The sequence below is a fragment of the Salipiger sp. IMCC34102 genome (assembly GCF_004145405.1).
Taxonomy (GTDB): Bacteria; Pseudomonadota; Alphaproteobacteria; order Rhodobacterales; family Rhodobacteraceae; genus Loktanella.
The window spans coordinates 778610-865052 of the sequence record NZ_SELQ01000001.1 but is presented as its reverse complement, the minus strand read 5'-3'; the positions used below and the strand labels follow the sequence as shown (position 1 = coordinate 865052).

Here is an 86443-nt window from a genome sequence, read left to right as displayed (position 1 = left end):
CATAATCGGGAAACATCACGGGGACATCACCCTAAGAGCGCGATACACAGACGTCTGATCCATCGAACTTCGACAAACACAAACCGCCCACATATCTCTTCAGATATTAGCAATTTCAAACAACGTGAGGGCCAAAGAAGACCAGATGCGCCCTATAGTCCGGCGCGCCCCGCCTCGTCAATCCTCGAACTTCTCCGCGTTCCGATCTGTCCGCCTTGGCGTTCGTCCCGGTCTGCGTCCCGTTGGTGCATCTCTGCGCCGCCGGTGAGGGGCTATTTACGGATAGGGTCGGGGACCCGCAAGAGGCTTTTTCAGAAAAATCGCGAATCCGAGCAAAAAGTTTCGGACTGCACAAAATCTGGTAGGTTTGCCCTACACACCATCAAGTCACCCTCACCCGAAGGCCTCTGCATGCGTTCTCTTTTACTGTTCGGCCTGCTGATCCTTGCAGCTTGCGGCGGCCCGGCTGCCCCCATCGGGCCAGTGCCTGAAGGCACGCTGCGGTTCGCGACGCAGAACATCCATTACATTTCACTCAATGCCGCCGAGGGGGCCTGGTCCCTTCCCGACTGGGAGGACCGCAAGACCTCCGTCGATCTGGCCTTCAAGGCGCTGGATGCGGACATCGTCGCCTTCCAGGAGATGGAGAGCTTCGGTCGCGGCGATTCCTTCGACATCAATCTTGCCCGCGACTGGCTTCTGGCGCGCAATCCCGGCTATGCGGCGGGCGCGAACGGACCTTCCGCGACATTCCCCTCCACCCAGCCGATCTTCTACCGCACCGACCGGCTGGAGATGCTGGACCAGGGATGGTTCTTCTTCGCCGACACGCCGGACGTCATCTACTCGCGCACCTTCGACGGAAGTTGGCCGGCCTTTGCAAGCTGGGCGCAGTTCCGCGACCGGGCCACCGGACGGCGTCTGACGGTCTATAACGTGCATCTCGAGTACAAGTCGGGGTCGAACCGCCTGAAGTCCGCCGCCCTGACGGTCGAGCGCATGGCCCCGCGCCTTGCGGCGGGGGAAGCGGTGGTCCTGGCGGGCGACCTCAATGCCCTGGCGGGGTCGAAGACGGTGCAGATCTTCCGAGCGGCGGGTCTGCGGTTCGCCGACGTGCCGGGATCGACCTATCACCTCAACCGGGGGATCGATCTCTTCGGTGCGATCGATCACGTGGCGACCGCGGGACCCGTGCACGTCGTGGGCCCGCCACAGGTGCAACGGCGGACGTTCGACGGGCGCTACCCGTCCGACCACTACGCGGTGGTCACGGATCTGGCACTGCCGTGACGCGGGACTTGCGCGACGCCAGCGAAGCGCGCCTAATGATCGCCTCATCTTCATGACCCGAAAACCGCGGAGGACCCCATGGCCACTTTCACCGTGAACGGAGAGGAGCGCACGGTCGACGTGCCCGAAGATACGCCGCTCCTGTGGGTCTTGCGCGACGAGCTGCGCCTGACCGGCACCAAGTTCGGCTGCGGGGTCGCGCAATGCGGGGCCTGCACCGTGATGATGGACGGCACGACCCGGCGGTCCTGCGTGACGCCGGTCTCGGCCGTCGAGGGCGCGAACATCACCACGATCGAAGGGCTCGACACGCCGGAATCGCAGGCCGTCCTGGCCGCATGGGAGGCGCTCGACGTGCCGCAGTGCGGCTGGTGCCAGTCCGGCCAGATCGTCAGCGCCAGCGCGCTTCTCTACGAGATCCCGGACCCCACGGACGAGGACATCGACCGCGCCATGGCGGGCAACATCTGCCGCTGCGCCACCTACCAGCGCATCCGGCAGGGCATCAAGGACGCCGCGAAGGCGCTGGAGGCATGAACATGACACAGTCCCGCCGCCAGTTCCTGGCCTCCGCCGCCGGTATCGCCATCGCCACCACCCTGCCCCTGCCCGGTCGTGCGCAATCGGGCGCCGCCACCGCCTTTGCGGGCGATGGCGCGGGCGGCTTCGCGCCCAACGCCTTCATCCGCATTCTGCCGGACGACACCGTCACCGTCATGATCAAGCACATCGAGATGGGCCAGGGCCCCTATACCGGGCTTGCCACGCTGGTGGCCGAAGAGCTCGACGCCGACTGGTCGCAGATGCGCGCCGAATCCGCACCATTGGACAACGAGACCTACAAGAACCTGCTCTTCGGCCTGCAGGGCACCGGCGGATCCACCGCCATCGCCAACAGCTACACCCAGATGCGCAAGGCGGGTGCGGCGGCCCGCGCAATGCTGGTGCAGGCCGCGGCCGCCGAGTGGGACGTGCCTGCCGAAGAGGTCTCGATCTTCAAGGGGGTCGTCAGCCACGGTGCCAAGACCTCGTCCTTCGGCCCGCTCGCGGCCAAGGCCTCGAACCTGACCCCGCCGGAGGATCCGGTGCTCAAGGATCCCTCCCGGTTCGTCTACATCGGCACCGACAGGCCCAAGCTCGACACCGTGGCGAAATCCACAGGCACCGCGACCTTCACGATGGACGTCTACCGCGAGGGGATGGAGACCGTCGTCGTCCGGCACCCGCCGATGCTGGGCGGCGCGGTCGCAAGCTACGACGATCGCGCGGCGCTGGCGGTGCCGGGCGTCACGGCCGTCCGGCAGATTCCGCAGGGGGTGGCCGTCTACGCAACCTCCACCGCTGCGGCCCTCAAGGGACGTGCGAGGTTGTCGGTCGAGTGGGACAGCAGCAAGGCAGAGACCCGCAGCAGCGCGCAGATGATGGAGGATTTCGCGGCCCTCGCCACGACCGGCGACCGCCTGCCGGCCGAAACGGTCGGGGATTCGGACGCGGCCCTCGGCGGTGCGGCGCAGACGCTGGAGATGGAGTTCCGCTTTCCCTATCTCGCCCATGCGCCGATGGAACCGCTCGACGCGGTGCTCGAGGTGAAGGACGGCCGCGCCACCGCATGGGGCGGCTGGCAATTTCCCGGCTTCGACAACGGGGCCATCGCGGGCGCCTTGGGGATGAACCCGCAGGACGTCCGGATGGAGGTCATGCTGGCCGGTGGCTCCTTCGGGCGGCGCGCGCAGCCCTCCGCCCAGATCGGGGCCGAGATCGGGGCCATCGCCGCCGCCGCGGGCGGGAATGGCGCATGGAAACTGGTCTGGACCCGCGAGGACGACCTGCAAGGTGGCTATTACCGCCCCATGACCGTCCACCGGATGCGCGGCGGGCTCGACGCCGAAGGCAACATCGCGGGCTGGCACGACACGGTGGTCAACCAGTCGATCATGGCAGGCACCCCGATGGAACAGATGATGCAGGGCGGGCTCGACCCGACATCCTACGAGGGGGCGACGAAGATGCCCTACGATCTGGCCGACATGACCGTCGACTGGGTCCGCGCCGAAAGCCCGGTGCCGGTGCTCTGGTGGCGCTCGGTCGGGCACAGCCATACCGGCTATGCCACTGAGGTCTTCCTCGATCGCCTGCTGGAGATGGGCGGCAAGGACCCCGTGCAAGGCCGGCTCGACCTGCTGCGCGGCGACATGGGCCGTGACCGGGCCGTGCTGGAAAAGGCGGCCGAGATGGCCGGATGGGATGGCACCCGCGTAAAGGACGGCAAGGGCTACGGCGTCGCGCTGCACGAATCCTTCAACACCTATGTCGCGCAGGTGGTCGAGGTCGAGGATCGCGGCGGCCAGCCCCGTGTGACCAACGTCTGGGCGGCGGTCGATTGCGGCGTCGCGGTGAATCCCAACGTGATCCGCGCGCAGATCGAGGGCGGCATCGGCTACGGCCTCGGCACCGTGCTGCACAACGCGATCACGCTGGGCGACGGCGGCATCGTGCAGGAGGACAACTTCGACACCTACCGAATGCTGCGCATCACCGAGATGCCGCAGATCCACGTCGAGATCATCCCCTCCGACGCCGATCCCACCGGTGTCGGCGAACCCGGCACGCCGCCCATCGGTCCCGCCCTCGCCAATGCCTGGCGCGCGCTCACGGGCGAGACCGTCACCACCCTTCCATTTTCTGCCCGCGCCGGAGCCTGAGCCCATGAAACCGATTGCCCTTACAGGCGCGCTGGCCCTGCTGGCCGCCCCCGCCTTCGCCGAGACCGTGAACGGACTGCGCACCGTCAATGAATTCGCGGCCATCGCGGACGAGACCGAACGCTCCACCGCGCTCTTCGAGGAGATGTTCGCCGTCATCTCTCACCCGCGGTGCCTGAACTGCCACCCGGTCGACAACATCCCCCGGCAAGGCGACGACTTGGCCCTGCACAACCCGCCCGTCGTGCGCGGCGATGGCGGCATGGGTGCGCCCGGGATGCGTTGCTCGACCTGCCACGGGCCGGAAAACGTGGCCTATACCACCGGAGCGGGCTCGATTCCCGGCCATGTGCCCTGGCACCTCGCGCCGATCGAGACGGGCTGGATCGGCCTGACCCCGGCGGAGGTCTGCGCCCAGCTCAAGGACCCGGAGCGCAACGGTGGCCGCACCCTGGCCGAGTTGCACGAGCACAACGCAGAGGACGGCCTCGTCGGCTGGGGGTGGGAGCCGGGCGCGGGGCGCGAACCGGCCCCCGGCACGCAAGAAATCTTCGGTGAATTGACGCAAGCCTGGATCGACACCGGCGCCGCCTGTCCAGCGGCTTGAGACCGGCAGTGGAGGAAAGGCCGCCCCTGTCCGGGCGGGCTTTTGATCGAGGATCGGTTTAGGAAGGTCCACCGGGCGGCGGCCATGAGTTCTGAGCGCGTCAGAAGAACGGAAGGCCTGATCCGGGCAACGTGTTGATCCCGGCGACAAGTGCTCCGGCGGCCCCGATGAACCCCAGGAGCAGCAGCAGGCCGTCGCGGTAGAGCAGGCCCAGCCCGAAAACCGCGATGACGACCATCGGCACGGTGGTGGCGAACGGCACAAGTTCAAGCGGCGGAACGGTCACCAGAAGACACAGGATCACGACGCACGCCGCGCTGCGCCCGGCCGAACCGGCGAACATCGACAGCCGTTCCTGCAGCTTGGCGTCGATCCGCATCGAGATCGGCTTCAGCCATTTCACCGATTTCATCACCCGGTCGGAGTCGAGCCTCTTCCGCCGGAGCCAGTCGGGGACCCAGAAATGCTCGTAGCCCATGAGCAGCCGCACGGTGATCGCCGCCAGCGTCAAGGCGAGGAACGTCGGGAACCCCGGGATCCCGCCCAGGGGGGAAATCTCGACGAGCGGCAGGATGGCGAGCGCGGGGCCGTAGCCGCGCTGGTCGAGTGCATCGACCAAGTGGCCGACCTCGACCTTGTCGCCCTTCGTATCCTCGGCACTGCGCTGCAGTTCCGCGACGATCTCGGTGAGGGCACCTTCTTCTTTCTTCATCTCGCGGCCTCCAGCCTGCTCAACTTGTCCTTCGAAAGTCGGTTCCACAGGAGTTTCCGCCTGCCGAACACCCCTGCAACCAGAGACCCGCGACACTCATCCGGCGAGGATGACCGACGGACGAAACCCGCGAAAGAGGCGATCGTCCGCGAAAGACAACTCCCCGCCCAAGACCCACCGTTCCGGCAATGCTCGGATAACCCCGCAACGTGACCCGTTAGTCCCGTCACGCGGTTTGCGTCCGCTCGAATGTCGCCGCGACATGGAGGCCGGGATCGGCCCCCACCTCGTCTGCTGCCACGAGGTCGATCAACTGGGCAAACACGTTGCGCGCGGCGATGGGCCAAAGCGATTCGTCCACGTCGCGATAGACGTGCGCGGTGATGGCCTCGACCGTCGCGGGGCCACGATCCAGCGCCGCCAGCACCTCCGCCCGCCGCGCTGCGCGATGCGCGACCAGCCAGTCGATCCGCGCGGCAGGATCGGCGACCGGCGCCCCGTGACCGGGATAGAGCACGCGCGCGCCCCGGTCCGCCAGCCGCTGGCAGGAGGCTACGAAATCCGCAATATCCCCGTCCGGCGGCGAGACGAGCGAGGTCGTCCAACCCATCACCAGATCGCCCGAGAACCAGGCCCCGCGCCAGCCGAAGCACAGGTGATTGCCCATGTGACCCGGCGTATGAAGAACCTCGACCCGGCCCGCCGGCGTCTCCAGCACCTTTCCGTCCGCGAGGCAGCGATCCGGCGCGAACTGCGCGTCCACGCCTTCGCCGCCCCCTTCGTAGCCCTGGGCCACCAACCGCTGCATGACCGCGCTGCGCCCGGCCTCGGACGGCCCGAAGGCCAGGACGGGCGCGCCGGTCTCGGACGCCAGCCGGGCGGCCAGTGGCGAATGGTCGAGGTGGGAATGGGTCACGAGGACATGGCTGACGCGCGCCGCCCCGATGGCCGCGCGCAGCGCCTGCGCATGGGCGGGCAGATCGGGGCCGGGGTCGATCACGACGACGTCCCCCTCCCCCAGCAGGTAGGTGTTGGTGCCCGGCCCCGTCATGGCCGACGGGTTCGGGGCCAGCACCCGCCGCAGCCCCGGCTCCAGCGAGACTGCCACACCGGGCTGCCCGATTCCGTCCATCGCCATCCCCGGCCCTCGTCGTTAGACTCCGCCCCATGTTCGAACGGTTCATCAAACCCTACCTGCCCAATGGCCTCTATCCCAGAGCGTTCCTGATCCTGATCCTTCCGATCCTGATCCTGCAGCTCCTGGTCTCGATCGTGTTCATCAACCGTCACTTCGACGGGGTGACGCGCCAAATGACCGACGCCGTAAGCCTGGAACTGCGCTACCTCGTCCAGACGGCGAACGCGGCACGGACGCAGGCGCAGGCAACCGCCGCCGTGTCGGAATTCGCCGCCCCCCTTCAGATTCAGACCCGCTGGGCCGAGACCGTCCCGGATGTCGGCGACGACCGCGAGTGGTCCGATTTCACCGGTGATACCGTGGCCGACCAACTGCGCCTGCGCGTGCCATCGGTCGCCGAGATCTCCATGGCCGACAAGTCACGGCTCGTCCTCTGGCTCGACACCGATCACGGACCCTTGCGGGCCGAGATGGACCGGAGGCGGACCTCGGCCTCGAACCCGCACCAGCTGATCGTCATCATGGTGGTTCTGGGAGCGATCCTGACGGCGATCTCCTTTTTGTTCCTGCGCAACCAGCTGCGCCCGATCCAGCGCATGGCGCGCGCCGCGACCGACTACGGCAAGGGTCGGATCACGCCCTACCACCCCAGCGGCGCGACCGAGGTGCGCGCCGCCGGCATGGCGTTCCTCGACATGCGCGCGCGGCTCGAACGGCAGATCCAGTCCCGCACGATGATGCTTTCGGGCGTCAGCCACGACCTGCGCACGCCACTCACCCGGCTGCGGCTAGGCCTGTCGCTTCTGGACGAAGAAGACGCCCGGCCCTTGATCGGGGATGTCGACGACATGCAGCGCCAGCTCGACGCCTTCCTGGATTTCGTGCGCTCGGACGCCTCCGACGACCTGATCCCCGTGTCACCGTTCCGGATCGCCCGCGATGTCGTGGAGGACTTCACCCGCATGTCCGGTCGGTTAAAGCTGGGGACGCTGGAAGGCCGGGACGAGGCGATTCCCTTGCGAGGCGTCGCCATTCACCGCGCCCTGGACAACCTGTGCGGCAATGCGCTGCGCTACGCCGACCGGGCGGTCCTGTCGGTGACGCTGACCGACCGCACCCTGCGGTTCACGGTGGAGGACGACGGCCCAGGCATTCCCGCCGACCAGCATGAAGAGGCCGTCCGCCCCTTCACCCGGCTCGACCCCGCGCGCAATCAGGACAAGGGGTCCGGCGTGGGCCTGGGACTCGCCATCGTGTCGGACATCGCACGCGGTCACGGCGGAATGCTGCGCCTGTCGACATCTCGGACGCTGGGCGGCCTGATGGCCGAACTGGTCCTTCCCCGCTAGGACGGCGCCCCTAGCTGCCCCGGTAGGTCGAGTAGCCGTAAGGCGACAGCAGAAGCGGGACGTGGTAATGGCGTTCCTCGGAAATGCCGAAGCGGACGGGGATCTCCGACAAAAAGAGCGGATCGGCGTCTTGCCCCAGGCCGCGCAGGTAATCTCCGGCGTGGAAGATCAGTTCGTATTGGCCGGATGGGGCTTCGGGCAGGATCGGCGCGTCGGTGCGCCCGTCCGCATTCGTCCTCGCGGTCGCCACTTGCTCCCGCGCCTTGTCGGTCAGGCGGAACAGCGTGATCGCGATGCCCTGCGCCGGGCGGCCGGTGGCGGTGTCGAGGACATGGGTGGTCAGGCTGGCAGGCATGGCGGGCTCCGGTTTGCAATCGGGTGGAGCCTGCCCGAGCGCGCGCCACACGGCAAGCGGTTGACAGAAGACCCGCGATGGCGCGAGGTCGGGCGCATGGATCGGACTTTGACCCCTGCCCCGCTGACGGCCGCCGACTTCGCCCCCTTCGGCGACGTGCTTGCCTTGCGCGACGCCCCCGACAAGACGATCAACGACGGTTTCTGCGGGCGGCATCACGACCTGGGCAGGCTCGATTTCGGAAGCGGCCGGGCGGGGATCAGCCTGTTCGATGCCAGACCACGCAGCCTGCCCTACCGCTTCGACCTTTTGGAACGGCATCCGGAAGGATCGCAGGCCTTTGTGCCCATGCACCGCACCCCCTGGCTGGTGATCGTGGCCCCCGATGAAGCCGGTCGCCCCGGCATGCCGCAGGCCTTCATCGCGCAGGGTCAGGGGATCAACCTTCACCGCGGGACCTGGCACGGCGTGCTGACACCGCTCGAGGACGGGCTTTTCGCGGTCGTGGACCGGATCGGCGCAGGCGCGAACCTGGAAGAGTATCGGCTGGACACCGCCTGGACCGTCGTGGCGACCTGACCCGCGCCGGAAAGCGGCCAGCTTTGATCGCGATCGGCGCCGTGCGGCCGACGACAGTGTCAGGGGCGCCGAAATCTCAGCTGACGGCAGACGCCGACGGTCGAAGTGTTCTCTGCTGCGTTGCCAACTGGATCGCAAAACCGCAAGCGACCCACGGTTAAGCGCTCACCGGTTCCGCCGTGCCGCGGAGCCTTCGACAGTGGTGCTCCATGGTCCACTGTTGATCGCCAGTCCGACCAGCTGTCCGAACGGGCCAAGGGTGGCCCGCTCGCGCCTCACCAGCCGATGAAGACCAGCGTGATGACCGGGAAGATCGCCAGCAGCAGCACCCGGAACAGGTCGGAGCCGACGAAGAACAGCACCGCGCGATAGGTCTCGACCATGGGGGTGGAGCGATCCATCGCGTTGATGATGAACAGGTTCATCCCCACGGGCGGCGTGATGAGACCGACCTCGACCACGATGAGCACGAGGATGCCGAACCAGATCGCCACCTGCTCGGTGTTGATGCGGTTCAGCGCCCCCTGGTTGGCGCCACGGATGCCCAGCTCGCGGATCTGGTCACGAGTCAGTTCGACACCCGAAGCCAGCTGCGCCTGCGCCTCCGCCAGCAAAGCTGCGGGCACATCCGTCCCGGCGGCCACCAGGTCCGCCAGCCTGGCGGCGTGCAGATCCACCATGGTGACGAAACCGAAATCGAGGCCCTGCATGACCGGCCAGAAGATCGGGATCGTCAGAAGGATCATCGACAGGCTGTCCATCAGGCAGCCCAGCACGAGGTAGAAGACGAGGATGAACGCCAGCACCATCCAAGGCGAGAGGTTCTGCTCGACCACGAAGCTGGCGATGTCCTGCGGCACCTGCGTCAGGGCCAGAAAACCGTTGTAGAAGGCGGCCCCCAGCACGATGAAGAAAATCATCGCGGTGGATTTTGCGGTCACGATGAAGCTTTCGCCCAAGGTGGCACGGGTGAGCCCGCCGTTCGCCCAGGCGATGAGCCCGGTGCCCAGAGCGCCGATGGCCGCCCCTTCCGTGGGCGTGAACCAGCCCGCGTAGATGCCGCCGACGACAAGGCCGAAGACCAGCAGCACGGGCCAGACGTCCAGCAGCGCCCGGGCCCGCTGGGCGTAGCCCACGCGCGGGCGGACCCCGGCGGATTTCGGATAGAGCCTCACGTAGATCGAGATGACGATGACGTAGCCCAATGCTGCCAGCAGGCCGGGGATCACGGCGGCGAGGAAGAGCTTGGCGATGTTCTGCTCGGTCAGGATCGCGTAGATCACCAGCACGATGGAGGGCGGAATCAGGATGCCCAGCGTGCCGCCCGCCGCCAAGGTCGCGGTCGAGAAGCCGCCCGCGTAGCCGTAGCGGCGCAACTCCGGCAGGGCGACGCGGGACATGGTGGCCGCCGTCGCAAGCGAGCTGCCGCAGATCGCGCCGAAACCCGCGCAGGCGCCGACGGCGGCCATCGCCACGCCACCCTTGCGGTGTCCAAGCCAGCTTTCGGCGGCCTTGAAGAGGGCCGTGCTCATGCCGCCCAGGGTCGCGAAATGGCCCATCAGCAGGAACATCGGGATGATCGACAGCGAGTAGCTGGCGAAGGTGGTATAGGTCTCCGACTTGAGGCGCGCGAAGGGAATCGTGGTGTCGCCGGTAACGATCACCAGCCCCACCAGGCCCGCGAGGAACATCGCGAGCCCGATGGGCACGCGCAGGAAGATCATGATCAGCAGGGTCGGGAACGACAGGATGCCGATGAGGGTGTCGCTCAATGCTCTATCTCCAGATCCTCGGGGAGGATGTCGCGCCCGGTCGCGATCTCGCCCAGGCGCGCTGCGGCGATCCAGACGGCCACGGCGGCGGCGATGCCCGCGCCGACCAGGGACAGCGCGTAGCCCCACCAGACGGGAAATTGCAGAAGGAAGGTGACCTGGCCCGAGGACATCTTGGACAGCATGCCCGCATAGAGTTGCACGGCGATCAGCACCATGACCCCGGCGAAGACCACGTCGATCACCACCCGCACCGCGCGGTTGAACCGATCGGGCATCATGCGGGTAAAGACGTCGACGGCGGCGTGACCACCGGTGATCTGGCACAGCGGCAGGAAGGCAAAGATGGCAAAGGCCACCAGCGCCTCGGTCAGTTCGAAGTCACCGTTGATCGGCCCGATGCCGAAGGCGATCAGCGCATCCGCGACGCCCGGCATGGTCGACTGCACGAGGTCGCTGTAGAGAAACCCGTTGATCGTGCGCCCCAGCACCGAGGCGCAGATCAGCAGGACGATCCCGGACAGGACAAGACCGCCCAACCAGGCCATGATGGTCGAGAGGCGCAGGAAGAAGCGATACATCGCGGAAGCTCCGGTGAAACGCAAAGGGGCGGCCACGAAACAACGACCGCCCCGATTCAAAAAGGCCTCAGTTCGTGGCCTCGTACTCATCCATCAGCTCGTTGGCGCGGTCGATCAGGGCCTGACCGTCGTAACCGCGGCTGTCCATGTCCGCGATCCAGCTGTCGTAGATCGGCTGGACGACGGGGCGCCATTCGGCCTCGACCGTCTCTGCGTCGATGGTGATGATGTCGTTCCCGAATTCCTCGGCCAGCGCGAGGCCGGCCTCGTCGCCCGCGAGCATCACGTCGGCACCCATCTGCGAGAAGGCCGCACCGGAGTTGTCGTCGATCACCTGCTTGAGGTCGTCGGGCAGGCCGTCATAGACGTCCTGGTTCATCGCGACAATCATGGTAAGGGTATAAAGCCCCTCGCCTTCGAACTGGGTGTGGTTGGTCACCAACTCCGAGGTCTTGACGGCGGTGGTGACTTCCCACGGGATCGTGGTGCCGTCGATGACGCCCTTGGACAGCGCCTCGGACACGGCCGGAACCGGCATGCCCACCGGGGTGGCCCCGGCGGCGGTCAGCATCTCGTTCACGAGGCGCGAGCCGCCGCGGATCTTCATGCCCTGCAGGTCGGAAGGCGTCTCCACCGGGTCGGCGGTGTGGAACACGCCCGGACCGTGCACGAAGGTGGCCAGCATCTTCATGTCCTGAAAATCGGTTTCGGCCATGCTTTCTTCGTACATCTTCCAGAACGCGTAGGACCCGGCCTTTGCGTCCTCGACGAAGAAGGGCAGCTCGAAGACTTCCGAGGCAGGGAACCGGCCTGGGGTGTAGCCGACGACCGTCCAGATCACGTCGGCCACGCCGTCCTGGACCTGGTCGACGAGTTCGGCCGGGGCGCCGCCCAGCTGCATGGAGGGATAGCGATCGACCTGGATGCGGCCGTCGCTCTGCTCTTCGACGTTGTTGGCCCAGGTTTCGAGCATGTTGGCCGGAATCGCCGCCTGCTGCGGCAGCATCTGGTGCATCTTCAGCGTCACCTCCTGCGCCAGCGCGCCGGTGGCGGTCAGCGCGCCCAGCGCAAGCGCCCCGGTGGCGGCGATGAGGCTTCTGCGGGTCGTGTACATGGTGTTCTCCTCCCAAAGACTTCGGCACGTGGCCGGTCATGGCACAGCGTATGCATCGGAGGGGGGATTGATCAACGACAAAAACGCTAATCGAGTAAACAACATTTCGCGACACGCCGCGCCGTCAGCGCACCGGGCAGACGGCGCGGCGGCGCCTGCGTCATGGCAAATACGCCAACCGCCCGGGGGCCGGAGCGCTAGGGGCGAACTTCGCCTTCCTCGGTGCCGTCCCAGTAGTGGATGCGATCGGCATCGACGCGGATCATGATCATGCCGGGCGTGTCGATCCCGTCCTCGAACCAATATTCCAGTTCGGGCACCCAATGCGCCTCGAAAGTGGCGCGGTCGTCGATCAGCGTCGCCCGGCCTTGCACGTGAACCATCACCCCAGGCTTGCCCACGAGGCCCATCACGCCGCCGGTCCCCTGGAAGGAGAGGCCGATCCGGTCGTCGGCCCGCAGATCGCGGATCTTGCGGCTGTTCTCGTGGCTGTAGAACCAGCTTTGCCCCCGGTATTCCACGTCTCCGTTCGAGCTCATGGGGCGGGCGGCGATGCGCCCGTCGTCGCTGTGGGTCTCCATCATGCAGAAGTCGATCTTCGCCATCATCTCGGCGACGTCCTTCAGTGTCTTCTCGGCCATTTCGTCTCTCCATCGAGTGCGAGATGCACATGGGCCCGAACGCGTGACCTCCCGGTCCGGTTGCCGCGCCTGGGGTGCGGCACCACCTCCGGGGTCCCCTTCGGCGGATACCAGCGCATCTAAACAGGCCGGGCGGTGACACGGCCTCGCGCCGCCATAGTTTCCGGTTGCGCCGCGCTCCGGGCACTGATCCGGAGCGATGCGCGCTGGTTCGCGGCGTCCGTCCACCTACCTTCACCCAGACATCCCACGCCTTCGGGCGCTTCGAGGACCTTGAAATGACCGAAACCGCGACCGTTCCCGCATCCCCCCCGCCCCCCGCCTCCGGTGGAGGACATTGGGCCGTGAAAGGCCTGTTCCTGATCGCCGCGGGGGTGGTGATGGTCGTGGCCCGGTCGTTCCTGATGCCGCTGATCCTGGCGTTCCTCTTGTCACTGACCTTCTCGCCGGTGCGCCGCTGGATGGCCCGCCGCGGGGTGCCGGACGGCATTTCCGCCGGGGTGATCGTGCTGGGTCTGCTGGCGCTGTGTGCCGCGGCGATGGGCGGGCTGGCCGGACCGGTGCAGAGCTACGCCGCCGATGCGCCCGCGATCATGCGCGACGTGGAGGTCAAGCTGCGCGGGATCTCGGACCTGGTCGAACAGGTGAGCGACGCCACCGCACAGGTCAACGATCTGACCGGCTCCGACGAGGACGTGCCCGAGCAGGTCGCGGTGAGCAGCGGTCCGGGCCTTCTGACGCAAGTCGCGCTGACCGTACCTTTCGTGCTGGCGCAGCTGTTGCTGACCCTCGTCATGCTGTTCTTCCTGATCGCCAGCGGTGACATGTTCTACGAAAAGATCGTCGCGGTGAACCCGACGTTCCGCGACAAGCGGCGCGCGATCGGGATCGTCTACGACATCGAGCGCAAGATCAGCCGGTATTTCCTGACCATCACCACGATCAACGCGGGCCTGGGCGTGGCCGTGGGTGTGGCCCTGTGGTTCCTGGGAATGCCGAACCCCGCGCTGTTCGGCGTGATGGCCTTTGCGCTCAACTTCATTCCCTTCGTGGGCGCCATCGGCGGCGCGCTCATCACCTTCGCGATCGGGATCGTGTCCTTCGACACGGTAGGGGCTGCCGGTTTCGCCGCAGCCACCTACATCGCGCTGACCAGCATCGAGGGCCAGTTCGTGACGCCCTACGCGGTCGGACGGAGCCTGAAGCTGAACCCCGTGGCGGTCTTCATCGCGGTGGCCTTCTGGGGCTGGGCGTGGTCGGTTGTGGGCATGTTCGTCGCCGTGCCGGTGCTGATCGTCGTGCGCGCCTTCGCCGAGAAGATCGAGAGCCTGCAAGGTCTGGGCCTGTTCCTGTCGGGCCGCGGCGACGACACGCCCGGCCCGACGCCGGCAACCGCGGAATAGGGACGCGAACCGCCGCCAAGATGTCTCATTGCGAATCCGGCCCCAAAGGTTAGCCTGCGCGCGACGGATCGAAGGCGATCCGCCGACATACAGGAGCGCCCATGCTGTCCGGCTTTTCGGCAGAGATCCTCGCCCGGGTCCAGTTTGCCTTCACCGTTTCGTTCCACATCATCTTCCCGGCGTTCTCGATCGGGCTGGCGAGTTACCTCGCGGTGCTGAACGCGCTGTGGCTGTGGACCGGTAACCAGACCTACCGGATCGTCTTCGATTACTGGAAGAAGATCTTCGCCATCGCCTTCGGCATGGGCGTCGTCTCGGGCATCGTGATGTCCTACCAGTTCGGAACCAACTGGGCGGTCTTCTCGGACCGGACGGGTCCGGTTCTGGGACCGCTCATGGCCTACGAGGTGCTGTCGGCCTTCTTCCTCGAGGCCGGTTTCCTGGGCATCATGCTTTTCGGACGCGAACGGGTGGGCCACGGTCTGCACATGTTCGCGACCGCGCTGGTGGCGCTGGGGACCTTCACCTCGGCCTTCTGGATCCTCAGCGTGAACAGCTGGATGCACACGCCCGCGGGCTTCGGCGTGAACGAGGCGGGGCAGTTCATCCCCGAGGATTGGTGGGCCATCGTCTTCAACCCGTCCTTCCCCTACCGGCTGACGCACATGGTGCTGGCCGCTTACCTGACGACGGCCTTCGTCGTGGCGGGGGTGGGCGCGTTGCACCTTCTGCGCGACCGGGCGGATCTTTCGGCGCGCAAGATGTTCTCGATGGGGATGTGGATGGCGCTTCTGGTCACGCCCCTGCAGATCGCCGCCGGTGATTTTCACGGGATCAACACGCTGGAGCACCAGCCCGCCAAGGTCATGGCGATGGAAGGCCATTTCGACAGCCACCCCGACGGGGCGCCGCTGATCCTGTTCGGCATCCCCGACCAGGAGGAAGGGGTCGTGCACTACTCGGTGGAGATCCCGCAGCTTTCCAGCCTTATCCTGGCCCACGAATGGGGCGCGCCGCTGGACGGTCTGGACACGATCCCGAAGGAGGACCAGCCCCCCGTGGCCATCGTCTTCTTCACCTTCCGCATCATGGTGGGGATCGGTTTCACCATGCTGGCCGTGGGGATCTGGGGCGGCATCCAGCGGTGGCGCGGGCGGCTCTACACAACGAAATGGCTTCACCGGGCTGCGGTGGTGATGGCGCCCTCGGGCTTCATCGCGGTGCTGGCGGGCTGGATCACGACCGAGGTCGGACGCCAGCCGTTCACCGTCTACGGGGTGATGCGCACCTCCGAAAGCCTCTCGCCCATCGCCGCTCCGGCCGTGGCAAGTTCGCTCATCGCCTTCATCGTGGTCTACTTCTTCGTGTTCGGAGCAGGCACGTTCTACATCCTGCGCCTGATGAACAAGGTGCCGCTGCAGCCCGACAGCCTGGAAGACCAGGGGCCGATCCGCACGGCGGGCATCACCCCGATCCAGCAGGTGCGCGAAACCGACCTGGTCGAAGGAACCTGAACCATGCCCGACGTCTTCCTCGAGTTGTCGTTCATCTGGGCCGGGCTGATCGCCTTCGCCGTGCTGACCTACGTGGTGCTGGACGGGTTCGACCTTGGCATCGGGATCCTGTTCCCCTTCGCCCATGGCGAGGGGGACAGGGACGTGATGATGAACTCGGTCGCCCCCGTCTGGGACGGAAACGAGACTTGGCTCGTGCTGGGCGGCGGCGGACTCTTCGCGGTCTTCCCGCTGGCTTATTCGATCGTGATGCCCGCGCTCTACATGCCGATCATCCTGATGCTGCTGGCGCTCGTGTTCCGCGGCGTGGCCTTCGAGTACCGCTGGAAGACGACACGCTGGCGCGGGGTCTGGGATCTCGCCTTCTTCGGCGGATCGACCATGGCGGCCCTGAACCAGGGGATCGCCCTGGGTGCGCTGGTGCAGGGGATCGACATCGACGGGCGGGCTTACGGCGGCGGCTGGTGGGACTGGCTGACGCCCTTCTCGATCATGTGCGGCCTGGCGGTGACCGTGGGTTACGCGCTTCTGGGGGCCACCTGGATCGTGATGAAGACCAACGGGGCCGTCAGCCACCACATGCGTGACGTGGCCAAGCCGCTGGCCGTCGTGGTGCTGATCGCGGTCGCCATCGTCAGCATCTGGACGCCGTTCCAGAACGCCGACTACTTCGGGCGCTGGTTCAGCATGCCGAGTTTCGTCTTCACCCTGCCGATCCCGATCCTGCTGCTGATCTGCATCGTTGCGCTCTTCACGGGGCTGGCCACGGGCCGCGACCGGATCCCGTTCCTGGCGGTGGAGGCGATCTTCGTTCTGTGCTTCATCGGGATCGGGGTCAGCTTCTACCCCTATATCGTGCCGCCGGCCTTGACGATCCGCGAGGCCGCGGCCCCGGATTCAAGCCTGTGGTTCGCGCTGGTCGGCACCATCGTGCTGATCCCGCTGATCCTGATCTACACGGCCTACGCCTACTACGTTTTCCGCGGCAAGATCGATCCGGACGAAGGCTACCACTGATGGCTTCTCGCCCCTTGTGGCAGCGCGTCGCGTGGTTCGTCGCGATCTGGATCGCCTCCGTCGCGGTGCTGGGCGTGGTGGCCTACGCGATCCGGCTGGCAATCCTCTGACAAGGCTTGCAAAGCGTCCGTGACAGGCGCAATCGTCGGGTCAGACATTCGCTGAAGGAGCCCGCGCCATGTACGATACCAACCTGCCGACCGCCGAGTTGCAGGCGCTGGACGCCGCCCATCACCTGCACCCGTTCACCGACGGATCCGGGCTGATCCACAAGGGCGCGCGCGTGATCACGGGTGCCGAGGGGGTCTGGCTGACCGACAGCGAAAACAACCGCATCCTCGACGCCATGGCGGGATTGTGGTGCGTCAACATCGGTTTCGGCCGCCCCGAGATGGCCGAGGTCGCCGCAGCCCAGGTCCGGCAGCTGAGCTTCTACAACACCTTCTTCCAGACCACCCACGTGCCCGCCGTCCATCTTGCCGCGAAGCTGGCGGAACTGGCGCCGGGCGAGTTGAACCAGGTCTTCTTCAACGGCTCAGGCTCCGACAGCAACGACACCAACATCCGGGTCGTGCGGCACTACTGGGCGGCCAAGGGCAAGCCCGAAAAGGACATCATCATCTCGCGCTGGAACGGGTATCACGGCTCCACCATGGGCTCCGCCTCGCTCGGCGGCATGAAGGGCATGCACAGCCAGGGCGGTCTGCCGATCCCCGGCATCCTGCACATCGAACAGCCCGACTGGTACTTCGAAGGCGGCGACATGACGCCCGAGGAATTCGGTCTTGCCCGGGCGCGCCTTCTGGAACGCGCCATCGACAAGGTCGGCGAAGGACGCGTCGCGGCCTTCATCGCGGAACCCATCCAGGGTGCGGGCGGCGTCATCATCCCGCCGGAGACCTACTGGCCCGAGATCCAGCGCATCTGCGACGAGCGCGAGATCCTTCTGATCGCCGACGAAGTCATCACCGGCTTCGGGCGGACCGGCAACTGGTTCGGATCCCAGACGCTGGGCATCCGGCCCGACGTGATGACCGTCGCCAAGGGCCTGTCCTCCGGCTACGCACCGATCGGGGCCTCGCTTTTGTCGGACGAGGTGGCACAGGTCATCAATGACGCGGGCGAGTTCAACCACGGCTATACCTACTCCGCGCACCCGCTCTGCGCCGCCCTCGCGCTGGAAAACCTGCGCATCCTGCAGGACGAGGACGTGATCGGCCACGTGCAGACCGTGGCCGGGCCGTACCTGCAGGAGAAATGGAAGGCGCTGGAGGATCACCCCCTGGTCGGCGACGCCTCGATCGTCGGCATGATGGGCAGCATCGCCATGACGCCCGACAAGGCCGCGCGGGCGCGCTTCGCCTCGGAGGAAGGGACCGTCGGTCTGATCTGCCGCGAACGGTGCTTCGCCAACAACCTGGTCATGCGTCACGTGGGCGACCGCATGGTCATCGCGCCACCGCTGGTGATTTCCGAGGACGAGATCGACATCTTCATCGACCGGGCCGTCCAGTCGCTGGACGAGACGCACGCCCGCCTGAAGGCCGACGGATTGATGGTCGCCGCGTGAACGAAAGGCCCTAGGTGGGCTTTCGTTGCAAACTGGCCGAACGAGAGGAACGGCGATGAATTTCACCGAGGAACACGTCTGGATCCGCGTCGAGGAGGACGAGGTCGTGGTCGGGGTCACCGAGCATGCGCTGGTCGAGATGGGCGAAGTCACCTTCGTGGACCTGCCCGAGGTCGGCACGGCCCTGGTGCGCGATGACGCGGTGGTCGTGATCGAAAGCGACGGCGAAACCCTCGAGATCCTGGCCCCGCTGTCGGGCGAGATCCTGGAGGTCAACGCGGCGCTCGAGAACAATCCCGCGCTGGTGGGCGACGATCCCTTGAGCGACGGTTGGCTCTTCTCGATGGCCCTGGAAGACAGCGATCAGCTGGACGACCTGCTGGATGCCAAGGAATACCGCGCGCTGGTGGGCTAGGCCTGCCTCTGCCAACCCATGTTCGCAGGTCGCGTGGCGGCGGTGAAAAATGCTCGGGCCACGGGGTCCGTGACCTCCCCATCCACGCTTAGTGCTTCCCGTCCCCGCATGCGGCGGCGGGCTGAACTCGGGCCTCAGGCAGCGAGGATCGCGGCCTCGGCCCGGGACAGGCGCCGCCGTGCGGAAGGACCGTAGGCCTCCGGCGCCTGCCGCAGTTCTGGCATCTGCGCGAAAAGCCGGGTGCGGTCGGGATCCGACAACGTCCCCAGCGCCGCATGAGCGGGATGGAAGCTTTCGGTTTCCACCCCGTTCGCGAAGACGATCTCGTGTCGGGGCAGCATCAGGTGAATGTAGGACAGGTCGCGCTGGTGGGGTTCGCGCCGGATCGTGGTTCCGTCGATCAGATCCCGGGCGGCGACCAGCACTTCCTCGGTGTTCCACATGGCCCGGGCGCGCGCTCCACGCAGCACCACCCGGTGATCGGGCGAGACCAGCAGCCCCGCGTCGGGCACGCCTGAATCAAGTGCGCCCGCGCGCAGCCGCACCGGTGCAAGATCCGGATCGGCCCGCAGCCGGGCCCCGCTGATGCGACGCGCGCCGCGCCAGAGGATCGGCGCGAGACCGTTGTCCTTGGTCTGGATCCAGTCGCCTTCGCGCAGCTCCGACACGTCGCGTGGGCCGTCGCGTGTCAGGATCGCGGTTCCTGGCGTGAAGCAGATGACCCCGGACGGATGTCGCGGCGGCATGGCAGCTTGGTCGAGGCTGTGGCGCACGACCCACAAATCCACCCCCGGGGGCGGAATTGCGTCCCGCACGACCGCCAGCAGGGTGCCATCGCGCCGTGCCAGCAACGACAGGTCCCAGCGGGTGAGACCGTCGGTGACCGACAGCGCATGGCCCAAGGGACCCTCCCGGGTGGATGACATGTCCTGCGCTGCGGGACGCGGCCCTCCGCGTCGCCCCATCAGGCGACGCACCATGAAGGCGGCGCGGTCGTGAATGTTCGTCTGCGCCTGCGTCGGGCCCAGCGGCAGAACCGTGTTGGGACCGTCCACCCGCAGGGCCTCGCCAGTCCAGGACCAGCAGGCGCCCGCGCGGACCGATCCGACGGGTGCATTCCGCCGACCGTCGAGCACCGTCTGCGACCAGGGGATGACGAACGTGCCTTTGAAGCCCGTTTTCATACCTGTAAAACCTTGCCTCTACCGGCCGCGTCGTTGATCGCGCGGCGCCTTGCATCCAAGCCTAGGCGCTGCACCACGCGCGAAACAAGCGGGCCGAACCCTGGCGGCATGGCCCTGTGGCACTGATGCCGCGAAGCGACGCGCTGACGACTTAGAAGTTGAACTTGATCCGCAAGGAGCCCGAAACCTGCCCTTCCGGCTGGCTTTCGAACTCCGGCGAGAGGTATGTCGCGCCGTAGAACACCGACAGGAACGGGTTGGGCTGGACCGTGACACCCGCGCGGGCACGGCGGCGGACGTCGGTCGGTTCGTAGCCGAAAGAGCTTGGCAGGAAGGCGCTGTCGGACACCGCGGCCACGTCCACACCGAAGACGAGGCCAACCCCCGTCGTCGTCTTCTCCCGAACGGCGGGGTAGAGCTGTCCGGTGACGACATCACGCATCGACAGATCGTCCTGCAGGACCTGCCCGAACACCAGGTCCGCGCCGACGCGGGCAAGGTCCTCCGTCCCGACGCGGGCCTCGGCGAACGGCTGAACGCGCGTGCGCGGGCCCAGCACGAAGTCCTGCCGCACCTCCGCCGAGAGGTCGAGGAAGGTGGCGTCGTCCAATTGCGGCGTGGTCACCGGCGGCTGGAGGTCGAAGAGGTCGTGGTAATCCTTCTGGAATTCGTCCAGCCCGGTCTGCGGCCCGACGAAGACGACGTCCGCGCCGACCCGCGCATGGGCCTGGCCCAGGCTGAAATGGTTATGCGCACCGGCCGACAGAAGACCCACGTAGGGCCGTCCGCGGGTGGCGCGTTCGGGGGTGATGATCTCGGATCGCAGGCGGTATTCGATGATATCGCCGAAACCGGGCAAGGTGCCGTCGTAGGGAAGCGGCGCCCGCAACTGACTGTAGACGAAGCTTCCGGTGCGCCACCGGTCGTGGCCGTCCCCCAGCAGATCGTTGTTGAACAGACGCCCGGAGCCGATCACCTCCCGCGGTTGCACGAGGTCCTGCGCCCGTACCGCCGGAACGAGCAGGAAACTGGCAAGGATCAGAACGGGCAGGCGCATGCATGGATCCGGGATGGAGACGTCACTTTCGTAGTAGAAGCGCCCCCCGAGTCGCGCCAGCGGCGGCCGCAGCTTCTGTCGTCCTATGGCGGGTCGGCAACACAGTTGCCGGGTGGGAGACTTTACCTTGTCCCTTGTTGCGCCACATAGTTTCCAAATGATTAAGACCGGTTCGAACACCGCGGGTTTTCGATCCGGATCGCCTTCTGTGGAGACTGCGATGCCCGACCCCCGGCCCTTCGACGCCGTCGCCCCGACTGTCTTCGCCGCCGGGCGAGGCATCGTGGCGCGACGAGCCGTCGATCCCGACGGCCGTGATGCCGCCCGCACGATGCCCGATCGACCCTTGATGCGCTCCGGGCATCACGCGCAGGGACGCGTGCCGCCACGCTCCCCTGTCGTTCGCCGCCCATAGACCTGTAGATTTCCAGGGAGGACCCGCCATGAAACCCAAAGCCAACCCCAGACTGTCGAACCGTGCGCTGGCCTTCGTGCTCGCCGGCGGTCGCGGCAGCCGCCTGAAAGAGCTGACCGACGACCGCGCGAAACCGGCTGTCTATTTCGGCGGCAAGACGCGGATCGTTGATTTCGCGCTGTCGAACGCGCTCAATTCCGGCATGCGCAAGATGGCGATCGCCACGCAGTACAAGGCGCACAGCCTGATCCGGCATTGCCAGCGCGGCTGGAATTTCCTGCGCGCCGAGCGCAACGAGTTCCTCGACATCCTGCCCGCCTCGCAACGCGTGACCGAAGAAAAATGGTACGTGGGCACCGCCGACGCGGTGACGCAGAACATCGACATCATCGACAGCTACGATGTCGAGTATATCGTCGTGCTGGCGGGCGACCACGTCTACAAGATGGACTACGAGGTGATGCTGCAACAGCACGTCGATACCGGTGCCGACGTCACCGTCGGCTGCCTCACCGTGCCGCGGATGGAGGCCACGGCGCTGGGCGTCATGCATGTCGACGACCAGATGCGGATCACGGATTTCCTGGAGAAGCCTTCCGATCCGCCCGCCATCCCCGGCGATCCGGACCATGCCCTGGGGTCTATGGGGATCTACATCTTCGACTGGAAATTCCTGCGCCAGCTTCTGATCGAGGACGCCGAGGCATCCGACAGCAGCCACGACTTCGGCCACGACATCATCCCGCATATCGTCAGGAACGGGAAGGCGATGGCGCACCGGTTCCAGGACAGTTGCATCATGTCGGGACTGGAGACGGAGCCCTACTGGCGCGACGTCGGCACCGTGGATGCCTTCTGGCAGGCCAACATCGACCTCACGCAATTCACGCCGCCGCTCGATCTCTACGACAACGAATGGCCGATCTGGACCTACGCCGAAAGCGTGCCCCCCGCGAAGTTCATTCACAACGAGGATGGACGGCGCGGCTCTGCGGTAAGTTCGATGGTGTCGGGCAACTGCATCATCTCGGGCTCCGAGATCAGCGAATCGCTTCTGTTCACCGGCGTGCGGACCCACAGTTATTCGTCCCTGCACCGGGTGGTGGCGCTGCCCAACGTCTGTGTCCGCCGCAAGGCCGAGCTGCGCAACTGCGTCCTCGACCGCGGGGTGGAGATTCCCGAAGGGCTGGCCATCGGCCTCGACCCCGAGACCGACCGCGCCAACGGGTTCCGGGTCACCGACAAGGGCGTGGTGCTGGTCACGCAGAAGATGATCGACGCGCTTGCGGCAAGGCGCTGACGTCATGGGGGGACGCGTGCTGTCGGTCGCTTCGGAATGCGTGCCGCTGGTCAAGACCGGCGGGCTGGCGGATGTGGCGGGTGCGCTGCCCGGCGCGCTGGAACCCTTGGGGTGGGAGATGCGCACGCTGATCCCGGCCTATCCGGGTCTCGTCGAGAAGCTGGCCGATGCGACCGAGGCCTGGTCGGACGATGACCTTTTCGGCGGTCCGGCGCGCGTCCTGATTGGCCGGGTGGGGCCAGCGATCATCCTCGCCCTGGACGCGCCGCACCTTTACGATCGGTCGGGTGGGCCTTACGGCGACCCGCATGATTTCCCCGACAACGCGCGGCGCTTCGCGGCACTGTCCTGGGTCGCCGCGCAAATCGCGGCGTCGGGCCTGTCGGACGGGTGGCAGCCGCAGGTCGTCCATTGCCACGACTGGCAGGCCGGCTTCGCACCCGCCTACATGGATCTGTGCACCAGGACCCCCGCCCGATCGGTCATGACGATCCACAACATCGCCTTCAAGGGCGAGGCCCCCGCGGCGGCGCTCGATGCCTTGCGCCTGCCGGTCTCGGCGTTCAATCGCGACAGCCTCGAATTCTGGGGCAATCTCTCCAGCCTGAAGGCCGGGATCGCCCATGCCGATGCCGTCACCACCGTCAGCCCGACCTATGCAGCAGAGCTGATGCGGCCCGCGTTCGGCTTCGGCTTCGAAGGGCTTCTAGAATATCGCGCGGCGGACTTTCACGGCATCCTCAACGGGATCGACACCGCTGTCTGGGATCCGGCGCGCGATCCCCTGATTGTGGAAACCTACGACGCGGCCACCCTGTCTAAGAAGGCCCGGAACCGGGCGGCGCTGCTGGCGGAGTTCGATCTGGCGGAAACCGAAGGCCCGCTGGCGGTGGTCGTGAGCCGCCTGACGGGACAAAAGGGCATGGATCTGCTTGCCGAATCCTTGCCGGACTTCCTGGCCTCCGGCGGGGCGCTCGCCGTGCTGGGATCCGGCGAGGCCGGGATCGAAGCGGATCTGAGGTCGCTGGCCGAGGCCCATCCGGGTCGGGTCGGTCTTCGGATCGGCTACGACGAGGCGCTGTCGCACCGCATGTTTGCAGGCGGCGACGCGGTGCTGGTGCCCAGCCGGTTCGAGCCTTGCGGGCTGACCCAGATGTACGGGCTGGCCTACGGCTGCGTGCCCGTGGTGGCCCTGACCGGAGGCCTCGCCGACACGGTCATAGATGCCAACCCGATGGCGATTTCGGACGGGGTCGCGACCGGCCTGCAGTTCCATCCGGTGGACGCACTGGCATTCTCGCAAACGTTGAGACGCACCGTTTCCTTGTTCCAGGACAAGGGAACATGGACAAAGATGCAGAAAACGGGCATGTCACAGGCCTTGGGGTGGGAAAGATCCGCCGCCTCCTACGCTGACCTGTACGAGTCCCTGATCGCTTGAATGCCCAACTGAACCAGACCGTCCCGACCAAGCTGCGGGATCATCCGCTCAGCGCGGGCAAGCCCTATCCGTTGGGCGCGACCTTCGACGGGGCGGGTGTGAACTTCGCCGTCTTCTCGGAACACGCGACCCGCATCGACCTGTGCCTCTTCACCGACGACGGCCGCAAGGAACGTGCGCGCCTGCCGCTTCTGGAACGCGACGGCGATGTCTGGCACGTCTACGTGGGCGGACTGACGCCGGGGACGAAATACGGGTTTCGCGTCCACGGCCCCTACGCCCCGGAGGACGGCCACCGTTTCAACTACAACAAGCTGCTGGTCGACCCCTACGCCAAGCGCCTGTTCGGAAAGCTGAAATGGTCTGACGCCCTGATGGGCTACCGGGTGGGCAGCCCGCGCGGTGATCTGTCCTTCGACGCGCGCGACAGCGCCTTCGCCGCCCAGCGCGCCGTGGTGGTCGACCCGTCGTTCAACTGGGGCGACGACACGCCGCCCGATATCTCCGCCTCGGACACGGTGCTCTACGAGGCGCACGTGAAGGGCATGACCGCCCGGATGCCGGGCATCAGCCCGGGCCAACGCGGCAAGTTCCTCGGGATGGCGGCACCGCCCGTGCTGGATCACCTCACGAAGCTCGGTGTGACCAGCGTCCAGTTGATGCCCTCTCAAGCCTTCGTGGACGACCATTTCCTGGTGAAACAGGGGCTGCGGAACTACTGGGGCTATAATTCCATCGGGTTCTTCGCGCCCGAGCCGCGCTACATGACCAACCACGGGATCTGGGAATTCCAGACAATGGTGCGCCGATTCCACGAAGCGGGAATCGAGGTCATCCTCGACGTGGTCTACAACCACACCGCCGAAGGCAACGAGATGGGCCCCACCCTGTCGTTCCGCGGCTTCGACAACAAGGCCTACTACCGCCTTGCGGACGGCGGTCGCAACTACATCAATGACACCGGCGTCGGCAACAGCCTGCGGGTGGAGCATCCGATGGTGCTGCGGATGGTGATGGATTCCCTGCGCTACTGGGTCGAGGTCATGCATGTCGACGGCTTCCGCTTCGATCTTGGCGTGAACCTCGCGCGGGAGCCCTGGGGCTTTGACCGGGAAGGCGGCTTTCTCGACGCGCTGCGGCAGGATCCGGTGCTGGGACGCGTGAAGCTGATCACCGAACCTTGGGACCTGGGGCCCGGCGGCTACCAGCTGGGCGCGTTTCCGCACCCGTTCATGGAATTCAATGACAAGTTCCGCGACGACGTGCGGCAGTTCTGGCGCGGCGACGCCGGGTTGACCGGCCTGCTCGCCAAGCGTGTCGCGGGCAGCGCGCGGCAGTTCGACCATTCGGGCCGCGGGGCCAATGCCTCGATCAACTTCGTCACCGTGCACGACGGGATGGTGATGCAGGATCTCGTCTCCTACGACCGCAAGCACAACGAGGCCAACGGCGAGGACAATCGCGACGGGTCCGACAAGAACTTCTCCAACAACCTCGGGGTGGAGGGGCCCACCGACGATCCCGCGATCCGCGCCGCCCGCGCACAGCGCAAGCGCAACCTGCTGGCGACGATCTTCCTGAGCCAAGGCACGCCCTTCCTTCTGTCGGGGGACGAGATCGGCAACAGCCAGTGGGGCAACAACAACACCTTCGCCCAGGACAACGACACCGGCTGGGTGAACTGGGATCGACCCGACGACGCGCTGCTGGGCTTCGTGCGCAAGCTGACGCAGTTGCGGCGCGATCACCCCGTGCTGCGGCAAAACCGTTTCCTGCATGCGCGCCCCCGGCATACCGACGGCATCCCGGATTTGTTCTGGCGCAAGCCCGACGGCAGCGCGCCCGAGGCCGGCGACTGGAGCGATCCCGACTGGCGCGCACTGTCCGTGGAGATGCGCACCGCCAGCGCCACGCCCGACTACGCGGCCTCGGACGACGTCCTTTTCATCACCTTCAACGCCGGCGACGCGGTGGAGATCACCTTGCCCGACTGCGAGGACGATTGCCCCTGGGAGCTGATCCTCGACACCGCCCGCCCCAAGGATGGTCCGCAAAGCGTGACGGGCACGGTGACGGTGGCCGCGCAGTCGGTCTGCGTCTTTGCCCGCACCGGGGATTGAGCTAGCTTCCCTGCAAGTTGCAAGGAGCTGCCCCCATGACCACCGTCAAGACACATCCCATCGAAGGCCAGAAACCCGGCACCTCCGGCCTGCGCAAGAAGACGCGGGTCTTCATGCAGACGCATTACCTCGAAAATTTCGTCCAAAGCATCTTCGACGGGATCGGCGGCGCCGCAGGCAAGACCTTCGTGCTGGGTGGCGACGGGCGGTATTTCAACGAACGCGCGGCCCAGGTGATCCTGCGCATGGCCGCAGCCAACGGCGCTGCACGCATGATCGTCGGACGCGACGCGCTTCTCTCGACCCCTGCGGCGTCGCACCTCATCCGGCTGAACAAGACCGATGGCGGGATCATCATGTCGGCCTCCCACAACCCCGGGGGCGAGGACGAGGATTTCGGCGTGAAGTTCAACATGCCCAACGGCGGCCCCGCGCCGGAGTCCGTCACGGGCGCCATGTTCAAGCGCACCGAGGAGATCACGGAATACCGCATTCTGGAGGCGCAGGACGTCGACCTGTCCACCGTGGGAGAGACCGCGCTGGGCGACATGACCGTCACCATCGTGGACCCGGTGGAGGATTACGCCGCCCTGATGGAGACGCTCTTCGATTTCGAGGCGATCCGGGCGCTGTTCGAGGGCGGTTTCCGGATCCGGTTCGATGCGATGTGCGCGATCACCGGGCCCTACGGCCACGAGATTCTTGAAGACCGGCTGGGCGCGCCCGAGGGCAGCGTCGTCCACGGCACCCCCCTGCCCGACTTCGGCGGCATGCACCCCGACCCCAATCCCACCTGGGCGCACGAGCTGATGGACGCAATGAAGGGCGACGACGCGCCGGATTTCGGCGCCGCGTCGGACGGGGACGGCGATCGCAACATGGTGGTCGGACCGCAAGTCTACGTCAGCCCCAGCGATTCGCTCGCGGTCCTGGCCGCGAATGCGCATCTTGCGAAAGGCTACAGCGATGGGCTCAAGGGCGTGGCCCGGTCGATGCCGACTTCGGCCGCCGTCGATCGGGTGGCCGAGAAGATGGGCATGACCTGCTACGAGACGCCCACGGGCTGGAAATTCTTCGGCAACCTGATGGACGATGATCGCGTGACCCTCTGCGGAGAGGAATCCTTCGGCACCGGTTCCGATCACGTGCGCGAGAAAGACGGGCTTTGGGCGATCCTGATGTGGCTGAACATCCTCGCCGTGCGCAAGATGTCGGTGGCCGAGATCATGGCCGATCACTGGCAGACCTACGGGCGCAACTACTACTCGCGCCATGACTACGAAGGCGTCGAGACTCAGACCGCCGACGCCATGATGGCGGACCTGCGCGCCCGGCTAAACGACTTGCCGGGACAGATTGTGCAGGGCAACCGGATCGCGCAGGCCGACGATTACGCCTATCACGACCCGGTCGATGGATCGGTGAGCGAACACCAGGGCATCCGCGTGATCTTCGAGGGCGGCGCACGCTTCGTGATCCGGCTGTCGGGAACCGGCACCTCGGGGGCGACCGTGCGGCTCTACCTCGAATCGCTCGAAACCGACCCCGCGCTCTTCGAACAGGATCCGCAGGAGGCGCTGGGCTGGGTCATCGCGGCAGCGGAAGAGATCGCCCGGATCCGCGAGCGCACCGGCAAGACCGGGCCGGACGTCACCACCTGAGCTGAGCGGGCCCGGTCAGCCCGCCTCGTCCGGTTGCAGAACCAGGGGCGCGGGGGCTGCGACGAGGTCGTCGACGCGCAAGACCGGATTTTCGGGCTTTGCCAGCCGGTTTCGCACGACCCAGCGCAGCTGGCGCTCGGCGCGGGTGATCGCGACGTATGCCAGGCGCTTCCACAGGGGCTGGCCCGCCTCGACCCGCCCCATGCGAGAGGCCATCTCGATATCCGGGGCGAAGACCTGCACCGTATCCCACTGCGACCCCTGTGCCTTGTGGATCGTGACCGCGGCGCCGTGCAGGAAGGTCGCCCCCATCTTGGCCGCGAAGGGGATGAAAGGTTCCTCGTCGCCCTCGTGTTCGATCTTGACGATGCTGGCCGCGGACATCTGCGGGTCGAGCGCGCCGATCAGGTGCAACCTGCTGAAGCCCGGGCGCTTGCCCGGCCCGAGGTAGATCACCTGCGCCCCCTTGATCAGGCCGCGCGCTTCGAGATCCAGCCGCTTCTTGCGGTGCTTCATCGGCAGCTCGATCCCGTCGCAGATAAGCGGCTCACCTTCCAGAAGGCTGTCGGCGGGCGCGTCATAGGCGGCGCGGAAGGCATGGATCAGGCGGATGCGGGTCTTGTTGGTCCAGACCAGCACCGGGGAGCGCGCCATGAGGTCCGATTCGACACGCTGCGCCATGACCACGCGGTCGTCGCGCTCGGCGGCGTCGGCCACCATGCGCTCGAAATGGTAGAAGTCGATCATCGGGTCGGCCAGCGCATGGGCCAGGTCCAGGATCGGGTTGTCCGCGTCCTGCCTGTGGATGCGGCTGAGCGTACGGACAAAAGGCGCGGGCAACGTCTCGAACACCATTCCGCCAGAGGATTGCACGGGCGGCAGCTGCGCGGGATCGCCGAAGAGCAGGAGGGTGGGGAAGATCTCCTTGAGATCCTCGAACTGCTTTTCATCCAGCATGGAGGATTCGTCGACGAAGCCGATGTCGAGTGGGTCCTCGCGCCGTTTCCATCCGGTGATGAAATCCGATCCCCGCAGACCCGCCGCCGCGAGGGCCGCCGGGATCGAGGTATGGGCCTGGTAGCTCGCCGCCGCGCGGTCGAGCGCGAGGTCGGTCAGCCCCTCGATCTCGGGCCGGTCCCCCTGCCCTGCCAACCATTCGGCGACGCGTTCGTACTCCGGATCGTAGACCGGCGTATAGAGGATCCGGTGGATCGTCGTCGCGGGCACGCCCCGGGCGCGCAGCACGCTTGCGGCCTTGTTGGTGGGGGCGAGAATCGCGAGCGTCCGCCGGTTGGGGCGCTTCTTTCCTTCCCAGTCGCCCGAGACGATATCGACGCCGGCCTCCGCCAGCGCGCGGTAGAGCCGTGCCAAAAGCATTGTCTTGCCGCTGCCCGCCTTGCCGATCACCGCCATGACGGCGCTGTCGTCGGTCTGTGGCGGCTGAAGCAGTTCGTCGGCCAGATCGATGCCCGCCTGACGCAGGACGACCGAGACCGCATCCCAGGCCTCGGCCTGATCGTCGGAGAAGGTGATGGCGGGGACGCTCATGGCGCGAACCTAACGGTGGCGGCGTAGCACCGCCAGCGCAATCCGGCAGCGCATACGGGGGACCGTGACGGCGCCGGGCTATGGTCCGGCCTGTGAGTGACGCTGTTCAGTCGGACAGGTCCTTTGTCCCCGGCGCCCTGCGCAATCCCGGCCAATCCGGGTTCGATCCGCGCGGCGAGCCACCCGACAGGATCAGCCCTTCGGCCACCGCGCGGGCCACGGCCTGCGTCGTGTTCTGCGCGCCCAGCTTCCGCCGCGCACCTTCGATGTAGCTGCGCAGGGTATGCTCGGAAATCGACATCAAATCAGCTGCTTGGGCCCGCCCGTACCCCATTCCAAGATAGCTGAGCGCGTCCAGTTCCCGCGGCGACAAGAGCGCTGAGGGATCGGGGACGCGTTCGGCATGCACGCGCAAGACGTGAACATTGATGTGATGGGCCAGTAGCACAAGTTCGCCCTTGTAGGCGGAAATGAAATCGTCCCAGGTCGCGTCGTCGCAGTTGCTGGACACCGTCAAGAGCGAGAATTGACCCGCCGGCCCGCGGATGGGCACTGTCAGACCCTGGTTTCCGACGCCATGACGTATCGCGTCCTCCCGCAGGTCCCGCGCGGGCTTCGAGGACCAGTCGATCGTCTTCCAGTCCAAGGGTTCGAAGCTTCGAAAACTGCACTGCACGACGGGATCGATGCGAACGTAGTCCCGGTCGGAATAGCGCTGCACCCATGCGTTGTCGTACGTGCCGAAACCGAGTTGCCCACCGTCCACGCTGACCCAGTGATAGACCACGTGATCGACCTTGAGGGTTTCACGCAGGTAAGGGACGAGCGCCTGGAAGTCGTCGAGATCGCTCGCGACTTCCAGTTCAGCCAGAAATGCCTCCGTCAGTACGCTGACCGCGCTCTGTCCCATCCATCACCTCGCGGGACATGGTTCGAACCTCATTCTTGGCGGCTTCGACAGCGTCACGCAGGCAACCTGCCACCGACGGCAGATCGTTTTCCCGCGCAAAGGCTTCGAGGTCGTCAAGTACGTCGATGATCCATTTCTGTCCCACGGCAGTGTCCCTCGCTAATTATTAACAAAAGGTTAAAGAATAACCTCGGGTTGTTCCTGACCCTACCAATCGGACCGAATATTGAACCTCACCATTTTGGGGGGGGGGCGACTGAGGCCCCGGCCATGAAATTTGCGTCGTCCGTTGTGGGTGTCCCAGGTATCAGGATGGATTGCGGGCGTCCTCGATCGTGCGCAGACCGGTCCGCGGGCTCTGGACCAGCACCGCCATGTTGCCCGGCTTGTGCTGGTTCTTGCGCATCTTGGTATGCGCGGCCGGGATCTGGTCCCAGCCAAAGACCTCGGACATGCAAGGATCCAGGCGACGCTCGATCATCAGCTTGTTCGCGGCAGAGGCCTGGGCCAGGTTCGCGAAATGGCTCCCCTGCAGGCGCTTCTGGTGCATCCACATGTAGCGCACGTCGAAGGTCAGGTTGTACCCCGTGGTGCCCGCGCAGATGACGACCATGCCGCCGCGCTTGCACACGAAGGTGGACACCGGGAACGTCGCCTCGCCGGGGTGCTCGAAGACCATGTCGACGTTGTTGCCCTTGCCGGTGATGTCCCAGATCGCCTTGCCGAACTTGCGCGTCTCGGCGAACCACGCGGCGTATTCGGGCGTATTCACCGTGGGCATCTGGCCCCAGCAGTCGAAATCGTTGCGGTTCAGGACACCTTTCGCGCCGAGCGACATGACGAACTCGCGTTTCGATTCGTCCGAGATCACGCCGATCGCGTTCGCCCCCGCCGTGTTGATCAGCTGGATGGCGTAAGATCCAAGACCGCCCGAGGCGCCCCAGACCAGCACGTTCTGGCCCGGCTTCAGCTCGTGCGGGTGATGCCCGAAAAGCATCCTGTAGGCGGTGGCCAGCGTCAGCGTGTAGCAGGCCGATTCCTCCCAGGTCAGGTGCCGGGGACGGGGCATCAGCTGCTGGGACTGGACGCAGGTGAACTGCGCGAAGGACCCGTCGGGCGTCTCGTATCCCCAGATCCGCTGGCTTGGCGAATACATCGGATCGCCACCGTTGCAGTGTTCGTCGTCGCCGTCGTCCTGGTTGCAGTGGATGACCACCTCGTCCCCGATCTTCCAACGCTTCACCTTGTCACCCACCGCGTAGACGATGCCCGAGGCGTCGGAGCCCGCGATGTGGAATTCCGCCTTGTGCACGTCGAAGGGGCTGATCGGCACGCCAAGGCCGGCCCAGACGCCGTTGTAGTTGACGCCGGCCGCCATCACCATGACCAGCACTTCGTTGCTGTCGGGCTTCGGGACGTCCACCACCTCGATCTCGAACGCCTTGTCGGGCTCGCCATGTCGCGCGCGGCGGATGGTCCAGGCATACATCCGCTCCGGAACGTGGCCGAGCGGGGGAAGTTCACCGACCTCGTAGAGGGATTTTTCCGCCATCGCGGTTGCTTGGTCGAGCGCCATGTCCGTCTCCATCTTGCATATCCGTATCGCCGCACCGCAGAATCGGCGCTTGCGGTTCAATATGCAATCGCAGCGTAACTAAGCAACGCAAAATTTGTTGTTTTTGAAATTTAGTTGCGCGCCGGATCCCCGACTTCGGCAACGGCCGGATCCGGCCTTTCCACAGGGTCGTCGAAATGATGGGCGATCGAGGTTGCGTAGTAGGTCAGGACATCCTGACCCTGCTCGGTCACGGTGATGGCGCCATTCTCGCGGATCAATCCGCGTTTGCTGAACCGGGCGAGGGTATCGTCCACCTGCTCTTGCGGCGTGCGCCGCGGCAAGGGCATGTCCTGCAAGGCCAGGTCAGCCAGGCAGCCCGTCGTCCGGTCCAGGAGCATTTCGCGCGTCAGGCCGTCCTCCTCCAGCAGGAGTCGCGCGATCAACGGGGCGGCGAGGACCGGGACCACGTGACGGACCCGCTCCATCAGTTCGTCCGCGACGGCCTCTGTCGGATCGTCACCGTCGAGGGTGTCCAGAAACAGCGAAAGCTCCAACGGTTGCCCGAAACCGACCGAGGCCGTGCCGAAGGTATCGAACTGGCGCGTGACCCGTTGCCACAGGTGGGTGAAGACGCCGTGCAGGATCGTCGAGGTCGGCGGCCGGAACCGGCGGTTGCCACGCTTGGCCGCGCGAATCAGGAACTGGTCCTCGATGGTCCGGTCGTAGTTCAGGCCAACGGGAATGAAGATCACGTCGCGCTTGCCGGGGCGATAGTTCGAGACGATGTAGTTCAGCAGCCCGAGCTTCGGACGATTGACCGCGCCGGAGAGTGACAATCCGCCTTCGGGGAACATGGCCTGCGTGACGCCACCCTCGGTCGCCATCTGCACGTAACGCGCGAGAACCCGGCGATACAATTCGCCGCGCGACTGGCGACGGATGAAGTAGGCGCCCAGCATGCGGATCAGTCCCGAAAGCGGCCAGACCCGGGCCCATTCGCCCACTGCGTAGGAAAGGGCCCCCGCCCGGCTGACCAGGTAGGTGACCAGCACGTAATCCATGTTCGAGCGGTGGTTCATCACGAAGATGATCGTGGCGTCGGGATCCAGCTCCTCGAGCGCCTCGCGCGGGTAGGTCGCGATCCGCACGCGGTAAAGCGAATTGGACAGCCAACGCGCCAGACGCATTCCAACGGTGAAATACGCGGTAGCCGAAAAGCCCGGAACGATCTCGCGCGCGTATTTCTGCGCCTGTTCGAAGGCGACCGCCTCTGGCACGTCGTTTGCCTTCGCGTGCTCCACGACGGCGGCACTGACCTCGGGGTCGTAGATCAGGCGCTGGATCATGTCGTGGCGGCGCGCCAGCTTGAAAGGCTCGATCGGGCGGGCAAGGCGCGTGTTTACCCGCGCGATCACCCGTTCCGCACGCTTGCGGAAGAACCAGCGCACCGACGGAAACAGGAAGTGCGACGCGAAAGTCACGGCGGCAAAGAGCACGATCAGCACGAAGGCCCAGAGCGGAAGTGTGACCGGATGCGTCATGTCCCATTGGTGGCAGGCTTTGGCCTGCACGACAATGGCAGGCTGCGGATGCTGCGATGCGGCGACTTGACCTGGGCTTATTGTGTCGAATATCAGTTCATAGTTGAAATAAAATTACGCAATGGATTCCGCCATGCCCGATCGTCCCTGGTTGTTTCGTACCTATGCCGGCCACTCGACGGCGAAGGCGTCCAACGCGCTCTATCGGACCAACCTCGAAAAAGGGCAGACAGGCCTCTCCGTCGCCTTCGACCTTCCCACGCAGACCGGTTACGACAGTGACCACGAACTCGCGGTCGGCGAGGTCGGCAAGGTGGGCGTCCCGGTTTGTCACATGGGTGACATGGCCGCCCTCTTCGACGAGATACCGCTCGAGCGGATGAACACGTCGATGACGATCAACGCGACAGCGCCCTGGTTGCTGGCGCTCTACATCGCGGTAGCCGAGGAACAGGGTGCCGACGTAAGGGCCCTTCAAGGGACCGTGCAGAACGATCTGATCAAGGAATACCTTTCGCGCGGTACTTATATCTGCCCGCCGGCCCCATCCTTGCGAATGATTACCGATGTCGCGGCCTATACCCGCGAATACCTGCCGAAATGGAACCCGATGAATGTCTGTTCCTACCATTTGCAGGAAGCGGGCGCGACACCGGAAGAGGAATTGTCATTCGCCCTTGCAACCGCCACGGCAGTTCTCGACGATTTGCGCGACAAGGTCCCGGCGGAACATTTTCCGCAAATGGTCGGGCGAATCTCGTTCTTCGTGAATGCCGGCATCCGTTTCGTGACCGAATTGTGCAAGATGCGCGCATTCGTCGAATTGTGGGACGAAATCTGCCGCGATCGCTACGGGGTCGAGGATGCGCGCTATCGCCGCTTTCGCTACGGGGTGCAGGTCAACTCGCTCGGCCTGACCGAGCAGCAGCCCGAAAACAACGTCTACCGCATCCTGATCGAGATGCTGGCCGTCACCCTGTCGAAGAACGCCCGCGCCCGGGCCGTGCAATTGCCTGCCTGGAACGAGGCGCTGGGTCTGCCGCGCCCTTGGGACCAGCAATGGTCGCTTCGGATGCAGCAGATCCTGGCCTACGAGACGGACCTTCTGGACTACGACGACCTGTTCGACGGCAATCCCGCGATCGAGCGCAAGGTCGCGGCGCTGAAAGAAGGGGCGCGCGCCGAGCTGGCGCAGATCGACGCCATGGGAGGCGCGGTCGAGGCGATCGGCTACATGAAAAGCCGCCTCGTCGACAGCAATGCCGCCCGGATCGACGGGATCGAGGCAGGATCCACCACGGTCGTCGGCGTGAACGCCTGGCAGACCGGGGAACCTTCCCCCCTTACGGCAGGCGACGGCGCGATCATGACGGCGGATCCTGACGCCGAGGCCGATCAGTTGCGCCGACTCAGCGCATGGAAAGGCAACCGGGACGCGCAGGCCGTGGCCACGGCGCTCGACGATCTGCGCCGGGCGGCGCGGGATGGGTCGAACATTATGCCGCCCTCCATCGCCGCTGCGAAAGCGGGCGTCACGACCGGCGAATGGGCCGACGTGGTGCGAGAGGTCTTCGGTCAGTTCCGCGCGCCGACCGGCGTCAGCGCAAACCGCTCCAACCGGACAGAAGGGCTGGACGATCTTCGGGCGCGCGTCGACGCGGTGTCCCACAAGCTGGGGCGTCGATTGAAGTTCCTGGTCGGCAAACCCGGCCTCGACGGTCATTCCAACGGGGCCGAGCAGATTGCCGCCCGCGCGCGCGACTGCGGAATGGACATCTCGTACGAAGGCATCCGCCTGACCCCGGACGAACTGGTTGCCGCCGCGCGCAAGGATGCGGCCCACGTGATCGGCCTGTCGATCCTGTCGGGCTCCCACGTGCCACTCATAGAGAAATTCATGCGCAAATTGCACGAGGCCGGTTTGGGCCATATTCCGGTCATTGCAGGTGGGATCATTCCCGAAGCAGACAGGGAAAGGCTTTTACAACTAGAGGTGGTACGAATCTACACGCCGAAGGATTTCCAGATTAATCAGATTATGGATGATATCGTTTCTCTCGTGGAAGCGCGGGAAATCGCGGCTGAATAGGGTCTATTGCCTCGACGGCTTGTTTACCCCATAGGAGGTATATAGATGCCTCATTCAGGCCGCAAAAGGACACAACCATGGATATCAACCTCAAGGACATGTCGCGCAAGGAACTGGAAAAACTGCGCAAGGATGTCGACAAGGCACTCGAGAACGTCGCCTCGCGTGAGTTGAAAATGGCGCAGGAAGCCGCTGCCAGAGCTGCCGCCGAATACGGCTATTCGCTGAAGGAAGTCACCGAATTGGCCCCCAGGAAAGCGGCGGGCACGAAATCGGCGCCCAAGTATCGCAACCCCGACAATGCCGACCAGACCTGGACCGGCAAGGGCCGTCAGCCCGACTGGTACAAGACCGCGATCGAAAACGGTGCCGATCCCGCGTCGATGGCAATCTAATACCCCAGGGCCCGCTCGAGATCCTCGAAGGAATATCCATCGAGGATCTCGCCGGTCAGACCTTTGCGAAAGCCCGGCGCCACCGGCAGGCAGCCGATCCCGCAGATCAGATGCGCGCTGCGGTTCCGCCCCGAGACGATCCAGAATCGGCCGCCGGGTGTGGCGACATACCCATTCAGGAAGGCCCCAGCGTCGCCGTCGACATCGATCGTGCTGGGCAACTCGTTGTAATACCCTTCATCGAAGGCGCCGTGGGTGTGATAGGACGCGGTAACGGCAAGGTCCGTCGGGTAGGGTGCTGCGCAACTGTCCATCGTTCCTTCCACGGCGGGCGTCGCCTTGAGCTTCCCCTTGTCGTCGTATCCGATGAATCCACAATGCTCCCGCCGCTTGCGGAAGGACGGCTCCTGCAGGCGGGCCAGGGTCTTCTGGGCAAGGTCGACTTCTTCCACCGATTGAGCCCCGGCCGGACCAACGAGGCCAATGGCCGACAACAGGATAACGAGGACGCGCATCGCTTTTCTTTCTTCGGGCTTTGGCCAATAGTAGCGGCAAACGGAAAAGGAAAAACCCATGACCCCTCACATTGCCGCCAAACCCGGCGATATCGCCGAAACCGTCCTGATGCCGGGCGACCCCTACCGCGCGAAATGGGCAGCGGAGACGTACCTGACCGACGCGAAGTGCATCAACGAAGTCCGCGGCATGCTGGGTTTCACGGGCACGTGGAACGGTAATCGCGTGACGATCATGGGCTCGGGCATGGGAATGCCCTCCATGTCGATCTACGCCAACGAGCTGATCAAGGAATACGATGCGCAGACCCTGATCCGAATCGGCAGCTGCGGCGCGATGCAGGACCACGTGAAGGTCCGCGACGTGGTGCTGGCGATGACCGCGACCTCGACCGGCACGCCGTCCAAGACGATCTTCAAGGAAATCGACTACGCGCCCCATTGCGACTTCGGCCTGCTCCAGGCCGCGCACGCCGCGGCCCAGGGTCGCGACGCCACCACCCACGTGGGCTCGATCTACTCCTCGGACACTTTCTATTCCGAGCGCAACGACCTGACCGAGCAAATGATTCGCCACGGTGTCCTCGCGGTGGAGATGGAAGCCGCGGAGCTTTACATCTTGGCCGCGCGCTACAAACGGCGGGCGCTGGCGGTCATGACGGTCAGCGATCACATCATCAGCGGCGAGGCCCTGCCCAGCGACCAGCGCGAGCGGACTTTCGGCGACATGGTCGAAATCGCGCTGGAAGCGGCCTTCTCCTGAAGACCGGGCGCGCGATTGCGTGACTAAACCAAGGGCGGCGCCAATCCAGTCGCCGCCCTGCGCATTTCCCCAAGCCCGCAAACGAAAACGCCGCCCCGACGGAGCGACGTATCCCTTCTCTCGCCACGATCCGGTTTCATCTGGCCAGTTAAACTCCCGCCGGAGGCATGCCACCGGCAGGCGGCATTCCGGCTGGGCGAATCGCTACCGCCTTCGACCGATCAGACGATCCGCTCGACCATCATGTGCTTGATCTCGGCGATCGCCTTTGCCGGGTTCAACCCCTTCGGGCAGGTCTTGGCGCAGTTCATGATCGTATGGCAGCGGTAAAGCTTGAACGGATCCTCGAGGTCGTCCAGGCGCTCGCCCGTCGCCTCGTCGCGACTGTCGACGATCCAGCGGTGCGCGGCCAGAAGGGCGGCCGGCCCGAGGAAGCGGTCCTGGTTCCACCAGTAGGACGGGCAGGCCGTCGAGCAGCAGGCGCACATGATGCACTCGTAGCGGCCGTCCAGCTTCTCGCGATCCTCGATCGACTGGCGCCATTCCTTGGCGGGCGCATTGGTCTTGGTTTCCAGCCAGGGCATGATCGAGGCGTGCTGCGCATAGAAATGCGTCAGATCCGGGATCAAGTCCTTGATGACCGGCATGTGCGGCAGCGGATAGATCTTGATGTCGCCCGCGCTCTCATCCAGCCCGCGGATGCAGGCCAGGGTGTTCACGCCGTCGATGTTCATCGAACAGGATCCGCAAATCCCTTCACGGCAGGACCGGCGGAAGGCGAGGGTGGGGTCGATGTCGGTCTTGATCTTGATCAGGGCGTCCAGGACCATCGGCCCGCAGGTATCCAGATCGACGTGGTAGGTGTCGATCCGGGGATTCTTGCCGTCGTCGGGATTGTAGCGGTAGACCTGCACCTTCTTGGTGTTGGTCGCCCCTTGGGGCTTCGGCCAGGTCTTGCCCGTCACCATGCGGCTGTTCTTGGGCAGGGTCAGTTCAACCATGTCACAGGTCCTCTGTTGCGGGATCGGGCCGGGCGAGCGGCGCGGACCCGGTCAATTCGGTGTAGCATTCGGCGTAGACGAGGGCCGGATCGCGGCCCCGGATGAAATCGTCGGTGATCCCGATGGAGATCCCGGTCTGCACGCCCCGGTTGCTCGACACGCCGACTGCGACGGCGCCCGTGGGGGCGGCGGCACGGGCGGCGCGGTCCTGACAGCGCGCCTCGACCTCGAACGGGGTCAGGGGCCGCGGGGGACCGCAGGCCGCCAGCAGGCCGAACGCAAGGAGCGCGTAACGCATCAGTAAACCCGCTTCTTCGGAGCAATCTTGCTCATGTCGATTCCGCCCTCACCTTCGGTCGTCAGGGGATCCATGTGGACTGGACGATAGTACAAGTCGGTCTTGTTGCCCGTCACCTTTGCGAGAGAGTGCTTGCGCCAGTTGGTATCGTCGCGCTCGGGGTAGTCCTCGTGCGCGTGGGCGCCGCGGCTTTCCTTGCGCGCCTCTGCGCTGACGATGGTGGCCAGGGCATTGGGCATCAGGTTGGTCAGCTCGAGGCTTTCCATCAGGTCTGTGTTCCAGATGAGGCTGCGGTCGGTGACGTGCAGATCGTCGAGTTTCGCGGCGACCTCCGTCATCGTCTCGACCCCTTCGGCCAGCGTCTTGTCGGTGCGGAACACGGCGGCGTCGGCCTGCATGGCGTTCTGCATTTCCGCGCGCAACTCGGCCGTGGGGGTGCCGCCGTCGGCGTGGCGCACCTTGTCGAAGCGATCCAGCGCATACTCCACGCTGGCCTTGTTGGGCGTCGGGTTGGCGGAATTGCGGTCCACGACCTCGCCCGCCTTGATCGCCGCCGCGCGTCCGAAGACCACGAGGTCGATCAGAGAGTTCGAACCCAGACGGTTCGCCCCGTGGACCGAGGCACAGCCCGCCTCGCCCACGGCCATCAGGCCCGGCACGATGGCATCGGGGTTCTCTTCGGTGGGGTTCAGCACCTCGCCCCAGTAGTTCGTGGGGATGCCGCCCATGTTGTAATGCACCGTGGGCTGAACCGGAATCGGTTCCTTGGTCAGGTCCACGCCCGCGAAGATGCGCGCGGATTCTGTGATCCCGGGCAGGCGCAGGTCCAGTGTCTCCGGCGGCAGGTGATTGAGGTTCAGGTGGATGTGGTCCTTCTTGGGGCCGACACCGCGGCCTTCGCGGATCTCCATCGTCATGCAGCGGCTGACCACGTCACGCGACGCGAGGTCCTTGTAGGTCGGCGCATAGCGCTCCATGAACCGCTCGCCTTCGGAGTTCGTGAGATAGCCGCCCTCGCCCCGCGCGCCTTCGGTGATCAGGCAGCCTGCGCCGTAGATGCCGGTGGGGTGGAACTGCACGAATTCCATGTCCTGCAGGGGCAGGCCCTGACGCGCGACCATGCCGCCACCGTCGCCGGTGCAGGTATGCGCGGAGGTCGCCGAAAAATAGGCGCGGCCATATCCGCCGGTTGCCAGAACGGTGGTCTTGGCGCTGAAGAGGTGCAGCGTGCCGTCGTCCAGTTTCCAGGCCATGACGCCCTGGCAGACCCCGTCTTCGGACATGATGAGGTCGGTGGCGAAGTACTCGATGTAGAACTCGGCCTTTTCCTTCAGCGACTGACCGTAGAGCGTGTGCAGGATCGCGTGGCCGGTGCGGTCGGCGGCGGCGCAGGTGCGCTGCACGGGCGGGCCTTCCCCAAACTCGGTCGTGTGGCCACCGAAGGGGCGCTGGTAGATCTTGCCTTCCTCGGTGCGCGAGAACGGCACGCCGTAGTGCTCCAGCTCGTAAACCGCCTTGGGCGCCTCGCGGGCGAGGTATTCCATCGCATCGGTGTCGCCCAGCCAGTCGGAGCCCTTCACCGTGTCGTACATATGCCACTGCCAGTGGTCGGGGCCCATGTTCGACAGCGACGCGGCAATGCCGCCCTGCGCTGCAACCGTGTGCGAGCGGGTCGGGAACACCTTCGAGATACAGGCGGTCTTCAGCCCCTGTTCGGCAAGGCCAAGGGTCGCGCGCAGGCCGGAGCCTCCGGCGCCGACGACGATGGCATCGAAGGTATGGGTCTCGTATTCGTAGGCAGCCATTGGATCAGCTCCGGGTCAAAGGGCAAGGCGCACGACGGCCAGCACGCCGGCGGCGGCCGCGGCGTAGCTCAGGCAGATCATCGCGACGATCAGGGGGGCTTTCAGCGCGCCGTGGACGTAGTCCTCGATCAGGGTCTGGACCCCGCCGCGGAAGTGCAGGAAGCCGACGGCCAGCGTCAGGGCGGCGACGATCGAAGGGAACGGGCGCTGGTAATAGGCCACGACTTCCTCGTAGGGCGCGCCGTAGATCGCGCCGAAGGTGAAGACGAAGCAGGGGATCAGGATTAGCAGTGCGACGGAAGACACCTGCATCCGCCAGTGATGCTGGGTGCCGGAACGGGCGGATCCGTGCCCCGTGGCGCGTTTGCGAGCGGTCAGATAGGCCATGACGATCCCCCTCAGATCACGATTGCGGTGAAGATGGTCAGCAGCACCGCGACCAGGACCATCGCCTGGCCGGCGGTCTCCGCCTTGTCGACCTCAAGCATGTGCCCCTGGTCCCAGATCAGGTGACGGACGCCCGCCAGCGTGTGATACCAAAGCGCTGCCATCGACAGGAACATCACCAGATCGCCGAACCAGCTGGTGATGAAGCCGTCGGCGGCGGCGAAAGCCTCCGGCCCGGTCGCGGCGGCGATGAACCACCAGACGATCATGAGGGCCGCCACGATCAGCGCGTTGCCGGTGATCCGCGTGAAGATCGAGGTCATCGAGGTCCATTGCGGACGGTAGATCGTCAGATGCGGCGAAAGCGGGCGATTGCCCGGATTGGCTTTGGACATGAAGCGGCTCCCTTGATCGTGCCTTCGCCCCTGCACGGCGGCGTTGGACCATGTTCTGCACCATCGCCACGACGGTGTCACGGGGCGCGGTGCCGAAAACACCCGGTTAAACCGTCGCAGCGGCGGTATTCGCGCATTAGGTGATCACATTTTTCGGCGGTGTGATCGCAAGCCCGTCCGGGCAGGACGGATCGTGTCGATTGCGCGCTCAGACCGGCATCAGCGCCCAATAGTCGAGGTCCAGCAGAACCTCGCTCAGGTACGTGCCATCGTCCGAACGCAAGGCCCCGGCTGCCCCCCTCGTCGCCACCAGTCGCAGCCGGATCACGCCAACCCCGGGGGCCGGGGTACGGGCGGTGTCCAGCACCTGCGACCAGGCGCGGACGGTGTCGCCGGCGAAGCAGGGGTTGGCATGGGCGCCCGCGTTGATCGCGACGATCATCTGCGCGTTGGCCAGCCCGTTGAACGACAGGGCGCGCGCGAGGCTGATGACATGGCCCCCGTAGATCAACCGCTTGCCGTCGGCGCGGTGGGTCGCATCGAAATGCACCTTGGCGGTGTTCTGCCACAGACGGGTGGCCAGCATGTGCTCGGCCTCCTCGATGGTGACCGCGTCGACGTGGTCGATGATCTCTCCCACGGCATAGTCGCCAAGGCGGTGCGGCTCCCCCGCGCGGATGAAGTCGTAGTCGGTGAAGTCGAGGCCATCGGGAACAGCAAGGTCGGTCGCGGCGACCGCCTTCGAGAGCGTCGGGATGACCGGATCCGGGGCGGGCCCGTCTCCGCGCTTCCGCACCATGACCCAACGGACGTAGGACAGCACCTCGGTTCCGTGCTGGTTGCGGCCCGTTGTCCGGACCCAGACGACGCCGCTCTTGCCGTTGGAATTCTGCTTGATGCCGATGACCTCGGACGTGGCGGTGATCGTGTCACCGGGCCAGAGCGGGGCGAGAAAGCGCCCCTCCGCGTAGCCAAGGTTGGCCACCGCGTTCAGCGACACGTCCGGCACGGTCTTGCCGAAGACCGTGTGGAAGGCCACCAGGTCGTCCAGCGGGCTTGCAGGCAGACCACAGCCTTGCGCGAAGGTATCCGCCGAATGCAGCGCATGCCGCGCGGGATAGAGCGCGTGGTAGAGCGCCCGCTCGCCCGAGGTGACGGTGCGCGGGACGGCGTGTTCGATGACGTCACCGACCGCGTAATCCTCGAAGAACCGGCCCGCGTTGGTCTTGCTCACTGTTGGCCCAGCTTCATGTCGGGGTCGTAATCGGCCTCGACCTCCTTGGTCACGGCCTGTCCGCAGCGCATCACGCCATTGGCCTCGTCGAAGGCGTAGGTGGGCGTGCCGTACAGCTCCCAGCCCTTCGACAGGGCTTCCGAAACCTTATGGCAGAAGGCCGAGGTGTCGTCCTCGGTCAGAAAACGGAAGAGTTTGCTCATCAGATCACCCAAACGGATTGTAGCCGAGCCAGGCGTGGATCCCGGCGACGACGATATAAAGGACAAGGGTCGCCGCGATCGCGATCCATTCGGACTTGATCGGCGGCGCGTGATAGGCCCCGCGCGCGCCCTCGGCACGGTTGATCAACGCTATTTCCGCCAGCGCCCAGATCAGCAGCCCCCCGAAGAGCACGAAGGACGGCACGTCGCCGTTCACCAGCAGGTGGGCCACAGCCCAGACGCGGACGCCGGTCAACTGCGGGTGGCGGATCCAGCGGGTGACGCGGGTCTTCTTGCCCGAAGCGGCGAAGAGGTAGAAGGCCAGTAGCACGAGAAGGTTGTTGATGCCCGTCATGGCCGGGGTCCGGCCCCAGTAGACCGCCCCTTCGGCCGCGCGGTAGCCCAGGACCATCAGAACGATCCCAAGGACGCTGCCGATGGCGACGACCAGCTTGCCGCGATCACCGAAACGCGCGCGATGCGCGGGTGCCACCCGCTTCCACAGGTGCACGCCGGACCACAGGGCCAGTCCGAGAAGGAGAAGGATCATGAGCGCTCCAGTTCAGCGATCGCTTGGGCTTTCGCCAAGGTCGCGCGGGCCGTGACGATATGCAAGTTCTCCACGATGCGCCCGTCGAGGACGGCGACCCCCTGCCCATCGGCCACTGCGGCATCGAAGGCCTCGATCTGGCGGCGGGCGAGCGTGATCTCTTCCTCGGTCGGACCGAAGGCGGCGTTGGCGACGGCGATCTGCGCGGGATGGATCAGGGACTTGCCGTCGAAGCCCGTGTCACGCCCATCTTCACATTCGGCACGCAGGCCGTCCTCGTCGGTATAGGCGTTATAGACCCCGTCGATGGCCACGATTCCGGCGGCGCGCGCGGCCAGCAGGCTGTGTTGCAGCGCGGTGCGCAGACCGCCGCGGCCCCAGGCGGTCAGATCCTTGGCCAGATCGTTCGTCCCCATCACGATCCCCTCCAACCTGCGGTGGGCGCAGATCGTCTGGGCGTTCAACACGCCCAGGGGGGTCTCGATCATCGCCCAAAGCGCGAGGTCCGGCGCGACCTCCGCCACGGCGTCGAGGTCGGCGGGCCCGTCGACCTTCGGGATCAGAAGCCCGTCGCAGGGCGCCCTTGCAAAGGTCGCCGCGTCGTCCCGCCCCCAGTCGGTGTCGAACCCGTTGATCCGAACCAACCGCAAACGCGCGCCGTAACCACCCTCTTCGAGCGCCTCTGCCAAGGTGCCGCGCGCGCCGACCTTCGCATCCGGTGCGACGGCATCCTCAAGGTCGAACAGGATGGCATCGCAGGGCAGCCCCCGCGCCTTGTCCAGCGCACGCGGTTTCGAGCCCGGTATATAGAGAGCGGATCGGGTCGGTCGGGTGGTCATGGGTCGCCTCGCAATATTATTGCGTTTTGATGGCACGCCCCGACCGGATTGTTCAACCCCAAACGAATGACCCTGTGCGTAAGCGGTTTGCCGGCGCCATGGGCCAAAACCCGCCTATCCGAGCGTGTGTCATCATTTGTCCATGCAACCATTCGACCGCATCGAAAGTTGACTGGCCAGATGGGAAGACTGGGAGGTTTTCTCGTAACATGAAGAGAAGGTTGTTAAAATGAAAACCCTTATTTCCTCCACCGCGATCGCGATGCTGATTGCCAGCGGCGCCATCGCTCAGACCGAAACCACGACCGAGACGGACACCGATGCCGAGATGACCGAAACCGAAGACGGTGAAACGGTCCAGGAGATCGAGCCCGTCGAGCCCGAAGGTGAAGCCGCTGCAGAAGGCGAGCTGACGGTCGAAGACGAAGAGATGTCCGACACGGACGCGATGACCGATGACGGTGCCATGGCCGAAGAAGAGACCATGACCGACGACGGCGCGATGGCCGAAGAAGATACGACCATGACCGACGACGGTGCGATGGTCGAGGAAGACTCGACCATGACCGATGACGGCGCGATGACCGACGACGGCACCATGATGGACGACGACGGAATGGCCACCGGCGGCACGGTTGCGGATGACGGCGCCATGATGGACGACGGCACCATGACCGACGAAGCCGGCATGATCTCCCCGATGGAAGGCTACGCCGAGATGTCCTCGGAAGGCGCGACCGTCGAGCAGATCCAGGGAGCCGCGGTCTACGGTGGTGACATGAACGAGCTTGGCAACATCAACGACTTCGTCGTGACCGCCGAAGGCCAGATCACCGACGTCATCATCGACGTGGGCGGCTTCCTCGGCATCGGTGAAAAGCCGGTTGCCCTTGCATTCGACACCGTCACGCTGATGCAGCAGGTCGATGGCGAAGACATCCGTGTCTTCGTGCAGGAAACCGAAGAGCAGCTGGAAGCGATGGAAGAGTACGAAGGCGATATGTAATCGCTGCGTCTCGAACGAGATCTGGGCCGCTCCTTCGGGAGCGGCCCTTTTCATGTGAGCGCCAGCCAGAAAAGCCGGATCCCCGTTGCCACCAGCAGGGTGTATGTCAGACCGAAGAAGAAGCGCTCGGACACCATGTGATGTGCCTTGACGCCCAGCCAGGCCCCCAGAAGCGCGAACGGGGCCAGGATCAGATCGGCCAGCAAGGTCGCCTGCGTGAAGATCCCCAAAAAGACGTAGGGCACGAATTTCAGCAGGTTGATCGCCCAGAAGGTGATGATGCTCGTGGCCTGGTAACGCGTCTTCTCCATACCCAACCCAAGCGTGAAGACCGCGACCGGCGGACCGCCCGCGTGGCTGACGAAACTGGTGAACCCCGCCGCCGCACCCGCAACCCAGGCCCAGGGGCGCGAGAAGCGGAAATTGCCGACGCGCAGCACGCCCGCGGCGCGCGCCCACTGGTAGGCGACGAAGGCGATGCAGATCGTCCCGATCAAAATGCGGATCGCGTCGTCGTCCACCACCGTGTAGACCAGCGCCGCAACGGCCACCCCCGGCACGGCCCCGGTGATCAGACCGCGGGCGGCGGGCGCGTCCCATTTGCGCCAGTAGGGGCGCAGCGACGCCACGTCGACCAGCATCAAGAGCGGCAACATGATCCCGAGTGCGAGGCCGGGATCGATGAAGAGCGCCAGCGCCGCCGCCGAGACGAAGGACGCGCCCGAGCCGAATCCCGCCTTCGAGACCCCGGCGAAGATCACCGCGGGAATGGCGATGATGTAGAATGCGGGATCGAGAGGGCTCATCGTCCGGGACCTACCTTGCTGAAATCATTACCGTTAGCGCCCGCTGCGCCGTGGCCCTGCGGGGCACGCCCTTGCAGGAGGCCGCCCAAAGGACTACTCCGGCGCGAAGGTTACACATGACAGGACCCACTTCCATGGCCAGACCCAAGATTGCACTGATCGGCGCCGGACAGATCGGCGGAACGCTCGCCCACCTCGCCGCCGTCAAGGAACTGGGCGACGTCGTCCTCTTCGACATCGCCGAAGGCGCGCCGCAGGGCAAGGCCCTGGATATCGCCGAATCCGGCCCCTCGGGCAAGTTCGACGGCTCGTTCAAGGGCACCAACGATTACGCCGACATCGCGGGCGCGGATGTCTGCATCGTCACCGCCGGTGTCCCCCGCAAGCCGGGGATGAGCCGCGACGACCTGCTGGGCATCAACCTGAAGGTCATGAAATCCGTGGGCGAGGGCATCAAGGAACACGCCCCCGACGCCTTCGTGATCTGCATCACCAACCCGCTGGACGCGATGGTCTGGGCGCTGCGCGAATTCTCCGGCCTGCCGCACGCCAAGGTCTGCGGCATGGCGGGCGTTCTGGACAGCGCGCGTTTCCGTCACTTCCTGGCGGAGGAATTCAAGGTCTCCATGCGCGACGTCACGGCCTTCGTGCTGGGCGGCCATGGCGACACGATGGTGCCGCTGACGCGCTATTCCACCGTCGCCGGCATCCCCCTGCCCGATCTGGTCGAGATGGGCTGGACGACGCAGGAAAAGATGGACGCCATCGTCCAGCGCACCCGTGACGGCGGCGCAGAGATCGTGGGCCTGCTCAAGACCGGGTCCGCTTTCTACGCCCCCGCGCAATCCGCGATCGAGATGGCCGAGGCCTACCTCAAGGACCAGAAGCGCGTGCTGCCCTGTGCCGCCCATGTGGAGGGCGCCTACGGTCTCGACGGCTTCTATGTCGGCGTGCCGACCGTGATCGGTGCCAAGGGCATCGAGCGCGTGGTCGAGATCAAGATGAACAAGGAAGAGCAGGCGATGTTCGACAAGTCCGTCGATGCGGTGAAGGGTCTCGTCGCGGCCTGCAAGGAGATCGACGCCTCGTTGGCCTGATATCCAATTCAGCGGCACCCCTTCGCGGGGCCGTGACATCGACATGAGCGCGCCGGATCGCGAGGTCCGGCGCGCTTTTTCGTGTCCGGTACTTGCGTTCCACCGAGAGGGACAAAGGACTTCGGGAGGATGGAGAAACGGCCCGCTCCCCCACCAGTTCCGGCGCGCTTTCCACGACTCTTTCACGCGCAAGCGCCCGCAATAGCGGCAAAAGCAAGGCCGTCGCATACGGTAGATCGACACGCCGACCAGTAATGTGATCACGCGAATTTCCGCCGTGATCACATATGTCGGATTTCCGCCGGTTGATCTTCATGGGCCGTTCAGGTTCGGTGCCCTATGTGCAACTCTGCGACAAACTGATCCAGACGAAGGACGCGCGATGAACATCCACGAATATCAGGCCAAGGCCCTGTTGCGTCAGTACGGCGCCCCGGTCAGCGACGGTCGCCCCGTCACCCGCGCCGAAGAGGCCAAGACCGCCGCCGGAGAACTGGACGGACCGCTTTGGGTCGTGAAGGCCCAGATCCACGCGGGCGGCCGCGGCAAGGGCAGCTTCAAGGAAGCCGACGCCGGCGAAAAGGGCGGTGTGCGCCTGGCCAAGTCGGTCGAGGAGGCCGCCGAGGAAGCCAAGAAGATGCTGGGTCGCACACTGGTCACGCACCAGACCGGCCCCGCGGGCAAGCAGGTCAACCGCATCTACATCGAGGACGGAAGCGACATCGAGCGTGAGCTCTACCTCGCCCTGCTGGTCGATCGCGCGACCTCCAGCATCGGGTTCGTCTGCTCGACCGAAGGCGGCATGGACATCGAGGAAGTCGCCGACAAGACGCCCGAGAAGATCCTGAACTTTACCGTCGACCCCGCGTCCGGCTACCAGCCGTTCCACGGCCGCCGCGTGGCCTTCGCGCTGGGCCTGGAAGGCGCGCAGGTGAAGCAATGCGTGCAACTGATGGGCATTCTCTACAAGGCCTTCGTCGAGAAGGACATGGAGATGCTGGAGATCAACCCCCTGATCGTGACCGACAAGGGCGATCTGAAGGTGCTCGACGCCAAGGTCAGCTTCGATGGCAACGCGATCTATCGCCACTCCGACGTCGCCGCCCTGCGCGACGAGACCGAGGAGGATGCCAAGGAACTTCAGGCCTCCAAGTACGATCTGAACTACATCGCGCTCGACGGCGAGATCGGCTGCATGGTCAACGGCGCGGGCCTCGCGATGGCGACGATGGATATCATCAAGCTCTACGGGGCGGAGCCTGCGAACTTCCTCGACGTGGGCGGCGGTGCCACGAAGGAGAAGGTGACGGAAGCCTTCAAGATCATCACCTCTGATCCGAACGTGAAGGGGATCCTGGTCAACATCTTCGGTGGTATCATGCGCTGCGACGTCATCGCCGAAGGCGTCATCGCCGCGGTGAAGGAGGTCGGGTTGAAGGTCCCTTTGGTCGTGCGCCTCGAAGGCACGAACGTCGAGAAGGGCAAGGAGATCATCCAGAACTCCGGCCTCGACGTGATCGCCGCCGACGACCTCAAGGACGGCGCGCAGAAGATCGTGAAGGCGGTGAAGGGCTAGGCCAAGCAACGGGTCTCCGGCCGACCCGCGTGTCGGGCCGCGTGGCCGGAGACCTCAGCGGACGGACCCAAGCGCCGTCCGATGCGTTCATGACCCTGGTAACTCTGGAAAGGACCAAGCCATGAAATTGCTGACCCTGATCGCCGCCGGCGCCCTTCTGACCGCCTGCGACAACGTAGCTTCGCAACCCGACGCGCGCCCCGACACGATCCTGTCGGGCCCCGTCATCCCCGGAACCTCGGCCTCCGAACGCGACAACGACGACGCCATCATCGACGTCGATCCCGCGCTCGAGGGGACCAAAATGAACTGACCGCGGCCGCCTGACGGACGCCGTCCAACACCGACTGCAAGGACACAGAAATGGCCATTCTCGTCGACGAAAACACCCGCGTGATCTGCCAGGGCCTCACCGGCTCGCAGGGCACGTTCCACACCGAGCAGGCCATTGCCTACGGCACCAAGATGGTGGGCGGCGTCACCCCCGGCAAAGGCGGGCAGACGCACCTCGATCTGCCGGTCTTCAACAGCGTCCACGAGGCGCGCGCCAAGACCGAGGCCAACGCCAGCGTCATCTACGTGCCGCCCCCCTTCGCCGCCGATTCCATCCTGGAGGCGATCGACGCGCAGATCGAACTGATCATCTGCATCACCGAAGGCATTCCCGTGCTGGACATGATGCGTGTGAAGCGCGCGCTCGACGGCTCCTCCAGCCGGTTGATCGGACCGAACTGCCCCGGCGTCATCACGCCCGGTGCCTGCAAGATCGGCATCATGCCGGGCCACATCCACTCGCGCGGGTCCGTCGGCGTCGTCAGCCGCTCCGGCACGCTGACCTACGAGGCGGTCAAGCAGACCTCCGACAGCGGCCTGGGCCAGTCGACCGCCGTCGGCATCGGCGGTGATCCGATCAAGGGGACCGAGCATATCGACATCCTCGACATGTTCCTCGACGACGACGAGACGCAGTCGATCATCATGATCGGCGAGATCGGCGGCTCCGCCGAGGAAGAGGCCGCCGAGTTCCTGGCCGAACAGCGCAAGAAGGGCCGCTGGAAACCCACCGCCGGCTTCATCGCGGGCCGCACCGCCCCCCCGGGCCGCCGCATGGGCCACGCGGGCGCCATCGTCGCGGGCGGCAAGGGCGACGCGGAAAGCAAGATCGAGGCGATGAAATCCGCCGGGATCGTGGTCGCCGAAAGCCCCGCCTCTTTGGGCGAAGCGGTCCTAGAAGCGATCGACAAGAACTGAGCAACGGGGGCGGGCGACAGGCGCCCGCCCCGACCTCCACAGGCGGGACCGCCCGCCCGACCGTCAGGTGACGAGATGACCGAGCAATCCTCCAACGACGTCTTCCACGGCTCCAGCTTCCTGCAGGGCCACAACGCCGAATACGTCGAACAGCTTTACGCCCGTTACGCGCAGGACGAAGGGGCGGTCGACGAAAGCTGGCGGACCTTCTTCAAGTCGCTGGGCGACGCCGAGGATGCCTCGGCCGAGGCGGCGGGCCCCTCCTGGGCGCGGCCCGACTGGCCCCCCATCCCCAACGACGACCTCACCGCGGCGATGGACGGTCAATGGACGACCGAACCCGCCGCGGCCGCCAAGAAGATCGAGGCGAAGGCCGCCGAGAAGGGCGCCACCCTGACCGAAGGCCAGCTGCGCGCGGCGGTGCTCGATTCGATCCGCGCGTTGATGATCATCCGTGCCTATCGCATCCGCGGCCACCTGATCGCCGATCTCGATCCCCTTGGCATGCGCTCGAACGCACCGCACCCGGAACTGGATCCCGCGTCTTACGGGTTCAAGGCCGCGGACATGGATCGTCCGATCTTCATCGACAACGTACTGGGTCTCGAAGTCGCCACGATGACCGAGATCATGGCCATCGTGAAGCGCACCTACTGCGGCCCCTTTGCGCTGCAGTACATGCACATCTCGAACCCGGACGAGGCCGCCTGGCTGAAGGAGCGGATCGAGGGGCTGGGCAAGGAGATCACCTTCACCCAGAACGGTCGCAAGGCGATCCTGAACAAGCTGGTCGAGGCGGAAGGCTTCGAGAAGTTCCTGCACGTCAAATACATGGGCACCAAGCGCTTCGGCCTCGACGGGGGGGAATCGCTGATCCCCGCGATGGAGCAGATCATCAAGCGCGGCGGCCAGATGGGCCTGGAAGAAATCGTCATCGGCATGCCGCACCGTGGCCGCCTGTCGGTCCTCGCCAACGTGATGGGCAAGCCCTATCGCGCGATCTTCAACGAGTTTCAAGGCGGCAGCTTCAAGCCAGAGGACGTCGAAGGCTCCGGCGACGTGAAGTATCACCTGGGCGCCTCTTCGGACCGGGAGTTCGACGGCAACGAGGTGCACCTGTCGCTGACCGCGAACCCCAGCCACCTGGAGGCGGTGAACCCCGTCGTGCTTGGCAAGGTGCGCGCCAAGCAGGCCCAGCGCAACGACACGGACCGCACCAAGGTCATGGGCGTGCTGCTGCACGGCGACGCGGCCTTCGCGGGCCAGGGCGTGGTGGCCGAGGGCTTCCAGATGTCGGGCATTCGCGGACACCGCACCGGCGGGACCATGCATATCGTCGTGAACAACCAGATCGGTTTCACCACCTCTCCGCACTTCTCGCGCACGTCGCCTTATCCCACCGATATCGCGCTGATGGTCGAGGCACCGATCTTCCACGTGAACGGCGACGATCCGGAAGCGGTCGTCCACGCGGCCCGCATCGCCACTGAGTTCCGCCAGAAGTTCCACAAGGACGTGGTGCTCGACATCATCTGCTACCGCCGCTTCGGTCACAACGAAGGCGACGAGCCGATGTTCACCAACCCGGTGATGTACAAGAAGATCAAGAAGCAGAAGACCACCCTGACGCTATACACCGAGCGTCTGGTAAAGGACGACCTGGTCCCCGAGGGCGAGGTCGACGAGATGAAGGCCGCCTTCCAGGCGCATCTCAACGAGGAGTTCGAAGCCGGGAAGGACTACAAGCCCAACAAGGCCGACTGGCTGGACGGCCGCTGGTCGGGGCTTGCCCGCGACAAGGAGAACTACCAGCGCGGTGCCACCGCGATCGAGCCCGAGACGATGGGGGAGATCGGCAAGGCGCTGGTGAAGGCCCCCGACGGCTTCAACACGCACCGCACCATCGACCGGCTGATGAAGGCCAAGCAGGAGATGTTCGAGACCGGCACCGGCTTTGACTGGGCCACCGGCGAGGCGCTGGCCTTCGGCTCCCTGCTGACCGAAGGCTATCCGGTGCGCCTCGCGGGGCAGGACAGCACGAGAGGCACGTTCAGCCAGCGGCATTCTGCGTTGATCGACCAGGAAACCGAGGATCGCTATTTCCCGCTCAACCATATCCGCGAAGGTCAGGCGCAGTACGAAGCCATCGACTCGATGCTGTCGGAATACGCGGTGCTCGGCTTCGAATACGGCTACAGTCTTGCCGAACCCGATGCGCTGACGCTGTGGGAAGCGCAGTTCGGCGATTTCGCCAACGGCGCGCAGATCATGTTCGACCAGTTCATCAGCTCGGGTGAGGCGAAGTGGCTGCGGATGTCGGGCCTCGTCTGCCTGCTGCCGCACGGCTACGAAGGCCAGGGGCCGGAACACTCCAGCGCCCGCCTGGAACGGTTCCTGCAGATGTGCGGCAACGACAACTGGATCGTCGCCAACTGCACGACGCCCGCCAACTACTTCCACCTGCTGCGCCGTCAGTTGCACCGCAGCTTCCGCAAGCCGCTGATCCTGATGACGCCGAAGTCGCTGTTGCGCCACAAGCTGGCCGTGTCGGATGCCGAGGATTTTACCACCGGATCGAGCTTCCACCGCGTGCTCTGGGACGATGCGCAGAAGGGCCATTCGGACCTGACGCTGAAGCCCGACGACCAGATCGAACGCGTCGTGATGTGTTCCGGCAAGGTCTACTACGACCTGCTGGAAGCGCGTGACGAAGCTGGTCTGGACAACACCTACATCCTGCGCTTCGAGCAGTTCTATCCCTTCCCCGCCCAGTCCGCCGTGAACGAGCTGGAGCGGTTCAAGGGGGCCGAGATGATCTGGTGCCAGGAAGAGCCCAAGAACCAGGGCGCCTGGACCTTCATGGAACCCAACCTCGAATGGTGCTTGGGCCGGATCAAGGCCAAGCACACGCGCCCCGCCTACGTGGGCCGCGCCACATCCGCCAGCCCCGCGACGGGTCTGGCCAGCCAGCACAAGGCCACCCAGGCGTCTCTCGTCGCCGAAGCCCTGAACCTTCAAGGATCCCAGAAATGAGCACCGAAGTCCGCGTCCCCACCCTTGGCGAATCCGTCACCGAGGCCACCGTCGCCACCTGGTTCAAGCAGCCCGGCGACGCCGTCGAGGTCGACGAGATGCTCTGCGAGCTGGAAACCGACAAGGTGACGGTCGAGGTTCCCTCGCCCGCCGCCGGCACCCTGTCCGAGATCGTCGCAGCCGAAGGCGAGACGGTCGGCGTCGACGCCCTGCTGGCGCAGATCGGCGAGGGCGAGGTCTCCTCGACCAAGGCCGATGCACCGAAGGCGGACGCGAAGGCCGACGAGAGCAAGGAAGACGCCGACCAGGTCGACGACAGCTACGACGGCGATGCGCCCACCGACAGCCCCGCGGATGGCGGCACCGATACGGTGAACGCCGGCCCCGAGGAGATGAAGCCGCGCGACCCCGAGGATGCCCCCTCTGCCAAGAAGCTGATGGCCGAGAACGATCTGTCCCGCAATGACGTGAAAGGCACCGGCAAGGACGGCCGCATCATGAAGGACGACGTGCTTTCCGCGCTGTCCAAGCCCAAGGATGCGCCCAAGCCCGCCCCCGCCGCCCCGCGTGCCGTCGATCAGGCCGACCGCGAGGAGCGGGTCAAGATGACCCGCCTGCGCCAGACCATCGCCCGCCGCCTGAAGGAGGCGCAGAACACCGCCGCCATGCTGACCACCTACAACGAGGTGGACATGGGCGCGATCATGGACCTGCGGAACGAGTACAAGGACCTGTTCCTCAAGAAGCACGGCGTGAAGCTGGGCTTCATGTCCTTCTTCACCAAGGCCTGCATCCACGCCCTGAACGAAGTCCCCGACGTCAACGCCGAGATCGACGGCGATCACGTCGTCTACAAGAACTACGTCAACATGGGCATCGCCGTGGGCACCCCCACGGGCCTCGTCGTGCCGGTCCTGAAGGACGCCGACCAGATGTCCTTCGCCGGCATCGAGAAGGCGATCAACGAGGCCGGCCAGAAGGCCCGCGACGGCAAGCTGTCGATGGCCGACATGCAGGGCGGCACCTTCACGATCTCGAACGGCGGCGTCTACGGCTCGCTCATGTCCTCGCCCATCCTGAACCCGCCGCAGTCCGGCATCCTGGGCATGCACAAGATCCAGGACCGCCCCATGGTCGTGAACGGAGAGATCAAGATCCGCCCGATGATGTACCTGGCCCTGTCCTACGATCACCGCATCGTCGACGGCAAGGGCGCGGTCACCTTCCTCGTACGCGTGAAAGAGGCGTTGGAAGATCCCCGTCGCCTGCTGATGGACCTGTAACGCCCCACACGGAAAGGCCCGCCATGCAACTGCTGACCACGATCGAGGTCTCGGACTTCGACAGCTTCAAATCCGGTTTCGACGCCGAGGCCGAAAAGCGGATGCAGGCGGGCCTGACCCTGTTGCAGATGTGGCGCGACACCAATGCTGCGCGCAGCGTCATGTGCCTCTTCGACGTGAACGATCGGGACAAGGCGGAGGCCTGGCTCGAGACCGAGGCGCAGACCGGTACACAGATCACCGGCCGTTTCCTGAGGACCGCATGACACCCGAACTCACCGCCCTCACCTTCGCCGGCCTGCTGCAGGGCCTGCAATTCGCGCTGGTCTCGATCCGCGCCAATCTCGAACTGCCGGGCGGCAAGCTGCTCAGCCCGCGCGACCCGCAGCGCATGGGCAAACCGATCCAGGAACAGGTCAGCGTCGGGACGGGGCGGCTCTTTCGCGCGCTCAACAACCATTTCGAGGGGCTGATCCTCTTCACTCTCGCGGTGGTCGTCCTCACCTTGGGCGACAAGGCCACCGGACTGACCGCGGGGTGCGCCTGGGTCTACCTCGCAGCGCGTATCCTCTACGTGCCCGCCTATTACTTCGGCTGGATGCCATGGCGGTCGCTGATCTGGTTCGTCGGCTTCCTCGCGACCATGCTGATGCTTCTTTCCGCTCTCATCTGATAGAAAACACGGAGGCCCCAAATGGCCAGCTACGACGTCATCATCATCGGCTCCGGCCCCGGCGGCTACGTCTCCGCCATCCGCTGCGCGCAGCTTGGCCTGAAGACCGCCTGCGTCGAAGGGCGTGAAACCCTCGGCGGCACCTGTCTGAACGTGGGCTGCATCCCCTCCAAGGCGCTTTTGCACGCGACCGAGATGCTGCATGAGGCGGAACACAATTTCGCCGACATGGGTTTGAAGGGCAAGACACCCTCCGTCGATTGGGACGCGATGCTGGCCTACAAGGACAAGACCGTGGGCCAGAACACCGGCGGGATCGAGTTCCTCTTCAAGAAGAACAAGGTCGACTGGCTCAAGGGTTGGGGCTCGATCCCCGCAGCGGGGAAGGTCAAGGTCGGTGACGAGGTCCACGAGGCCAAGAACATCATCATCGCCACAGGCTCCGAGCCGTCGCCGCTGAAGGGTGTCGAGGTCGACGAGGAGACGGTCGTCACCTCCACCGGTGCGTTGAAACTCAAGAAGATCCCCAAGTCGCTCGTCGTCATCGGCGGCGGCGTCATCGGGCTGGAGCTTGGGTCGGTCTACGCCCGCCTCGGGGCAGAAGTGACCGTCGTCGAATACCTTGACGGGATCACCCCCGGCCAGGACGCCGAGATTGCCCGCCAATTCCAGAAGCTGCTGACCAAGCAGGGGATGAAGTTCGTCCTTGGCGCTGCCGTGCAGGGGGTCGAGGTCAAGAACAAGAAGGCCACCGTCACCTACAAGATGCGCAAGGACGATTCGGAGGATTCGATCACGGCCGAGACCGTGCTTCTCTCGACCGGCCGCAAGCCCTTCACCGACGGGTTGGGCCTGAGTGATCTCGGCGTCAAGATGGCCGAGCGCGGCCAGATCGAGATCGACGGCGCCTACAAGACCAGCGTCGACGGCATCTACGCCATCGGCGACGCTGTCGCGGGCCCGATGCTGGCCCACAAGGCAGAGGACGAGGGCATGGCCGTCGCCGAGGGCCTTGCCGGTCAGAAACCCCACGTGAATTACGACGTGATCCCCAGCGTGATCTACACCCACCCGGAGGTGGCGAGCGTCGGCATGACGGAGGAGGTGCTGAAGAAGGCCGAACGCAAGTACAAGGTCGGCAAGTTCCCCTTCATGGGCAACGCCCGTGCCAAGGCGAACCACTCCGGCGACGGGCTGGTGAAGATCCTGGCCGATGCGGAAACCGACCGGATCCTCGGTGCGCATATCGTCGGTCCGATGGCGGGCGACCTCATCCACGAGATCTGCGTCGCCATGGAGTTCGGCGCCGCGGCAGAGGACCTCGCCCGCACCTGCCACGCCCACCCGACCTACTCGGAAGCCGTCCGCGAAGCCGCACTGGCCTGCGGCGACGGGGCGATCCACGCCTGACCACCGATCGCAAACGCAACGCATGTATCACGGCCCCGAGGATCACCCTCGGGGCCGCTCTGTTCGCGGCCATCGGCGTCCCCGCCTGTTCCGCCCGTCGAACTTGGGACAGGTTGGTTAAGCCAAGGTAAACCCCGCCCCCTCTGTTCCGGAAATATTCTCGGGGGGAGGCGGCTTGCCGCCGGGGGGCAGACGGCCCCCCCTCCCCGGCCGACACCCCGCACCGCGCCGCGACACGACACGACACGACACGACACGACACGAAGGCCCGGCTCAGGCCTTCAGCAGCCGCAACCCTTTCGTTACGTCCGACCTGACCGCGAGCCGCAGCCCCGGTTCGTCGCCCGCGTGAAGGGCCGCGATGATGTGGCGGTGGTCCACCGGCGGCGAGGTCCGGTTCAACCGCCCATAGAGCGCCTTCATCGTCGGACCCAGTTGCAACCAGACCGTTTCGGCCATGGCAAGGATCGCGGGCGCCTGGGCGCGCAGGTAGAGCGTGCGGTGAAACTCCAGGTTCAGACGGATATAGCCTGACGCGTCGTGCCGGCTGACCATCTGGCTGACGCCGTGGTTGATCGTCTCCAACCGGTCGATCAGCGCGAAATGCGCCCGCGGCAGAGCGCGCGCAGCCAGCTCCGGCTCCAAGAGCGCGCGCAGGGTAGCCAACTCCTCGATCCGGTCGTTGGTCAGCGCGGGCGTGGTCACCCGTCCCGTGGCCGAGATCGACAATGCCCCTTCGGAGACCAGCCGCCGCACCGCTTCGCGCGCGGGCGTCATCGAGACGTCGTACTCCTCCGCAATCCCGCGCAGCGTCAGCGCGGTGCCGGGTTCGATCTGACCGTGCAGGATGCGGGTCCGCAACGCCCGGAAGACGCGGTCGTGCGCCGCCCCGGTCCCGCCGGCCGGCCGGACGGGGATCATGCGAACCGGACCGCGTGCAGGCGGTCCCCGTGTTCGCGCAGCCAGGCGCGGTGGTGGGCGTAGTCGGGGACCAGGTCCTCGACCACCTTCCAGAAGGCAGGCGCGTGGTTCATCTCGACCAGGTGCGCCACCTCGTGTGCCGCGACGTAATCCAGCACGGCGGGCGGGGCCATGATCAGGCGCCAGGAATACATCAGCCCCCCCGCACTGGTGCAGGACCCCCAGCGCGAGCGGGTGTCCCGCAAGGTGAGTTTCGTGTAGACCCGGTCGAGCCGTGCCGCATAGCGGTCCGAGGCCGCCGCGAGCCTGTCGCGCGCCAAGGTCTTCAAGGTCGCCTGGATCGCCAATGCCCCCGCCCCGTCCGGCAGACGGATCGTATCCTCCTCCACCACGACGCGGCGACCGGTGCCCGTCCGCACGACACGCTCGCGGCCTTCGACGGGAATCACCGTGCCAAGACCTGCGACCTGCTGCGGCGTGACGTCCGCAAGATGTCCCCGCAACCAGTCCTCTCGCTCGCGCAGGAAAGCCATTGCCTGCGTCTCCGGTGCGCGCGGCGGCAAGGTCAGCGTGACGCGTCCGTCCAGTCGCGACACCCGCAACGACAGCCGTCGCGCACGCGACGAGCGGCGCATCTGCACCGTGATCGGGGGGTTGCCAATGCAAAGGGCGCGGGCCATATCCAACCTTTGACTGAGACCGGGGGCCAAGGCGGCTCTCGACACGGTCCCGCCCTTATGGCAGGGGACCACCGATTGCCGCAAGGCCACCTGACCGCCAGATGAAAAGGGGATTTTCATGCCGAAAGAAGAATGGGGCACCAAACGCCTGTGCCCCGAGACGGGCAAGCGATTCTACGATCTCAACAAGGACCCCATCGTCAGCCCCTACACGGGCAACGTGGTCACCGTCGACACCTCCAAGACCCGCACGATGGTCGCGGACGCCGAGGATGCGCAAAGCAAGAAGGCCAAGGCTTCCGAGGAGGAGGACGATCTGGTGCTCGAGGACGACGCCGACGAAGAGGACGTCGATCTGGGCGATGACGTGCTAGAAGACGACGACGACGAGGACACGGTCAGCCTCGACGAGATCGCCGACGTCTCGAAGTCTGACGAAGACTGAAAAAACCCATCCCGCGGCGTGATTTTGTCCCTTGATCTCGCCGCGGGGGCTGCATAGACAGCGCGTCACGGGGCCTTAGCTCAGCTGGGAGAGCGCTTGCATGGCATGCAAGAGGTCAGGGGTTCGATCCCCCTAGGCTCCACCAAATTCCCCTCATTTGATCGGCGCTCCGACCGCACGACTGCAAGCGTGCTGTGGTGTCTTTCTATCGGCCAATTTCTCGACGGCTGGCTAGACCGCCTGCCCTCGACCCGTCGATTCTTCACAAGGCCGCCCGGGGTATTCGCTCATGCCGCCTCGGCGACCGAGCGGGCCTGCCCGGTCGCGATCATCTCGGTCATGAACCTCAGGATCTCGGCCTTGGAGGCGTTCGCGATGTCCAACTCGACACCACGTCGGGCCTGGTATCTCCGGAAGGAGGTCGTCTCCTCGATCGTGAAGGCCATGTCCCAGCCGGAGAATCGCCGGACCGGGATCAGGCCTTCGGATAGGACACGTAGATCGTCGTGTCGCCAGTCCCGGACAATCCCACGTCTCAGCCGATCGAGCGCGGTCTTCGGCCCTTCGACATATTGCACGTAACAGCCGTCCTCCCGGTGCAGGTAGCCGGTGATCGCATGAGCGGCGTTGTTGTCACGTGCTTCCAGGTAGATTCGCGCGTCGTCCACCGAACGCGGATCGACCCTTGCTTTCGAAAGATAGAGCCAAAAATGAAGCATTGCGACCATCACGGGAAACCATTCTCACCTATGAAAAAAGTCCAAACTTGTAAATTTTCCCTAAATTGGCACGCGCGCCCTTGTCGATCGAAGAAACGCGGCCATGGATTTCCCGTGGAAGCGCAGCAGCACATTACGTCAGATCTGAATGCCGCCTTGCCTTAGGCCGCGAAGATGGGAACCGAAGAACGGTCGAATCCCCGACGACAAGGCAGCGGCACCAATGGGGCATTTCGCGCGGGGCGTTGCCGACGAAACGAAGGCGGCTGGCGCCGAAAGCCCCTGCAGGTAAGGTGGGGCCATGCTGATACGCCTGATTGCCCTTCTCTTTTGCCTCGCAGGCCCGGCCCTCGCCCAGGACCGGGCGCAGGTGCAGGTGCAATTCGATCGCTGGAAACAGGAGACGCTCTGGCCGCTGGCCCAGCGAGCAGGCGTGGCGCGCGGCACCTTCGACGCGGCGGTCGGGGGGGTCGCGCTCGACTGGGATTTGCCGGATCTCGTTCCGCCGGGCACGACGGCGGCGCCGCAAGGCATCCCGCGGCAGGCCGAGTTCCGCGCACCCGCGCGCTATTTCGCGGCCAATACGGTCGCAGGGGCCGCCGGGACCGGACGCCAGATAGCACAGCGCCACGCCGCGGCCCTTGCCGCGACGGGACGGGCCACGGGCGTGCCTGCCCATATCATTCTTGCAATCTGGGGCCGCGAAAGCGCCTACGGCCGCGCCGCGATCCCGCATGACGCGATGCGCGTGCTCGGCACCAAGGCGTTCATGGGCCGCCGATCCGACTATTTCACGCAAGAGCTGGTTGCCGCCCTGCGCATCGTCGAGGCCGGTCACGTCGGCCCCCGCGCCATGCGCAGCAGCTGGGCCGGCGCGCTGGGTCAACCGCAGTTCATGCCGTCGAGCTTCCTTGCCCATGCCGCCGACGGCAACGGGGACGGGCGCGCGGACATCTGGGGGTCGGAGGCGGACACCATCGCCTCGATCGGGACTTACCTCGCGCGGCACGGCTGGCAGGCCGGCCGTGACTGGGGGTTCGAAATCACATTGCCCGCGGCCATCTCCTGCACGCTGGAAGGCCCAGACCAGGCCCGCCCCATCGCCGAGTGGGAGGCGCTGGGCATCACCCGCGTCAGCGGACGCCCCTTCCCCGAGGCCGAACGCGGGTTGCCGGCCTCGCTGATGTTGCCCGCGGGGCGGGGTGGGCCGGCCTTCCTCGTGACCCCGAATTTCTACGTGCTCAAAGAGTATAACGAAAGCGACCTCTACGCGCTTTTCGTGGGACACGTCGGCGACAGGATCGCCTATGGCGTGGGGCCATTCACGGGTCGCTGGGCGCCGCAGGATGCGTTGACGCGCGGCGACGTGGCGATCATGCAAACCCGCCTGCAGGCCATGGGTCTCGACACCGGCGGCGCGGACGGGCTCGCCGGTTTCCGCACCCGCCGGAGCCTCGGCACCTGGCAGGAGTCGGTCGGACGTCCCGCCACATGCTGGCCCGACCGGGCAAGCCTCTCCGCCCTGCGCTGATCGCGCCGACAGGTCGGTGCCCTATCGCACAGCCTCGCGGCGGTCGCCGTGAGCTTGGCCTCGAGTTACTGGACGGCCCGAATCCCCTGGTAGGCCGCCCGGAAGTCGGCGTAGGCCGCATCGAAGGCTGCAACCAGGTCCTGGTCGGGATGAATCGTCTCGGCGACCGCGGGCGCTGTCATGACCTCTTCCGGGGCCCGGCCCGTCGCGGCGGTCAGGCCCAGCCGGGCGGCGCCCAGTGCGGCACCGAACTCGGCCCCCGCGGGCAGTTGAAGGGGCAGATCGAAGGCGGTCGCGATGATCCGCAACCACAGGCGCGACGCCGCACCGCCGCCGATCGCCAGCAGCGCTTCGGGGGCGGCCCCGGTCGAACGCAGGGCCTCCAGGCTGTCGCGCAAGCCGAAGGCCACGCCTTCCAGCACGGCGCGGGTCAAATCGGCCCGCGTGGTCGCGGTCGAAAGCCCGGTGAAGCTCCCACGGATATCCGCGTCGTTGTGCGGTGTCCGCTCGCCCGAGAGATACGGAAGGAAACGGACGGACCCCGGTGCGCGCATTCCGTCCACCTCTGCGGTCAGTTGCGCAGGCGTGGCGCCGGTGATCCGCGCCAGCCAGTTCAGCGCGTCCGTGGCCGAGAGCATCACGCCCATCTGGTACCACTGGCCCGGCACAGCGTGGCAGAAGGTGTGCACGGCGCTTTCCGGATCGGGGGCGTAGCCGTCCCGCGCCACCAGCACCACGCCCGAAGTCCCGAGCGAGACGAACCCCTGCCCTTCGGCCATCGCTCCGATCCCGCAGGCCGCCGCGGCGTTGTCGCCCGCGCCGCCCGCCACCACGACCGTGCCGACGCCCCATTTTTCCGCAAGATCCGCACGCAACTGGCCTGCGGGTGCAGAGCCTTCGACGAGGCGCGGCATCTGCCCGGGCCGCATGTCGCCGGCCTCCAGCAGGCGATCCGACCAGGCGCGCGCGCCCACGTCCAGCCAGGAGGTCCCGGCGCTGTCGGACATGTCGGCGACGTGGGTGCCGGTCAGGTAGTGATTGAGGTAGGCGGCGGGCAGAAGCACCTTCGCGACCCGCTGGAAGACCTCGGGCTCGTTGTCGCGCACCCAAAGCAGCTTTGGCGCGGTGAACCCCGGAAAGACGATGTTACCCGACAGTTCTCGGACATCCGCAGTGCCGTCCAGTTTCGCTGCTTGCGCGTGGCTGCGCGTGTCGTTCCACAGGATACAGGGGCGCAGCACGCGGTCCTCGGCATCCAGCAATGTCGCGCCATGCATGTGCCCCGCGACACCGATCCCCTTGAGGTCGGCGAAGGTGGGGGCGGTATCCCGCAACTCCCCGATGGCCTGCTCCAGCGCGTCGGTCCATTCGGCAGGGTCCTGTTCGGACCAGCCGGGGTGCGGGGTCGAAACCGCGCAGGGCCGCGTGACCGAGGCGAGCGGCGCCCCGTCCTCGTCCACCAGCAAGGCGCGCACCCCGGAGGTGCCAAGGTCGATGCCAAGATAACTCATTCAGAAGTTCCCCGTCCGGTTGTGGGCGCTAACAGAGCATGAGACCGTGCCCGGGGCAACGGCGGTCGTGACCGAAAACTTCGGCTGCGATGACGGGCCCGGCCGTCCCTGCCGCGTGCGATGCGGCACGAGGAATCACGACCGGATCTCTACCGCGCCTCGGCCGGCAGGCTGGCGTACCAGGCCGCGAGGGCCGCGATATCGTCGTCGGTCAGATCCTCGGCCGCCTTGACCATCAGATCGGACTGCCGGCCGTCACCTCGGACACCGTCGCGCCATAGACGTAGCTGCTGGGCAAGGTAGATCTGCGACTGGCCGGCGAGGCGGGGAAAGGTCTCGTCCTTCCGCGCGACCCCGGGCCCGTGGCAGGCCACGCAGGCGGGGATCTCGGTCGTGCCGGCCCGTGCCAGTACCGCCCCGTCCTCTGCCAGGCCCTCGTCCAGCACCGGCGCGGCGGGGGCGGTGTCGACCGGCTGGTCCGCGAACCAGGCCGCGAGGTCGGCCAGTTGCGCCCGCGGCACGCGCGTCGCGGCGACATGCATGATGCCGCTGTCACGACTGCCGTCCGCATAGGCCCGCAACGCCTGTTCGAGGTAGTCCCGGTCCTGGATGTCCAGCCGTGGGATCTGCGGATTGTCGCTGCGTCCCGTGATGCCGTGGCACGTCGCGCAATAGGGAAGCGCGTCGGGGGCGCCTTCGGGCCGGGCAGGCTGGCGGGTCAGATCCGCGTAGTCCGTGGCCGACATCTCCTCGACCTGGCGCAGGAAGGCCACGACCGGCCAGACGTCGTCGATCCGGGCGGCTGGCCAATGCGGCATGCCCGACATCTTCACGCCCTCGTCGACGATCCAATGCAGTTCGGCGGCGGTCCAGCCCGCGACGGCGCGGGTGATATGAGGCGGTTCCGGCACCATCACCTGCGGGATCGCCCAGCGCTCCAGCCCCGGGGCGGCATGGCACATCCGACAACTTTCGTCGAAGTGCTTTGCCCCGAGGGCGACCATGCCGGGGGCCTTCAGGTCGGGCACTTCCGCCTCGGACGGTGCGCGCAGGTCGACGGACTGCTCGTAGGTCGTGTGCAGCACGAACGGCACGCCCGGCCAATGCCCCGCCCGGGCCGAGACGTTGTAAAGCCCTCCGAGGACGACGGCGGCCCCGGCAAGTGCCGCGACGGCGGCGAGAACCGCAAGGGTCTGGATCACGCGTTTCATGCAGGCTCGTCCTTGAGGGTCAACGCGCGGCCCGTCAGCCACAATCCCGCGACCAGGTAGATCGGCGTCCCGATGGCCAGCATCAACATGCCGCCCAGCTGCTGCTCTGCCAGCGATCCCACGCAGCCGGGGGCATAAAGCACGCGCGGCGCCAGTGTCAGCAGCGCGCCCAGCAACGTCATGTGCATCGAAGTCAGCAACAGCCCCCCCGCCCCGGCAAGTCCACCGGTCCGCAGGCACCCGGCCCAGACCCACAGGCCAACGGCCAGGAACACCCCCTGTTCGAGGACGAAGACCGGCGGATTGAAGGCAGCCCCCTCGTGCAGCGCGGGCAGATGGAAGCCCCAGACCACGACGAACTCAAGCACCGCCGCCGCGACTGGAGAGATCGCGAAGAGCGCACCCAACCGCGGGAACCCCAGCACGAACAAGGGCGCCACCACGGCGACCAGCCCCATGTGGCGGACCATGTGCGCGCCGAAGGGGCCAAGCCAGGCGTCCCACGGCCAGGTCCAGAGCGACAGCGCCACCGCCACGCCCAGAAGTCCCAGGCCCCTCATCGGCAGGACCCGAACATCAGGATTGGCAGGATCACGAAGACCACCCCGATGAAGGAGACGACCGCCAGGAAGACCGAGACCTGGCCCAGGAACCGGTTGCGGCTGGCCAGATCGCCAAGGCCCGTCTCCCCCCGCTTGTCCAGTAATCCGCCCTCGGTCCAGTTGCGCCAGCCCGACAGGCCCGCCGCGGCGATGCCCGCCAAGGCGATCACGGTCACCGCGACAAGCACCAGCCTCAGGGTGCCCACGTCGCCGTCGGGGATCGCCTTTTCGCACAGGATCGCCGTCAACCCGTAGCAGATCGTGAAATGGAACGCCCAGATCCAGGGCGCGAGGGTGATCCACATCAGCGTGCCGACGCCGGTGCCGAATTCATCGTGGTTCAGCTCGTTCTCACTCATGTCATCCACCCCGGCAGCAGCCCGATGACCACACAGGTGATGAGCGCCTGCAACGTGATGAAGTGCCACAGCAGCGTGACGTTCGCCAGGTCCGCATCGAAGATCGGCGTCAGCCGTTTCGCCAGGCTGCGCGCAAGGCAATATCCCTGCCCGATCAGACCCAGGCCAAGGTGCCCGATCAGCCAGACCGCCATCGCACAAATGAGCGCGGGATAGACATGCGCGGTGGGCCGCAGGTCCGCCACGGCCCCGTAGGCGCTTGCGATGCACAGGGCGCTCGACAGGCAGGCCACGAGCAGGGCCGCCTGCGCCGCGGGCACGTGGTCATGACGGTTCAGCCAGCGCGCCCCGCGGGTCGCGCCCCAGGACAGGGAGACCAGCACCGCGGCGGCAGCCACGAGCGCGCCGTCGGCGTGCTCCGCGAGCGGCGGAGGGAAGGCCTCGTTCGCCGTCCAGTAGAAGAAGAAGCCGAAGATCAGGCTGGCGAAGGCGGTGGCATCGCCCAGCATGGTGATCCAGACCGCCCACCACCCCGGCGCATCCGGGCCCGACGCATAGCGCGGCAAGCGCAGGCCCAGGCCCACGTCGCTGGTCGGTTTCTCGGGGATCTGCGCCGTGGCCGTCCAGAGCCAATAGAGCACGCAGACGATGGCGAAGGCTCCGCTGACGATCGCGGGGGCGTACCAGCCGAAGGTGGGGAAAATGAAGGCACCGCCAGTGAAGGCGGCCGCCAGCAACGTCACGTAGGCCGGCCCCGTCACGCGCTGCACGTGCATCGGCTGTCCATCCAGCACCGAGGTGATCAGCGTCTCGCGGTAGCCGAACTCCGTGTCGGCCAGGTAGTAGCGCCCGGCATCCATGCGCTCGACCAGCCGCGGCTGGTCCCAGAGCGGATAGCGCGAGGTGACGTGCGGGATCGAACGCACACCCCATTGCTCCTCGGGGACATTGTGCGACCATTCCAGCGTGCCGGCGTTCCAGGGATTGCGCTTCTCTATCTCGAAATCGCGCTTGGGGCGCAAAAGGTCCCAGACGAAGACGAGGAAGCCCGCCGCGATCACGAAACTGGCCGCGGTGGACAGCATGTTCAGCCAGCCCCAGCCGACGTTCTCGCCATATGTATAGACCCGGCGCGGCATTCCGATCAGCCCGGTGTAGTGCATCGGCAGGAAAGCCGCGTTGAAGCCCACGAAGATCAGCCAGAACGACCAGCGTCCCAGCGTCTTCGACATCATCTTTCCCTTCCGGAAGAACGGGTAGAAGTAATAGATCCCCGCGATGACCGGGAAGATCATGCCACCGAAAAGCGTGTAATGCAGGTGCGCCACGATGAAATAGGTATCGTGCACCGCCCAGTTGAACGGCGCGATCGCCAGCATCACCCCGGTCAGCCCGCCCAGCACGAAGATCGCGAGCGCTCCGGAGATCCACAGCATCGGCAGGGATTTCTGGACCTTGCCCACCATCAGCGTCGCCGCGAAGACGAAGATCTGGATGCCGGTGGGGATCACCACCGCCTCCGACGCGGCCGAAAAGAACCCCAGAGAGATATTGGGCAACCCGGTCGTGAACATGTGGTGCACCCACAGGCCGAACGACAGGAAGCCTACGCCGACCGCCGAGAGGACGATCCAGGAATAGCCCACGATGGGCCGCTGCGCGACGGTCGGGATCACCATCGCGGCGATGGCGATGGAGGGCAGGAAGATGATGTAGACCTCCGGGTGGCCGAAGATCCAGAACAGGTGCTGCCACAGCATCGGATCGCCGCCCCGGGTCGGGTCGAAAAACGGCCAGTCGAAGCCGCGCTGCAGCTCGAACAGGAAATCCCCCGCGATCAGCGGCGGGAAGGCGAACAGGATCATGCCCCCCACGACGAGCACGTACCACGCGTAAAGCGGCATCAGGTTCACGCGCATCCCCGGCGGGCGGCACTTCAGAACGCCCACGATCAGCTCCACCGCCGCGGCGATGGAGGCGACCTCGATGAACGCCAGGCCCAGCAGCCAGATGTCGGTGCCGATGCCCTCCGCCTCGGTCGACAGCGGCGGATACATGAACCAGCCCGACGTGGGCGCCGCGTCGAACAGGATCGATCCCATCACGAAGATGCCACCGATCACGAAGCACCAGAACCCGTAGGCCGACAGCCGCGGAAAGGGCATGTCGCGCGCGCCCAGGAACGCGGGCAGCACGAGGATCGAAATCGCCTCGAACATCGGGACGGCGAAGAGGAACATCATCGCCGAGCCGTGCATCGTGAAGAACTGGTTGTAGCGGTCGGCATCCAGGAAGGTGTTGTCCGGCACCGCCAGCTGCACCCGCATCAAGAGCGCCAGCACCCCCGCCATCAGCATGAAGAAGAGTGCGGTCAGCGAATACCATGCGCCGATCTTGTCGTTGTTCACGGCCGTGAAATAGGCCAGCCCCTTCGGCGCGATCCAGGCTTTCCTCAGCCGGTCCTCGCAGGCGGCCTTCCACTGCGGGTCGACGGGTTCGGACAGCATCTCCTCGGTCGGAGGATAGATACCCTCGGGCTTGGGGCGGTTCGTGCCGGAATAGGCGGCGAAGGGGTCGTCGATCATTTCAGCCCCATCAGGTAGGTCGCAAGCGCGGTCAGTTCGTCGTCGCCCAGGTGATCGTAGGCAGGCATCTCGACCTCGGGCTTGATGTCGCCGGTGTGGTCGATCCAGGCCATGTAGTTCGCCAGCGTGGGCGCAAGGATCCCGGCGCCAAGGCTGAGGCGACTGCCGACATGGGTCAGGTCCGGCCCCACCTGGCCGGAGGCATCGCTGCCGCGCACCGCATGACAGGCCCCGCAGCCCTGTTCGGCGAAGATCGCGGCACCCCGCCGGGCCAGATCACCGTCGGGAGCCATCGCGGGCGCGGCCTGCGCCGCAAGCCAGGCGTCGAAGTCGGCAGGCTCCATCGTGACGACGTGGAAGGCCATGAGCGCGTGGGACGCCCCGCAGAACTCGGCGCACTGGCCGCGGAAGATGCCGACCTCGGTCGGCTCCAGCGACAGCCGGGTGTCGCGGCCCGGGAACATGTCCATCTTGCCGCCCAGCGCGGGGATCCAGAACGAGTGGATGACCCTGGCACTCTTGAGGTCGAACTCCACCCGTTGGCCAACGGGCAGGCGGATCTCGTTGGCGGCGATCACCGGCGTCTCGGCCCCTTCGGGCCAGTAGGCGATGCGCCACCACCATTGCTCTCCGGTCACTTCGACCCGGAGCCCGTCGCCGGGCGCGCGCTGGTCCGGCATAATGGACAGGCCCCAGACCAGAAGGGCGGTGATGACCAAGGTGGGAAAGAAGATCCCGCCGCCCACGATCAGGTAGCGGGCGTAGCGTTCCTCGTGCGCGCCGGTTTGCAGCTGGTTGAAGAACAGCATCATGCCGTTCACCAGGATCCAGATGATCACCAGCCCGACCAGCATGACCGACAGCATCGTCAGCAGAACCCGTGCGTCGGACCCTGCGGTGTTCAGCACCGATTGCGGGCCGCCGCAGCCGGTCAGCGTCAGGGCGGCCAGCCCGATCTTCCCTGCCCCGGACATCCGGGACCGTGTCGCGTGGTCTGGAAGCATCGATTGACCTTTGACGGCAACGGGAGGCGGGCAGGAAATCGCGCGCCTTGCACGGCGACGGAACGATACCCAGTTTATACGACGTTCATTGCGTACGACCAGTGGCGCAAATGAAAATCGGCGTCTGGGATATTACCCGTGCCTCGGGCCGAAAGCAGAACGGGGTCGCAAACGCGCCGATGCCGGGTCATATGTGGGGCGGATGTCGGGGCCGCCCCCCCCCCCGGCGCCTGCACGAAAGGAAGCTTCGATGACCGGCAGACCGACGTCAGTTCAGATGCACCCTGTTTCCACCCCCTCCGGAGCGCCGGCGTGACGGTCGAGGTCTTCACCCCCGACGCGGTCCGCGCCCGCCTGGCCGCCAACCGCTCCTCCGAGGTGCAAACCGGCAGCGGGCGTTTCGGCTACGTGCAACCACGCATAGCGACCGACAGCCGCATCGCCCCCGACGCGACCTTCTTCGTGGTGGGCGACGGCTTCGCCCGCGCGCTCGAAGACGCCTTGCGCGCCGTGGACCGTTACGTGCTATCCGCACCGCGGGACGCGGACACGACCGGGCGGCCGGGCATCGGCAACCTCGACGTGGCCTCGAACGCGCTTGGCTGGGCATTCGCGGCAGAGGACGGCCAGGACGACGCGCTGATCGAGGTCGATGGCCGCTGGATCGACATGCAGGCCCGTCCCGACGTCTCGCATGAACTGGAGGAGGCACGGAGCCTGCGCCGCCGCCGCACCGCCGAATTCGAGCGGATCGCGCAGGCAGACGTGATCCTGGCCGTCACCACCGGGGTCGAGCAATGGTTCGACCGCCACACGGGCCTTTACCTGGGCGCCAAGCCCAGCCCACGCATGACGGAACTCTACCCCGACCGGTTCGAGTTGCATCGGCTCGACCTTGCGGCTGTCGAGGCGCAGCTGACCCGGTTCTGCGCCCTCGTCAAAACCCACGGCAAGCCCGGTGCCCTCGTGCTGCTGGCCGTCTCGCCAGTCGCGGACTCCGGATCGGAAGATCCTGTAGCGGATACGTTCCTCGGCCAGGCGATCCAACGCATCGCCTGCGCGCGGATCGTGCGCGACCGTGACGGCGTCGAATACCTGCCTGCGCTGGAATCCGCGATCCTCTCGGACGCGCGCTTCGGTTATCTCGACACCGACCCCGGGCAGACATCGCCGGATCTCGCCGCCCGCGTCATGGCCGATCTGCTGGAGGCCTATGCCGACCCCGATCCCGCGCAAGCGCTTCTGCATGCCCGGGGTCACGGCGCAGCCCGGCTACTTGCCGGAAACCCCGGTGCCGCGCTGGAGGCCACGACGCCCGCCATGGCGGCGAATGGGTGGCCCGACGACGAGATCGGCCTCATCCACGCCCGCGCCCTGGCCGGAGTGGATCGGCAGGCCGAGGCGATCGACCTGCTGCTCGACCGGCTCGAAGGCGGTCGCGCGACGGACCCCGACCGGATCTACGCCACGACGCTCGACCTTGTGGAGAGTCACGGCACGCTCGCCCAGATCGACCGGCTGCTTGCGGTTTCGGGCCAGGATGGTCGGCCCGACGATGAGCCGGCCCCGGACTTGTCGCAGGTAACGCCGGAAGTTGCGCCCGCCTTCGACGAAAGGCAGACCGAAGAGGGCGCGGACCACGTCACTTTGCCCGACGGTCCGGCCCCCGCACCGGCCTTTCCCGACTTGCCCCGCGATGTCCGGGTTCAGATCGAGGCCGCCGCCTCCGCGCTGAAAGCGCAAGACAACCTGGGCGTCATCAAGCGCAGCATCAGTTTGCTGGAGGCCGAAGACGCCCTGTCCTTCGACGATCAGGAACGGGTGTTCAGCTACCTGGTGCAGGCGATGATGCGCGAAGGCCAGCATGCGCACCTGCTTCCGGTCCTGCTCGACCGGATCGAGCGGTTGCCCGATCCCGGTCCCCGCTGGCCGGCCCTCGTGGTAAAGCTGGCCCGGACCCGTGGGGACCTGCCCGTCCTGCGCGAGATCCAGAGATTGCGCGGGAAGTTTCCCGCCGACGTGGACCTGTCGGAGATCGACGCCCGCGCAGCGGCCTTGTCCGAAGCCGAGACCGGGGCAACGGCTTGAACCCGGCGCACAGGGGGCCCTTGCATCGCAAGACCGCCTTCGCGATGCGCTAACGATAAGGTCCCTTACCGTCAGATTGCCTTATCCTCGCAATCGACGGCCAAGCCGCGACACAAGAGAACCCGCGCCAAGACGCGGGTCCTCGTCTTCTGCCGGACGCGGGAGACGTGTCCCGCGAGGGGAGAGGCTTACTCCAGCGCCGCGTCCGTGATGTCTGTCGTGAAGGCGCCGGAGGGTTCTTCGGTGATCGCCGGGTTCTCGTCCGAGATGGCGGAGAGCAACGTCGCGACCGTCTGCTCGTAGGCGTCCGGGTCCAGCGCCCCGTCGGAACCTTCGGTCAGCTTGGCCACTTCGCTCATCATGTAGACCTGATGATCCAGCGTCTGGGCGCCGGACGTATCGTTGTCCACGACGATCTGTGCCGCCTCCTCGGGGTTCTCCTCGGCCCACTTCCAGCCCTTCATCGAGGCGCGCACGAAGCGGACCATCTTGTCCTCGAACTCGGGATCGTCGAGGTTCTCTTCCATGACGTAAAGGCCGTCTTCCAGCATGCCGACCCCTTCGTCGAGGTAGTTGAAGTTGACCAGCTCTTCCTCGGTGTAGCCCGCGTCCAGCACCTGGCCGTATTCGTTGTAGGTCATGGTCGAGATGCAATCGGCTTGCCCTTGCAGCAGCGGATCGACGTTGAACGCCTGCTTGAGAACCTCGACGCCCTCCTCGCTGCCGTCCGTGGGGATGCCGAGCGAGGCCATGTAGGCGTAGAACGGGTATTCGTTGCCGAAGAACCAGACGCCCAGCGTGCGGCCCGGGAAGTCCTCGGGCGTCTCGACCCCGGTTTCGGCAAGGCAGGTCAGCTGGAGCCCGCCGGTCGAGAACGGCTGCGCGATGTTCACCAGCGGCACGCCCCGTTCGCGCGCGGCCAATGCGGCGGCCATCCAGGTGACGATGACGTCCGCCCCGCCGCCCGCGATGACCTGCTCGGGGGCGATGTCGGGGCCGCCGGGCTTGATCGTGACGTCGAGGTTTTCTTCGTCGTAGAACCCCTGATCCTCGGCCACGTAGTAGCCCGCGAACTGGGCCTGCGTGACCCATTTGAGCTGCAGGGTGACCGCGTCGGCCTCTTGTGCGGCTAGCGGTGTCATGGCGGTGGCGGCAAGGGCTGCCAAGGCAAGTGTCGTTCTCATGGGTCGTTCCCTCTCCGGTTGGTGGTCCGGGGTTCAGCCCCGGTTTGACGGGTGCCAGAAGGTCACCCGGTTTTCGATTGCGGCGATGATGCCGTAGAATGCGCTTCCCGCAAGGGCCGCGACGACGATCTCGGCCCAGACCATGTCCAGCGCCAGCTGTCCGACCGAAACGGAGATGCGAAAGCCGACACCCTGCACCGGACTGCCGAAAAATTCGGCAACGATGGCACCGACGAGCGCCAGCGTGGTCGCGATCTTCAGCCCGTTGAAGACGAAGGGCATGGCCGAAGGCAGGCGCAGTTTCAGCAAGGACTGCCAGTAGCTGGCCCCGTAGGTCCGCATCAGGTCCCGCTGCATCGGCTGGGTGTCGGCCAGGCCCGCGACCGTGTTCACGAGCACCACGAAAAAGATCATCACGACCACCACGGCGGCCTTGGACTCCCAATCGAAGCCGAACCACATCACCAGGATCGGTGCGGTGCCCACGATGGGCAGGGCCGCCATGAAGTTGCCGACCGGCAGCAGCCCGCGCTTGAGAAAGTCGAAACGGTCCACCAGCAGCGCGAAGGCGAAGGCCGCGACGCAGCCGATCACGTAGCCCGAAAGCGCGCCCTTCACGACCGTCTGCACGAAATCCCCCCAAAGCGTCGGCCCGTTCGCGACGAAGGCGGCGCCGATGGCCGATGGCGCGGGCAGGATCACACCGGGCACGCCAAAGAGCCGCACCGTCATCTCCCACAGGATCAGCAGCGTGACGCCGAAGAGCATGGGCACCGCCAACCGTGCCGCGCGGGTATCGAGACGCGCCAGCCGGGCGTTGACCCACCAGCCCAGCACCCAGACCGCCAGCACCAACCCCAGCCGCCAATTCACCACCGTCGCCAGAACGAGCAGCGGCAGGGCGATGAAGGCCGCGCGCATCCGCGGCCCGGTGGACGTTCCCGCCACACTCATCGCCGCAGTCCCATGCGGTTCAAAGCCGCCCGCTCGATCACGCCGATCACCCCGACCGCCAGCGCCGCGAGGATCGCCGCGGCAAAGAGCGCCGACCAGATCTGCACGGTCTGACCGTAGTAGCTGCCCGCCAGCAGCCGCGCGCCGAGACCTGCGACGGCACCGGTCGGCAGCTCTCCGACGATGGCCCCAACGAGGCTCGCCGCGATGCCGATCTTGAGCGAGGCGAAGAGGTAGGGCGTGGATGCGGGCAGCCGCAGCTTGAAGAAGGTCTTGGACCCGCTCGCGGCATAGGTCCGCAAAAGGTCCAGCTGCATCGCATCCGGGCTGCGCAGGCCTTTCACCATACCCACGACGACGGGAAAGAACGACAGGTAGGCCGAGATGATCGCCTTGGGCAGCAGCCCCTGCACCCCGATGGAATAGAGCACCACGATGATCATGGGGGCGATGGCGATGATCGGCACGGTCTGGCTGACGATGGCCCAGGGCAGGATACTGCGGTCCATCACCCGGCTGTGCACGATGCCTACGGCCAGCAGGATCCCCAGCACGGTACCGATCACGAAGCCAGTCAGCGTCGCGGAGAAGGTGACCCAGGCATGATAGATCAGGCTCTTGTTCGAGGTGGGCGCCACCATCGCGGTCGTGGCCCAAAGCTCCGTTGCGACCTGGTGCGGGGCGGGCAGTCGCGGGCGGTCCTGCGTGAAGGCGCGCGTGATCGAGACGCCCGGGTTCAGAACGGCCAGGGCAAGGCCCGACATCTCGCGCCGGTCCCGCGGGCTTTCGGGGCGCACCACCACGTCCGCCCGCGCCGCCGACAGCACCGATTGCGCGGCGTTCATCGGCACGCAGGCCAGGTACCAGATCGCCAGCAGCGCCGTCACGATCGTGAGCACCGGAAGGCCCGTGTGCCGCATCCGCGCGACCTGCCGGCTGATGCGGGCGGACCGCCCGATGCCAGCGGAGTGTCCGGCGATCGGGGCGGTCGTCTCGCTCACGCGGGCTCCTCCATTCCGGCCCGCAGGACATCCCGAACCCGGTGCGCGATCTGGATGAATTCCGCGCTGTCGCGGATGTCGAGCGGGCGTTCTCGCGGCAGGGGGCTGTCGATCACGTCCGAGATCCGCCCCGGGCGCGGGGACATGACGACGATCTTGGTGGACAGATACACCGCCTCGGGGATCGAATGGGTCACGAAGAGGATCGTCTTGCCCGTCCGCGCCCAGAGCGCCAGCAACTCCTCGTTCAGGCGGTCGCGCACGATCTCGTCCAGCGCGCCGAAGGGTTCGTCCATCAACAGAAGGTCCGCATCGAACGCCAGCGCCCGCGCGATGGATGCGCGCTGCTGCATGCCCCCCGACAACTGCCAGGGATACTTGTGCTCGAACCCGTCGAGATCCACGAGCTTGAGCGTGTCGCGCACGCGGGTGTCGCGCTCTTCCCTGGTAAAGCCCATGATCTCCAGCGGCAGGCGGATATTGCCGCCGATGGTCCGCCAGGGGTAAAGCCCCGCCGCCTGGAAAACGTAGCCATAGGATCGCGCGCGACGGGCCTCGTCGGGGGACATGCCGTTGACCGACAGCGAGCCGCCGGTGGGCGTCTCCAAGGCAGCGACGCAACGCAGGAACGTCGTCTTGCCGCAACCCGATGGGCCGATAAAGCTGACGAAATCGCCCGGATCGACGGCCAGGTTCACGTCCTTGAGCGCGTGGACGGGGCCGTCATTGGTGCGGAAGGTTAGATCGAGATTGCGCGCCTCGACGACCGCCTCGGCCTCAATACTCGTCACCGGCGCTTGACCCATTCCGCTCTCAGACCCCGCTCGCCGGAATACCGGATCGCTCCACGGGGCGCGGCGCGGTGAGGGCTTTCCACGACGACAGCGCCTGGTTCACCGGCCCCTTGGGCGCACGTTTGACGAATTCCCCGTGGCCTTCCTGCGTGCGCAGGTCTCCGTCGTGCACCGCGACGTGGCCTCGGGTGAGGGTGAAGCGCGGCAGGCCCTTGACCTCCTTGCCCTCGAAGACGTTGTAGTCGATGGCGCTGACCTGCTTGTCGGCGGCGATGGTCTTGGATTTCTCAGGGTCCCAGACCACCAGATCCGCATCCGCGCCCACGGCAACGGCGCCCTTGCGGGGGTAGCAGTTCAGGATCTTGGCGATGTTGGTCGAGGTGATGGCCACGAACTCGTTCGGCGTCAGCCGCCCCGTGCCTACGCCGTAGGTCCAGAGCATCGGCATCCGGTCCTCCAGCCCGCCGGTGCCGTTGGGGATCTTGGTGAAGTCGCCGACACCGAAGCGCTTCTGTTCGGTGGTGAAGGCGCAGTGATCCGTCGCCACGACCGAAAGAGAGCCCGATTGCAGGCCGGCCCAGAGGCTGTCCTGGTGCTTCTTGTTTCGGAAGGGCGGGCTCATCACGCGGCGGGCGGCGTGGTCCCAGTCGGTGTTGAAATACTCGCTTTCGTCGAGCGTCAGGTGCTGGATCAAGGGCTCGCCCCAGACGCGCTTGCCCTGCTGGCGCGCGCGGCGGATCGCCTCGTGGCTGTCCTCGCAGGAGACGTGCACGACGTAAAGCGGCACACCCGCCATGTCGGCGATCATGATCGCGCGGTTGGTCGCCTCGCCCTCGACCTGCGGCGGGCGGGAGTAGGCATGCGCCTCGGGCCCGGTGTTGCCCTCGGCCAGCAGCTTGGCGGAGAGGTCGGCCACCACGTCGCCGTTCTCGGCGTGCACCATGGCGATGGCCCCCAGTTCCGACAGGCGCTGGAACGAGGCGAACATCTCGTCGTCCTGCACCATCAGCGCGCCCTTGTAGGCCATGAAGTGCTTGAAGGTGTTGATGCCGCGGTCCAGCGTGACGGCCTTCATGTCGTCGAAGACCTGCTCTCCCCACCAGGTCACGGCCATGTGGAAGGAATAGTCGCAGGCCGCCTGCCGGGACTTGTTGTCCCATTGCTGCAAAGCATCCAGAAGCCCCTGCCCCGGCTGTGGCAGCGCGAAGTCCACCACCATCGTGGTCCCCCCCGCCAGCGCCGCCCGCGTGCCCGAGGCGAAATCGTCGGTCGAGAAGGTGCCCATGAAGGGCATTTCCAGATGCGTATGAGGATCGATCCCACCCGGCATGACGTAGCAGCCGGTCGCGTCGAGCTGGGTGTCGCCCTTCAGATCCGGCCCGATCTCGACGATCTTGCCGCCGTCGATCAGGACGTCGGCGGCGTAGGTCAGGTCATGGGTGACGATGGTGCCGTTCTTGATGACGGTGGTCATGGAAGTCTCCGCTTTGGGGCCTTGCCCACCCCGTCCCGGCCTTGCGCCGGGACCCCGCGGGTCAGGGTGATAAACGATATGTCAGATCCCGCCAGTCGGGGTTGGCGTCTGTTATCAACTGGTCTTTCCATGCGCGCCGCCACCGCTTGATGCGACGTTCGCGCAGCAACGAAGCCTCGAAGTTGTCGTGGTTCTCGAACCAGACGAGTATGTGAATGGCGTAGCGAGCGGTGTGACCGCAGAGCCCTGCGCGATGATGCTTCAATCGCCACGAAAGGTTGGTTGTGTGTCCGATGTAGATCGCGCCATGTGGGCGAGAGGCCAGGATATAGACTGTGTGCGCCATGAAATCGGTATGTGACGGACGCGCTAATGCATCGTTTACAAACCTTTGCCCCCGGAGGCACGAGGCCCCGGATCAAGTCCGGGGCGGGATTGGCTTTGAGACGCGTCACCCCTCCACCCCCGCCGTCTCGACCACCGCATGCAGCAGCACATCGGCGCCGGCCTTGGCCCAGTCCTTGGTGATCTCCTCGGCCTCGTTATGGGACAACCCGTCGACGCAGGGGCACATGATCATCGCCGCGGGGGCGACGCGGTTGATCCAGCAGGCGTCGTGGCCCGCGCCGGAGACGATGTCGCGGTGGGTATAGCCCAGGCGTTCGGCGGCGTTGCGGACAGAGCCGACCAGCGTGGCGTCGAACTCAACGGGGTCGAAACCGCCGACCTTTTCGAACTCGATGCCGAGGCCCATCTCGCGGCAGATCTCGATGCCCTCCTCGCGCAGGCGGCGTTCCATGTCCTCGATGACGGACAGGTCCGGTGAGCGGAAATCGACGGTGAAGACCACGCGGCCGGGAATCACGTTGCGGCTGTTGGGATAGACGTCGATGTGGCCCGCGGCGCCAACGGCGTCGGGCTTGTGCGACCAGGCGATCCGGTCGACCGCCTCCAGCACGCGGGCCATGCCGAGCCCTGCGTTCTTGCGCATCGGCATCGGGGTCGAGCCGGTGTGCGCATCCTTGCCGGTGATCGTCACCTGCGTCCAGGACAGGCCCTGCCCGTGGGTGACGACGCCGATCTGTTTGTCCTCGGCCTCGAGGATCGGGCCCTGTTCGATGTGCAGCTCGAAGAAGGCGTGCATCTTGCGCTGCCCCACGGGTTCTTCCCCGCGCCAGCCGATCCGGTCGAGCTCGTCGCCGAAGCGCAGGCCCTTGGCGTCGGTGCGGTCCTCGGCCCAGTCCTGGTCGTGAACGCCTGCGAAGACGCCGGAGGACAGCATCGCGGGGGCGAAGCGAGTGCCCTCCTCGTTGGTCCAGTTGGTCGCGACGATGGGATGTTTGGTCTTCACGCCAAGGTCGTTGAGGGTCCGGATGACCTCCAGCCCCGCAAGCACGCCCAGGACCCCGTCGTACTTGCCCCCCGTGGGCTGCGTGTCGAGGTGGCTGCCCACGTAGACCGGCAGCGCGTCGGGAGCGGTCCCCTCGCGGCGGGCGAACATGTTTCCAAGCGAGTCGAGGCCCATCTCGCAGCCCGCGTCCTCGCACCATGACTGGAACAGCGCCCGGCCTTCGGCATCCTCGTCGGTCAGGGTCTGCCGGTTGTTGCCGCCCGCCACGCCGGGGCCGATCCGGGCCATCTCCATCAGGCTGTCCCACAGGCGGTCGCCGTCGATCTGCATGTTCTGGCCGGGGGCGTCTGGCATGAAGGCTCCTGTCACTCTCGATTTGACCAAGCGGTAAAAGTCACGCTACCACCGCGCCGAAACCAGTCAAGGATGGCGCGCATGAGTTGGGCAAGTGATGATTTTTCGGGCGGTTCCAAACGGTCGATCGCTGCCACTGCCCAGCGATTGACCGGTGAAAGGACCGCCCGTGGCTGACGGTCAGCCTCGCGTGCGCACGCGCATCCAGGCCCGCAACCGCGCGGTGATCCTGGCGGCTGCGCTGAAGGTCTTTGCCGACCACGGGCGGCGGGGTGCGACGCTCGACATGATCGGCGAGGAAGCCGGCCTGTCGAAGCCCAACATCCTTTACTACTTCGCCGGCAAGGAGGCGATCTACGAGGATCTTTTGACCGGACTGCTGGACACCTGGCTCGACCCGCTGCGCGCGCTCGACCCGGGCGGCGATCCGATGACCGAGATCCTGGGCTACGTCCGCGCGAAACTTGACCTTTCTCGGCGTCTGCCGCTGGAAAGCCGCCTCTTCGCGACGGAGATCGTCCAGGGCGCACCGCTGATCGGAACGAACCTGCGCGGCGAGTTGCGCGAACTGGTTGCCGACAGAGCGAAAGTTATCGAAGGCTGGGCCGAAGCGGGCCGGATCGCGCCGGTGGATGGCAGGCACCTGATCATGTCGATCTGGGCGCTGACGCAGCATTACGCAGACTTCGGCGTCCAGGTGGCGGCGGTGCTGGACGATGCGGACCCCTGGGACGCCGCTGCGATGCACCTCGACACTCTTTTCACCCGGATGCTGCAGGTGTGAAGGTCACTCGGCCGCCACGGCGGATGGGTTCTGCGGATGGGTGGTCCAATTGGCGTAGTCCGCCTGCACTTCTCGCCCGGTGCGCGGATCGACGCTGCCGGGGGCGAGACGCTCCATCGTGATGCAATCCTCCACCGGGCAGACATCGACGCACAGGTTGCAGGCCACGCATTCGGCGTCGATCACGTCGAAGGTGCGATCGGCCGACATCGAGATCGCCTGGTGAGACGTATCCTCGCAGGCCGCGAAGCAGCGCCCGCACGAGATGCACAGATCCTGGTCGATGCGCGCCTTGGTCACGTAGTTGAGGTTCAGGTACTGCCAGTCGGTCACGTTCGGCACGGCGCGCCCGGTGATCTGGGCGACGGAGGTGTAGCCCTTCTCGTCCATCCAGGCCGACAGGCCGGCGGTCATCTCTTGCACAACTCGAAAACCGTAGGTCATCGCCGCGGTGCAGACCTGCACGTTTCCGGCGCCCAGCGCCAGGAATTCGGCGGCGTCCCGCCAGGTGGTGATGCCGCCGATGCCGCTGATCGGCAGATCCGCCGTCTCGGCATGGCGCGCGATCTCCGAGACCATCGACAGGGCGATGGGTTTCACCGCAGGTCCGCAATAGCCGCCGTGGCTGCCCTTGCCGTCGATGGTCGGCTGCGGGGCCATGTTGTCCAGATCGACCGAGGTGATCGAGTTGATCGTGTTGATCAGGCTGACCGCATCGGCACCGCCGTTTTTCGCCGCCATCGCGGGTTTGCGGATATCGGTGATGTTGGGCGTCAGCTTCACGATGACGGGGCGGTCGTAGTATTGCTTGCACCAGCGGGTGACCATCTCGATGTATTCGGGCACCTGGCCCACCGCGGCGCCCATGCCGCGCTCCGACATGCCGTGGGGGCAGCCGAAGTTCAGCTCGATTCCGTCGCAGCCCGTCTCCGCCACGCGGGGCAGGATCGCCTTCCAGGCCTCCTCCTCGCAGGGCACCATGATCGAGGCGATGAGTGCACGGTCGGGATAGTCGGCCTTCACCGCCGCCATCTCCTCGAGGTTCACCGACAGCGGGCGGTCGGTGATCAACTCGATGTTGTTGAGCCCGAGAAGACGCCGGTCGGCCCCGTAGATCGCGCCGTAGCGCGGACCGTTGACGTTCACGATCTCCTCGCCTTCGGAGGCCAGCGTCTTCCAGACGGCGCCGCCCCAGCCTGCGTCGAAAGCACGGCGGACGTTGTAAGCCTTGTCCGTCGGCGGCGCGGAGGCCAGCCAGAAGGGGTTCGGGCTCTTGATGCCCACGAAGTCCGTCGTCAGATCCGCCATGTGCCGTACTCCTTCATCACTCAATTTCGCCCCCGCCCCGGACTTGATTTGGGGCCGCCCTCATTCGCGCGGGGCCCGGATCAAGTCCGGGACGGGTGCTTCAAGTCCGCGCCGCTTCGCCCATGACCGCACCGGTGGAGGCCGCCGCCACCCCCATCAGCGTCGCGTGAATGTCCTCTGCCGCGTCGCGTCCCTGCGCCGCGCCCCAGACGGTCAGGTCCGCCCCTTCGGCCACGCAGTCGCCGCCGGCCCAGACGCGGTCCATCGAGGTGCGCCCGGACGCATCTGCGGCGATCTTGCCGCGTTCCAGCTTCAACCCGCAGTCGAGGGTCATGGTCTGGCCGATCGCCTTGAAGACCTGGTCGGCAGGCAAGCGCATCCGCTCGCCCGTGCCTGTCAGGCCCGATCCGTCGTCGGTCGTGTATTCCAGCTCGACCTCCTGCGCGGCGCCGTTGCCGTGCACCGCCACGGGCATCGCGTTCTCGATGATCCGCACACCCTTGGAAGTCGCGAGGTCCTGCTCGTACTCCGAGGCCCCCATCCGGTCGCGCCCGCGGCGGTAGGCGATCGTCACCGTCTCCGCCCCGAGGAGCTTCGACTGGATGGCCGCGTCGATGGCCGTCATGCCGCCGCCGATGACCACGACGTTGCGGCCCACTGGCAAGGTGGACTTGTCGGGGGCCTGGCGCAGCTCGGCGATGAAGCGCACGGCATCCTGCACGCCGTCGCGGTCCTCGCCTTCGGCGCGCAACGCGTTGACGCCCGCCAGTCCGACGCCAAGGAAGACGGCATGGAAGTCGGACACCAGCGCCTCCAGCGACAGATCCCGGCCCAGCGCCTTGCCACCTTCGAGGCTGATGCCGCCGATCTGCATCAGCCAGTCGACTTCCGCCTGCGCGAAGTCGCCTTCGGACTTGTAGGCGGCGATGCCGAATTCGTTCAGGCCGCCGGGTTTGCGGTTCGCATCGTAAAGCGTGACCGTATGCCCGCGCATCGCCAGCCGGTGCGCGCAGGCAAGCCCCGCGGGACCCGCCCCGACGACCGCCACGCGTTTGCCTGTCTCCGCGGCGCGGGTGAAGGGGTGGCTTTGCCGGGCCATGAGCGCGTCGGTGGCATGGCGTTGCAGGCGCCCGATCTCCACCGGTTTGCCTTCGGCGGCCTCGCGTACGCAGGCCCCTTCGCACAGGTCCTCGGTCGGGCAGACGCGGGCGCACATGCCGCCCAGGATGTTCTGATCGAAGATCGTCCGCGCCGCCGACTCCGGCTGGCCTGCCGCGATCTGACGGATGAAAAGCGGGATGTCGATCTCCGTCGGGCAGGCCGTCACACAGGGCGCATCGTAGCAGAAATAGCACCGATCCGCAGCGACCCGGGCCTCGTGCCGGTCGAGCGGCGGATGCAGATCCGAGAAGTTTTCCGCGATCTGCGCTTCGCTCAGGCGGTGGGCGGTGATGCCGGGAGTGTGGGTGTCTGCCATGATCGTGTCCCTCTTGCTGGGGATCACGTTGGCACAGGCCGGAATTTTATCAAACGGTAAATTTTAGGCAGCTTGAAAATTCGCGCCCCGCGCATATCAGCGAGCGAGACGGCGACGAAGCGGTCACCGCACCCAGCCCTCCTGCCACGTCACATGGTCCGCATTCGCCAGATGTCGCGCGCGGTTCAGTTCCGCCTCCAGCGCGGTCACGCGTCCTTTTCCCAGGCGCACGCCCGGCTCCGGCCAGAAGGCGCGCACGACAAGCGCGTCCCCGCGACGTGCCGCGTCCAGCCGCCCGATCAACCGGTCGCCCTGCAGGATCGGAAAGACGTAATAGCCGTAGCGGCGCTGCGCTTCGGGCACGAATATCTCGATCCGGAAGTCGAACCCGAAGAGCCGCCGCGCCCGCGCGCGATCGCGCAGGGCGGGATCGAAGGGCGACAGCAGCCGGACCCGGTTGGTGGGGGCAGGCAACTCCCCCGCCAGATCCAGCAGGGCTGGCGTGATGACGCAGCGCCTGCGCGTGGCGTCCGTTATCTCGACGTCGACCGGGATGATCCGGCCTTCGGCCAGGGCCGCGGCGGACCATGCCTTCGCCTCCGCCGGGGTCGCGATGTCGAAGAAGGCGGCCAACTCGCCGCTTGTCGCGAAGCCCAGCCGGTCCAGCGCTGCGGTCATGGTCCAGTCGAGCGTCTCTTCGCGGGTGACTCGGGCGTCGAAGACATCGCGGGGGATCACCCGCTCGGCCAGGTCGTAGATCTTGCGGAACCCGGCCCGGTGGCTGACCGCCAATTGTCCCGACCGCCAGAGGTATTCCAGCGCCGTCTTGGACGGATGCCAGTCCCACCAGCCGGACGATCCCCTGACCTCGCCCTGCCCTACGTCGCGCGAAGAGGTCGGACCGTGATCGTGGATATGGCGCAGCACGGTGTCGACCTCTGCCTGCCATCCCGCGCGGCGATCCTGCGACCAGCGCCCTTCCATCCGGGCCCGGTCGCGGGCGAACTTCAGCCGCCACATCGGGTAGAAGCCCATCGGGATGACGGAAGCATCGTGGGTCCAGTGCTCGAAGACCGTCCGATCCCGCCCCACCGCTCGGGTCAGCGCCGCCGGACGATAGCGTGCCCGGCGTGCCCAGAGGATCGTGTCGTGCGCCCGGGCGAGCGTAGTCACGCTGTCGAGTTGGACGAAGCCCAGATCCTCGATGACCCTGGCCAGGTCCGTCCCGCTCCCGGAGCCCGACCCGGGCCGCAGAAGCAGGTGACGATCCAGAAACAGGCGGCGCGCCGTGAGGTTGGGCAACACGGGAACGGTCATGACGCCAATCTTCCCGCAAAGCGCCGGGAACGCAATTCGCACCCGCGCCTCAGAACAAGTGGGACGATCGCCGCGCGCCTGAGCCGTGACCTTGTCACCCTTGCATCGTCACATCCGCCAAGCGACATCGAGATGACCCCGGCCACCTGGCACCCTTCCTCGCTTTTTTCCAAATACTCCCGCCGGAGGCATCGTGCCGCAGGCCCGGCCTTTTTGCAGCACGCGCCCAGCACCGAAATACGAACCGACCCCGGCTAAGGATTACAGCGCGGCCTGCGGCACCAGAAGCGCGCGCGCATCGTCGGGCGACAGGGCGTCGGGCCGGTCGCAGGTGGTCGTCATCGCGACCGTTTCGCCCGTCTCGCCGGCCTGCAGGATGCCGGTCAGTACCTCGATCACGTGCAGCGCGAGGTCGAGCGAGGAGCGGTGCGGGCGGTCTTCGAGGATCGCCGTGGCCATCTCCGCCAGTCCCGCGCAGCGGTAGTTCGCGCGGTCGATCCCCTGGCCGTCCTGCATGTTGGTGACCGAGAACGGGTGATCGCGCCCGTCAAGCGTCGTGGCCCCGTCAGCGTCCGCCACGATGACCTCGCCCCCGAAGAAGTTCGGATCGGGCACGTAGAGCGACGCGTCGGTGCCGTAAAGCTCCATGTTCTCGTGACGGTGCGCCTTCACGTCCCAGCTTGCGCCGAAGGTCACGATGGCCCCCGATTGGAAACGCAGCAGCGCCTGGACGTTCGTCGGGGTCTGCACCGGGATCTCTTCGCCCAGGCGAGGGCCGTTGCCGATCGTGCGTGTCTCGCGGCCGCGGCCGGTCATCGCCTGGACGCTTTCCACCGGGCCGATCAACTGCACGAGGTTGGTGACGTAATAGGGGCCAAGGTCCAGGATCGGGCCACCGCCGGGCTGGAAAAAGAAATCGGGGTTCGGATGCCAATGCTCCATCCCCGGCGAAAGCACGTGACAGGTGCCCCCCGTCACGCGACCGATCCGGCCTTCATCCAGCACGGCGCGCGCCAGTTGATGCGCCCCGCCCATGTAGGTGTCGGGGGCGGAGCCGACCCGCAGCCCCTTGTCCTCGGCCAGCTTGCGCAGGCTCTCCCCTTCTTCCAGCGTCAGGACGAAGGGCTTTTCGGAGTAGGAATGCTTGCCCGCTTCGAGAATGCGGCGCGAGATCTCGTAATGCGCGGCCGGAACGGTGAGGTTGACGACGATGTCGATATCCTCGGCGGCCAGCAGGTCATCGACCGAAAGGGCGCGCAGGCCGAATTCCTCGGCCCGGGCGCGGGCGGCATCCATGTCCCTGTCCGCGCAGGCGCGCATCTCGATCCCCGCGAAGAGCGGGGTCAGTTGCATGTAGGCGGCCGAGATGTTGCCGCAGCCGATGACGCCGATGCCAAGTGTTTTCATGTCCGGGACCTTCAGAAGGATTTCATCGCTTGCGCCGAACGGCGGGCGAAACGCACCGCGTCGGAGGGATTGTCGTGTTCGGCCACGTAAAGCGTGACGCCGGCCGCCTTCAGGGCCGCGTGGATCGGTCCCCAGTCGGTGACACCTTGGCCCACGTCGGCCCAGCCGTCCTCGTCCCGCGCCTCGCCCTCGGGGGCGATATCCTTGATGTGAGCGCTCACGATCTGCGACCCGTAGTCGGCGATGTAGCGCAAGGGATCGGCCCCCGCCCGGTTCACCCAGCCGATATCCAGTTCGAGCATGGTGTCGGCGTCCGCCTGCGCGATCAGGTCGAGCGGTGTCACGCCGCCCAGGTCGACCAGCTCGAAGTCGTGGTTGTGCCAGCCCCAGGCAAGGCCCGCGTCGCGCACCGGTTTGCCCGCCTCTGCGACGCGGGTGGCGAAGGCCTCCCAGCCCGCGCGGTCGGTGGGGCGGTCGTCCGGCATCAGGAAAGGGGCGATCATGGTCTGCACGCCCAGCGCACGCGCGATTTCGATCTGGGCGGCGGCGTCCGCCTCCACGTCCCAGAGCGCGAAGTGGCCGCCGGGCATGGTCAGCCCGTGGGCATCGAGCGCCGCGCGGGTCTTCTGCGGATCGCCGTAGACGCCGCCGTAGCCTTCGACGGCGGTGAAGCCCGCCTTCGCCACGGCATCGAGGATATCCTCGAGCGCACCGGCGTTACGCGCGGAATAAAGCTGGTAAGAAAGTTGCATCGGTGGCCCTTTCAGAGGCGTTTTTCGGTTTCGGGGTCGAAGAGCGAGGCGCGCGCGGGATTGAAACCCACCGGGACCGTGTCGCCCGGGCGCACTTCCGCGGTGCCTTCCATGCGGATGTTCACGTCCCGCCCGTCCATCTGCGCGTAGACCAGCGTGTCGGACCCCATCGGCTCCACCAGGTCGATCCGCGCCTCGGTCTTCACGGGGACGGAGGGCAGGCGGTCGCCGGTGACGATATGCTCGGGCCGGATCCCGAAGATCACCTCGCGCCCCTCGGGCCAGTCGCCCGCCCAGGCGTAGCCGTCCATCGGCACCATCATGTCGGCGCCGTGCACGGCACCGTCGCGGTAGGTGCCGCGCAGGAAGTTCATCGACGGGCTGCCGATGAAATCGGCGACGTAAAGGTTCTGCGGCCGGTTGTAGATCTCCGCCGGGGTGCCGAGCTGCATGATCGCACCGCCCTTCATGATCGCGATGCGGTCGGCCAGCGTCATTGCCTCGATCTGGTCGTGGGTGACGTAGATCATGGTGTTGTCGAGCCGCTCGTGCAGACGCTTGAGTTCGACTCGCAGGTCGGCGCGCAGCTTGGCGTCGAGGTTCGACAGCGGCTCGTCGAAGAGAAACACGTCCACGTCGCGCACCATGGCGCGCCCGATGGCGACCCGCTGGCGCTGCCCGCCGGACAGCGCGCCGGGCTTGCGCTTGAGCAGCGGCTCGATCTGCAGGATGTCGGCGGCGCGCTTGATGCGGCTTTTGATCTCGTCCCTGGGCACCCGCGCGTTCTTCAGCCCGAAGGACAGGTTTCCCTCCACCGTCATCTGCGGATAGAGCGCGTAGGACTGGAACACCATGCCGATGCCGCGCGCGCTGGGTTCGGCCCAGGTGACGTTCTTGCCCTTGATGAAGATCTGCCCGTCCGTCACCTCCAGCAGGCCCGCGATGCAGTTCAGAAGCGTGGACTTCCCGCAGCCCGAGGAACCGAGCAGTACCAGGAACTCGCCGTCGCGGATGTCGAGGTTCAAGTCCCGCAGCACCTTTACCGCGCCGAACGACAGGTCGAGGTTGCGGATCTCGACCGAATGCTCGGTCGTCTGCCTGGGGTTGGTCATCGTGTCTGTCATATGTCAGCCTTTTACGGCGCCGGCGGCGATACCGCGGACAAAGAGTTTTCCGGAAACGAAGTAGATCGCCAGCGGCACCAACCCGGTCAGCAGGGTCGCGGCCATGTTGACGTTGTATTCCTTCACGCCCTGCACCGAGTTGACGATGTTGTTGAGCTGGACCGTCATCGGGTAGGTCTCGGGCTTGGTGTAGATCACGCCGAACAGGAAATCGTTCCAGATCCCCGTGACCTGCAGGATCACCGCGACCACCAGAATCGGCAGGGCCATGGGCAGCATGATCTGGAAATAGATCCCCCAGAACCCGGCCCCGTCGACGCGCGCGGCCTTGAAGAGCTCCTCGGGGATCGAAGCGAAGTAATTGCGAAAGAGCAGCGTGAGGATCGGCATGCCGAAGACGGTATGCACCAGCACGAGCCCGCCCAGATCGCCCATCAGGCCGATCTCGCGCAGCATGATCACGATCGGATAGAGCATCGTCTGGTAGGGAATGAAGGCGCCGATGATCAGGATGGTGAAGAACAGCTCGGATCCCCTGAACTTCCAGTTCGACAGGGCGTAACCGTTCACGCTCGCGATCACGATCGACAGCAGCACCGAAGGCACGAGGATCTGCACAGAGTTCCAGAACCCGCGAGAAAGACCGTCGCAGTTGATACCCGTACAGGCCTCGGCCCAGGCCTTTACCCAGGGCTCGAATGTGATCTCCATCGGGGGGCCGAAGACGTTGCCCATGCGGATCTCGGGCATGCCCTTCAGCGAGGTCACGATCATCACGTAAAGCGGCAGCAGGTAGTAAACCGACACCAGCAGGAGCGTGCCGTAAATGAAGATGTTGGCCCGTGAAAACCGGCGGCGCGGGCGCGGGCCGCGGGGTTCGCTGTCGATCTGACCCGCGATCGCGCCCATGTTGAGGTCGGAGACGTTGCTCATTGCTTCCTGCCCCCGAATTCAAGATAGGCCCACGGGATCAGGATGATCACCACCGACAGCAGCATCATGGTCGAGGCGGCGAAGCCCTGACCGAGGTTCTGCGCCTGGAACATGTAGTTGATGACGTATTTCGCGGGCACTTCAGACGCGAGACCCGGCCCGCCGTTGGTCTGGGCCACCACGAGATCGTAGAGCTTGATGATGCCGGATGCGATCAGCACCAGCGCCGTGATGAAGACGGGCCGCATCATCGGGATGATGACCCGCACGTAGGTCTTGACCGTGCCGATCCCGTCGACGCGGGCGGCCTTCCAGATGTCGTCGTCGATGCCGCGCAGGCCCGCCAGCATGATGCACATGATCAGCCCCGTGCCCTGCCACAGCCCTGCGATCAGCAGGCCGAACATGACGATGTCGGGGTTGTTCAACGGATCGAAGGAAAAGCTCTCCCACCCCCAGCCGCGCACGAG

Annotated in this window: 82 protein-coding genes and 1 tRNA gene (1 of these 83 only partly in view); 34 read left to right on the top strand and 49 right to left on the bottom strand. The window is 66.0% G+C overall.

Features of this window, described 5'->3' with window-relative positions:
• Positions 1–411 precede the first annotated feature (411 nt).
• From EU805_RS04335 to EU805_RS04320, 4 genes are all read left to right on the top strand, one after another.
• Positions 412–1290: an endonuclease/exonuclease/phosphatase family protein gene (locus EU805_RS04335; protein WP_129762688.1), complete on the top strand. Its 879-nt coding sequence runs from the start codon at positions 412–414 to the stop codon at positions 1288–1290.
• 78 nt (positions 1291–1368) lie between these two features.
• Positions 1369–1827 (top strand): (2Fe-2S)-binding protein, encoded by a 459-nt coding sequence (locus tag EU805_RS04330; RefSeq protein ID WP_129762687.1) that lies wholly within the window; start codon positions 1369–1371, stop codon positions 1825–1827.
• Positions 1824–3992, top strand: a complete 2169-nt coding sequence (locus tag EU805_RS04325; RefSeq protein ID WP_129762686.1) for a xanthine dehydrogenase family protein molybdopterin-binding subunit — start codon at positions 1824–1826, stop codon at positions 3990–3992. Before EU805_RS04330 ends, EU805_RS04325 begins: the two co-directional genes overlap by 4 nt.
• Positions 3993–3996: 4 nt before the next feature.
• On the top strand, positions 3997–4599 hold the full coding sequence (locus tag EU805_RS04320; RefSeq protein ID WP_129762685.1) for an Isoquinoline 1-oxidoreductase subunit: 603 nt from the start codon (positions 3997–3999) through the stop codon (positions 4597–4599).
• Positions 4600–4699: 100 nt separating this feature from the next.
• Here EU805_RS04320 and EU805_RS04315 read toward each other — a convergent pair whose 3' ends face one another.
• Both EU805_RS04315 and EU805_RS04310 read right to left on the bottom strand, forming a co-directional pair.
• On the bottom strand, positions 4700–5311 hold the full coding sequence (locus tag EU805_RS04315) for an exopolysaccharide biosynthesis protein (RefSeq protein ID WP_129762684.1): 612 nt from the start codon (positions 5309–5311) through the stop codon (positions 4700–4702).
• Positions 5312–5537: 226 nt separating this feature from the next.
• Entirely contained in the window at positions 5538–6449 is a 912-nt protein-coding gene (locus tag EU805_RS04310) for an MBL fold metallo-hydrolase (RefSeq protein WP_165351882.1), read from the bottom strand.
• Positions 6450–6478: 29 nt separating this feature from the next.
• Between EU805_RS04310 and EU805_RS04305 the strand changes: the two genes are divergently transcribed.
• On the top strand, positions 6479–7798 hold the full coding sequence (locus tag EU805_RS04305; RefSeq protein WP_129762683.1) for an ATP-binding protein: 1320 nt from the start codon (positions 6479–6481) through the stop codon (positions 7796–7798).
• Positions 7799–7808: 10 nt separating this feature from the next.
• On the opposite strand, the gene uraH is transcribed toward EU805_RS04305, so the two are convergent.
• Positions 7809–8153 carry a hydroxyisourate hydrolase gene (gene uraH, locus EU805_RS04300; protein ID WP_129762682.1) on the bottom strand — a complete coding sequence of 115 codons (345 nt, stop codon included), beginning with the start codon at positions 8151–8153 and terminating at the stop codon, positions 7809–7811.
• A 96-nt stretch (positions 8154–8249) separates the two neighbouring features.
• On the opposite strand from uraH, the gene EU805_RS04295 reads away from it, so the two are divergent.
• A complete protein-coding gene (locus EU805_RS04295; protein WP_129762681.1) occupies positions 8250–8732 on the top strand; it encodes an ureidoglycolate lyase in 483 nt (160 codons plus the stop codon).
• A gap of 275 nt (positions 8733–9007) precedes the next feature.
• On the opposite strand, the gene EU805_RS04290 is transcribed toward EU805_RS04295, so the two are convergent.
• From EU805_RS04290 to EU805_RS04275, 4 genes are all read right to left on the bottom strand, one after another.
• Complete coding sequence (locus EU805_RS04290) at positions 9008–10504, bottom strand: TRAP transporter large permease (RefSeq protein WP_129762680.1); 1497 nt, start codon at positions 10502–10504, stop codon at positions 9008–9010.
• The gene (locus EU805_RS04285; protein WP_129762679.1) at positions 10501–11085 is read right to left on the bottom strand and encodes a TRAP transporter small permease; all 585 of its coding nucleotides are present in this window, start codon (positions 11083–11085) and stop codon (positions 10501–10503) included. The genes EU805_RS04290 and EU805_RS04285 overlap by 4 nt, the downstream gene beginning before the upstream one ends.
• A gap of 67 nt (positions 11086–11152) precedes the next feature.
• On the bottom strand, positions 11153–12199 hold the full coding sequence (locus tag EU805_RS04280; RefSeq protein ID WP_129762678.1) for a TRAP transporter substrate-binding protein: 1047 nt from the start codon (positions 12197–12199) through the stop codon (positions 11153–11155).
• Positions 12200–12396: 197 nt separating this feature from the next.
• Positions 12397–12840 carry a pyridoxamine 5'-phosphate oxidase family protein gene (locus EU805_RS04275; RefSeq protein WP_129762677.1) on the bottom strand — a complete coding sequence of 148 codons (444 nt, stop codon included), beginning with the start codon at positions 12838–12840 and terminating at the stop codon, positions 12397–12399.
• Positions 12841–13118: 278 nt separating this feature from the next.
• On the opposite strand from EU805_RS04275, the gene EU805_RS04270 reads away from it, so the two are divergent.
• The 6 genes from EU805_RS04270 to gcvH all read left to right on the top strand — a co-directional run bounded on the left by EU805_RS04270 (position 13119) and on the right by gcvH (position 18759).
• Positions 13119–14243: an AI-2E family transporter gene (locus EU805_RS04270; RefSeq protein ID WP_242494053.1), complete on the top strand. Its 1125-nt coding sequence runs from the start codon at positions 13119–13121 to the stop codon at positions 14241–14243.
• 101 nt (positions 14244–14344) lie between these two features.
• A complete protein-coding gene (locus EU805_RS04265) occupies positions 14345–15757 on the top strand; it encodes a cytochrome ubiquinol oxidase subunit I (RefSeq protein ID WP_129762676.1) in 1413 nt (470 codons plus the stop codon).
• Positions 15758–15760: 3 nt separating this feature from the next.
• On the top strand, positions 15761–16774 hold the full coding sequence (gene cydB / locus EU805_RS04260) for a cytochrome d ubiquinol oxidase subunit II (protein WP_129762675.1): 1014 nt from the start codon (positions 15761–15763) through the stop codon (positions 16772–16774).
• Positions 16774–16884, top strand: coding sequence for a DUF2474 family protein (locus tag EU805_RS04255; RefSeq protein WP_129762674.1), 111 nt, complete (start codon positions 16774–16776; stop codon positions 16882–16884). Before cydB ends, EU805_RS04255 begins: the two co-directional genes overlap by 1 nt.
• Before the next feature lie 68 nt (positions 16885–16952).
• Entirely contained in the window at positions 16953–18344 is a 1392-nt protein-coding gene (locus EU805_RS04250) for an aspartate aminotransferase family protein (RefSeq protein WP_129762673.1), read from the top strand.
• 55 nt (positions 18345–18399) lie between these two features.
• Positions 18400–18759 (top strand): glycine cleavage system protein GcvH, encoded by a 360-nt coding sequence (gcvH, locus tag EU805_RS04245; protein WP_129762672.1) that lies wholly within the window; start codon positions 18400–18402, stop codon positions 18757–18759.
• Between the two features lie 134 nt (positions 18760–18893).
• On the opposite strand, the gene EU805_RS04240 is transcribed toward gcvH, so the two are convergent.
• Positions 18894–19943, bottom strand: coding sequence for a Hint domain-containing protein (locus tag EU805_RS04240; RefSeq protein WP_129762671.1), 1050 nt, complete (start codon positions 19941–19943; stop codon positions 18894–18896).
• A 151-nt stretch (positions 19944–20094) separates the two neighbouring features.
• A complete protein-coding gene (locus EU805_RS04235) occupies positions 20095–21000 on the bottom strand; it encodes a lipid A-modifier LpxR family protein (RefSeq protein WP_165351881.1) in 906 nt (301 codons plus the stop codon).
• A gap of 443 nt (positions 21001–21443) precedes the next feature.
• Here EU805_RS04235 and glgC point away from each other — a divergent pair, with 443 nt between their 5' ends.
• The 4 genes from glgC to EU805_RS04215 are packed head-to-tail and all read left to right on the top strand — an operon-like array spanning position 21444 to position 27937.
• Complete coding sequence (gene glgC, locus EU805_RS04230; protein WP_129762669.1) at positions 21444–22715, top strand: glucose-1-phosphate adenylyltransferase; 1272 nt, start codon at positions 21444–21446, stop codon at positions 22713–22715.
• Between the two features lie 4 nt (positions 22716–22719).
• A complete protein-coding gene (glgA, locus tag EU805_RS04225; RefSeq protein ID WP_129762668.1) occupies positions 22720–24156 on the top strand; it encodes a glycogen synthase GlgA in 1437 nt (478 codons plus the stop codon).
• Positions 24153–26276 (top strand): glycogen debranching protein GlgX, encoded by a 2124-nt coding sequence (glgX, locus tag EU805_RS04220; protein ID WP_242494052.1) that lies wholly within the window; start codon positions 24153–24155, stop codon positions 26274–26276. Before glgA ends, glgX begins: the two co-directional genes overlap by 4 nt.
• Positions 26277–26311: 35 nt before the next feature.
• Positions 26312–27937 carry an alpha-D-glucose phosphate-specific phosphoglucomutase gene (locus EU805_RS04215; RefSeq protein ID WP_129762667.1) on the top strand — a complete coding sequence of 542 codons (1626 nt, stop codon included), beginning with the start codon at positions 26312–26314 and terminating at the stop codon, positions 27935–27937.
• Between the two features lie 15 nt (positions 27938–27952).
• On the opposite strand, the gene EU805_RS04210 is transcribed toward EU805_RS04215, so the two are convergent.
• The 5 genes from EU805_RS04210 to EU805_RS04190 all read right to left on the bottom strand — a co-directional run bounded on the left by EU805_RS04210 (position 27953) and on the right by EU805_RS04190 (position 33494).
• Entirely contained in the window at positions 27953–29485 is a 1533-nt protein-coding gene (locus EU805_RS04210; RefSeq protein WP_129762666.1) for an ATP-dependent RecD-like DNA helicase, read from the bottom strand.
• Between the two features lie 106 nt (positions 29486–29591).
• Positions 29592–30395, bottom strand: a complete 804-nt coding sequence (locus tag EU805_RS04205) for a LuxR family transcriptional regulator (protein WP_129762665.1) — start codon at positions 30393–30395, stop codon at positions 29592–29594.
• Positions 30349–30540, bottom strand: a complete 192-nt coding sequence (locus tag EU805_RS04200) for a hypothetical protein (RefSeq protein ID WP_129762664.1) — start codon at positions 30538–30540, stop codon at positions 30349–30351. The genes EU805_RS04205 and EU805_RS04200 overlap by 47 nt, the downstream gene beginning before the upstream one ends.
• Before the next feature lie 162 nt (positions 30541–30702).
• Complete coding sequence (gene ccrA, locus EU805_RS04195; protein WP_129762663.1) at positions 30703–31971, bottom strand: crotonyl-CoA carboxylase/reductase; 1269 nt, start codon at positions 31969–31971, stop codon at positions 30703–30705.
• A 110-nt stretch (positions 31972–32081) separates the two neighbouring features.
• Positions 32082–33494 carry a 1-acyl-sn-glycerol-3-phosphate acyltransferase gene (locus EU805_RS04190; RefSeq protein ID WP_129762662.1) on the bottom strand — a complete coding sequence of 471 codons (1413 nt, stop codon included), beginning with the start codon at positions 33492–33494 and terminating at the stop codon, positions 32082–32084.
• Between the two features lie 121 nt (positions 33495–33615).
• Between EU805_RS04190 and EU805_RS04185 the strand changes: the two genes are divergently transcribed.
• Both EU805_RS04185 and EU805_RS04180 read left to right on the top strand, forming a co-directional pair.
• Entirely contained in the window at positions 33616–35583 is a 1968-nt protein-coding gene (locus tag EU805_RS04185; RefSeq protein WP_129762661.1) for a methylmalonyl-CoA mutase family protein, read from the top strand.
• A gap of 77 nt (positions 35584–35660) precedes the next feature.
• Positions 35661–35978 (top strand): H-NS family nucleoid-associated regulatory protein, encoded by a 318-nt coding sequence (locus EU805_RS04180; protein ID WP_129762660.1) that lies wholly within the window; start codon positions 35661–35663, stop codon positions 35976–35978.
• Here the strand turns inward: EU805_RS04180 and EU805_RS04175 are convergent.
• Entirely contained in the window at positions 35975–36493 is a 519-nt protein-coding gene (locus tag EU805_RS04175) for a DUF4329 domain-containing protein (protein ID WP_165351880.1), read from the bottom strand. The two genes, EU805_RS04180 and EU805_RS04175, sit on opposite strands and share 4 nt — an antisense overlap.
• A 58-nt stretch (positions 36494–36551) precedes the next feature.
• On the opposite strand from EU805_RS04175, the gene deoD reads away from it, so the two are divergent.
• On the top strand, positions 36552–37256 hold the full coding sequence (gene deoD / locus EU805_RS04170; RefSeq protein WP_129762658.1) for a purine-nucleoside phosphorylase: 705 nt from the start codon (positions 36552–36554) through the stop codon (positions 37254–37256).
• Positions 37257–37477: 221 nt separating this feature from the next.
• Here deoD and EU805_RS04165 read toward each other — a convergent pair whose 3' ends face one another.
• The 9 genes from EU805_RS04165 to EU805_RS04125 form a co-directional block, all read right to left on the bottom strand.
• A complete protein-coding gene (locus tag EU805_RS04165) occupies positions 37478–38257 on the bottom strand; it encodes a succinate dehydrogenase iron-sulfur subunit (RefSeq protein WP_129762657.1) in 780 nt (259 codons plus the stop codon).
• A gap of 1 nt (position 38258) precedes the next feature.
• Positions 38259–38555 carry a hypothetical protein gene (locus EU805_RS04160; protein WP_129762656.1) on the bottom strand — a complete coding sequence of 99 codons (297 nt, stop codon included), beginning with the start codon at positions 38553–38555 and terminating at the stop codon, positions 38259–38261.
• Positions 38555–40360: a succinate dehydrogenase flavoprotein subunit gene (gene sdhA / locus EU805_RS04155; RefSeq protein WP_129762655.1), complete on the bottom strand. Its 1806-nt coding sequence runs from the start codon at positions 40358–40360 to the stop codon at positions 38555–38557. Before sdhA ends, EU805_RS04160 begins: the two co-directional genes overlap by 1 nt.
• 15 nt (positions 40361–40375) lie before the next feature.
• Positions 40376–40747 carry a succinate dehydrogenase, hydrophobic membrane anchor protein gene (sdhD, locus tag EU805_RS04150; protein WP_129762654.1) on the bottom strand — a complete coding sequence of 124 codons (372 nt, stop codon included), beginning with the start codon at positions 40745–40747 and terminating at the stop codon, positions 40376–40378.
• Positions 40748–40758: 11 nt separating this feature from the next.
• Positions 40759–41142 carry a succinate dehydrogenase, cytochrome b556 subunit gene (sdhC, locus tag EU805_RS04145; protein WP_129762653.1) on the bottom strand — a complete coding sequence of 128 codons (384 nt, stop codon included), beginning with the start codon at positions 41140–41142 and terminating at the stop codon, positions 40759–40761.
• Between the two features lie 208 nt (positions 41143–41350).
• Complete coding sequence (locus EU805_RS04140) at positions 41351–42376, bottom strand: MaoC family dehydratase (RefSeq protein WP_129762652.1); 1026 nt, start codon at positions 42374–42376, stop codon at positions 41351–41353.
• Positions 42373–42579 carry a DUF1737 domain-containing protein gene (locus EU805_RS04135; RefSeq protein ID WP_129762651.1) on the bottom strand — a complete coding sequence of 69 codons (207 nt, stop codon included), beginning with the start codon at positions 42577–42579 and terminating at the stop codon, positions 42373–42375. Before EU805_RS04135 ends, EU805_RS04140 begins: the two co-directional genes overlap by 4 nt.
• 4 nt (positions 42580–42583) lie before the next feature.
• A complete protein-coding gene (locus EU805_RS04130; RefSeq protein WP_129762650.1) occupies positions 42584–43129 on the bottom strand; it encodes an NnrU family protein in 546 nt (181 codons plus the stop codon).
• Positions 43126–43968, bottom strand: a complete 843-nt coding sequence (locus EU805_RS04125) for a CoA ester lyase (RefSeq protein WP_129762649.1) — start codon at positions 43966–43968, stop codon at positions 43126–43128. Before EU805_RS04125 ends, EU805_RS04130 begins: the two co-directional genes overlap by 4 nt.
• Before the next feature lie 229 nt (positions 43969–44197).
• On the opposite strand from EU805_RS04125, the gene EU805_RS04120 reads away from it, so the two are divergent.
• Complete coding sequence (locus tag EU805_RS04120) at positions 44198–44974, top strand: PRC-barrel domain-containing protein (RefSeq protein WP_129762648.1); 777 nt, start codon at positions 44198–44200, stop codon at positions 44972–44974.
• A 50-nt stretch (positions 44975–45024) separates the two neighbouring features.
• Here EU805_RS04120 and EU805_RS04115 read toward each other — a convergent pair whose 3' ends face one another.
• Complete coding sequence (locus EU805_RS04115; RefSeq protein WP_129762647.1) at positions 45025–45780, bottom strand: sulfite exporter TauE/SafE family protein; 756 nt, start codon at positions 45778–45780, stop codon at positions 45025–45027.
• Between the two features lie 134 nt (positions 45781–45914).
• On the opposite strand from EU805_RS04115, the gene mdh reads away from it, so the two are divergent.
• From mdh to lpdA, 9 genes are all read left to right on the top strand, one after another.
• Entirely contained in the window at positions 45915–46877 is a 963-nt protein-coding gene (gene mdh / locus EU805_RS04110; protein ID WP_129762646.1) for a malate dehydrogenase, read from the top strand.
• Positions 46878–47259: 382 nt separating this feature from the next.
• Complete coding sequence (sucC, locus tag EU805_RS04105) at positions 47260–48453, top strand: ADP-forming succinate--CoA ligase subunit beta (protein WP_129762645.1); 1194 nt, start codon at positions 47260–47262, stop codon at positions 48451–48453.
• A 121-nt stretch (positions 48454–48574) separates the two neighbouring features.
• Positions 48575–48766 (top strand): hypothetical protein, encoded by a 192-nt coding sequence (locus EU805_RS04100; RefSeq protein WP_129762644.1) that lies wholly within the window; start codon positions 48575–48577, stop codon positions 48764–48766.
• A gap of 50 nt (positions 48767–48816) precedes the next feature.
• Positions 48817–49704: a succinate--CoA ligase subunit alpha gene (sucD, locus tag EU805_RS04095; RefSeq protein WP_129762643.1), complete on the top strand. Its 888-nt coding sequence runs from the start codon at positions 48817–48819 to the stop codon at positions 49702–49704.
• Positions 49705–49779: 75 nt separating this feature from the next.
• On the top strand, positions 49780–52737 hold the full coding sequence (locus EU805_RS04090; protein WP_129762642.1) for a 2-oxoglutarate dehydrogenase E1 component: 2958 nt from the start codon (positions 49780–49782) through the stop codon (positions 52735–52737).
• A complete protein-coding gene (gene odhB, locus EU805_RS04085) occupies positions 52734–54020 on the top strand; it encodes a 2-oxoglutarate dehydrogenase complex dihydrolipoyllysine-residue succinyltransferase (protein ID WP_129762641.1) in 1287 nt (428 codons plus the stop codon). Before EU805_RS04090 ends, odhB begins: the two co-directional genes overlap by 4 nt.
• A 23-nt stretch (positions 54021–54043) precedes the next feature.
• Positions 54044–54286, top strand: coding sequence for a hypothetical protein (locus EU805_RS04080; RefSeq protein WP_129762640.1), 243 nt, complete (start codon positions 54044–54046; stop codon positions 54284–54286).
• On the top strand, positions 54283–54693 hold the full coding sequence (locus EU805_RS04075) for an MAPEG family protein (protein ID WP_129762639.1): 411 nt from the start codon (positions 54283–54285) through the stop codon (positions 54691–54693). Before EU805_RS04080 ends, EU805_RS04075 begins: the two co-directional genes overlap by 4 nt.
• A 21-nt stretch (positions 54694–54714) precedes the next feature.
• Positions 54715–56103 carry a dihydrolipoyl dehydrogenase gene (gene lpdA / locus EU805_RS04070; protein WP_129762638.1) on the top strand — a complete coding sequence of 463 codons (1389 nt, stop codon included), beginning with the start codon at positions 54715–54717 and terminating at the stop codon, positions 56101–56103.
• Between the two features lie 273 nt (positions 56104–56376).
• On the opposite strand, the gene EU805_RS04065 is transcribed toward lpdA, so the two are convergent.
• Together EU805_RS04065 and EU805_RS04060 are read right to left on the bottom strand one after the other, a co-directional pair.
• On the bottom strand, positions 56377–57024 hold the full coding sequence (locus EU805_RS04065; protein WP_129762637.1) for a GntR family transcriptional regulator: 648 nt from the start codon (positions 57022–57024) through the stop codon (positions 56377–56379).
• Positions 57021–57704: a M48 family metallopeptidase gene (locus EU805_RS04060; RefSeq protein ID WP_129762636.1), complete on the bottom strand. Its 684-nt coding sequence runs from the start codon at positions 57702–57704 to the stop codon at positions 57021–57023. The genes EU805_RS04065 and EU805_RS04060 overlap by 4 nt, the downstream gene beginning before the upstream one ends.
• A gap of 118 nt (positions 57705–57822) precedes the next feature.
• Between EU805_RS04060 and EU805_RS04055 the strand changes: the two genes are divergently transcribed.
• A complete protein-coding gene (locus tag EU805_RS04055; RefSeq protein WP_129762635.1) occupies positions 57823–58149 on the top strand; it encodes a TIGR02300 family protein in 327 nt (108 codons plus the stop codon).
• 69 nt (positions 58150–58218) lie between these two features.
• Positions 58219–58294: transfer RNA gene (locus EU805_RS04050), tRNA-Ala, on the top strand.
• A 142-nt stretch (positions 58295–58436) separates the two neighbouring features.
• Here EU805_RS04050 and EU805_RS04045 read toward each other — a convergent pair.
• Positions 58437–58868: a BLUF domain-containing protein gene (locus EU805_RS04045; RefSeq protein WP_165351879.1), complete on the bottom strand. Its 432-nt coding sequence runs from the start codon at positions 58866–58868 to the stop codon at positions 58437–58439.
• A 301-nt stretch (positions 58869–59169) separates the two neighbouring features.
• Here EU805_RS04045 and EU805_RS04040 point away from each other — a divergent pair, with 301 nt between their 5' ends.
• Positions 59170–60399 (top strand): lytic murein transglycosylase, encoded by a 1230-nt coding sequence (locus tag EU805_RS04040; protein WP_129762633.1) that lies wholly within the window; start codon positions 59170–59172, stop codon positions 60397–60399.
• Between the two features lie 65 nt (positions 60400–60464).
• On the opposite strand, the gene xylB is transcribed toward EU805_RS04040, so the two are convergent.
• The 6 genes from xylB to EU805_RS04010 form a co-directional block, all read right to left on the bottom strand.
• Positions 60465–61910 (bottom strand): xylulokinase, encoded by a 1446-nt coding sequence (xylB, locus tag EU805_RS04035; RefSeq protein WP_129762632.1) that lies wholly within the window; start codon positions 61908–61910, stop codon positions 60465–60467.
• Positions 61911–62059: 149 nt separating this feature from the next.
• A complete protein-coding gene (locus EU805_RS04030) occupies positions 62060–63121 on the bottom strand; it encodes a c-type cytochrome (protein ID WP_129762631.1) in 1062 nt (353 codons plus the stop codon).
• Positions 63118–63681 (bottom strand): cytochrome c oxidase assembly protein, encoded by a 564-nt coding sequence (locus EU805_RS04025; protein ID WP_129762630.1) that lies wholly within the window; start codon positions 63679–63681, stop codon positions 63118–63120. The genes EU805_RS04030 and EU805_RS04025 overlap by 4 nt, the downstream gene beginning before the upstream one ends.
• Positions 63678–64082: a hypothetical protein gene (locus EU805_RS04020; protein WP_129762629.1), complete on the bottom strand. Its 405-nt coding sequence runs from the start codon at positions 64080–64082 to the stop codon at positions 63678–63680. Before EU805_RS04020 ends, EU805_RS04025 begins: the two co-directional genes overlap by 4 nt.
• Positions 64079–66667: a cbb3-type cytochrome c oxidase subunit I gene (locus EU805_RS04015; protein ID WP_129762628.1), complete on the bottom strand. Its 2589-nt coding sequence runs from the start codon at positions 66665–66667 to the stop codon at positions 64079–64081. Before EU805_RS04015 ends, EU805_RS04020 begins: the two co-directional genes overlap by 4 nt.
• Positions 66664–67671 carry a cytochrome c oxidase subunit II gene (locus tag EU805_RS04010; RefSeq protein WP_242494049.1) on the bottom strand — a complete coding sequence of 336 codons (1008 nt, stop codon included), beginning with the start codon at positions 67669–67671 and terminating at the stop codon, positions 66664–66666. The genes EU805_RS04015 and EU805_RS04010 overlap by 4 nt, the downstream gene beginning before the upstream one ends.
• 312 nt (positions 67672–67983) lie before the next feature.
• Here EU805_RS04010 and EU805_RS04005 point away from each other — a divergent pair, with 312 nt between their 5' ends.
• Positions 67984–69759, top strand: coding sequence for a GSCFA domain-containing protein (locus tag EU805_RS04005; protein WP_165351878.1), 1776 nt, complete (start codon positions 67984–67986; stop codon positions 69757–69759).
• A gap of 188 nt (positions 69760–69947) precedes the next feature.
• Here the strand turns inward: EU805_RS04005 and EU805_RS04000 are convergent, their stop codons facing one another.
• From EU805_RS04000 to EU805_RS03970, 7 genes are all read right to left on the bottom strand, one after another.
• A complete protein-coding gene (locus EU805_RS04000) occupies positions 69948–70943 on the bottom strand; it encodes an ABC transporter substrate-binding protein (RefSeq protein WP_129762626.1) in 996 nt (331 codons plus the stop codon).
• A gap of 33 nt (positions 70944–70976) precedes the next feature.
• The gene (locus tag EU805_RS03995) at positions 70977–71804 is read right to left on the bottom strand and encodes an ABC transporter permease (RefSeq protein WP_370318163.1); all 828 of its coding nucleotides are present in this window, start codon (positions 71802–71804) and stop codon (positions 70977–70979) included.
• A gap of 89 nt (positions 71805–71893) precedes the next feature.
• The gene (locus tag EU805_RS03990) at positions 71894–72817 is read right to left on the bottom strand and encodes an ABC transporter permease (RefSeq protein WP_129762741.1); all 924 of its coding nucleotides are present in this window, start codon (positions 72815–72817) and stop codon (positions 71894–71896) included.
• A gap of 77 nt (positions 72818–72894) precedes the next feature.
• Complete coding sequence (locus EU805_RS03985) at positions 72895–73704, bottom strand: ABC transporter ATP-binding protein (protein WP_129762625.1); 810 nt, start codon at positions 73702–73704, stop codon at positions 72895–72897.
• Positions 73705–73711: 7 nt separating this feature from the next.
• A complete protein-coding gene (gene hydA, locus EU805_RS03980; protein ID WP_129762624.1) occupies positions 73712–75166 on the bottom strand; it encodes a dihydropyrimidinase in 1455 nt (484 codons plus the stop codon).
• Positions 75167–75227: 61 nt separating this feature from the next.
• Positions 75228–75512, bottom strand: coding sequence for a GIY-YIG nuclease family protein (locus EU805_RS03975; RefSeq protein WP_129762623.1), 285 nt, complete (start codon positions 75510–75512; stop codon positions 75228–75230).
• Between the two features lie 105 nt (positions 75513–75617).
• On the bottom strand, positions 75618–76871 hold the full coding sequence (locus EU805_RS03970) for a Zn-dependent hydrolase (protein ID WP_129762622.1): 1254 nt from the start codon (positions 76869–76871) through the stop codon (positions 75618–75620).
• A gap of 169 nt (positions 76872–77040) precedes the next feature.
• Here EU805_RS03970 and EU805_RS03965 point away from each other — a divergent pair, with 169 nt between their 5' ends.
• Positions 77041–77655, top strand: coding sequence for a TetR family transcriptional regulator C-terminal domain-containing protein (locus tag EU805_RS03965; RefSeq protein ID WP_129762621.1), 615 nt, complete (start codon positions 77041–77043; stop codon positions 77653–77655).
• Between the two features lie 3 nt (positions 77656–77658).
• Here EU805_RS03965 and preA read toward each other — a convergent pair whose 3' ends face one another.
• From preA to EU805_RS03925, 8 genes are all read right to left on the bottom strand, one after another.
• Complete coding sequence (preA, locus tag EU805_RS03960; protein WP_129762620.1) at positions 77659–78963, bottom strand: NAD-dependent dihydropyrimidine dehydrogenase subunit PreA; 1305 nt, start codon at positions 78961–78963, stop codon at positions 77659–77661.
• 100 nt (positions 78964–79063) lie between these two features.
• On the bottom strand, positions 79064–80440 hold the full coding sequence (locus EU805_RS03955; protein WP_129762619.1) for an NAD(P)-dependent oxidoreductase: 1377 nt from the start codon (positions 80438–80440) through the stop codon (positions 79064–79066).
• 123 nt (positions 80441–80563) lie between these two features.
• Positions 80564–81757, bottom strand: coding sequence for a winged helix-turn-helix domain-containing protein (locus tag EU805_RS03950; RefSeq protein ID WP_129762618.1), 1194 nt, complete (start codon positions 81755–81757; stop codon positions 80564–80566).
• 261 nt (positions 81758–82018) lie between these two features.
• Positions 82019–83164: a Gfo/Idh/MocA family protein gene (locus tag EU805_RS03945; protein WP_129762617.1), complete on the bottom strand. Its 1146-nt coding sequence runs from the start codon at positions 83162–83164 to the stop codon at positions 82019–82021.
• A gap of 11 nt (positions 83165–83175) precedes the next feature.
• Positions 83176–83916, bottom strand: a complete 741-nt coding sequence (locus tag EU805_RS03940; protein WP_129762616.1) for a sugar phosphate isomerase/epimerase — start codon at positions 83914–83916, stop codon at positions 83176–83178.
• A gap of 11 nt (positions 83917–83927) precedes the next feature.
• On the bottom strand, positions 83928–85040 hold the full coding sequence (locus tag EU805_RS03935) for an ABC transporter ATP-binding protein (RefSeq protein WP_242494047.1): 1113 nt from the start codon (positions 85038–85040) through the stop codon (positions 83928–83930).
• 3 nt (positions 85041–85043) lie between these two features.
• Complete coding sequence (locus EU805_RS03930; protein WP_370318159.1) at positions 85044–85973, bottom strand: carbohydrate ABC transporter permease; 930 nt, start codon at positions 85971–85973, stop codon at positions 85044–85046.
• A protein-coding gene (locus tag EU805_RS03925) for a carbohydrate ABC transporter permease (RefSeq protein WP_207208074.1) crosses the window boundary here: on the bottom strand, positions 85970–86443 show its 3' portion. 375 nt of this gene lie beyond the right edge of the window; the window shows 474 of its 849 coding nt (coding positions 376–849); its start codon lies off the right edge, out of view; it ends in the stop codon at positions 85970–85972. Before EU805_RS03925 ends, EU805_RS03930 begins: the two co-directional genes overlap by 4 nt.

Excerpts from the sequence above, each read along its gene's own strand:
- EU805_RS04335 (WP_129762688.1), top strand. The coding sequence starts at position 412 with ATGCGTTCTCTTTTACTGTTCGGCCTGCTGATCCTTGCAGCTTGCGGC.
- EU805_RS04330 (WP_129762687.1), top strand. The coding sequence starts at position 1,369 with ATGGCCACTTTCACCGTGAACGGAGAGGAGCGCACGGTCGACGTGCCC.
- EU805_RS04325 (WP_129762686.1), top strand. The coding sequence starts at position 1,824 with ATGAACATGACACAGTCCCGCCGCCAGTTCCTGGCCTCCGCCGCCGGT.
- EU805_RS04320 (WP_129762685.1), top strand. The coding sequence starts at position 3,997 with ATGAAACCGATTGCCCTTACAGGCGCGCTGGCCCTGCTGGCCGCCCCC.
- EU805_RS04315 (WP_129762684.1), bottom strand. The coding sequence starts at position 5,311 with ATGAAGAAAGAAGAAGGTGCCCTCACCGAGATCGTCGCGGAACTGCAG.
- EU805_RS04310 (WP_165351882.1), bottom strand. The coding sequence starts at position 6,449 with ATGGCGATGGACGGAATCGGGCAGCCCGGTGTGGCAGTCTCGCTGGAG.
- EU805_RS04305 (WP_129762683.1), top strand. The coding sequence starts at position 6,479 with ATGTTCGAACGGTTCATCAAACCCTACCTGCCCAATGGCCTCTATCCC.
- uraH (WP_129762682.1), bottom strand. The coding sequence starts at position 8,153 with ATGCCTGCCAGCCTGACCACCCATGTCCTCGACACCGCCACCGGCCGC.
- EU805_RS04295 (WP_129762681.1), top strand. The coding sequence starts at position 8,250 with ATGGATCGGACTTTGACCCCTGCCCCGCTGACGGCCGCCGACTTCGCC.
- EU805_RS04285 (WP_129762679.1), bottom strand. The coding sequence starts at position 11,085 with ATGTATCGCTTCTTCCTGCGCCTCTCGACCATCATGGCCTGGTTGGGC.
- EU805_RS04280 (WP_129762678.1), bottom strand. The coding sequence starts at position 12,199 with ATGTACACGACCCGCAGAAGCCTCATCGCCGCCACCGGGGCGCTTGCG.
- EU805_RS04275 (WP_129762677.1), bottom strand. The coding sequence starts at position 12,840 with ATGGCCGAGAAGACACTGAAGGACGTCGCCGAGATGATGGCGAAGATC.
- EU805_RS04270 (WP_242494053.1), top strand. The coding sequence starts at position 13,119 with ATGACCGAAACCGCGACCGTTCCCGCATCCCCCCCGCCCCCCGCCTCC.
- EU805_RS04265 (WP_129762676.1), top strand. The coding sequence starts at position 14,345 with ATGCTGTCCGGCTTTTCGGCAGAGATCCTCGCCCGGGTCCAGTTTGCC.
- cydB (WP_129762675.1), top strand. The coding sequence starts at position 15,761 with ATGCCCGACGTCTTCCTCGAGTTGTCGTTCATCTGGGCCGGGCTGATC.
- EU805_RS04255 (WP_129762674.1), top strand. The coding sequence starts at position 16,774 with ATGGCTTCTCGCCCCTTGTGGCAGCGCGTCGCGTGGTTCGTCGCGATC.
- EU805_RS04250 (WP_129762673.1), top strand. The coding sequence starts at position 16,953 with ATGTACGATACCAACCTGCCGACCGCCGAGTTGCAGGCGCTGGACGCC.
- gcvH (WP_129762672.1), top strand. The coding sequence starts at position 18,400 with ATGAATTTCACCGAGGAACACGTCTGGATCCGCGTCGAGGAGGACGAG.
- EU805_RS04240 (WP_129762671.1), bottom strand. The coding sequence starts at position 19,943 with ATGAAAACGGGCTTCAAAGGCACGTTCGTCATCCCCTGGTCGCAGACG.
- EU805_RS04235 (WP_165351881.1), bottom strand. The coding sequence starts at position 21,000 with ATGCGCCTGCCCGTTCTGATCCTTGCCAGTTTCCTGCTCGTTCCGGCG.
- glgC (WP_129762669.1), top strand. The coding sequence starts at position 21,444 with ATGAAACCCAAAGCCAACCCCAGACTGTCGAACCGTGCGCTGGCCTTC.
- glgA (WP_129762668.1), top strand. The coding sequence starts at position 22,720 with ATGGGGGGACGCGTGCTGTCGGTCGCTTCGGAATGCGTGCCGCTGGTC.
- EU805_RS04215 (WP_129762667.1), top strand. The coding sequence starts at position 26,312 with ATGACCACCGTCAAGACACATCCCATCGAAGGCCAGAAACCCGGCACC.
- EU805_RS04210 (WP_129762666.1), bottom strand. The coding sequence starts at position 29,485 with ATGAGCGTCCCCGCCATCACCTTCTCCGACGATCAGGCCGAGGCCTGG.
- EU805_RS04205 (WP_129762665.1), bottom strand. The coding sequence starts at position 30,395 with ATGGGACAGAGCGCGGTCAGCGTACTGACGGAGGCATTTCTGGCTGAA.
- ccrA (WP_129762663.1), bottom strand. The coding sequence starts at position 31,971 with ATGGCGCTCGACCAAGCAACCGCGATGGCGGAAAAATCCCTCTACGAG.
- EU805_RS04190 (WP_129762662.1), bottom strand. The coding sequence starts at position 33,494 with ATGACGCATCCGGTCACACTTCCGCTCTGGGCCTTCGTGCTGATCGTG.
- EU805_RS04185 (WP_129762661.1), top strand. The coding sequence starts at position 33,616 with ATGGATTCCGCCATGCCCGATCGTCCCTGGTTGTTTCGTACCTATGCC.
- EU805_RS04180 (WP_129762660.1), top strand. The coding sequence starts at position 35,661 with ATGGATATCAACCTCAAGGACATGTCGCGCAAGGAACTGGAAAAACTG.
- EU805_RS04175 (WP_165351880.1), bottom strand. The coding sequence starts at position 36,493 with ATGCGCGTCCTCGTTATCCTGTTGTCGGCCATTGGCCTCGTTGGTCCG.
- deoD (WP_129762658.1), top strand. The coding sequence starts at position 36,552 with ATGACCCCTCACATTGCCGCCAAACCCGGCGATATCGCCGAAACCGTC.
- EU805_RS04165 (WP_129762657.1), bottom strand. The coding sequence starts at position 38,257 with ATGGTTGAACTGACCCTGCCCAAGAACAGCCGCATGGTGACGGGCAAG.
- EU805_RS04160 (WP_129762656.1), bottom strand. The coding sequence starts at position 38,555 with ATGCGTTACGCGCTCCTTGCGTTCGGCCTGCTGGCGGCCTGCGGTCCC.
- sdhA (WP_129762655.1), bottom strand. The coding sequence starts at position 40,360 with ATGGCTGCCTACGAATACGAGACCCATACCTTCGATGCCATCGTCGTC.
- sdhD (WP_129762654.1), bottom strand. The coding sequence starts at position 40,747 with ATGGCCTATCTGACCGCTCGCAAACGCGCCACGGGGCACGGATCCGCC.
- sdhC (WP_129762653.1), bottom strand. The coding sequence starts at position 41,142 with ATGTCCAAAGCCAATCCGGGCAATCGCCCGCTTTCGCCGCATCTGACG.
- EU805_RS04135 (WP_129762651.1), bottom strand. The coding sequence starts at position 42,579 with ATGAGCAAACTCTTCCGTTTTCTGACCGAGGACGACACCTCGGCCTTC.
- EU805_RS04130 (WP_129762650.1), bottom strand. The coding sequence starts at position 43,129 with ATGATCCTTCTCCTTCTCGGACTGGCCCTGTGGTCCGGCGTGCACCTG.
- EU805_RS04125 (WP_129762649.1), bottom strand. The coding sequence starts at position 43,968 with ATGACCACCCGACCGACCCGATCCGCTCTCTATATACCGGGCTCGAAA.
- EU805_RS04120 (WP_129762648.1), top strand. The coding sequence starts at position 44,198 with ATGAAAACCCTTATTTCCTCCACCGCGATCGCGATGCTGATTGCCAGC.
- EU805_RS04115 (WP_129762647.1), bottom strand. The coding sequence starts at position 45,780 with ATGAGCCCTCTCGATCCCGCATTCTACATCATCGCCATTCCCGCGGTG.
- mdh (WP_129762646.1), top strand. The coding sequence starts at position 45,915 with ATGGCCAGACCCAAGATTGCACTGATCGGCGCCGGACAGATCGGCGGA.
- sucC (WP_129762645.1), top strand. The coding sequence starts at position 47,260 with ATGAACATCCACGAATATCAGGCCAAGGCCCTGTTGCGTCAGTACGGC.
- EU805_RS04100 (WP_129762644.1), top strand. The coding sequence starts at position 48,575 with ATGAAATTGCTGACCCTGATCGCCGCCGGCGCCCTTCTGACCGCCTGC.
- sucD (WP_129762643.1), top strand. The coding sequence starts at position 48,817 with ATGGCCATTCTCGTCGACGAAAACACCCGCGTGATCTGCCAGGGCCTC.
- EU805_RS04090 (WP_129762642.1), top strand. The coding sequence starts at position 49,780 with ATGACCGAGCAATCCTCCAACGACGTCTTCCACGGCTCCAGCTTCCTG.
- odhB (WP_129762641.1), top strand. The coding sequence starts at position 52,734 with ATGAGCACCGAAGTCCGCGTCCCCACCCTTGGCGAATCCGTCACCGAG.
- EU805_RS04080 (WP_129762640.1), top strand. The coding sequence starts at position 54,044 with ATGCAACTGCTGACCACGATCGAGGTCTCGGACTTCGACAGCTTCAAA.
- EU805_RS04075 (WP_129762639.1), top strand. The coding sequence starts at position 54,283 with ATGACACCCGAACTCACCGCCCTCACCTTCGCCGGCCTGCTGCAGGGC.
- lpdA (WP_129762638.1), top strand. The coding sequence starts at position 54,715 with ATGGCCAGCTACGACGTCATCATCATCGGCTCCGGCCCCGGCGGCTAC.
- EU805_RS04065 (WP_129762637.1), bottom strand. The coding sequence starts at position 57,024 with ATGATCCCCGTCCGGCCGGCCGGCGGGACCGGGGCGGCGCACGACCGC.
- EU805_RS04060 (WP_129762636.1), bottom strand. The coding sequence starts at position 57,704 with ATGGCCCGCGCCCTTTGCATTGGCAACCCCCCGATCACGGTGCAGATG.
- EU805_RS04055 (WP_129762635.1), top strand. The coding sequence starts at position 57,823 with ATGCCGAAAGAAGAATGGGGCACCAAACGCCTGTGCCCCGAGACGGGC.
- EU805_RS04045 (WP_165351879.1), bottom strand. The coding sequence starts at position 58,868 with ATGCTTCATTTTTGGCTCTATCTTTCGAAAGCAAGGGTCGATCCGCGT.
- EU805_RS04040 (WP_129762633.1), top strand. The coding sequence starts at position 59,170 with ATGCTGATACGCCTGATTGCCCTTCTCTTTTGCCTCGCAGGCCCGGCC.
- xylB (WP_129762632.1), bottom strand. The coding sequence starts at position 61,910 with ATGAGTTATCTTGGCATCGACCTTGGCACCTCCGGGGTGCGCGCCTTG.
- EU805_RS04030 (WP_129762631.1), bottom strand. The coding sequence starts at position 63,121 with ATGAAACGCGTGATCCAGACCCTTGCGGTTCTCGCCGCCGTCGCGGCA.
- EU805_RS04025 (WP_129762630.1), bottom strand. The coding sequence starts at position 63,681 with ATGAGGGGCCTGGGACTTCTGGGCGTGGCGGTGGCGCTGTCGCTCTGG.
- EU805_RS04020 (WP_129762629.1), bottom strand. The coding sequence starts at position 64,082 with ATGAGTGAGAACGAGCTGAACCACGATGAATTCGGCACCGGCGTCGGC.
- EU805_RS04015 (WP_129762628.1), bottom strand. The coding sequence starts at position 66,667 with ATGATCGACGACCCCTTCGCCGCCTATTCCGGCACGAACCGCCCCAAG.
- EU805_RS04010 (WP_242494049.1), bottom strand. The coding sequence starts at position 67,671 with ATGCTTCCAGACCACGCGACACGGTCCCGGATGTCCGGGGCAGGGAAG.
- EU805_RS04000 (WP_129762626.1), bottom strand. The coding sequence starts at position 70,943 with ATGAGAACGACACTTGCCTTGGCAGCCCTTGCCGCCACCGCCATGACA.
- EU805_RS03990 (WP_129762741.1), bottom strand. The coding sequence starts at position 72,817 with ATGCGGCACACGGGCCTTCCGGTGCTCACGATCGTGACGGCGCTGCTG.
- EU805_RS03985 (WP_129762625.1), bottom strand. The coding sequence starts at position 73,704 with ATGGGTCAAGCGCCGGTGACGAGTATTGAGGCCGAGGCGGTCGTCGAG.
- hydA (WP_129762624.1), bottom strand. The coding sequence starts at position 75,166 with ATGACCACCGTCATCAAGAACGGCACCATCGTCACCCATGACCTGACC.
- EU805_RS03975 (WP_129762623.1), bottom strand. The coding sequence starts at position 75,512 with ATGGCGCACACAGTCTATATCCTGGCCTCTCGCCCACATGGCGCGATC.
- EU805_RS03970 (WP_129762622.1), bottom strand. The coding sequence starts at position 76,871 with ATGCCAGACGCCCCCGGCCAGAACATGCAGATCGACGGCGACCGCCTG.
- preA (WP_129762620.1), bottom strand. The coding sequence starts at position 78,963 with ATGGCGGATCTGACGACGGACTTCGTGGGCATCAAGAGCCCGAACCCC.
- EU805_RS03955 (WP_129762619.1), bottom strand. The coding sequence starts at position 80,440 with ATGGCAGACACCCACACTCCCGGCATCACCGCCCACCGCCTGAGCGAA.
- EU805_RS03950 (WP_129762618.1), bottom strand. The coding sequence starts at position 81,757 with ATGACCGTTCCCGTGTTGCCCAACCTCACGGCGCGCCGCCTGTTTCTG.
- EU805_RS03945 (WP_129762617.1), bottom strand. The coding sequence starts at position 83,164 with ATGAAAACACTTGGCATCGGCGTCATCGGCTGCGGCAACATCTCGGCC.
- EU805_RS03940 (WP_129762616.1), bottom strand. The coding sequence starts at position 83,916 with ATGCAACTTTCTTACCAGCTTTATTCCGCGCGTAACGCCGGTGCGCTC.
- EU805_RS03935 (WP_242494047.1), bottom strand. The coding sequence starts at position 85,040 with ATGACAGACACGATGACCAACCCCAGGCAGACGACCGAGCATTCGGTC.
- EU805_RS03930 (WP_370318159.1), bottom strand. The coding sequence starts at position 85,973 with ATGAGCAACGTCTCCGACCTCAACATGGGCGCGATCGCGGGTCAGATC.